This window comes from Ruegeria sp. CH11, from assembly GCF_056537105.1.
In genome coordinates this window covers 510198-622369 of record NZ_JBQFQX010000001.1, presented here as the reverse complement: position 1 = coordinate 622369, position 112172 = coordinate 510198, and the positions used below count along the sequence as shown (strand labels likewise).

Here is a 112172-nt window from a genome sequence, read left to right as displayed (position 1 = left end):
AAAAACAAAAACCGCCGTTCTGGGCTTTGACGAACCGTTCTGCGTCATCGGTGAGCGGATCAACCCGACCGGCCGCAAGAAGCTGGCCGCTGAACTGGAAGCTGGCGATTTCTCGACCGTCGAGAAAGACGCGCTGGCGCAGGTTGCGGCTGGTGCGACCGTTCTGGATATCAACGCGGGCGTTGTCTACAACTCGAACCCCAACCCGAACGAGACCGAGCCGCCGCTGATGCGCAAGATCGTCGAGCTGGTGCAGGGTCTGGTCGACGTACCGCTTTGCGTCGACTCGTCGGTTCCGGGTGCTTTGGAAGCAGGTCTTGAGGCGGCTGAGGGCCGCCCGTTGCTGAACTCGGTTACCGGTGAAGAAGAGCGTCTGGAGCTGGTTCTGCCGCTGGTCAAGAAATACAACGTTCCGGTTGTTGCCATTTCCAACGATGATACCGGAATTTCCGAAGACCCCGATGTCCGTTTTGCTGTCGCAAAGACCATTGTAGAACGCGCCGCCGATTACGGCATTCCAGCGCATGACATCGTGGTCGACCCGCTGGTGATGCCCATCGGCGCGATGGCAACCGCGGGCCAGCAGGTGTTTGCTCTGGTCCGTCGCCTGCGCGAAGAGCTTGGCGTGAACACCACCTGCGGTGCGTCCAATATCTCGTTTGGTCTGCCCAACCGTCATGGCATCAACAACGCCTTCCTGCCGATGGCAATGGGTGCTGGCATGACTTCGGCGATCATGAACCCGGTTGCCCTGCCGGTAACACAGAAGAAGATTGCCGAGAAGAAAGAGCAGGTCACTGCCGCTGGCATCATTCTGCCCGAAGGCATGGACGATGAGGCATTTGTTCAGATGTTCGGTCTGGGCTCGACCAAGCCGCGCGCCGGCAAGGAGATGGAGGCCATCCGCGCCGCCAACCTGCTGACCAACAACGACGCCCATGGTGGCGAGTGGATCAGATTCAACAAATCCCCGGACGAGGCCGGTGCCGCCGGTGCGGCCGGTGGCCGCCGTGGCGGTGGTCGTCGTCGCCGCGCCTGATTTTCTGGCCGCAGGAATAGTGAAAGGTCGGGCGATCGCCCGGCCTTTTTTTGTCAAAACGGGCCGGGGGCGATCTAGCTGCGCAGATCGATGGCCCGATTGACCAGAAGCCCGGCATTGACGGCGCGATAAGTCGGAAATGGCCTGCGGTCGGACAGTTCGATATCGCGTTGAATCCACTGATGATCCTCCAGGCGGTGTAGCGAGGCTGACAACGCCCTGTCTGTGATCGACCCAAGGGACGATTTCACGCCTGAAAAGCGCTGCGGCGTCCCGGTCAAAGCCAGAACCGGTACGGACCAGCTTTTTCTGAGCACAGCAAACTCGCCCTCGTCGGGGATCGCTTCAACAATCCACCGAGCGGTCATTGCGTATTCCGCCCCGGTCCGGGTCAGCCTGAATTCGGGCCGCAACGGGTGTCCATGCCCGGGATTGCGCTCGAGCAGGTTCAATTGAAACAGGTGGTCAAGGCTTGCGGCAAAGGACGTGCGGCTTGCGCTGGTGGATGCAAGCAGCGGTGCCTGGCGACCGGGCGTTCCCGTGGCCATCAGGGCCAGTATGTTCAGGCACCAGGCCCGGGACGTGAGGTTGACAAGAGATTTTATGTCCATAAAGTATAGTTACTATATTTTAGGTAAAAAGGGAAGTTCAATGGCTCTTGTTTCTCTGGAAAACACCATAACGCTCGCGATTTCGGTCCGGGATCGTCACGCCAGCGCCGACTGGTATCGTGACAAGCTGGGATTTGAATTGATCCACCATATCGACGAAGCGGGTTGGAGCGAGTTGAACACCAAAACGCAGGGGGTCACGTTGGGGCTGGGTGAGCAGGTCGAACCAACACCCGGCAACACCGTGCCGGTGTTCGGCGTGGCCGATATCGTGCCCGCAAGAAAAGCGTTAGAAGACGCAGGTGTGCAGTTCGATGGCGCAACCGAAACCATCGAGGGCATGGTGAGCACGGCCACGTTCTATGACCCGGACGGCAATGCCATGATGTTGGCTCAGGACCTGACGGTGAACGGCTGACGCGCGGCGCTGGTTCAATGCCTCTTGCAGCAGGTTTATTGAACCGGAATATCCTGCTTCAGCTTCCCGGTCGTTTTGTCGAAGATCAGGATGCGATTGTCATCCGTCACGACTGCGTACCAGTTGTTGCCAATGGTCAGCGCCTGTGCCTTCGCACCGTCCGGCAGCTCGATCTGGTCGGGCAGTTTCGGCGTGCGATCCGATAAGCGGATGACAATCAGCGCGAAGGTTACTAGAACCCCGCCAATCATCACCGCGGTCAACAGCATGACCATGCGCCTCAGCAGTCGCAGTTGCGGCGTTTCCTGCGGTTCCTGAGGATCGGAAGGGACAGTCATGGGCACCCGCCTGATAGAGTTTCACGTCGCGGCCGCGCCGCCACCTCGCCTTGATAAGGCGCTTTCGCGGGATGTGCCAGATGCGGAAAGCCTGTCGCGCACGCGACTGGCACGGCTGATTCAGGAGGGCGCGGTTGCAGTCGATGGCCACGTCCAGACGGACCCGAAGGCCAAGGTTGCCGAAGGGGCGCAAATCTCGATCACCGTTGCCGAGGCTGAAGACAGCCATATCGGCCCCGAGAATATCCCGCTGGAAATCGTCCATGAAGATGACGACCTGATCGTTGTCAACAAACCGGCGGGCATGGTGGTGCATCCGGCGCCGGGCTCGCCCAGCGGAACGCTGGTGAACGCGTTACTGCACCATTGCGGCGATGCCCTTTCGGGTGTTGGCGGGGTCAAGCGGCCGGGCATCGTGCATCGCATCGACAAAGAAACCAGCGGCTTGTTGGTGGTAGCGAAATCCGACGCAGCCCATCAGGGTCTGGCTGCGCAGTTCGAGGCGCATACCGTCGAGCGTTACTACCGCGCCATATGCTACGGTGTGCCGGACGCCAACGACCCGCGCCTGCGCGGCGTCAAGGGGGTCAGTTTTGAGCCCGGCAACATCATGCGCTTGACGACGCAGCTTGCCCGTCACAAGACCGATCGCCAAAAGCAGGCGGTTCTGTTCCACGGCGGCAAACACGCGGTCACCCGGGCGCGGGTTGTAGAAACTTTCGGCGACCCTGCGGCACTGGCCTTGGTCGAGTGCTGGCTGGAAACGGGCCGGACACACCAGATCCGGGTGCATATGGCGCATGCCGGTCACGGGCTGGTGGGCGACCCGGTCTATGGCGGTAAGCGCAAACTGGCCGCACGCGCCTTTGATGTGGTTACCGCCGACGCTGTGCGCGACTTTCCGCGTCAGGCTCTGCATGCGGCAGTTTTGGGCTTTGAGCATCCGCTGAGCGGTGAGTTTTTGCGCTTTGAGGCTGCCTTGCCCGAGGATATGAAGGTACTTCTGGACGGGCTGCGCGGGCGGATGTCATAATTCGCAAAGACGCGTGATTATGGACTTATCAGCTTTTCTTTATCAACGGTTAATACCAGACTGTTAACGGTCCCTCTTGAATAATACTGGTTGCGTTACCATATCCCATGTTAAGGGCTTAAACATTTGTCCAAGGGGCAGAAATAAATGGCAAATTACTCAAATCTTCCCGCACCGACGCCTGAGGGTGGTCTGAACCGCTATATGCAGGAAATCCGCAAGTTTCCTTTGCTGGAGCCGGAAGAAGAATACATGCTGGCAAAGCGCTGGGTCGAGGAACAAGATACCGAGGCCGCGCATAAAATGGTCACGTCGCACCTGCGTCTGGCGGCCAAGATTGCCATGGGCTATCGCGGCTATGGCTTGCCGCAGGCCGAAGTGATCTCTGAGGCCAATGTGGGCCTGATGCAGGCCGTCAAAAAGTTTGACCCGGAAAAGGGATTCCGGCTGGCAACCTATGCCATGTGGTGGATTCGCGCCTCGATCCAGGAATATGTCCTGCGGTCGTGGTCGATGGTCAAGCTGGGCACGACGTCCGCGCAGAAAAAGCTGTTTTTCAATCTGCGCAAAGCCAAGGCACGCATCGGTGCATTGGAAGAGGGCGATCTGCGACCCGAAAACGTCAAGCAAATTGCCGAAGACCTCGGCGTAACCGAAGAGGAAGTGATCAGCATGAACCGCCGTATGTCCGGCGGCGATGCCTCGCTAAACGCGACGGTCGGGTCCGAAGGTGAAGGCAGCATGCAGTGGCAGGACTGGCTGGAGGACGAAGATGCCGACCAGGCCGGCGACTATGAGGCGCGGGACGAGCTTGAGGCCCGTCGCGAATTGCTGACCGCCGCTTTGGAAGTGTTGAATGATCGCGAAAAGGACATTCTGACCCAGCGGCGCCTGATGGATCAGCCTGTGACGCTGGAAGAGCTGAGTACGCAGTACAATGTCAGCCGCGAACGCATTCGCCAGATCGAGGTGCGCGCGTTCGAGAAATTGCAGAAAAAGATGCGTGAACTGGCACGCGAAAAGGGAATGCTGAAATCGAACTGATTTCGGACAAGGTCAGCCCGCTGAGAACGCGGGCTGACGTTTTTCTTCAAACGAAAACAAAATCCGACTCGGACAGGTGGCTGGCCCAGACGCCCGACAGATAGATGCTGTCGCCGTCATCGAGCTCGATCTCGGTGCCGAAGAAACCACCATCAATATCGTCTTCGATGTCCTCAAAGCTTGTGATGCCGTCGTATCCGGACAGATCGATCTTGTCCTTGCCAACGCGGAAATCGACGATCCAGTCATCTCCATCGCCGTTTTCAAAGACGAACGTGTCCTTGCCGCGACCGCCGATAAGCTTGTCGTTATCCGCGCCGCCGTCGATGATATCCTGTCCGCGGCCGCCAAAGATCTTGTCGTGACCTTCGTCGCCACGAAGAATATCCTTGCCGCGACCGCCGAAGATGATGTCGTTTCCGGCGCCACCTAGCGCGACATCCTTGCCAGATCCGGTATTGATCACGTCATTGCCATCGTCGCCAAAGACGAAATCCTGCCCTCGGCCCGTGAAGATGAACTCGTCACTGCTGTCGCCCAGGATAAAGTCGGTCTTCTTCTTGCCAAGAATGCCGGAAACGGAAACCGGCAGCAAAACACCGTCCAGGATGTGAATTGTTCCGTTCGATGCGTCCACATCAAACCCGATCAGCCCGGGATCGTCGATTGCGGGATCCGCATCGCCCAGGCTGGGGGGATCACTTTCAAGGTTCAGCGTGACCGAAGACCCAAGAAGCGTTTCGATCTCAGCACCGTTGCCAAGACCAACGACTGCGGTGCTGTCAAACTCACCATCGACAACATGATACTGCAGAATGTTGGTGAGCAGGGGGATCGGGTCGCCTCCACCAAGCAAGGTCAACGCCTTGACGATGTGACCCAGCGCGCCGGCCTCGTCAGACCCTTCGAACCCCAGCGTTTGCGCCAGCGTGATGAACGCGGTGTCGTTCGGGGCGAATACGGTCAGATCGACATTCGGGTCGTTCAGCACGCCTGCCAGACCGGCTGCGATGACGGCCTCTCGGAGAATGTCAAAATCCTGATTGTCGCTGTCAAAGGTTCCGGGGGCACCGCTTTTCAGTACCGTTTCCGTTATCGTATGTGTTGCTGGCATTTCAGAAAGCCTCCCACCCTGTATGCCTTGAAGACGGATCACCCGCTCGGACAGAGCTTGCCTCCGTGAATGTATTTGCTACGGGTGTGGTCACCGAGTGGATCACGAAAACTACCAGCAAGATCGGTCAGTACCTTGTCCGCGTCCTGTCCGGATGTGCGATTTATTCTTGCTTCAAAAGTGTTTGCGCGTGTTCGCTCGGCTGAGGAAAAATCCGAAAGAACAACCCAATTCAGCCCGGCTGGTACTGGCTTTGACGTGTCAGTTCCCGGACGTTGGCCGGTTGAAACGGGATAGGATTTCGAGTTTTGTCTGGTATGAGCTACTAAGTTAGACGAGGGAAACGATGCAGCAGCCGGTCCAGTGGGGCGTTCTTGGGGCCTCGAAATTCGCAAGACAACATATGGCTCCTGCCATACATTCTGCCCATGGTGCGCGACTGGCCGGGTTGGCGACTTCGGACCCCGCCAAGGCCAAGCCGTTTCAGCAGTTTTGCCCGGACCTGTCAGTTTACGACAGCTATGATGCGCTGTTGGCCGACCCGGCGATCGGTGCGGTCTACATCCCGTTGCCCAACCATTTGCACGTCGAATGGAGCCTGAAGGCAATGGATGCAGGCAAGCATGTGCTGTGCGAGAAACCAATGACCATGCAGGCCGGCGAATTCGACCAGCTTATCGCAAAGCGGGACGAGACCGGAGTTTTGGCGGCCGAGGCCTATATGATCGTACACCACCCGCAGTGGAAACTGGCCCGCCAGCTTGTTTCAGACGGCGCGATCGGCAAGCTGGTGCATGTCTCGGGTGTCTTCACCTATGACAATCGCGCCGACACCGAAAATATCCGCAACCGACCCGAAACCGGCGGCGGCGGGTTGCGCGACATTGGTGTCTATACGATCGGGAGCGCCCGCTTTGTGACTGGGCAGGAACCAGTTGACGTCAGAGCGTCGATCAGGTGGGAAAACGATGTGGATGTGTTCACCGAAATCAACGCGCGTTTTCAGGATTTTACCTATTCGACCTATGTCTCGACCCGTATGCATCCCAATCAGGCGATGGAGTTTCACGGCGAAGGCGGTGTCATCCGTTTGACTGCTCCTTTCAATGCGCGCGTCTTTGGCGAAGCGCGTGTTGAACTGCATCGGCCTGGCCTTGAGGTGCAGGTCACCCGCTTTCCGGCGGACGACCACTATAAGCTGCAGGTTGAAGCCTTCTGCCGATCGGTGCGAGACGGCGATAGCTATCCTTGTCCGCTGGAATTTTCACGCGGGACACAGGCTATGATCGATCGGGTATTCGATGCGGCTGACACTTTGTGATGTGCCTCTTGCCAGATCTGCACCTGCACATCTAATCTGTTTGTCACCACTTGAGGAGGCAGATCATGGCAGGTGGCTGGGCGCGCGACGGCGCGGTAAGCGAACAGATCGAAGCGTCAATATCGGACGAACTGGCTCGGATGCAGGCGCAAAAACGGCCCGTGGGCGAAAGCTTGACCCATTGCGCCGAATGCGAAGAACCGATCCCGGAAAAACGCCGCCTTGCGTTGCCCGGCGTCAAGCTGTGTCTTGAGTGCCAGCAAGAGCGTGACGGTGCATTCAAGGCACGCGGCGGTATAAATCGGCGCGGATCCAAAGACAGCCAATTGAAATGACCTGCTAGGCCATGACGGACGCCCCCCAAAGGACCCCTTCGTGGCTGCAAAGTGGTTTGGTTCTGGGGTTTCTGGCAGCCTTTTTGTGGGGAACGCACAGTGTCATTGTCCGGTACCTGACCTCCGATCTGGGCGGGTTGCAGATTGCCGTGATGCGCCTGTTTATCGCTGCGCTTGCGATTTACCTGATTTTGAAGGCGTTGCGCGCCTCTGTCTCGATCCGGTATTCGGATTGGAACTTTCGACTTGCCGTCTTGTCCACTGTCGTGAACTACATCCTGTTTCACATCGGTCTCGAGCACACCGGCGCCGCCAACGCGATGGTTCTTGAAAACACAGCGCCATTCTTCGTTTTGATTTTCCTGTACTTTTTTGCTGACACAAGGATCGGCCGGGTCGAATTTCTGGCGACCGTATTGGCGATATTCGGCGTGTTCCTCACCGTCTTTCAAGATTTTCAAGGTGGTGGAGAGCCATTGACCGGAGATATCATGGAAATCGGCGCAGGGTTAAGCTGGGCGGTGTTCCTGATCTCCAGCAGTCGCGCGATGCAATCATCCCAGACAACGCCAGAGCGTTTGAATTTTCTCTTCGGGATATTTCTCTGCTCGGCGGTATTGCTGACACCATTGGCCGCATTCTCGATCCAAGTGCCAAGCGCCAAGGATGTGTTCTTTCTGGTATTACTCGGCGTGTTGCCAACGGCGTTGGCCTACTACCTGTGGTATGAGGCCGCCGCGCGTCTTTCAACATTGACTGCTACGCTGTTATTCGCGGCTTCGGTGGTCTTCACGTTCATCAACGCGGCAGTATTTCTGGGCGCGTCGATCACTGTCCCCGCAGTTCTGGGTGCTGCATTAATTGTGTTTTCTATCTTTTTGACAACGCTCAAGAAAACGAGCGAGTGATTTTGGGCTGCCCGAGGGGGCAACCCTTCAGAGTTCAGCTTTCCATCGCTTCCAGCTCATCGATGAAGCCCGAAATCATCGACAGGCCCTTGTCCCAGAACTTCGGGTCGCTGGCGTCCAGACCAAACGGGGCCAGCAGCTCTTTGTGGTGTTTGGACCCGCCCGCGCGCAGCATCTCGAAATACTTGTCCTCGAACCCGTCGGCGCCGCTTGCATAAACGGAATAAAGCGCGTTCACCAGGCCGTCGCCAAATGCGTAGGCGTAAACATAGAAGGGCGAATGCACAAAGTGCGGAATGTAGGCCCAGAACGTCTCATACCCCTCCATGAACTCGAATGCCGGGCCAAGGCTTTCGGCCTGAACGCTCATCCACAGAGCATTGATGTCGTCGGGGGTCAGTTCGCCCTCGCGACGTGCCGAGTGCAGTTTGCATTCAAAGTCGTAGAAGGCGATCTGGCGGACCACCGTGTTGATCATATCCTCGACCTTACCCGCCAGCAGCACCTTGCGCTGTTCCGGTGTTTCTGCCTGATCCAGCATTTTGCGGAAGGTCAGCATCTCACCAAAGACGCTTGCGGTTTCGGCCAGCGTCAGCGGCGTCGAGGACAGCATCTCACCCTGATCGGCGGCCAGCACCTGATGGACGCCGTGGCCCAGTTCATGCGCCAAGGTCATCACGTCACGCGGTTTGCCAAGATAGTTAAGCATCACATAGGGATGAACGTCGGTGACCGTCGGATGCGCGAAGGCTCCGGGCGCTTTGCCTGGCTTCACAGCCGCATCGATCCAGCCTTTGGAAAAGAAGGGCGAGGCAATTTCGCCCATGCGCGGGTCGAACGCGTTGTAGGCGTCCATCACTGTTTTCTCGGCCTCTTCCCAGCCAACAATGCGCGTGTCTTCCATCGGCAGCGGGGCGTTGCGGTCCCAGACCTGCATGACGTCCAGGCCCAGCCATTTGCGTTTCAACTCGTAATAGCGATGGCTAAGCTTGGGATAGGCGGCCACAACGGCCTCACGCAGAGCCTCGACCACCTCGGGTTCAACGTCGTTCGACAGATGGCGTCCGGTCTGCGCGGTTGGCATGTTGCGCCAGCGGTCGACGATTTCCTTTTCCTTGGCCTGCGTGTTGTGAACGCGGGCGAAGGTCTTGATGTTGTCCTGAAACACGCTTGCCAACTCGCGCGAGGCGGCTTCGCGTTTGGCGCGGTCCTGTTCAGTCAACAGGTTCAGTGTGCCTTCGATGTTCAGCTCTTCGCCATCCACGGTGAAAGTCAGGCCGGCGATGGTTTCGTCGAACAGACGCTCCCAAGCGTCACCGACAACGCCCAGATCGTGCAGGAACTTCTCCAGCTCGTCAGACAGTTGATAGGGCTTCATCGCGCGGATCCGGCGGAAGACGGGTTCATACCGCGCAAGGTCGGCATTGGCCGCGAACCGCGCCGCCAGCACGTCATCGTCTATGCGGTTGATTTCCAGCGTGAAAAACACCAGCGGCGTGGTGAAGATGGTGATCTTTTCCTGCATGTCCGACAGGAACTTGGCGCGGTCTGCATCGGTGGTCAGCTGATAATAGCGCAGACCGGCAAAGGACATGATGCGCCCGGCAATCCCGTTGATCTTTTCGTTGCGCTGAACGCAGGTCAGCAGAGCCTCAGCATCCAGATCGGCCAGCTTGCCTTCATAGTCGGCGGCGAAGGACGCGCATTCGCCCTCCAACCAGTCCAGATCGCGGGACAGTTCCTGTGCATCTTCGGAAGAGTACAGGTCGGTCAGGTCCCATTCCGGCAGTTTACCCAGATTGTCGGCACCTCCGATTGCATTTGCATCTCGGACGGGAAAGGGAAGGTCGCGCATGGAACACCTCGAACAGCTTTGTTTTGCCAACATTTAGGCGCAGGCACCCGGGATCACAAGCGGCCTGATCGTCAAGGGATCACTGCGACAAGGCTGGTTGGCGCAGGGCGTCAGGGCAGGCGGCCATGAAATGCGCCGCCAACCGGTCCAGAACCGGGCCGCGCACTTCGGGTGCTTCCATCAGCACCTCATGTTCGCCATCGGGGATTTCGATCAGAGTCCCACTGGGCCAGTTCGCCATTCGGGCGCGTATTGCTTTGCGGTCCACAATCTGTTCGTGGCTACCCAGATAGGTCAGGCACGGAGTGTTTGGCGCGGTCTGTTCCATCAGCCAGGCGCATTCATCCAGCGCTTCGCGCAGCCAGATGGTCGATGGCGCGCCAAGCGCCAGTTCGGGATGCGCTGCCAGTTGGTCCTGCATCATCTTGTACATCGCCGGATCGCGCGTCAGCACGTTGCCGTCAAACGGCTGCGAGACCACGTAGCTTTCCAATGAGGTGGTTGGGGGTGTTTTCTCGCCCAAACCGACACGAGGCCCCCAATAGGCGGTCAGACGGCTGAGCGGTTTCATAATCGGTGTAAAGAAAATGCCCCACATCGGCCCGGTAAAGGCACAGGCGGCGAAATCGTGACCTTCCAACACGGCGCGCAGCCCGATCGCACCACCCATCGAATGCCCGATCACATACCAGGGTTTGGGCAGGCCCAGTTCAGCCGCAAGATCCAGCGTGGATTGCACATCCTTTTGATAATCGGGGAAATGGTCCACATGTCCGACCCTGGGGTCATCAAGCAATCGGTCAGCCAAGCCCTGGCCGCGCCAATCAACGGCAAGACAGGCAAAGCCCCGGTCAACGAACTCGGCCGCCGTGCTGCCATATTTCTCGATATATTCGGTGCGACCGGGAAACAGCATAACGGTGCCGTTCGGTGCGCTTTTCGGGGACCAATGACCGACGCGAATGCGTTTTCCATCAGATGTCACGACCCAGTGGGCCTGACCACCGGCGGGACCGCCGGCCACGTCTTCAAAAAGGGGGGCCGGCGAAAATTCCATCAGGCCAGCACCGAGGCGAGTTTCATGGCAATACCCATGTCTCCGTCAACGCTCAGCTTGCCGGACATGAACGCACCGGTGGGGTTCAGGTCGCCGCTGAGAATCTGTTCGAAAGTGTCCGCGTCCGCACTCAGGGTTACATCCGCATCTTCATCGCTAACCCGCGCACCGTTCTCATCCAGGATGATAGCGCCCAGATCGGCAATGGCAAACTTGGCCGAGGCGTCAAACGCGCCATCCGCAAGTTTCTCATTCAGCGCGGCTGCGGCTTTTTCCAAAGTGTCGCTCATGGTGTTCCTCATTTTGATTGTGCGCCGGGAATGGACATCCCCGGTCGCAACGCTACACTGAACATTGTTATGAGCATTGCAATCACCAATCTCAAAGGTACCGTCGCGGCACTTTTCGCGATAGTCACGTTTTCCACCATGTCTTCCGCCCAACAGGCGGATTTACGCGACGAATCCGCCCTGCTGGAGCAGTTGTCGCAGGCAACCCCGGAACAGGCCGTCGGCCTGGACCGACAATTGCAGGCGCTTTGGTCGCAATCCGGCTCGGCCTCGGCTGACCTGCTGCTGGAACGGGGGCGCGAGGCGCTGGATGACGGCGATATCTCTGCTGCGCTCGAACATCTAACGGCGCTGACCGACCACGCGCCGGATTTTGCCGAAGGCTGGCATGTTCGGGCGTCTGCGTTTTTTGGTATCGAACGCTTTGGGATGGCGGCCGCTGATCTGGAACATGCGTTGACGCTGAACCCAAATAACTATGACGCCATATATGGCTTGGGCCTGATCTTCGAAGTCCTAGAACAGCCCCAAAGGGCCTATGACGCCTACACGCGCGCGCTGGCTATACATCCCCATCACGAAGAAGTAACCAATGCCGTGAATCGGCTGAAGCCTCAGATCGAAGGCAAGGCACTGTAGAACTCGGGGCGCAGGGGACAAAGGTGAGCGGGTCATCCCGAATCGTGGCCGTACTGGGCCCGACAAACACAGGAAAAACCCATTACGCGATTGAACGTATGCTGGGGCACCGCACCGGTGTGATCGGCCTGCCGCTGCGCCTGCTCGCGCGCGAGGTCTATGACAAGATCGTCGCCATTCGCGGCCCGTCGGTCGTGGCGCTGGTTACGGGCGAAGAGCGGATCGTACCGCCGCGCACCCAATACTGGGTCTGCACAGTCGAGGCGATGCCCGAGGGGATGGGCGCAGACTTTGTCGCCATCGACGAAATTCAACTCTGCGCAGATCCTGAGCGCGGCCATGTATTCACAGACCGCCTGCTGCGCGCGCGTGGGACGCATGAAACGTTGTTCCTTGGATCAGACACGATGCGTGGCCCTATCGCGGCTTTGGTGCCCGAGGCCCAATTTGTCCGGCGCGAGCGGATGTCTCAACTGGTCTATTCCGGATCAAAAAAGATCAGCCGGATGCCGGCCCGCAGCGCCATTGTCGGGTTTTCGGTCGAAAACGTCTATGCCATCGCCGAGCTGCTGCGCCGCCAAAAGGGCGGGGCGGCGGTGGTCATGGGTGCGCTGAGCCCGCGCACACGCAACGCGCAGGTGGACCTATATCAGAATGGCGAGGTCGATTATCTGGTTGCCACTGACGCCATCGGTATGGGGCTGAATCTCGACGTGAACCATGTTGCGTTTTCTTCCCTGACCAAATTCGACGGTCGACGGATGCGCCCGCTTGCGCCAAACGAGTTGGCACAGATCGCTGGCCGGGCCGGGCGCGGCATGTCGGATGGCACGTTTGGCGTTACGGGTGAAGCCCCGCCACTGGACGATGGTGTGGCGCAGGCGATCATGGACAGCCGTTTCACGCCGATGAAAAAGCTGAACTGGCGGAATGCCGCCCTTAGGTTCGGCTCGATCGATGCGCTGATCGACGCGCTTGAGGTTGGCACCGACAGCGAACATCTGACCAAAGCGCGGCCCGCGGATGACCTGAATGCGCTGAAATCTCTGTCTCAGGTGTCCGAGGTTGCGGCTCGTGCCAGTGACGGTCAGTCGGTCCGATTGCTGTGGGATGTGTGTAGAATCCCCGATTTTCGCGGCATCAGCCATGCTGAACATGCCAGTTTGCTCGAAGTGATCTATGGGCACCTGCACGAACGTGGTGCGATCCCGGACGATTTCATGGCGCGGCAAATTCGCCGCATCGACCGCACGGACGGAGATATTGATGCGCTGTCCAAAAGGTTGGCATATATTCGCACTTGGACATATGTTGCGCAACGAAACGGTTGGGTGCGTGACGAATCCCATTGGCGTGAGGAAACGCGCACTGTAGAAGACAGGCTGTCGGACGCTCTGCATGACCGACTGACTCAGCGATTTGTGGACCGGCGCACATCCGTTTTGCTGCGCCGGCTCAAACAGAAGGAGGCCCTTTTGGCCGAAGTAAATGACAAGGGTGAAGTGACCGTCGAAGGCGAATTCGTCGGTCGTCTGGAAGGGTTCCGGTTTTCGCCGGACAAAAGCGCGCAAGGAACCGAGGCGAAGGCCCTGAAATCGGCGTCCCTGCAAGCTCTCGCGCCGCAATTCCATCTGCGCGCCGACCGCTTCTACAATGCGCCCGATACCGAGATTGATTTTACCGATCAGGGTGGCCTGATGTGGGGCGAATATGCTGTTGGCAAGCTGGTTGCCGGGGCCGAGCCGCTCAAGCCCGTGGTCGAGGTGTTTGTTGACGAAGCCGCTGGCCCGGATGTCGAGCAGAAAGTGCAACGCCGCTTGCAGCATTTCATCGACCGCAAGGTCGCGGCGCTGTTCGAGCCGCTGCTGAATCTGTCGCGGGATGAGGAACTGTCGGGTCTGGCCAAAGGGTTTGCCTTCCGCATGGTCGAGGCGCTGGGCGTTCTGCCCCGCGCTGGCGTTGCGCAAGAGGTCAAGGATCTGGATCAGGACGCCCGTGGTGCGCTGCGCAAACACGGTATCCGGTTCGGCCAGTTCACCATCTTCATGCCGTTGCTGCTGAAACCCGCGCCAACGCGATTGCGTCTGGTTCTGTGGGCGCTTGCCGGCGGTCTGCAGGAATTCCCCGAGGCACCGCCTCCGGGCCTGGTTACTGTGCCGGTCGCCAAGGATGCGCCACAAGGTTACGACACCATGTGCGGCTACCGCGATGCGGGCGAGCGGTCTATCCGCATCGACATGCTGGAACGTCTGGCCGACATGCTGCGGTCCGAGGACAGCAGGGGCGGCTTCGAGGCCAAGCCCGACATGCTGTCGATCACCGGTATGACGCTGGAGCAATTTGCCGATCTGATGCAGGGGCTGGGCTACAAGGCCGAGCGCGGTGAGCGGGAAAAGATCAAGCCAGCGCCAGTTGAACAGCCTGCTGCAGATGCGGTGGAGCAACCGGCCGCCGAAGAGACACCCGTGCCCGAAGCCGCAACGGATGAGGTCGCGACTCCTGCCGAGGCGCCAGCCGAGGCCACCGACAGCACCGAGGCGGCAGCCGAGGCTCCGGCCACCGAAACCGCATCGGATGAGCCCGAAGTCGAGGTGTTCTACACCTTCACCTGGGGCCGTCAGCGCCAGCAGAACCGCGGTCCGCGCCGGGACCAGCGCCCGGGGCAAGGCAAAGGCAAACCACGTGGTAAGCCTCAGGACGGCCGTGGCAAGCCGCAGGGCAAAAAGGGCGGCAAACCGCAAGGGGCCAAATCCTTCTCGTCGCGGCCTCCGAAAAAGGAAAAGGCCATTGACCCGGACAACCCGTTTGCCGCTGCGCTGATGGGTTTGAAGGACGGCAACTGATCCGCGATGGATCAGGCCAAACTGCGGATCGACAAATGGTTGTGGCAGGCGCGGTTCTTCAAGACCCGCAGCCTGGCCGCCAAGCAGGTCAGCGGTGGCCATGTCCGGCTGAATGGAGACCGGGTCCTGAAACCGGCTCAGCCCGTTGGACCCGGAGACGTTCTGATCTTTGCGCAGGGCCGGATCGTGCGGGTTGTCCGGGTGGAAAAACTCGGTGAACGTCGTGGCCCGGCCCCCGAGGCGCAGACATTGTACTTCGATCTGACGGAAAAGCAGGACAAACCGCCCGCAAACCCGGGATTCCAGGGAAAAGGTCGTCCAACCAAGAAAGATCGCCGCGCTCTTGATCTTTCTCGCAGGCAAGATGGCTGATCCCATCTTGAAGAGCAGGCCAGACTGAATTAGCTAGACGCCCAAACCGCAAACGGGAATTCCAGCCATGACCTATGTCGTCACTGAAAACTGCATCGCCTGCAAATACACCGACTGTGTCGAGGTTTGCCCGGTGGACTGTTTCTACGAAGGTGAGAACACGCTGGTCATTCACCCCGACGAATGCATCGACTGCGGTGTGTGCGAGCCCGAATGCCCTGCCGATGCCATCCGGCCCGACACCGAGCCGGGTATGGAGCAATGGGTGGAATTTAACCGCAAGTTCTCGGAACAATGGCCGGTGATCGTGACCAAGAAAGACCCTCTGCCGGATGCCGAAGAACGCGACGGTGAAGAGGGAAAGATGGAGAAGTATTTCTCGGAAGCGCCTGGCGAAGGTGGCTGAGCGATTCGCGCAGTGAACCGTATGGTTCAAAACTCTGAAATCCGTACAAGCCGCTGATTTTCAAGGGGCTTCGCGGCCCATCTGCAGCGCGGACTTTCAGGTGTCGCATTTTTGTGATATACTCTGTAGCTGAATGATGAATGAGATGGGGATGTACTCCGTAAGTATGTGTGCTTTGGAGTTCTGAATTTTTGACAAACTGACTGCCTGACCGGGCCAGAATGGCGCGGATCGGTGTGTTTTGTTGTCTGTTCTCCGCTCTGTAACCAAGGATGAACCTGAATGTCTAAGTCGAAAAAGCTTGAGTTCCGCCCGAACGATTATGTTGTCTACCCCGCGCATGGCGTGGGCCAGATCATTTCGATCGAAGAGCAGGACGTCGCCGGTTTCACGCTCGAGCTGTTTGTCATTTCCTTCGAGAAAGACAAGATGACGCTGCGCGTCCCAACCAACAAGGTGACCGAGTCGGGCCTGCGCTCGCTTAGCTCGCCGGATGTGATCAGCCAGGCGATGAAGACGCTGAAGGGCAAAGCCAAGGTTAAACGCGCCATGTGGTCGCGCCGGGCGCAGGAATATGAACAAAAGATCAATTCGGGCGATCTGATTTCGATTGCCGAGGTCGTGCGCGACCTGCATCGTACCGATGATCAGCGCGAACAAAGCTATTCGGAGCGTCAGCTTTACGAAGCCGCGTTGGAGCGTCTGACCCGCGAAGTCGCCGCCGTATCCGGTGCCGATGAGATTTCAGCCGCCAAGCAGGTGGATGAGGTTCTGACATCGCGCGCGGCCTGATCGCAGTTTACACCCATTGAAGGGCCGTCCCGGCATCCGGGGCGGCCTTTTTGTGTCTGCGCGCTTGGTCCGGACGCCCGTGTCGGCTATTTTGCAGTCAATGCAAGATGATACGGGGTCATGATGAAGCAGGCTGTGAAGTTTCTCTACATCAGCCACGAGCCGGTTTCGGTCTGGTTTCGCTATGGACTGATCCTGTTCGACATCTGCTCGATCATATTCTTTGTTGCCACCGCGAATATTCCCCATGGGCCGGGGTTGACCGCCGCAAGTCTGGCGGTGGGGCTGATCATCCTGCTGGATTTCTCAGCCCGCATGTGGATTGCCAAAGACCGGTGGAAACTGCTGCGCCATATCTACACATTGGCGGATATTGTGGTGATCGTGTCGCTGCTGCTGGATCCGTTTCTGACTGGAAATCTCGCATTCGTTCGGATCTTGCGCGCCCTGCGGCTTATCCATTCCTATCACTTGCTGAGGGATCTGCGCCGGGACAGCCCGTTCTTTCGCACCCATGAGGACGCAGTTATCGCGGCGATTAATCTGCTGGTTTTTGTTTTTGCAACCTCGACCGCCGTATTGGTCTTTTTTGTTCCCGAAAACTCTCAGACTCCCTATATCGACGCGCTGTATTTCACGATGGCGACGCTGACCACAACCGGGTTTGGCGACATCACCTTGTCGACGCCCGCAGGAAAGTTGTTCTCGGTGTTCATCATGGTTGTTGGCGTGGCACTTTTTGTTCGTCTGGCGCAGGCGATATTCATGCCGCAGAAAGTGCGCCACAAATGTCCAAGCTGCGGTCTCTATCGTCATGACCCGGATGCAGTGCATTGCAAACACTGTGGGGGAACCCTGCGGATCAAAACAGGCGGGTCGACTTAGATCAACGCGGTGAGCGCCAGAAGAAAGACAATCTCGGACAGGGCTTGCGTGGCCCCCAGAATGTCGCCGGTCTGTCCGCCGATGCGCGCCTTGGCAAGCGCGGCAACTGCCAAAGCGACAACCAGTGCGCAGACCATCGGGATCAGGGCTTGTGTGCCTGAAACCAAAAGCGACAGGCCAATTGCCAGCGTAAGCCCCAGCAAGACTGCCGCGACCGAGGGCCTGCCGACCGATTGGCTGAGCCCCGATTTGCGGGCGTTCGGCAGCGATCGCATCAATACCGGCATCAACGCGCGTGAAAATACGCTTGCGGCCGCCAACCCGGCCAGTCCTCCGACAGGAATCAACGCCGCAATCGCCAGAACCCGCAGCAATTGCGAGATGGCCAGCCCCAGAACCCCATAGGTGCCGATATGGCTGTCCTTCATGATCTCCAGCCGGCGTTCAGCGGTGAAACCGCCCCAAAGGCCGTCACAGGTGTCGGCTAGCCCGTCTTCGTGCATGGCTCCGGTTGCTGTGATCAAGACGGCCAGCCCTAAAACGGCGCTGATCATCGGCGGCATGCCCGTTTGCGAGGCCGCCCAGATCACCGCACAGGCCAGCCCACCGACAACAGCGCCAACGATTGGGAAGGCCCAAACCGCCTGCGCCTGCCGCGCAAAGACACGGTCGGGCAGGGTAGGCACCGGCAATCGCGTCAGCAGCACCAGAGCAAGTGGAATATCCAAGGCAGAAACCACTTTGGTGTCGTTTTTGTTCACTCTCGGGCCTTTCCCGGTCTTGTTGCTGTGCCAGCTTTGGTTAAACACACAGGACCACTCTGATGCAACGAGGCTTTCCATGCTGCCCGAACTCTCCGATCTGAACAGTTTCCGCAAGGCATTGACCGAGGCTCCGGGCCCGGATGCCGACGCCAGTCAGGCCGCGCAGGACCGTAACGGTCAACTGACCAAGCCGCCCGGCGCGTTGGGGCGGCTTGAGGATCTTGCGATCTGGTATGCGGGTTGGCGCGGGGATGCGCGGCCGCAGATCAAGCAACCGCAGGTCATCGTATTTGCCGGCAACCATGGCGTTACGGCGCAGGGCGTTTCGGCTTTTCCGCCCGAAGTGACTGTGCAGATGGTCATGAACTTTGAACATGGCGGCGCAGCGATCAATCAGTTGGCAAAGGCCGCTGGCGCAAAGATGAATGTACACGCGCTTGACCTGGACCGCCCCACCGCAGATTTCACCCAAGGCCCGGCGATGAGCGAAGAGGATCTGCTGACCGCTTTGCAGACCGGATGGCAGGCGGTCGATCCGCAGGCTGATCTGCTGGTTGTGGGCGAAATGGGGATCGGCAACACCACCCCGGCAGCTGCCATCGCCTGTGCCCTGTTCGGGGGCGAGGCCGCCGACTGGACCGGGCGCGGCACGGGCGTTGACGACGCGGGCCTTGCCAACAAAACCCGCGTTGTGGCCGAAGGCGTCGCCGTTCATGGCCAATCGAAAGATGGGCTCGAGATTCTGCGCCGTCTGGGCGGTCGCGAGATCGCAGCGATGGCCGGGGCGATTGCCGCAGCGCGCGTTTTGCGCATTCCCGTCCTTCTCGACGGGTTCATCTGCACGTCCGCGGCGGCCTGTCTGGCGCAGGTGTCGGCCTCGGCACTGGACCACGCGGTTGCTGGGCACCAAAGCGCCGAAGGGGCGCATGGCAAGATGCTGGCGGAACTGGGCAAAGCGCCGCTTCTGAGTCTTGGCCTGCGATTGGGCGAGGGGTCGGGCGGTGCATTGGCGATCAACATCCTGAAAAGCGCCGTCGCCTGCCATTCCGGCATGGCTACCTTTGCCGAGGCAGGCGTTTCCGACGGCTGATGCTGATGCCTGACCGTCATTAGGCGTAGGTCAGGCCGATTCCTTGGCGTGTTCTTCGGCCAATTCAAGCAGAGCGGTTTCCAGATCCTTTTCCAGCTTCTGGGCCCGCTCGATGTATTTTTTGTTATCGGCGGTTGGCATGCCGGGTATCCACAGCTCGGCCAATTCGCGCACGGACGTGCGGTCATGATGGTAAAAGGTCTGCTCGGCCTGCGCTGCTTCGTATTCCGAAAGACCGATGTTCTCCAACACATAGCGACCCGCGCGCAACGAGCCGTCGAACATCTCACGAACGATGTCGTTGGCACCGGCCTGATACAGCTCGTAAACATGGGTGCGGTCGCGGGCGCGGGCTATGATGTGCAGGTCGGGTCGTTGACGGCGCGCGTATCCAACAAGACGCGTGACCTGTTTGCGATCGTCCATCGCCGCGACCAGAACCGAGGCTTTCTCGATACCCGCAGCCCTCAGCAGCTCGGGGCGGGTAGGGTCGCCCAGAAACCCTTTGACGCCGAACCGGCGCATCAACTGAATGGTCTCGATATCGTGGTCCAGAACCACGGTTTTGAAACCGCTGGCCTGCACCAGACGGTTCACGATCTGACCAAAGCGACCAATGCCCGCGATGATGACAGGGCCTTTTTCGTCAATCTCGTCCGGTTCGATCGCAGGACCCGCATCGCCGATATACCGGGTGATCTGGTCGTAGGTGATGAACAAAAGCGGCGTGATCAGCATCGTCAACGCGATGATCATCAGCAGTTTCTGCGACAAATCGGGGGGAATGACATTCTGTTGCGTGGAAAAAGCCAACAGAACAAAGCCGAATTCCCCCGCCTGAGCCAGACCCAGCGTGAACAACCAATGGTCGCGCCCGCGCAGCTTGAAGGCCCGCCCGACGATGAACAGGATGATCCCCTTTGCGAGAATGACAAGCAGCGCCAGACCGATCAGATCCAGCGGGTCGTCGAAGAAATACGCCAGATCGATGCCGGCGCCGACAGTGATGAAGAACAGACCCAGAAACAGCCCTTTGAAGGGCTCGAGATCGCTCTCCATCTCGTGCCGGAATTCAGAGCTGGCCAGAACCACGCCTGCAAGAAAGGCTCCCAATGCAGGAGAGAGGCCAACCAACGTCATCAGGAACGAAATGCCGACCACGATCATCAGGGCCAACGCCGTATACATCTCGCGCAGGCGAGTGGTGTGGATAAAGCGGAACAGCGGGCGCGCCAGATACACGCCTGCCAGAACGACAAAGGCGATCGCGCCGAGCGTAACAAGCGTTACCGCCCAGCCCGGCAGCCCCTCGACCAGCGAAAGCGTATGATGGGCATGCGCATCGTTATGAGCGATGCCGCGGTCAATCGAGCCGTCCTGCTCGATATGAACCATGGCCGGAAGCGCCAGTAGGGGCAGGAATGCAAGGATCGGGATGACGGCGATGTCTTGCGTCAGAAGCACGGAAAAGGTCGCGCGCCCGCCATTCGTTTGCATCAGGCCCTTTTCCGACAAGGTCTGCAATACGATTGCAGTCGAGGATAGCGACAGTGTCAGCCCGACCGCCAAAGACACCGACCACGGGTGATTTGCGTAAAACGCGACCGCAGCAATAGCCAGCGTAGACAGGCCCACTTGCAGACCGCCCAGGCCCAGCAGTTTGTCCCGCATGTCCCACAACGCGCGCGGCTCAAGTTCAAGCCCGATCAGGAACAGCATCATCACGACGCCGAATTCCGCCACATGCTGAAGGTTCTCGGTCTCGGCCCCGACCAGGCCAAGTATTGGACCGATTGCAATGCCCGCCGCCAGATAGCCCAGCACTGATCCCAACCCCAGCCGCGCAGACAGCGGCACGGCAATCACTGCCGCCGCCAGATAGATCGAAGCTTGGTAAAGGAATTCGTTCATCGTTGTCCTTCCTGCAAGGTCATGTCGGCAACGGAGCGTCGCGTTTCAGTTGGTCCATCACGATCTGGCTTTGCACACGGGCAACCGCAGGATGCGGCAGGATCACCTCGTGAAGCAAGCTGTTGAGGGCGGAAAGGTCGTCGCAATACACGTGAAGTAGGTAATCTGCCTCACCCGTCATCGTCCAGGCGCTGCTGATCTCGGGGCGGGTGTTGACCATGCGGGCAAAGCTGGCGGATTGTTCCGGCCCATGCGTCCCCAGATGGACCTGAATAAAGCCCTGAACCTGCAGCCCCAGTTTCACCGGATCCAGCCGGGCGGTGTATCCGGTAATGTAACCTTCGGCCTCAAGCCGCTGTCGGCGACGACCCGCCTGAGAGGCCGACAGATTCAGCGCGTCGCCCAATTGCTGCGCCGTCAGATGCGCGTCGCGCTGTAACGCGGCTAGCATTCCAATGTCGATCCGATCCAGCACGTGCGGCGTTTCCTCAAAATTCGATCAATCAATGCGGGGTTCGCGCGTATATAGCGAGTTTACACGAAAACAATGCGCAGAAACAGCATCGATTAAGGCGTATTTTTGAATCAGCAAAGAATTTCCTGTCTGTAAGGAGGCACACCATGGGTCCTTTCCCGCATAACGCTCCGAAATCTGTCATCAGCGAAGAGAACCCGGCCGGGACCGACGGGTTCGAATTTGTCGAATTCGCCCATCCCGAACCGCAAGAACTGCGCGAGCTGTTCGCGCGGATGGGGTACGATTATGTCGGTCATCATCGCAAGTCGCCCAAGGTCGAGCTGTGGCAGCAGGGCGATGTTACATATATCCTGAACGCGGACCCTGACAGCTTTGCCGCCAAATTCGTCGCCGATCACGGCCCCTGTGCCCCGTCAATGGGTTGGCGCGTGGTCGATGCGCAAAAGGCGTATGAGCATGCGGTTGCAAAGGGGGCCGAACCTTATGACGCCGATGACAAGACCATGAATGTCCCGGCGATCAAAGGCATTGGCGGCTCGCTGATCTATTTCATCGACCAGTATCACGACACGTCGCCTTACAACGAGGAATTCGAGTGGGTGAAACAATCCAAGCCGCGTGGTGACGGGTTCTTTTACCTCGATCACCTGACTCACAACGTGTTCAAGGGCAATATGGACAAGTGGTTCAAATTCTACGGCGATCTGTTCAACTTCCGCGAAATCCGATTCTTTGACATTCAGGGCAAGCATACGGGTCTTTTCAGCCGTGCATTGACCTCGCCCTGCGGCCGCATCCGTATTCCGATCAACGAAGACAGGGGCGAGACCGGACAGATCGTATCCTATCTTAAAAAGTACAAGGGAGAAGGCATTCAGCACATCGCGGTCGGCAGTGATGACATCTACAGTTCGACCGACGCGATTGCCGAAAAAGGGCTGAAGTTCATGCCCGGCCCGAATGAGACGTATTACGATATGTCCTATGACCGGGTTAGCGGTCATGATGAGCCAAAGGACCGGATGATGAAACACGGCATCCTGATCGATGGCGAAGGCGTTCTGGATGGCGGCGAGACCAAGATCCTGTTGCAGATCTTCTCGAAGACCGTGATCGGACCGATCTTTTTCGAGTTCATCCAGCGCAAAGGCGATGACGGGTTTGGCGAGGGGAACTTCAAAGCCCTGTTCGAATCCATCGAACGTGAGCAGATCGAATCCGGTGAAATTTCGGCGGCTTGATCGTAAAAAACTGATGAGTGAGAGAGCGCCGCGCAGTCCGGCGCTCTTTTTTGTCGAACTTACCCGCGCGGCATTTTCAACGTCACGTTCTTGCCGCGCTTTTGGTAACGCAACTCGCTGTCACCAATGGCCACAACCTTGCCGCCGTCGATCCGGTCGCCGACCTTCAGTTTTTTGTACCGGCCGCTGGGCAGCCGGACGAGGGCGCGGCGGTTTGCGGGGGTGCCGTAGACCCCGATCAGGTTCAACCGACGCAGATTGATGGCGTTGTCGATCGTCGCCTGCCGCGCCACCGAGGCAGTGGTCGGTATCTTGGGTGACACGGTTTTGGGCGCAAACGAACCGGGCTCGGTTGTCGTCGAAGCCACATTTGCGGTTGATCCCAGGTTGGCCGTGCCCGCGCTTGCGGTGCGCGGGGCCAGATTGGCCGGGCGAGGTTTTGGTCGGGGCACGCGAACAACCGCCAAAGCCGTTGGGGTGTAGTCGATCTCGGGTTCAACCTTCAGCGATTCCGGGCGCAGCTTGGGCCGCACGACGGCCAGTTCAGCCAGCGACCGTCCGCCCAACTGCGAGCGTTCGAACTGATCCACCAGATTGTCGGGCCGCACCCGCGGTCGGAAACCGGCCAACCGTTCGTCGGGCTCCGTTGGTTCGGGCTCTGCTTCGAACCGGACCGGAGGTTCCGGCGGGACCGAGGACGGGCGTCCAAGATAGACCACGACACCATCGGGGTTCAGCGTGCCCTCGGGCGTCGCGGTGACAAGACCGCGGTCGTCCAGATCGAACTGCTGATCCTGCCCGCCGGGCAGCGTGGGCAGGTCCGGTGGCAGGTCGGTCAGAAGACTTTCAACCTGCGGCAAGGCCAATGCATCCAGCGATAGGTCCGACTTGTCGACCGAGACCAGATACATCTCGTCCGTCTGATCCGGCTGCGGGGCCGACAAGGGTGGCGGTGCCGTTGGCGCGGTGCCGGTGAAATCCTTGAGCACAGTCTGAGGGTCAGGGTCCTGCGCGATCGGTTCGACCGGTTCCGGAGGCATGTTCAGCGCTTCGAGAATGGCCGGATCGGTGGCGGACGGGTCAACCTGCTCTTCGACCTCAGGCTCAACGGACAGTGCTTCGAGTATCGCCGCATCTGTGGCGCTCAACGGTTCCTCGACCTCTGCTTCAGGGGCTTCCGTTTCCGGTTCAACAGCTGCAACGTCGGTCTGCGGCGGTTCGGTGACCTCGGATTCGGGGGTCGCCTGCGCTTGTTCCTCGACGGCGGGCGGGCTGTCCGGCCCCATGACCGACCACGCGCCCAGGGCCATGCCCAGAAAGACGGACGCCGCGACCGCCGGAATGGCATAGCGCGCAAGGTTTCGACGTGATGGTTTTGTTCCGCCTGCCAGAGCAGGTGTTGACCGGAACGCCTCGGGCCTGGTGGCACCAGCGATTGCATGCACTGGCATCTCCGGTTCGACAACCAGGCTGGGATCATCAGACGTTACCGTGTCGTTCGCAGCTGCGTGTTCGTCAGTCGTTTCTGCCACTACGGGCGCCGCCAACCCCTCGGGTGTTTCTGGCGCAACAACTTCGTCTGGGCCTTCGGGCGTCTCCGCGACATCCGCAGGTACAATCTCGTCAGGCGTTTCTGCGTCAACGGCGGGTGTCGGCCCTTCAGATGTTTCCGGCTCAACAACCAGGTCTGACGCATCGGTCGTTTCCGTGTCGTTCGCGTCTGCTTGCTCGTCAGTCGTTTCTGCCTCACCGGCGAATGTTCGCTCCTCAGGCGGTTCCGCCTCAACAACTGAGTCTGGAGCTTCAACCGCTTCCACGACATCCGCAGGTGCAACCTCGTCAGGCGTCGCTGCTACGGTCGGCGTTGGCTGCTCTGACGTTTCTAACGCGGTCGCAGGGGCTGGCTGTTTCGGCATTTCCTGCTCAGCCGCAGGCAATTGATCCTCGAATGTTCCCGGCTCGGTGTCCGTTCCCTGGTCCTCAGGCGCCTCAAGTTCGCCGGGTGTCGTCGGATCGACGATTGGTTCCGGCTCAGAGAGTGTGGCATCGGGTTCGGAGGCGAGGGCGTTGTCTAGGTCGTCGGTCCCCGTCGGCACTGGTGGTGAAGCATCGGGTGCAGGATCAGCCGCATCGACCGGCCATTCAAAGCCGTGTCCGTGCAAGGGAGGTTCCGCCGTCTCGCCTGCTCGGAACGCTTCGGGGACAAATCCGTGTGCAACCGCAAAGGCGCGCGCTTCGTCCAGCGTCTGTCGGGCAACAGCGGCAACCTGTGTCTCGGGACCCGCCGCGACGGATGTATATGCAAGTTCCGACAGCGCATAGGGCGTCGCCTCTGCCAGCGTGATCTCAACCTTGGCGGCAGCGTCCTCGGGGCTCAATCCATCGGTGTCAACGGTCAGTAGGCGCAATTGATCAGGCGGGATGATCAGCACGCATCCAAGGTGATTGGCCAGCGCGAATCCCTTATCCCGCAGCGCCTGCATCTGCTCAGCCAGATCGGGCACATCCAGCGGTACGGTTCCAACGCAGTACCATTCCCCATCCGAATGGTGATGCAGCGAGATGCCGTTTTCAGAAAATGACAGCGCAAAGGCGGGTTTCATAATCCGGATGAACCATAATTGTCAGTTTCATTGCAAACGCTTTGACGCCTGCCGCAAGAGCATAAAGCAGGAAGCTGCCGAGGGAAAGAAAAAGCCGCGATTCCCCCTTGCCGTGTATTGCCCCAAGACCCCATCTTTGGGTTACGTCAGCAGGAGGGATCACCTTGAAGACACTTGCCTTTTTGACAGCAATGACCGCCGCCGTGGCAACCTTGCCCGCCCATGCGGAGGAAGGTCGCATCACCGTCAGCGGCACCGGGGTCGCATTGGCCGAGCCGGACATGGCCACATTGACCGTTGGCGTGACCAATCAGGAAGACGAGGCCGCAGCTGCGATGGCGGCAACCTCGGCAGCGGTGGCGCAGATTTTGAAACGGCTTGAGGATATGGGGCTTGAGGCACGTGATGTGCAGACCCGGGATCTGTCGCTGTCACCGGTCTGGGCCGGTCGCAGCGGGCAAGGCAACGAGCCGCCACGCATTACCGGCTTTACCGCGTCGAACCGCGTTCTGGTCCGGGTGCGCGATCTGGACAGCCTGGGGCAGATCATGGACGCCGTGATCTCGGATGGTGCCAATGACTTTGGCGGGCTGAGTTTCAGTGTGCAGGACCCAAAACCGCTTGAAGCCAACGCGCGTGCAAGCGCGGTCGCGGATGCGATGGCAAAGGCCGACCAGCTTGCCCAGGCCGCCGGGATACAGCTGGGATCAGTGGTGTCGATCAGCGATCAGGCCAGCGGCGTTCGTCCGGTTGCCCAGATGCGAGAGATGGCGATGATGGATAGCGCCGGCGTGCCCGTCGCGGGCGGCGAGGTATCGGTTTCGGTCAATATCATGATGGAATTCGAAATCGCCGACTAAGTCAGGGGTGTGCCCGCGCCATCAGCGGCTGCCGTTGCTGGCCCGAGGCGTCGAAATTGTCGGACGACAGCCAAGTTTCAAAAGCTGCGCGTATGCGGGGCCAGTCTGTATCCAGGATTGCATACCAGGCCGTGTCGCGATTGCGCCCTTTATAGTGGGTCGCCTGACGAAAGATGCCTTCGAAGGTGAAACCCAACCGCTCGGCCGCGCGCCGTGACGGCGCATTCAGCGCGTCGCATTTCCATTCGTAGCGGCGATAGCCCAGCTCGTCGAACACGCGGCGCATCATCAAGTACATGACCTCGGTTGATTGCGGTTTGCGTTGCAGCAGGGGCGAAAAGTGGATGTGACCCACCTCAATCGCTCCGGCGGCAGGTTCGATCCTGAGATATGAGGCCATACCGACCGGAACCTCGTCCTGGTCCAGCACCGTATGAAACATCGGGTCTGCACCGGCGCAATTGGCCTGCGCCCATTCGACAAAACCGGCCTCGGCATCGAAGGGGCCGTAGGGCAGGTAGGTCCAGTTGCGACCGTCCATGTCGTTGGCAAACGCCCGGTAAAGCCCGGGCGCGTGTCTGTTAATATCCAGTGGCACGACCGAGCAGAATTGACCCTGCATCGGCGTATAGGGCGGCGTCGGGCGAGGAAAATCGCCCGTCACAGGCTTGCCGATGGGTTGGCCCAGCTCGTTGGTATCGTGCTCGGTCATGGCTCAGGCGCTGGCTTTGGACAGGGCCTGATCCAGATCGGCGATCAGATCGTCGGCGTCCTCGATCCCGATCGACACGCGCACCACGTTTGCGCTGGCGCCTGCCGCCTCTTGCTGTTCGGGAGTCAACTGGCGGTGGGTTGTCGAGGCAGAGTGGATGATCAGCGACCGGGCGTCGCCCAGATTGGCCACATGGCTGAAAATCTCAAGCGCGTTCACCAGTTTGATGCAGGCGTCATAGCCGCCCTTGACCGCGAAGGTGAACAAGGCACCGGCACCGCGCGGATAATGCGTTTTGACGCGCTCATGATAGGGCGAGGAGGGCAGACCGGCATAGGTCACGTATTCCACACGTTCATCTGCCTCGAGCCAGGCGGAAATCTTTTGTGCGTTCTCGACATGACGCTCCATCCGCAGCGACAGGGTTTCGATACCCATCAGCGTATAGTGTGCTGCTTGCGGGTTCATGGTCATGCCCAGGTCACGCAGGCCAATGGCGATACTGTGGAACGTGAAGGCAAGCGGGCCGAACGTCTCGTGGAACTTCAGCCCATGATAGGCCCGTTCCGGCGTGCTGAGCGAGGGGAACTTGTCGTTCGCCGACCAGTCGAACTTGCCCGAATCCACAATACAGCCGCCGGTGACGGTGCCGTTGCCGGTCAGGTATTTGGTGGTCGAGTGTACAACCAGCGTCGCGCCGTGCTCGATCGGGCGGCACAGGTATGGCGTGGCCGAGGTGTTGTCGACGATCAGCGGAATGCCCGCGCCGTCCGCCACATCTGCAAGCGCGCGAATGTCGGTGACATATCCGCCCGGGTTGGCGATGGATTCGCAGAATACCGCGCGGGTGTTTTCGTCGATTGCGGCTTTGACGGCGTCAAGATCATCGGTGTCCACGAATTTTGCCGACCAGCCAAAACGTTTGATGGTCTGGCTGAACTGCGTGACCGTGCCACCATAGAGACGCGTCGAAGCAACCACATTGCAGCCTGGCCCCATCAGCGGGAACAGCGCCATGATCTGCGCCGCATGACCCGAGGAGCAGCAGACTGCGCCAACGCCACCCTCAAGTGTCGCCACGCGTTCCTGCAGAACCGCGACGGTGGGGTTGGTTAGGCGGGAATAGATGAAGCCGACCTCTTGCAGGTTGAACAGCGCTGCCGCGTGGTCGGCATCGCGAAACACATAGGCCGTGGTCTGATAGATCGGTGTCTGACGCGCGCCAGTGGCCGGATCAGGGCGGGCGCCCGCGTGGATTTGCAGGGTATCAAAGCCGTATTGAGGGCCGTCAGACATATCGAAATCTCCTGTTGGAATCCTTGTTGTCAAAATGTCTAGGACATTGCCTGCGCATACACAACGCCGCTGTCAGCGCTGCCACAACCCCTTGGACTTGATGGTCTTGCGGATGACCTGTTCGCGCTGGGGCAGGTTGTCGCGATCAAACATGTCGCGGATTTTCCGGCCCTTGCCCTGGAAGATCAGCTTTTTCATCGGATCGTAGGTCTTGAGGACTTTTTTGATCTTGTTGGGGGCGCTGACCGTTTCCAGCACGTCGATCACCTGATCCCTTTCGCGTGCATAGAGCAGTGGGAACAGGCGATAATGGCAACTGACCGCACCATCCAGCAATCCACCGGGCAGGGCATCGCGCCCGCCGCCGAACGAATGGATCACAAGCGGCAGCGCCGCCTGGTCCAGCCAGGGGTCCAGAACCTGCCCGGTCAGTTCGGGGATATTCTCGTCACGAATGGCGCGCGCGTATTCAAGATAACGTTCGCCAAACAATCGCGGGCATTTGTAATAGAAATAACCGGCATTGAAATACAGGAACCGCCGCCAGTATCCCTGCGGCTGGCTTGTATCCAGCGAGCTTTCGAAATCCAGCCCGAACCGGTCATAGAGCGCGCGCCATATCGCCTCGTACCCAGGGCCATAGAGCGTGGGCTTGGGCCAGGTCCCTTCCACCTTCAATGATGCGCCGGGGCGATCGAAATCAAAGGGGATCTCGGACAGCTCGCCCGTGATCAACGTGTCGCTGTCGAAGAAGACAAAAGGCTCACCCTCGGGCAATGCCAGCAACGCCTCGATCTTGTTGCCGTTCGGATAGCTTTCGCCGAAGACATGGTTGTCAAAGGGGACGATCTCGGCCCCCAGATGGTCCAGCGCTTTCAGGACGTCCGGGTTCTGAATGCTTGGGTTGCTGGCCCACAACGGCCCCGCCTGCGGGACTGCGACGATCAGGCGGCCGGAAAACCTGGGCGATGAATGCCGCAATGAGGCGGCAAACAGCACCGCTTCGTACTGGACGCGGTTGTTTTGCCCGATCACGACGACGTTGAATTCAGGGGGCTTCGCCTGCATTAATGCGCTTTCTGGTTGTGGCCGGGTCGCGGCTCTGCTGCTTTGGGATTACATGATGCGGGATGGGCCGTCAAAACCAGATGCGCGCAATGGTTTGAAATTCGTAATCCGATCGCCATGTAATTTGGTATCAGCCAGACTGGAGGTTCTTCATGCGGGTCAATGCAGATTTCAGCCAACGTGTTGCGGTTCATTTTGACGACACCGAGTGGGTAGCGTCGCCGGCCGCTGGGGTCGAGCGCAAGATGCTGGACCGGATCGGTGAAGAGGTCGCGCGCGCCACGACCATTGTTCGCTTTGCGCCCGGCAGCGCATTTGCTGCCCATACCCATGACGGCGGCGAAGAGTATCTGGTTCTCGACGGTGTCTTTCAGGACGAAACCGGGGATTTCCCGGTTGGCAGCTATGTACGCAATCCTCCAACAAGTTCGCACACGCCTTCGGCCAGCGAGGGTGCAACCATTCTGGTCAAGCTGCATCAGTTCGACCCTGACGATCGCACTCAGGTCCATCGCTTGGTCAACGGTTCAGGGAACGTAAAGCTGTTCAGCGACGCGCATGAGGATGTCGAAGTTCAGAATTGGCCCGCAGGCGCGACTCTGCTGTTGGAGGCCGACAAGGGACTCGAGGTTTTTGTGATCGAAGGCGGATTCGCCGAAAACGGCGAGGATTTTGGCCCATGGGACTGGTTGCGCCTGCCGCCGGGGACGCAATCCAGCGCCGTTGCTGGAGAGGGTGGCGCGCGGGTTTGGGTCAAATCCGGCCACCTTGGCGGGATGGTCTAAGCCGTCGCCGGCCTAAATTTCAGGCAAATCTCTGCTAAAACCGGGCTAATCGGCCCGGTTTTTCAATTTTTTGACCATTTGGCAAATTTTACCAATTGATAAAAAATTTGTTTGTGGCAAGCTGGGGTCATAACAAACATATCTACAGGGAGTAGAGTGATGGCACAGGGCCAGATGGCACCCGGCATCGTCGCCGGGCGGCTTTCCAGCGATGAGCTGACCTCGAATTTCACCGATCTGCATCCGCCACTGGCCCCGCACGAGGCTGCCGTGGCCGCTGATCGCTGCTATTTCTGCTATGACGCGCCATGCGTGACGGCCTGTCCAACGGATATCGATATTCCGTTGTTCATTCGGCAGATTCAGGCGGGACAACCGCAATCCGCCGGGCGCACGATCCTGGAACAGAATATTCTGGGTGGCATGTGCGCCCGCGTTTGTCCGACCGAGACATTGTGCGAAGAAGCCTGTGTGCGCGAAACAGCCGAGGGCAAACCGGTCGAGATCGGACGTTTACAGCGTTTTGCCACCGATGATGTGATGGCGTCTGGCGCGCATCCATTTGAGCGTGCGCCGACCACCGGCAAGACCGTGGCGGTCGTCGGGGCAGGGCCTGCGGGTCTGGCCTGCGCGCATCGGCTGGCAATGCTGGGCCACGACGTGGTGATCCACGAATCCAAGCCAAAACCCGGCGGTCTGAACGAATACGGTATCGCCGCTTACAAATCGACCAACGACTTTGCCCAGGCTGAGGTGGACTGGTTGTTGAAGATCGGCGGTATCGCAATAGAAACCGGGTCCGCTCTGGGTCAGACAATCTCATTGGGCGGGCTGACCGAGAACTACGATGCGGTGTTCCTGTCGATCGGACTTGCAGGCGTTAATGCGCTGCGCTCTCCGGGTGCGGACAAGGATGGGGTGCGCAATGCGGTCGATTTCATTTCCGACGTACGGCAAGCCGGTGATCTGGCGCATCTGCCGGTCGGACGGAATGTCGTTGTGATCGGCGGCGGCATGACAGCGGTCGACGCGGCGGTGAAATCAAAACTGCTGGGTGCAGAGCACGTGACGATTGCCTACCGCCGCGACCGCGATGCCATGGGCGCAAGTCGGTACGAACAGGACCTTGCGGCCTCGCATGGGGTGCGCATCATGACCAATGTTCAGCCGGTTGCGGTCCACGGAAATGGCGCAACGGCCGAGATTGAGCTGGAATACACCTCTAGCACGGATGGCAGTCTGACGGGCACGGGCGAAATGATCCGCCTGCCTGCTGATCAGGTCCTAAAGGCGATTGGTCAGCAACTGGATGGCGCGCCCGACGGGTTGCAGCTTGACGGCAACAAGATCGCGGTCAGCGGGGCCGGGCGCACGTCGTTGCAAGGCGTCTGGGCCGGGGGCGATTGTGCTGCGGGCGGTGACGATCTGACGGTGACTGCGGTCGCCGAAGGGCGCGATGCCGCGATGGACATCCACGCAACACTGGAATCGTGATAGGGTAAGGCACCCAATCCCCATTCCGTTGCCGAGGTATAGCCATGTCTCAGATAGAAGAAGCCGTTGCCCGTCATTACACGACCGGAGCCTTGACCGACAGGGTTCGCGACGCGTTGATCGCCAGCGGCGTCGACCCGGATGCGGCGACGGTTGCCGATCTGAAAGCAGGTGATGAGTTCCATACCGGCGGCGTGGCGGCGACCGACAACCTGTTCAACCAGTTGTCCCCGACCCACGCGACCCGCGTGCTGGATATCGGATGCGGCATTGGTGGCACCTCGCGCTATGTGGCGGATCGCTACGACTCGACGGTCACCGGGGTCGATCTGACGCCTGAATTTGTCGAAACGGCCAAGGCGCTCAGCGACCTTGTGGGCCTGTCCGACAAGGTCGAGTTTCTGGAAGGCAGCGCGCTGGACATGCCCGTACCCGATGCCGGTTTCGATCTAGCGGTCATGCTGCATGTCGGCATGAACATCGAAGACAAGGCGGGTCTGTTCGCCGAGGTCTCTCGGGCGCTGGCGACAGGTGGCACCTTTGCCTTGTTTGATGTCATGGGCGGGCCGACCGAGGAACCGTTGGCCTTTCCACTGCCTTGGTCGACGCAGCCGGAAACGTCTTTCGTGCATGCGCCTGAGACCTACAGACAGGCCGCCGATGCGGCAGGCTTGACGCTGGAAATCGAAAACGACCGCACCGACTTTGCGCTGGAATTCTTTGAAGAGGTGTTCGCCAAAATGGCCGAGGACGGGCCAGCGCCTTTGGGCATTCATCTGATGATGGGCGACACTGCGCCCGAGAAGTTCCAGAACTATGTCGCAAACCTGAAAGCCGGGCGCATTCGCCCGACTGAAATGATATTCAAGAAAACCGGCTGAGCCGGTGAGGAGGACCCAATGGCCGACCTGACAACAGACTTTCTGGGGATTTCCAGCCCGAACCCATACTGGCTGGCCTCGGCACCGCCAACGGACAAGGAATACAACGTGCGTCGCGCGTTCGAGGCCGGATGGGGTGGCGTGGTCTGGAAAACCCTGGGCTCCGAAGGCCCGCCAGTGGTAAACGTGAATGGCCCGCGCTACGGCGCGATCTATGGCGCGGACCGGCGCTTGCTGGGTCTGAATAACATCGAACTGATCACCGACCGACCGCTTGAGGTGAACCTCGAGGAAATGGCGCGGGTCAAGGCGGATTATCCTGACCGCGCCCTGATCGCCTCGATCATGGTGCCGTGTGAAGAAGGGGCCTGGAAAGCCATCCTGCCGCGCGTCGCCGAAACGGGTGCCGACGGAATCGAGCTGAATTTTGGCTGTCCGCACGGGATGAGCGAGCGCGGCATGGGATCGGCCGTAGGGCAGGTGCCGGAATATATCGAGATGGTCACCCGCTGGTGCAAGCAATACTATGACCGTCCTGTGATCGTGAAGCTGACACCGAATATCACCGATATTCGCAAACCAGCGGCTGCCGCCAGAAATGGTGGCGCGGATGCAGTGTCGCTGATCAACACGATCAACTCGATCACCAGCGTTGATCTGGACACGTTCAGCCCCGAACCGTCGATTGACGGCAAAGGCAGCCATGGTGGCTATTGCGGTCCGGCGGTCAAGCCGATTGCCCTGTCGATGGTGTCCGAGATTGCGCGGGCCGAGGCAACGCATGGCATGCCGATCTCAGGCATCGGTGGTGTCACCACATGGCGGGACGCGGCAGAGTTCATGTCGCTGGGCTGCGGTAACGTTCAGGTCTGCACGGCGGCGATGACATACGGGTTCAAAATCATTGATGAACTGACCGCTGGCCTGTCCGAGTGGATGGACAAAAAGGGCTATTCCAACGTTTCCGAAATCGTTGGTCGCGCCGTTCCGAATGTCACCGATTGGCAGTATCTGAACCTCAACTACATCGCCAAAGCCAAGATCGATCAGGATCAGTGCATCAAATGCGGCCGTTGCTATGCGGCGTGTGAGGATACCAGCCATCAGGCGATCTCGATGTCTTCGGATCGCGTGTTCGAGGTGATGGACGACGAATGCGTCGCTTGCAACCTCTGCGTTGATGTTTGTCCGGTTGAAGGGTGTATTTCCATGGAGCCGATGGCGGCTGGCGAGGTCGATCCGCGCACCGGCAAGACCGTGCAGCCGGATTATGCCAACTGGACCACGCATCCCAACAACCCAATGGCCAAAGCCGCCGAGTAGGGGAAACTGGTATCCCAAATCACTCGGTTCGGCGTTACACTGGTGCTGTCAGACATGATCGAAGGAGACTGTCATGCCAGCCGTACCGCCGGGCCGAAGCAAAGGTGGCAACAAGGTTTCGAAACTGGATCGGGACACGTCGAAAAAGAACGTGGCCTTGTCGAAGGCAAAGCAGCGCGAAGCCATGGCTGCCAAGAACTTTGTGCAGCATCAAAAGCAGATCAAGAAAGACCGGGACGCAATCCTCAAGCTGAAAAAATCCATCGACGGCATGATGGACAAGCTGAAAGAGGATCAGGCATTGGATCGCCGCTTCATGGGGCAGGTGATCAAGAAGGTCAAAGCGCTGCAGAACTTCGACAAGTACGTCAAAGCATCGGCTCAACAGCACTCTGCCGGGGTTCAACAACCCAAAATGTACACCGCGATTGTCAAGGACGCGGGAAAAGTGCCCAAGATCAATACCGTCAATACCATCGGTGATTTCACGGTATTTCTGGCAATGGCAATTGTCATACTGAACCGCATATTGGCCATGAAACCGGCCAAATAACGTACTGGGTCAGGGTGTTAGAAGTTTACGATAAAGTGTGTCGATAAACGGCTCGGCCCCTTCGAACGGATCTTCGTCCCCCAGAATGGCCCGCACCTGGACATCGAAATCAGCGTAATGCTGGGTCAGCGCCCAGATCGAAAAGATCAAATGATGCGGATGCAGGCGGGCGATTTTGCCTTCATCCATCCAGCGGGTCAAAATCTTCGCTTTTTCGTCCACCAGGACTTTGAGTTCAATGGACAATGCCTCGTGAATACGCGGAGCACCCTGGACCAGTTCGTTGGCAAACAGACGGCTTTCGCGCGGCAATTCGCGGCTCATCTGCAGTTTGCGGTGAATGTAGGACAGAATCTCCTGCATTGGTTCCCCGTTCTCATCCAGATCGTGCAGCGGGGCCAGCCAAACCTCGAGCAGACCAGACAATAGCGCCGTGTGGATCGCCTCTTTCGACGGGAAGTAATAGAGAAGGTTTGGTTTGCTCAAGCCGGCCTCGGTCGCGATCTGATCGACGGTCGAGCCGCGAAACCCATTGGCAGAGAACACATTCAGCGCGGCCTCGAGTATGGCCGCGCGGTTTTTCTTTTGGATGCGAGTCGGTGCGCGGTCTTTGGGCATATCTTCCGGTCGTCTCATTTTCCGCCAAACGGGCACCAAATATGCCGAAATTTCCAGCGGCGCCATGCAAATTCTTGACTGATGTCGAACCCGTGATAGCGTGAGTTTGACCAGATGGTCAAATCAAGACACGAATAGCGAGCAAAATTCGCAAGCAACAGGGAAAGACACTATGGCAGCTCCGGCGCAGAATCTCAGGATCAATGGCGACAGGTTGTGGGACAGTCTGATGGAGATGGCCAAAATTGGCCCAGGTGTTGCAGGGGGCAACAATCGTCAGACGCTGACGGACGAAGACGCCGAAGGGCGTGCGCTGTTTCAGAAATGGTGCGAGGATGCCGGCTGTTCGATGGGGCTGGACCAGATGGGCAACATGTTTGCCCGGCGCGAAGGTACTGACCCTGATGCACTGCCGGTCTATGTCGGCTCGCATCTGGATACGCAACCCACGGGCGGCAAGTATGACGGCGTGTTGGGCGTTCTGGGCGGGTTGGAAATCATCCGAACGCTCAATGACTTGGGCATCAAGACCAAACACCCGATTGTGGCGACCAACTGGACCAACGAAGAGGGGACCCGCTACGCTCCGGCGATGCTGTCTTCGGGTGTGTTTGCCGGGATGCATACGCAGGATTGGGCCTATGACCGCGAGGATGCCGAGGGCAAGAAATTCGGCGACGAATTGCAGCGGATCGGTTGGCAGGGCGACGAAGAGGTTGGTGCCCGCAAGATGCATGCGTTCTTCGAATTGCACATCGAACAGGGGCCGATTCTGGAAGCTGAGGGCAAGGATATCGGCGTTGTCACCCATGGTCAGGGCCTGAGCTGGACCCAAGTTACTGTCACCGGAAAAGACGCGCATACCGGCTCGACCCCGATGCCGATGCGCAAGAACGCCGGGCTGGCGATGGCGCGGATATTGGAGAAAGTTGATGAGATTGCGTGGTCTCATGCGCCCCATGCCGTGGGCGCGGCGGGGCATATCGATGTCTATCCGAACTCGCGCAATGTGATCCCTGGAAAGGTCGTATTCACCGTCGATTTCCGCTCGCCGGAATTGGAGGTGATCACCGATATGGAAAACCGGTTACGCATCGCCGCCGAAGACATCGTCAACGAGATGGGCCTGCAGATCGAGTTCGAGAAGGTCGGTGGCTTTGATCCGGTGAAGTTTGACGACGGTTGCGTGGCCGCCGTGCGCGACGCGGCCGAGCGATTGGGGTATTCGCACACGGATATCATCTCGGGCGCAGGGCATGATGCCTGTTGGATCAACCGGGTTGCGCCGACGGCGATGGTGATGTGCCCGTGCGTGGATGGGTTGAGCCACAACGAGGCCGAAGAGATCAGCAAGGACTGGGCCGCAGCCGGGGCAGATGTGCTGTTCCATGCGGTCGTCGAAACAGCAGAAATCGTGGGATAGAGGGGCGCTGCCCCCGTCGCCCATTGGGCGACTCCCCCGGGATAAATTTGGCCAGATGAAGCAAGCGGCGCAGACCGCATCAGGGAGTTTAACATGAGCACTGTAATCAAGAACGGAACCGTCCTGACGGCGGATTTGACCTACAAGGCGGATGTGAAAGTCGAAGGGGGTGTGATCACCGAAATCGGGCGCGAGCTAAAAGGCGATAAGGAGCTGGACGCGACCGGATGTTACGTCATGCCAGGCGGTATCGATCCCCATACGCATCTTGAGATGCCGTTTATGGGGACCTATTCCAGTGACGATTTCGAAAGCGGGACGCGCGCGGCGCTGGCAGGCGGTACCACGATGGTGGTCGATTTTGCGCTGCCAAATCCGGGCGAAAGCCTTTTGGATGCGCTGAAGCGCTGGGACAACAAGTCGACACGTGCGAATTGCGACTATTCGTTCCACATGGCGGTGACATGGTGGGGTGAGCAGGTTTTCAACGACATGAAAACCGTTGTCGAAGCGCGTGGCATCAACACATTTAAGCATTTCCTGGCCTACAAAGGCGCATTGATGGTGAACGACGATGAGTTGTTCGCGTCCTTTACTCGTCTGGCCGAGCTGGGTGGGATCGCCATGGTCCACGCCGAAAACGGCGATGTTGTCGCCGAACTCAGCGCCAAACTGCTGGCCGAAGGCAATACCGGGCCCGAGGCGCATGCCTATTCGCGCCCACCGCAGGTTGAGGGCGAGGCGACCAACCGCGCCATCATGATCGCCGATATGGCGGGTGTACCGCTCTATGTCGTGCACACCTCGTGTGAAGAGGCGCATGAGGCCATCCGGCGGGCCAAGATGCAGGGCAAGCGGGTCTGGGGCGAGCCTTTGATTCAGCACCTGACCTTGGATGAAAGCGAATACTTCCACCACGACTGGGACCATGCGGCGCGTCGGGTCATGAGCCCACCATTCCGGAACAAGCAGCATCAGGACAGCCTCTGGGCAGGTCTGCATTCGGGCACGCTGAGCGTTGTGGCCACCGATCACTGCGCCTTTACGACCGATCAGAAACGCTATGGCGTCGGTGATTTCACCAAGATACCGAATGGAACGGGCGGGCTTGAGGACCGGATGCCGATGCTGTGGACACATGGTGTAAATACCGGGCGTCTGACGCCTCAGGAATTTGTCGCGGTGACTTCAACAAATATCGCCAAGATATTGAATTGTTATCCGAAAAAGGGTGCAGTCCTTGTGGGCGCGGATGCGGATCTTGTGGTTTGGGATCCAGAGAAATCAAAGACCATCACGGCCGATACGCAGCAATCGTCGATCGACTATAACGTGTTTGAAGGCAAAGAGGTCAAAGGTCTGCCTCGGTTTACCCTGACCCGTGGTCAGGTCGCCGTTCACGATGGCGAAATTCGGACACAGGAAGGTCACGGCGAGTTCGTCGCACGTGAGGCGAATAGCCATGTGAACAAGGCGCTGAGCACCTGGAAAGAACTGACCGCTCCGCAGCCGATCGAACGAACCGGCATCCCGGCTACAGGCGTATGATACATGCGGGCCGCCCATTCGGCGGCCCAAAGTCAAGTGTTTTCAAGGCGATGGAATGACAACTGAAACAACGACCCAGCCCGTTATCGAGGCCAGGCAGCTGGACCTTACTTTCCAGACCAATGACGGGCCCATCCACGCGCTGAAGGATGTGAACCTGACGATCGACAAAGGTGACTTTGTCAGTTTCATCGGCCCCTCGGGGTGCGGCAAGACCACGTTCCTGCGCTGCATTGCGGCTTTGGAGACACCGACCGGCGGCGCGCTGACCGTCAACGGGATGACCCCGGACGAGGCGCGGCGAAACCGGGCTTACGGCTATGTGTTTCAAGCGGCGGGGCTGTACCCTTGGCGCACCATTGCCAAGAACATAAAACTGCCGCTTGAGATCATGGGATATTCCGCGTCCGAGCAGGATGATCGCGTGAACAAGGTGTTGGAACTTGTTGATCTGAAAGGGTTTGGTGGAAAGTTCCCGTGGCAGCTTTCCGGTGGCATGCAGCAGCGGGCCAGCATTGCGCGCGCGCTTGCATTTGATGCCGACCTCCTGCTGATGGACGAACCTTTTGGGGCTTTGGACGAGATCGTGCGGGATCACTTGAACGAACAGCTTCTGGCACTGTGGGCGCGGACCGGCAAGACGATTGGGTTTGTCACCCACTCGATCCCCGAGGCGGTGTATCTGAGCACCAAGATCGTCGTCATGAGCCCGCGTCCGGGACGGATAACGGATGTGATCGACAGCCCTCTGCCCAAAGAGCGACCGCTGGATATTCGGGATTCACCAGAATTCATCGAAGTGGCCCATCGCGTGCGCGAAGGGCTGCGCGCCGGACACGGGGATGAGGTCTGATGCCGAGCGATGTGATCAGAAGGGCGACGCCAGATGATGTCCCGGCCTGCGCACATGTGATTGCCACTTGGATCGCGCAGACGGATTGGATGGTCGATGAATTGCCCGAAGCCGAGTTGGCGAGGCTCATCCGCGAGGCCTTCCCCGCGCGCGAAATCTGGGTCGCGGGCGATCCGGTGGATTGCTACATGTCGGTTGATCCCGAGGCGCGAAAGGTTGGTGCCCTCTATTGCTTGCGAACCGGTCAGGGAATGGGTAAGCGACTGTTGGACAAGGCGAAATCAGGACGTGATTTTTTGTGGCTGACGACTCATGAGCCCAATGTGTCTGCCCAGAAATTTTATCGCCGCGAAGGGTTCATTGCGACGGGCACTGAACCGCCGGAACCGCCCGAGACATTGCCGATCATTCGGATGGAGTGGCGGGTATGAAGCAGATCTTTGCAGTTCTGACCGTCGTGGCCGTGATCGTGCTGTTCTGGTACGTGGCGAGCGTTCCGATGAACATCAAGGGCACTCTGACTGAACTGGAACGCGGCGGGGCTGAAGTGCAGCCGCCAACCGCGAGCGCCCGCCGCGATCTGGGAGAGGTCGGGCTGGTCCTGAGCAACAGTTTCGCCATTCCCGCGACATGGGAGCAAAAGAAACCCCGGCTTCCGTCGCCGCATCAGGTGACAATCGAACTGTGGGAAACCACGATCCTGAAAAAGATCACCTCGAAACGGTCGCTGATCTATCACGGATGGGTCACGCTGAGCGCGACGGTGCTGGGTTTTGTGATCGGCACCGGGCTTGGCATTCTGCTGGCGGTCGGGATCGTGCATAGCCGGGTCATGGACCTGTCGGTCATGCCCTGGGCCATTGTCAGTCAGACCATACCCATTATCGCACTGGCCCCGATGATTATCGTGGTGCTTTATTCTGTCGGCGTGCAGGGGATTATCCCAAAGGCGATCATTTCGGCCTATCTCAGCTTTTTCCCAGTGGTGGTCGGAATGGTCAAAGGACTGCGCAGCCCCGATGCGATGCAACTGGACTTGCTGCGCACCTACAATGCCAGCCACGGGCAGGGGTTCTGGAAACTGCGTCTGCCCGCGTCGATGCCTTATCTGTTCGCGTCGCTCAAGATCGGGATTGCGGCGTCTCTGGTCGGGGCGATAGTAGGTGAGCTGCCCACGGGTGCGGTGGCCGGTCTGGGCGCGCGTCTGCTGGCGGGCAGCTATTACGGACAGACCGTGCAGATCTGGTCGGCCCTGTTTGCGGCGGCCATTCTGGCGGCTTGTCTGGTCGGACTGCTTGGCCTGATCGAAAGGTTGGTGCTGAAACGGATGGGGATGGCGCAATGATGCTTGTGTTTGCTGCCCTGTTGGTTTGGATCCTTGGCTGGTGGCTGAACAGTCGGCTGGCCAGCGGGCCACAGGCCGACAGCCGTTTGGTGCGGTTTCTGGCGCCGCTGATCTTCGGGCTGACGATTGTTCTGGCGTGGGAGTTGATCGTGCGCGGGCTCGAGGTGCCTCTGGTCATCCTGCCCGCACCGTCGGCGATCGCCTTACGCTTTGGCGACAGCCTGCCAATCCTCTGGGCGGATTTCGTGCAGACGATCCTGAAAGGCGCGCTCAGCGGCTACATCATTGGATGTGGCGCTGCGTTCCTGATGGCGATCGCGGTCGATCGCTGGGATTTCCTGCGATTGGGGCTGTTGCCGGTGGGGAATTTCGTCGCGGCGCTGCCGATCGTCGGAACCGCGCCCATTCTGGTCATGTGGTTCGGGTTCGACTGGCAATCCAAGTCTGCGGTCGTGGTGGTGATGGTGTTCTTTCCGATGCTGGTGAACACCGTTGCGGGCTTGCGCGAGGCCACCGCCATGCAGCGCGACCTGATGGAGACCTATGCCGCAACCTATTGGCAAAGCTTTCTGAAACTGCGCCTGCCGGCGGCGATGCCGTTTATCTTCAACGGGTTGAAGATTTCGACGACACTTGCCCTGATCGGCGCTATTGTGGCTGAATTCTTCGGCTCACCCATCGTGGGGATGGGGTTCCGAATCTCGACCAGCGTGGGGCAATTGTCACTGGATATGGTCTGGGCCGAGATCGTGGTCGCCGCCCTTGCTGGAACTGCGTTTTATGGCCTTGTGGCCGGTATCGAAAAGGCGGTGACGTTCTGGCATCCGTCGCAACGAGGATAACAAACAAAATTCAACAGACCCCGAAAACGGGGCACCCATAAGCAACTAGGAGAAGTGAAGATGAATAAGCTACTAAGCGGGGCGGTCGCAGCCTTCAGTCTGGCAGCCAGCACGGCGTTTGCGGCGGATGAGGTGACATTGCAACTCAAATGGGTCGGGCAGGCGCAGTTTGCCGGATACTTCGTGGCCGAAGCCAAGGGGTTCTATGACGAAGAGGGGCTGGACGTCACGATCAAACCCGGTGGCCCGGATATTGCGCCGGAACAGGTCATCGCCGGGGGGGGCGCTGACGTCATCACCACCTGGATGGCAGCCGGTCTGGCCGCACGCGAGCGTGGTGTGCCTCTGGTCAACATTGCACAGCCTTTCAAGACAGGTGGACTGCAGGTCAATTGCCTGAAATCGACCGGGGTCGAGTCGCCCGAGGATTTCCCGGGCCGCACGATGGGGGTCTGGTTCTTCGGGAATGAATATCCGTTCTATGCCTGGATGGCCTCGTTGGGTATCGAAACGGATGGGGCCGACGACAACGGGGTCACGGTTCTGAAACAGGCATTCTCGGCTGATCCGCTGATTCAGGGACAGGCGGACTGTATCTCGACGATGACCTACAACGAATACCGTCAGATCCTTCAGGCAGGGATCACGCCCGAGGAACTGGTGACGTTCAACTATCTTCAGATGGGCTTTGGCATGTTGGAAGATGGTCTCTATGTCATGGAGGAAAACCTGAGCGATCCCGCATTTGTCGAGAAGATGGAGCGCTTTGTGCGCGCGTCGATGAAAGGTTGGGAATATGCTGCGGCAAATCAGGAGGAGGCTGCTGAAATCGTGCTCGAGTTCGACGAGACCGGCGCTCAGGAACTGGACCATCAGGTCTACATGATGGGCGAGGTCGCCAAGCTGATCGAAGGATCAACCGGGGCGCTGGACCCGGCGGACTACGAACAGACGGTCAAAACTTTGCTGTCTGCCGTGTCGGCCGAAAACCCGGCGATCACCAAAGAGCCCGAAGGCGCATGGACACATCAGATCACGGATGCCGCGCTGAACTGACCGCTCTGACATCGCGAAATTCGACGCGGTCCCGGCAGGGGCCGCGTTTTCTTTTTGGACTGCCGCATTTGTGACTGTACTTGGTGCCAAACTGGCATAGTATTTCCATGTAAATGACCGCATCTAATGCGAAAAATCTCTAATTTGGAAGAAAATGCAGGGATTTGCATCAGAATTCGCAATGGCATCCGCTCTGATCCTGAAAGGGGATCCAGAGCTGTGGTCGATCGTGCTGTTGTCCCTGCGGGTTTCGCTGTTTGCGGTACTGATTTCTGCGGTGATCGGTATGCCCTTTGGCGCTGCACTGGCGGTTGCTCGTTTCCCCGGTCGGCGGGCGATGATCGTGCTGATGAACGCTCTGATGGGCTTTCCACCGGTTGTTGTCGGGCTGCTTGTGTATCTGATGTTGTCCCGGTCGGGGCCTTTGGGCGTGTTGGAACTGCTTTACACGCCGACAGCTATGATCATCGCTCAAGTCGTCCTCGTCACGCCGATTGTCGCCGCATTGACGCGGCAAGTGGTCGAGATGCTGGCCGAGGAATATGCCGAACAGCTTCGCTCGCTGGGCGTGTCAAGGCTGGCCTCGGTGCCGGTACTGCTTTGGGATGCGCGACTGGCATTGGTGACGGCTTTGCTGGCAGGGTTTGGCCGCGCCATAGCCGAGGTTGGGGCGGTGATCATCGTCGGGGGCAACATCAACCATGTCACGCGGGTCATGACCACCACCATCGCGCTTGAGACCTCAAGGGGTAATCTGGCGTTGGCGCTGGCACTCGGTGCGATCCTCATCGGGATTGCGATTGCGGTCAACGCGATGGTCAGTGCGTTGACTTTGCGCGCCGAACAGGAAGGTTTACGTCATGCGTGATCTTCCACTGGAAAGCGATACTGGGTTGCAGGTCCGCGATCTCTATATCGCCCGCAAGGGCAAGGTTTTGCTGGACGTGCCGCAGCTCCGGCTGGAGGGGCCGGGTCCGACGCTGTTGCTGGGGCCAAATGGTGCGGGCAAGAGCTTGCTTTTGCGTTGTCTGCACGGGTTGATCTCGCCGGATCGCGGGGCTGTCCTGCAAGGGGACGTGCCTCTGGGTCCGATGCACAGGGCTCGGCAGGCAATGGTGTTCCAGCGCCCGGTGCTGCTGCGCCGCTCGGTCGCGGCCAATCTGGACTTTGTGCTGAAACGCAAGCGCCTGCCGCGCTCGGCGCGCAAGATGCAGATCGCCGAGTTGCTGACCGAAGGCGGGCTAGCGGACAAAGCCCGGCAATCCGCCCGGTCACTGTCGGGTGGCGAGGCGCAGCGTCTTGCCATTCTGCGTGCGCTGGCGCTGTCGCCGGATACCTTGTTTTTGGACGAACCGACCAGCGCGCTGGACCCCGGCGCGACCCAGACGATCGAAAAGATGGTCTTGCGCGCCTCGGCCCGGGGGGTGCGGATCGTAATGGTAACCCATGACATCGGGCAGGCACGCAGGCTTGCTGCGGACGTCGTTATGATGCAGGGAGGGCGCGTGGTTGAACATGGCGCCGCCCGGCAGGTATTGAACAGCCCGGAAACAGAGGCGGCGCGCCGGTATCTGGCGGGTGGGTTGGTTACATAATTCAGATTTGACGGAGAATTCGATGGTCCGAAACCTGATCCGCAGCGCGGCAATCGCGCTTGGTATGCTGGCTTTGCCCGTCAGTGCGGACGAGCCGTTCATTATTTTGCAATCCACCACGTCGACCCAGAATTCAGGCCTGTTCGACCATATTTTACCTTGGTTTGAGGCGGAAACCGGCATCGACGTTCGGGTTGTCGCAGTTGGCACCGGTCAGGCGATCAAGAATGCGATAAACGGCGATGCGGATGTACTATTGGTCCACTCCAAAGCAGACGAACAAAGGTTTGTTGCTGACGGCTGGGGGGTCGATCGTTTTGACGTGATGTACAACGATTTTGTTCTGGTCGGGCCGAAATCGGACCCAGCCGGGGTCAAGGTCGGCAACGATATCATCCTTGCCTTGGCCGACATCTCCGTGGCCGAGGTCCCCTTTGCCTCGCGCGGGGATGACAGTGGCACCCACAAGGCCGAGATGCGGTTTTGGGCTGATGCAGGCGTCGACCCGACCGGGGAATCCGGCAGCTGGTATCGCGAAACAGGGTCCGGCATGGGCACGACGCTGAACGTGGCCAGCGGTATGGGGGCTTATGTCCTGACCGACCGCGCCACGTGGTTGTCCTTTGGAAACCGGGGAGATCTTGAGATTCTGGTAGAAGGCGATCCGCGCCTGTTCAACCAATATGGCGTGACCCTTGTGAATCCAGACAAGCACCCGGGCGTCCGGGCTGCCGCCGGGCAGAGGTTCATCGACTGGCTAATCGGACCAGACGGGCAATCCGCGATCGAGACCTATACCTTGGATGGTGAGCAGTTGTTCTTCCCGAACGCACAGTGACGGCCTGTTCAGCCGCTGGCGCCGTTGTGGTGGATTTGCCCGAGACCTGACAGGTCATACCCGCCCAGCTCTTGCGCGCGTTGATGAAACCGGGGCGCATGCAGGAAGTCGATCAGCGTCAGCATCGGGGCTTCGAAAAAGGCCCTTCGCCAGATCGCAAGGTCCAGCCGTTCGGTATGGGTCGGCTGAAAATCCAGCCCGTAGAACCCTGCAAGCGCACCAAGGCCAAAGCCCACCTCGGCCTTACCGTCGCGCAGGGCCAAAGCCAGCTCTTCTTCGGTGCGGGCGCAGTCGGGCAGGGCGTCAAGATCGTCGCGCGACAGCCCGTGCAACGCCAATTGCGTGTCGAACAGCCGCTGACTTGCGGCGCTGTCTTGCCGCAATATGACCCGGCGGCCTTTGAGGTCTGCAAAGCCGCCCACGCCGCTGATGTCGGGGGCCAGCAGCAACCCACGCTTGCGCTGCGCGATTTCATAAAGGATCACGGGGGCTTCGCCCAATGAATCCCTGATCGACCGCACGTTGAAACCGTCTTCCTCGTGAATGTGCAGAACCGTCGCTTGCGCGCTACGTTCACGCAGGCGATTCAGCCCGTCAAAGGAGCCGTCATAGTAGGTTGCAAGGCCAGATCCGCTTTCGCGCAGTGCCCAGTCCAGCAGCGGATCGTGACTGCCCGCGACAATCGGCGGCAAGGGTGGCTCGGCAACCTGCGGCCCCGACCGGGATGCGTTCAGCCACGCGACAACCTCGGCGCGGGGGAAGAGGAGTTTTCCCATGGCGCGCACACAAGGCACCTCGCCCGAGGAGGCAAGATCATAGGCTTTCCGCTCGCCAATGCGCAGCAGATCGGCCAGTTCGCGGGTGGTCAGGTATTCGGACATTCAGTCGAGGCGCACAGCAGGGCCAGACCCCGCATCCGCGGCGCTGAACCCGATCTGGTCCAGAGCGAAGGGCGCGGCAATGGTGATCACGACCATCGCGACGATGGCGGCTAGAAAGGCTTTCATGGTCTCCTCCGGCTCAGTTGTCTGGCGCGGTGGCGCGGCGCAGAAAGGCGATCAGATCGGCGCGGTCCTGTGCCTGAGCGATACGTTGCATCGGCATCTTCGACCCCGGAATATAGTGATCCGGCCCCTCATCGAACAGAGCGTTGATAGTGTCTTCATTCCAAACGATATCAGAGTCTTGCAGCGTATCCGAGTACAAATATTCAGACAGACTGCCTGCTTTGCGTCCGAAGATTTTGTGCAATGTCGGCCCTGCGCGCCGTTGACTGTCGGGTGTCAGGCTGTGGCAGATCGAGCATTTGCGCGCAAACTGGCGCTCGCCATTGCTCATCTGATCGGGGTTCTTCAAATAGCTGGGCTCTGACGCGGCCATCTGATCCTGCTCGCCCAGATTGGCGATCGGCCAACTGTACATCGCCTGATCTATGCCCCCGGCGTGCAGGTTCTGGCCGTCTGCGGAAAAGGCCAGCGCCCAGACCGGGCCGCGCAGAGTGGCGCGGAAATCCTGCGCAATGCGCCAGTCGCCGGTGTCGATAACCATGATGTAGCCTTCGCCGTCCCCGACAGCCAACAGGCTGCGATCAGGGCTGAGGGCCAGCGAAAGGATCGGACGGCGATCCAGGGTGAAATCACGCTCTTCACCTGTCGTCAGATCAAGGATGCGGGTCACACCATCCACTGCACCATAGGCCAGCCAGTTGTCCTGAATGTTCAGCACCAGTTCGTTGATGCCAAACCCATGCTCGACCAGCCGGTCCGTTTCCTGAGCTCGGGTTACGTCCCATACACGCAGGGTTCCGTCGACGCCCGCAGAAAACAGTTGCGACCCGTCGGCGGAGAACACCACAGCGTTCACGCCGCTGCCGGTCGGCCCGAGAACTGACGGCTCTGACCCGTCAACCGGCCACAATCCGATCGTGCCATCCCAACTGGCCGTTGCCACATACGTCTTTGATGCCGCTACACTGACAATCTTTCCCTTGTGCCGACCGACGACTTGACCACCGGGCCACCGTCGCAGGGTGAAATCGTCGCCGGCGGAATAGATCGCTGTGCCGTTGAAAACAACGGAATTGACCGCAGCTTCGTGCCCTTCCAGCCATTCGGGGTCTTGATCCGTCCAAAGTCCGACCGAGTTGTCGAAACTGGCCGTTGCTATGCGCCCGTCCGGTGCGGTGGCGATCCCCATGATCGGCCCGCCGTGACCTTTGAGCGTGAAGAACTCGGACCAGGCGGGCAGGGGGACCAGGATTAGCGCCAGAACCAGCCCGCGCATTTACTCAGCAGGTGAGGCCGCTGCTTTGTCGGCCTCTTTTTCCTGCACCTCTTCCAGCCAGAGCGAATGATGCTCGCGCGCCCATTGTTCCTCGACCTCGCCGGTTCCCATCGCGTCAAACGCCCCTTCCATGCCGACCGAACCCAGATAGATGTGGGCCAGAATGATCGCGATGAAGGCGTAGGCGACCATGACGTGCCAGACCTGAGCGAATTGCATTTCCTCCTGCGGGGACATCTGCACTGGCAGGTTCAAGCCCAGCATTTGCGGGATGCCTGTGGTATTTGCGATCGAGAATGTCTTGGCGAACAGCGGCATTTCAAACGGGAACAGCAGCGACAGGCCGGACAGGCTGATCGAAACACCCAGCAGGATGCACAGCCAGAAGATAATCTTTTGCCCGGCATTGAACTTCTTCGCGGGGGGGTGGCTGCCCCTGGTGAAAAGACCGCCTCCGGCAGCAAGCCATTTCAGGTCGACCCGGTTCGGAATGTTGTGCGAAATCCAGTTCACGGTGACGATGACCAAGCCCAGCATGAACGCCCAGGCCAGATTGTTGTGCAGCCATTTGCACCCCTGCGCGATCACTGCAAAGCCTTCCTTGCCAAAGACCGGGATCAGGAAATCCCGACCGTAGAGTGTCAGCAATCCGGTTATGCCGAGGATCACAAAGGACCCCGCAAACAGCCAATGACCAAACCGTTCGAAGCCGTTGAAGCGGGTGACGGTACGCCCGGATTTGTCCCCATCAATTCGAATTTTCCCGCGGATCAGAAAGAACAGTATCAGGACCGCCAGCATGCCGCCGATTATATAGGTCCCATATTCGCGCAGCGGACCGGTGCGGAAATTCAGCCACCACATGCCGCCGTCCTGTATCAGTACGCTTGCAGCAGGGCCCTGAGACGACACCGTCACATCCGCCGAGCCATAGCGCAACGCGCGATACACATCGCTGTCCGAGGCGACGCCGCGTGTGCCAAGCTGACCCAGCAGGCCCTCGGCGTTGCCTTGCCCGGTGTTTTCCGAACGATAGGTGTTATCCACCTTTTCGCCGCGCTGACGGGCCAGAATGTCCTCAAGTGTGGTTGCGCCCCCGGTTGCCGTCCTGTCAGAGGAAACCGGGGCTTCTGTCTCTTCGGATTGCGCAAGGGCGCTCTGGGTCAAGGTGACGGTAAGCAGCAATGCAATGAGTAGACGGAACATCTGAACCTCGGTCAAAATTCCCAAGCAGACGACCCGCGCGGGCGGGTCATCTGAATGTCATGCAGACGGCGCTTATCCGTCTTTCTGGTCGTAGGCCGTGCCCCAACCCCAGGCGCCCGAGCCGAAGCCGCGCGCCACAACGCGTTCGCGGTAAACGGCAGACACCACGTCACCGTCACCGGCAAGCAGGGCCTTGGTCGAACACATCTCGGCGCAGATCGGCAGTTTGCCCTCGGCGATCCGGTTGCGACCATATTTGGCGAACTCTGCGGTCGAGTGCGTTTCTTCGGGACCACCGGCGCAGAAGGTACATTTGTCCATCTTGCCGCGCGATCCGAAGTTGCCCGCCTGTGGATATTGCGGCGCGCCGAAGGGGCACGCGTAGAAGCAATAACCACACCCGATGCACAGGTCCTTTGAGTGCAGGACGACGCCTTCTTCGTTCTGATAGAAGCAGTCGACCGGGCACACCGCCATGCAAGGCGCATCCGAACAATGCATACAGGCGACCGAGATCGAGCGTTCGCCCGGGTTGCCGTCATTGATCGTCACCACCCTGCGGCGGTTGATGCCCCACGGTACCTCGTGCTCGTTCTTGCACGCGGTTACGCAGGCGTTGCATTCGATGCAGCGTTCAGCGTCGCAGAGAAACTTTGCTCTAGCCATTATCGTCCTCCTTACGCTGCCCAGATTTTGCAGAGAGTACACTTGGTCTCTTGCATCTGGGTCACTGAATCATAGCCATAGGTCTGGGCGGTGTTGGTACTTTCACCCAGCACATAGGGATCTGCACCGGCGGGGTATTTGTGCCGCTGGTCTTCGCCCTGGAAATGGCCGCCAAAGTGGAACGGCATGAAGGCGACACCGGCACCAACCCTGTTGGTCAGCATCGCCATTACCTTGACCTTGCCGCCCTCAGGACCTTCGACCCAGACCTGCGATCCGTCGCGGATACCAAGGTTGTTGGCATCGCGAGGATTGATCTCGACGAACATGTCCTGCTGCAGCTCGGCCAGCCACGGGTTCGACCGTGTCTCATCACCGCCGCCTTCATATTCGACCAGACGACCAGACGTGAGGATTATTGGGTAATCCTTTGAAAAGTCGTTCTTCTGGATCGAAGCGTAAAGGGTGGGCAGGCGATAGGCATGCCGGTCCTCGTAGGTCGGATAGTCCTCGACCAGATCGCGCCGCGGTGTATAAAGCGGTTCGCGATGCAGCGGGATCGGATCCGGGAAGGTCCAGACAACCGCACGTGCCTTTGCGTTCCCGAAGGGCGCACAACCATGCTCGATCGCGACCCGCTGAATGCCGCCTGACAGGTCGGTTTTCCAGTTGGTCTTCGGACCAGCGACAGCGTCGATTGCAGCGCGTTCCTCAGCCGTGAGGTCTCCGTCCCAGCCGAGGTCCATCAGCATCTGCATCGTGAATTCAGGGTATCCGTCCTGAATTTCCGATCCGGCGCTATAGACCCCTTCGGCCAGCAGGTTGTCGCCATCGCGTTCCACGCCGAAACGAGCGCGGAAGGTCAGGCCGCCCTCGGCCACCGGTTTGGACATGTCATAGAGGTTTGGTGTCCCCGTATGACCCATCTCGGCCGTGCCCCAGCAGGGCCATGGCAGGCCGTAGTACTCACCGTCGTTTGGTCCACCAACGGCCTGCAGCGTCGTTCTGTCAAACGTGTGCTGGTTGGCCATATGGCTTTTCAGACGTTCTGGCGATTGTCCGGTATATCCGATGGTCCAAAGACCGCTGTTGAACTCACGCGTGATGCTTTCAACATTCGGCTTCTCTGCGTCCTCCATCTCGATATTGCGGAAGAACCGGTCTGCCCAGCCGAATTTGTTGGCGAACTTGGCCATGATGACCTCGTCCGGCAGACTTTCGAACAGCGGATCAACCACCTTGTCGCGCCACTGCAATGACCGGTTCGATGCCGTGACCGAGCCACGGGTTTCGAACTGCGTACAGGCGGGCAACAGGTAGACGCCATCGGTGCGGTCATGCAGAACAGCGGAAACGGTGGGATACGGGTCGATCACAACCAGCATGTCCAGCTTTTCCATCGCCGTCTTCATTTCCGTCATCCGGGTCTGCGAGTTGGGCGCGTGGCCCCACAGAACCATGGCGCGGACGTTGTTGTCCTGATCCATGTTGGCCGGGTCTTCCAGAACACCATCGATCCAGCGGGAAACCGGGATGCCGCGTTCGTTCTGAAGCGGTTTATCCTTGCCTTCCTTGTCTTTGATCGTGGCGAACTGACCGGCTAGCCATTCAGGCTCTTCACCCCAGACACGAGCCCAATGGCCCCACGCACCTGCGGACAGGCCGTAATAGCCGGGCAGGGTGTGGGACAGAACACCAAGGTCCGTTGCGCCTTGCACGTTGTCATGACCGCGGAAGATATTGGTGCCACCACCCGAAGTGCCCATGTTGCCCAGTGCAAGCTGCAACACGCAATAAGCGCGGGTGTTGTTGTTGCCGTTGGTGTGCTGCGTACCACCCATGCACCAGATCACGGTGCCTGGTCGGTTGTTTGCCATCGTGCGCGCAACACGCTTTAGCTGCGATCCCGGCGTGCCGGTGACGCGCTCGACCTCATCCGGGTTCCACTTGGCGACCTCTTCACGGATCTGGTCCATGCCCCAGACGCGGGTGCGGATGAACTCTTTGTCCTCCCAGCCGTTGTCGAAGATGTGCCACAGGATGCCCCAGATTAGCGCAACGTCTGTACCGGGACGGAAGCGGACATATTCATCCGCATGCGCTGCTGTACGCGTAAAGCGCGGGTCGCAGACGATCAGCGGGGCGTTGTTCTGCTCTTTCGCGCGCAGAACATGCAGCAGCGAGACGGGGTGCGCCTCGGCCGGGTTGCCGCCGATGATGAAGATGGCCCGAGAGTTGTGGATGTCATTGTACGAATTGGTCATGGCGCCGTAGCCCCATGTATTCGCAACACCCGCAACCGTGGTCGAGTGGCAGATACGCGCCTGATGGTCCACGTTGTTCGTGCCCCAGTAGGCGGCGAACTTGCGGAACAGATAGGCCTGTTCGTTATTGTGCTTCGCGGAGCCCAGCCAATAGACGCTGTCCGGCCCGGATTCCTCGCGGATGCTCATCATGCCGTCGCCGATCTCGTTGATCGCCTCTTCCCAGCTGATGCGCTTCCACTCTCCGCCTTCCTTTTTCATCGGATACTTCAGGCGACGTTCGCCATGGGCGTGCTCGCGGACCGAGGCCCCCTTGGCGCAATGTGCACCCAGGTTGAACGGGCTGTCCCAGCCGGGTTCCTGCCCGACCCAGACGCCATTCTGCACTTCGGCAACGACGGTGCAACCGACCGAGCAGTGAGTGCATATGGATTTGATGTTTTCAACCGCGGCATTCGCCGCTGTCTGGGCGCTGGCTGGCGTCACGGTTCCACCTGTGGCGCTGATCGCGGCAAGGCCGCCGATCGTCAGGCCCGAGCCACGCAGGAATGCGCGGCGATCGACGGTTTTCTCGCCGATTTGGGACAGGATACTTGTCCGCTGGGGGCGTCTCGCAACCCCGTTGGTCTTTTTCCTAAGCATTTCTTTCCTCCCTTGCGCGCCATGTGAGCCATGGCTGGCTTGGTACTGCTGCCGACGTCAGGGCCAATCGCAACCGTCAGTCGGGTTTGAAGGCGTCCGGCTCAAGAACCGGGTGCTTTCATGGTGTTAGAAGCGAGTGCTTTCTATGTACGCGCGCGTGTGCGCGGTGTCCTGGATGCGGGTTTCATCCGTTGGCAGCTCTGCCGCTTCGGCTTTCCCGGTCAGGCTGGCTGCGGCAACGGCGGCGGGCGCTGCGACACCAGTCAGTTTCAGGAAGTCGCGGCGGGTTGCGCCTTCTTCCTTGGTCTTGCTCATGGGCTCCTCCTGTCCCAATTGCGGTTTGGCGCCGTTTGGCACCGGCGAGTGGCGGGCTAGGCCGCCGTCATTCGGAACGCCTCGCGCTCGATCTCCATGAATACCCGTCCGGCTGTGCCGACGGATGCATAGAGAACCGAGTTCTCGGCACCTTCCAAATCCGAATAGAAATGCGCGGCCCAGGGGCCGATATGCTTGTTCCAGAACGCGCGCTGGTCTTCCAACGAGGTGGCAGACCCAAAGCGACCGACGATCATGCCCGCCATCATCTCCATCAGCGAGGCAATGTTGTCTTCGGGTTCGAACACGTTCTTTGCGCGTGTGATCCCGCGCGCGGCCATGTCGTTGCGAAGCTGCGCCAGAGGTTTCTCGTTCAGGAACCCGGTCAGATAAAAGCTGGCATAGGGCAAAAGCTCACCACGTCCCAAGCCGATGAACAGGGCGTTGAATTCGCGCTCGGCTGCGGCTGGCTTGGTGACTTTGGCGACGCGGGCCATGGCTTGAATCGCTTGTCCCAGATCGGTGTCATCGCCTGTCAAACCTGCCATCTGGTCCAGCAGCATCTGGTCAGGAGGACCGGCAAGCAGAAGGCCCAGAAAGTTGTAGAAATCCGCACGCAGACGATCCTCGGCCGAGACGTCTATTGTTTGCGCATCACTTGCGGTCATTCGGTCATCCTTCAAATTCAAATACCATGCGGCGCGGGGCCGGGGTGGTGTCGGGCTCTTCGACCTCGACATCGTCATCAATCGGCTCAACGGGCTGAACCATGTCTTCTGCTTCGGCCAGAACGACAGGTGGTTCGTCCTCGGCAGCTTCGGCGTCCAATTCGGTATCGTCTTCTTCCTCGGCAGCGGCCAACGCCTCGACATGGGCCAGCATGCCCTTGCCGACCTGATAGGCGGTCTGGATATTTTCGATAACGCAAGCGGCGTCGGTATAATCTTCGCCGTAATCGACCAGACCATCAACATTGGCCAGTACCGGGTTCAACCGCCACAAGCGACGCAACGCGCGACGGCGCAACCGGTCAGGAACCGCTTTGGCCATAAAGCCCGAAACGTCATCGCCGGGTTGCAACGCATCGGGGTCAGGCAGGTCAAGTTCCGCGAGGATTTCGGCATCCGTCTTATCCTCCAACTCCGCGTGTTGCTCCGCCAGTGCCTGCGCCTCGACTGTTGCCAATTCGGCCTCAGTTTCGGCCCGAACGGCGGCCTTGCGGCGAGACCAGAAATCACGGGGTTGGCTCATTGCAGAACCCTCCGCGGTGCGCGGTAAACGTCCGAGTCCTGACGAATACGCGCATCCCCTTTGCCGTCTTCGACCAGATCGGTGCGCTTCTTGTCGCGCCGGCGTTTGAAAAAAACCTCGTCCTTGTGATGCTGCAAAGCAAAGTCACGCACCCAGGCTATCAGCCCTTCGCTCATCGGAATTTTCTCGACGATCTCTTCACCGGTGTCGGCATAGTCCTGACCTTCGAACGGAGAGGCCGTGACCAGCACTGCATTCAGGGGGTGCTCGCCTTGCAATTCGTCCCGCAGCACCAGATACAGCGAGGGTTGCCCGTCGGACAGATTCACCATGTAAGCTTCTGTCTCGTCGACCGACAGGGTCAGGGGCAGGGTGGCCGCGTGATACTCGACAGCGTCACCCTCGCGGCGCAGTTCGACCCAATTGGCAGGGCCCGCGCCGGGCAAGGCGGCAACAGCGCGCCAGTTCCAGCGGGCCCAACGGGTTACACCGGGTGTTTTGCGCACGATGATGCCGACGGGCATTTCAATCTGGCTTGCGGCCTTGGCCACTGGCTCCTCCCCGAGAAGGCTCTCCCCTGCCTTCTCTGTGATGTACTATGGTACATAAAGTGGCGCTGTGCCAAGTCCACTTTGGGCCCGAAAATGTCGCTTTCACCATTATTTTATTCGTTAACCAATCTCGGATAAGCGGCGGGTGCTGAAACTGTGAACAATAATGCATAAATCTTGTCCATCCGCCGGTGTTTGCATTGCCTCTTTCCGCTTTAGGTCTAAGGTGCTGTCAAGCAGCAAGCAGTCCGGGGGAGGGACATGGCCAGCAAGCTTATACTTTGTGACTGCGCGGGAACGCAGTCACTGGATGCCGAAGGTATTTCCCGGTCCTGTGACGCGAACTGTTCCAGGGTTCACACCGCGTTGTGCACGCAAGAGATTGAGGCCGTAGCGGAACTGATGCAGCAGGGTGATCAGGTGGTGATCGCTTGCGGGCAAGAGCAAGCCATCTTTTTGGACCTGGCTGCGGAACTGGGCGTCGACCCGCCGGGTTTCGTCGATCTGCGCGATCGGGCTGGCTGGTCCGATCAGGGGCAGGATGCGATGCCCAAGATGGCGGCGCTGGCGGCCGAGGCGCTGCTGCCGCAGCCGGTGACATCCAGCGTCGATGTGGTCAGTGAAGGCACCTGTTGCATCATCGGCCCTGGTTCAGTCGCTTTTGAATTGGCCGAGCGTTTGTCAACTACGCTGGCCGTTACGGTGCTGGTCACGGATGAGGCCGAACCGCTTAGCCGGGCTTTCGACGTTGTTCGGGGAGACCTGCGCGATCTATCGGGTGCGCTGGGCGGGTTCGCGCTGCGGTTGGACAACGTGCAACAGCTTCTACCGGGCGGGCGTGGTGCGTTCACATGGACACCTCCACGTGACGGTGCAACCTCGCGCTGCGATATAGTGATTGACCTGACCGGCGCGTCGCCACTGGTTGCGGCGCCCGAAAAGCGCGAAGGGTATCTGCGCGCGGACCCGCGCGACGCGGTCGCAGTTGCACATTTGGCGTTTGAAGCCGCGCAATTGGTTGGTACTTTTGAAAAGCCGCTTTACGTGCGGCTGGACGAGACCCTTTGCGCCCATTCCAGGGCCGAGCAAATTGGGTGTTCGAACTGTCTGGATATCTGCCCGACCGGGGCCATCACGCCCGCAGGTGATCACGTCGCGATTGATCCGATGGTCTGCGCCGGGTGCGGGGCCTGTGCGGCGCTTTGTCCGTCGACCGCGATTACATACGAAGACCCTCCTATCTCGGCGCTTCTGTCGCGTATGCATATTCTTGCGCGCACCTACCGGCGGGCGGGCGGAGTGGCGCCACGTCTGTTGGTGCATGATGCCCACGGCACGCAAATGATCCAACTGGCCGCCCGCTTTGGTCGTGGCCTGCCTGCGGATGTCCTCCCGCTTGAGGTGAACACGATCTCGGGCTTTGGCCATGCCGAAATGTTGGCGGGGCTGGCGCATGGTTTTGCGCGTGTGGATGTGCTGCTGGCACCCACAACCGAGCGCGACGCGTTGGGTCGCGAGTTGATTCTGGCACAGGCCATCAGCGGTGAGACGGGCCTGAGCCTGATTGACGAAGCTGACCCCGAAGCACTATCCGAGTTACTTTACGAACAGACTATACCCGCGCCCTTGGCCGATCCGGTATTGCCGCTGGGCAACCGGCGACAGATCGCCCGCTTTGCGGCGCAGGCATTGAATCCGAATGCGTCAGAACCGCTGCCCTTGCCCGAAAACGCTCCCTACGGTGCGATCATGGTGAACACGGACAGTTGCACATTGTGCCTTAGCTGTGTGTCGCTTTGCCCCTCGGGCGCATTGATCGACAACCCGGACAAGCCGCAGTTGAACTTCCAGCAAGATGCCTGCCTGCAATGCGGATTGTGCCGCACGATCTGCCCCGAGAACGCCATTTCGCTGGTTCCGCAGTTTGACCTGTCGGACGCGGCCCTGTCGCAGCAGGTTCTGAACGAAGAGGAACCCTTTGCCTGCGTCGAATGCGGTGCAGCATTTGGGGTCAGGTCTACGGTCGAGCGGATTATGGATAAACTGTCCGGCACCCATCCGATGTTTGCCACCTCGGATCAGGCGCGTCTGATCCAGATGTGCGACGACTGCCGCGTCAACGCGCAGTTTCAGAACCAGGACAACCCGTTTCAAGCCGCGCCCAAACCTCGGGTTGTTACCACCGACGACTATTTCTCAAAACGAAAGGATCACTGAAACTGCAGCGGCGCGCCAAGATCCGCCGCTTTCATCCCCGAGACGAAGGCAAGGATGGCCTCAAGGTCCTCAAGCGTCATCTCGACCGGGTGAATCGGCGACGGGCGGTCCACGGCAAAGGGCGGTGTCACATCCTCGACCTGCGTGAAAGCGGGGTGGGGGTTCAGGGCAAAGAAAGCCTCAAACCGTTCAGACCAGTCAGGCAGGGACCGCAGCACCGCGAAGGAGGGCGTTGACCCCAAACCGTTCATGCGATTCTGAGGGCCGATCACGTGGCAGCGTCCACACAGCGAAAAGGACAGCTCCTGTCCGCGCGCGGCGTCGCCGTCTACGGCCTGTTCGGTTTCTGTGTCCGCGATTGCGATACTGGCACTGAACGGTTCACCTTGTGCCGGGGCAAAGCTTTCGACCGTTCGTTTGCCGATATCGGACAATAGCCAGTCGCGAAACCGAGCCTGACGGGCGTCATCGCTGGTTTGAAGGTGATAAACCGTATCGCCGCGCTGAAACACCGGATCGCCAGGAGGGCCGGAAGAAAGGACCATAACGCCGTTTTCGTCAGCCAAGACGCGTATCCCGGTCTTGAGAGAGAAGCGTGGAAGAATATGTTGCAAAAGACCCGAGTCTGATACTTCGTCCGGGGCCGCAAGACCTAGCGCCTCTTGCGACCAAGAGGGGGTGGCAGAGAGCGTCAGGCTCAGGCACAAAAGGACAACGCGCATGGCTCAGCCTAAAGGGCGACGGGCAAAGGCGTCAAATGAACAGAACGAGACGGAGATCATGCAATGAATATCAACCACATGGTTGGGCAGAACAAAGGGGCAAAGGCATGAGCGTTCGTGACGCCGTTCTGGCAAACCTGAAAAAAATCACTGACCCTGTAAGCGGTCAGGACATAGTCAGCGCCGGTGTGGTTCGCGCGCTGAACGTCGACGGCGACGCGGTGCGCTTTGTGCTCGAAATCGATCCCAAGATGGCCGAGCGGATGGAGCCGGTTCGCGCCGCCGCCGAACAGGCCGCGCAAATGGTCGATGGTGTTGCCAAAGTGTCCGCCATGTTGACCGCGCATTCCGACAAGGCGCCGCCCGATCTGAAGCCCAAGCCCAAACCGTCGCAGACCGGGCCGCAGGCTGTGCCGGGCGTGGATCGGATCATCGCCGTTGCCTCTGGCAAGGGTGGGGTCGGTAAATCCACCGTATCTGCCAATCTAGCCTGTGCTTTGGCGGCTGAGGGTCGGCGTGTGGGGCTGTTGGATGCCGATGTCTATGGGCCCTCGCAACCCAGAATGCTGGGCGTTTCGGGTCGACCGGCCAGCCCGGATGGCAAAACGATCCTGCCGCTGCGAAATCACGGTGTCACCATGATGTCGATGGGTCTGATGACCAACGAAGGGCAGGCGGTTGTCTGGCGTGGCCCCATGCTGATGGGCGCGTTGCAACAGATGATGAGCCAGGTCCAGTGGGGCGCGCTTGATGTGCTGATCGTGGACTTGCCGCCCGGGACCGGAGACGTGCAGCTGACGCTCAGCCAGAAATTCAAGGTGGACGGGGCCATTGTCGTCTCGACCCCGCAGGACGTGGCGCTGATCGATGCGCGCAAGGGCATCGACATGTTCAATCAGCTCAAGACACCCATCGTCGGGATGATTGAAAACATGTCCACGCATATCTGTTCGAACTGCGGGCATGAGGAACATATCTTTGGCCATGGCGGCGTCGCATCCGAGGCCGAGGCGCTGGGCGTACCCTTGCTGGGAGAGATTCCGCTGCATCTGGACATTCGCATGGCCGCCGATGGAGGTGCGCCCATTGTGGTCAGCAAACCCGACAGCGCGCAGGCCGAAGCCTTCCGCAAGGTTGCCCGCGACATGATCGCCAAGGGCCACGCATGAGCGAACCGGTCTTTCCGCCCTTGCTGACGGGTCACCCGGTGCAGGGTGGGGAGGACCCGTTCGAGCGTGCGCAGGCCATGGCCGCGCTGGGCTGCGATGCTGGTACGGTTGTCTACAACGTACAGGCGGATCGTCTGCGTGTTGCCATCGTTTTCGCGCCCGAAGTGCCGTTGCAGGACGCCATGGCGATGCTACCTCTCTGCGCGGTCGGGTTTCAGAACGCGTTGGGCGCGCTTGCACCGCCCGAAGTGGCAGTGCATCTGGGATGGGATGGCTTGATCTGCGTAAACGGCGCCAAGTGCGGCCAGTTTCGGGCCGCTGCTTCGAACGGCGATCCGGACGACATGCCCGATTGGCTGGTGATTGGCTGGGAACTCGCCCTGCTGCAAACCAGCGACGCGCCCGGTGAAACTCCGGACGTCACTGCTCTGTATGATGAGGGCTGCGCCGATGTTTCGCCGTCGCAGCTTGTGGAAAGCTGGTCGCGGCATATGCTGACATGGCTGAACCGGTGGCAGGACGAAGGCAATGCGCCTTTGCATGCCGAATGGATGGGGCTGCTGCGCGGCGTCGGCGAACCAATTGGCAATCAGGGCGTGTTCCTTGGCACGGATGAACGGTTCGGTATGCTGATCCGCGATGGTGCCGAAACGCATCTGCGCCCGTTGACCCACTTGTTGGAGACCGCCTGATGAAACTGGCCCGCGCAATTCATTTCGACGAAAGTGACATGAACGTTTTTCACTCTCCTGCCCGGACCGGAGAATGGTGCATCTCGGGCGGGTTCGAGTTCTCGAACTGGGGCGAGGCTGATCTGGAAGGCAAGGCGAGACAGGCCTTTGCCAATGGTTGGCTGGGGTTAGAGACATTTGGGCGCGTGACCTTTGTTGCGGTGACGCAGATTGAAGCGGCCGAGGTTGAACAGATCGAACAGCATCTGGCCGAACATTTCGTGCGCCTGTATGGCGCACCATCGGTCGAGTCTGCCATGGATGTGGCGCGTACCGAGATCGAGCACATGTCCGATATGTGCCAGGATCATCCGCCCAATACGCTGCTGACGGTTGCGCGCGAACTGACCGATGCTGGGGTGCACGAGGCGTTTCGCGTGATCACACCGCAAGAAACTCAGCTCGAGGCGCTGGCCGTTCACGGATCACTGGACGAGTGATCAGATCAGATCGGCAAAGCCGCCGAACTGCCCACGTTTGAAAATCAACCCCTGACCAGGCCGGTGCATCACGGTTTCGACGTGGCCGACAAGAATCAGATGATCGCCTGCGTCATGCACGTCCGACAGGCGGCAGTCGAAGCGCGCCAAACAGTCTGCCAGCCGTGGGCGACCGGCCTCATCGTTTTGCCAATCGGCATGCGAGAAATCGAACCCGTTCCGGGCAAAGGCCAGCGCCTGATCATGCTGGTCCTGTGCCATGACGTGGATGGCATAATGCTGACAGGTGCTGAACGCGTCAAAACGGTTGGAATCCTTGGCCAAACACCACAAGACCAACGGTGGATCCAGCGAGACAGAGGCAAATGAGTTCACCGTGATGGCGGCAGGCCCGTCGTCGGTATTGGTCGTTACCACCGTGACGCCGGTTCCGAAACATCCAAGCGCGTCACGGAATTCCAGACTTTGGTCAGGACCAGGGGTGAATGTGGTTTCCGTCATTGCGCGCTCGTCAATAGGTCTTGCATCAGGTGCCACGCGGCGCGCGGATTGTCTATGGAAAGCTGCGCCCGATCGGGAATTTCCCGTCAGTTCAGGTCTTCCAGCAACCGACCGTGTTTTCGGGTCTCGGTGATGATCGCGCCGAAGGTCGTCAGGCCGCGTGCGTTCAGCATCGGCAACATCCTGACCAGAACCTCGGCCGTGGCGACCGCATCGCCCAACGCTGTATGGCGCAACGCATCTGGAATGGTGATCTCAAGACGGTCACAAACCGCGTCCAGCGTGTGCGTTTCGCTGGCCCCGAACAGCACCGCAGACAACAACACGGTGTCGAGGATCGGATGGTTCCATTCGACCTGCATTCTGGCCGCATGGCGGCGCAGAAAAGCCATGTCGAATGGTGCGTTATGCGCGACAATGACGGCGTCTCGGGCGAATTGGTGAAGCGTTCGACCGGCGATGACGATGTCCGGCGCGCCCTGAACCATGGCGTCACTGACCCTATGAACGCGGGTCGATGCGGGCGGGATCGGAATTCCCGGATCGACCAGCGTATTCAATTGCTCACCGGTCACGATCCGACCTTTGACGACGCGGACCGCACCAATCTGAACGATCTCGTCCTTATGCGGCAGCAGGCCGGTGGTTTCGGTGTCGAAAACGACAAAGCACAAATCGTTCAGGGCACGGTTCTCAAAGGCATCATCGACCGGCGTGTCGAGCAGGTCGAAATCGTAGACCAGCGGGCGGGCCTCATCCGGTTCGATCCGTGCCGCGCTGTCGTCGAAAATCAGCATATAGCCAGGCGCATTTCCCAACGGTTTCATTCGCGCGGAGAATGCCTGTTTACCTTCGGCGCTTGTGAGCGTGCAGGCGACTTCTTTTCCGGTCTTGTTCATCTTGGCGTAAGCATCCGTCAGGCCGGTGCTTTCGAGATAATCGAACAGCGAGGCATTGAGGCGTGGATGCGCGATCTGTGCCAGAACCTCGGCGGCTTGCGCGTCATAAAGGACGATCTGGTGTTTTGGTCCTGCCAGCAACATGGCAACGGGGATCTCGGTCAGCAATGCGGTCAGCCGCTGTTTTTCGGCTGCTAGATGCGCGGTTTCCGCCGCCACGGCTTGGGCTGTGGTCATGGCGGTGTCGGCAACCTGATCGGCCAAACCGGCGGCGGCCGGGGCCAGATCGCCCAGATAGCGTGCCGCCTGAATATCCAGATCAGTGCTGACGCCGGCATGGGCCCGCGCGCGCAACTGCGCCGAAAGACGCTCGATCGGTTTGGCGACATTGTCATCGAACAAAAGCCAGACGCCAACAATCAACGCAAGCAGGCCAAAGGCAATGAGTATTTCAGCGAAGACGAACGCCCCCTGAAGATCTGGGTCAGCCGTACGCTGATAACTGATCCAGAGCGCGACGGAGCTGACCACAAGCCCACCAAGGGCAAGCAGGCAGAAAAACAGAAAAATCCTGATGCGCAGACTCAGGGTGTTCAACATGGTCAGACCCCGCAGGTCGCCTCGATCAGCGGATCGTCACCCGTGACCTTGATCCAGCTTGCGTTCAGCAGGCGTCCGTCATCGCCGAACTCGGCCCCGTCCGCCAAGTTGGCGCGGCTGTTCTCGGCACAGTTGACCGCGACCGGCACTTTGGACACGGGTGCCCAGCGGCCAAAGAAATACAGATCGACCAGCCGTTGGTCGGGAACCTCGCCATTGGTGCGAACCGAAACGGTGTCGATGGCGGCAAAACGATCCACGAACGGCACCGCATAAGTCCAGGGCCGATAGATGGCGCGGCTTTCAACCTTCTGCACGACCGAAAGTTCTTCGGGCAGCGTGTCGCGGGTGCGGTCATACCACGAGTATTCGCTGGCGATGGTCATCGCAATCATACCCGTCCCGGCGGCGACCGGCGCAGCCCAGCGGGGCAGGCGACCACCGGTCATCTTGTTCAGCACCATCACCACGCCCGCAAAGGCCATGCCTGCAAAAATCGTGCCGATCAATTCCAGAAACATCTTGTCTCTCCGTCGTTTGGGCGCGTTCGCCCGCTTAACTTACTTTCCGTGGGCCGGTCAGCCCAACATCCCTTTGCCGTGACCAACCGCCGACTGCATGGTTTTTACGACAACAAAAGCATCGCGCAGATGACTTCGCTCAAAATCCGACAATGAGGCAGGCGGCAGGTAATTGTCTGGCTCTTCTGCCGATTTCACCAGTTTGGCCTGATGGCTCAGCCGCGTCTCGGCGATCAGGTCGTAGGCATCCATCAGGTCGCGCGCGCCCGAATGACTTAGAACCTCAGCGGTTTCCGCCGCTTTCAGACGGGCGCGGGTGTTGGCCTCGGTCAGTTGGCCTTGCAGGCTGTAGACTCTCGCAAGGTCGACCACCGGCACAACGCCATTGTGTTTCAGATCCAGCGTATTGCGATGCTCGCCCGATCGGATGGTGGCGAAACCGCGCAACAGGCCCAAGGGCGGCGTGTGCTTCAGCGAATTCGAGATCATATGGGCCACGAAGATCGAGTTTGCATTGGCTTCAGACAGAGTTTCGGCCTGTAAATCCGCAAACAATTCGAACGCGCCGCCGATCGGGCGCAGGTCGAACATGACAGACGCAAGCATCTGCGCCTCGGGGTTCGGTTTGCCGATCCAGCCGCGGAAGTACTCGCGCCAGACGCGCAGCGGCTGACACCAGCGCGGGTTCGTCGCCATCATGTCGCCGGGACAATAAAAGTATCCGCACACATCCAGCCCGTCCGAAACGAATTTCGCCAGATCTGCAAAATACGCCATGTCGCTGTCAGTCACAGCATCATCCAGGATCAGGCAGTTGTCCTGATCCGACACGCCTGTCTGTTCCTGTCGTCCTTGCGATCCGCAGGCGAGCCACAGATACGGCACCGGGGCAGGTCCGAGTTTGACCTCGGCCAGCGACAGTAAGCGGCGTGTGGCCGTATCCGCAATGTCGGTGATCAGGCGCGTGACGATCTCGTGCCGGTTGCCACCGGCCACAAGCTGCACAAGGAGTTGCGGTATTTCGGCAGTAACTTCAGCCATCTGTTCCGCTGTGCCGGCATGGGCGATGCGCCGGACCAATTCAGCCGAATTCACCGCCTGATAATGGGTCAGGTCCGTTTGAGTGACAACACCGACCAGCCGACCACCCTCGGAAATCGGGATGTGGCCGATGCCACGCTCCATCATCACATGCAGCACGTCCGACCCGATGTCCGAGGGCGACAGCGTGATCGGATCGGGGGTCATGATGGCTGAAATGGGTGTGTCAGATGACATGCTGTCAGCAACAAATTTGCCCGAGACATCACGCAAGGTCGCAATGCCCAGCAATGTGTCCCCCTCGGTAACGCATAGCGATGAGATATGCTTGTCGCGCATCATCTTCGCCGCCTGTTGCACCGGCGTACCGGGCGGACAGGTTGCCGGGTCATGCGCCATCAGGACGTCTATGGAGCTGGTCGCAAGGCTTTGAGGACCACTGCGCTGACCACGCGTGCGGTTGAAGAATTTCGAGACAACCTCGTGATTGTCGATCAGGTCGCGCACCAATTCCGGCGGCAACACGATCAACACGGACGGCGTATGCGCGCGCGCCTTGGTGGCGGCTTTGCCGTCCTTCATCAGCCCGCGTTCACCAAAGGAATTTCGCAAGCCCAGATGAGACACGACCGAGCCGTTCTCATCGGTAATTTCGACCTGTCCTTCGTAGATAACGAATACGCCGGGCAGGGTATGGCCCAACTCGTAGACGGGAAAGTCCTCGTCAACTTCCCACACGTCAATCTGCTTAGCCAGGTCGTCCAGCGTATCGGCAGGCAGGGCGTCATAGGGGTGAACGGATTTCAGAAACCGGGTAATCTGGTCATGGGACAGGGGCATCAGCAGGCCTCGGGTGTCTGAAAGAAAAGCCCCGCCCGGTGGAGTGCCGGGCGGGTACAGTAAGTCGAAAGACGCGGCCCTTGAAGCTTAGCCAAGGCCCGCATCAGGCTCAATGATCCTGAGCTGCGCCCGCACCACGGGGAATGCGGATGCTTTCGACCATGTCCTTGATCTCCTGCGGGGTCTCTTTGGTCATGCCTGCAACAGTGTAGGCAACCGCAAAGTTGATCATTGCACCGATCGCGCCGAACGAGGTCGACTTGATCGGACCCAGCAACGGATCAGCATCGGTGAACGAGTTGGTGCCCGGAATGAACAGCCAGCCCTTGTGCAGGAAGATGTAGACCAGTGTGACGACCAGGCCGGCCAGCATACCAGCAACCGCGCCGGTGTTGTTGATGCGGGTCGAGAAGATCCCCATCATCAGCGCCGGGAAGATCGAGGCAGCCGCCAGACCAAAGGCCAAGGCAACCGTCTGCGCTGCAAAGCCCGGTGGGTTCAGACCCAGATAGGTTGCAACCAGAATGGCCACGGCCATTGCGATCCGCGCCGCAAGCAGTTCTCCTTTTTCCGAGATTTGCGGATTGATCGCACCTTTGATCAGGTCGTGGGATACCGCTGACGAGATCGCCAGCAGCAGGCCCGCAGCGGTTGACAGAGCAGCCGCAAGACCACCAGCCGCGACCAGACCGATCACCCAACCCGGCAGGTTGGCAATCTCGGGGTTGGCCAGAACCAGGATGTCACGGTTGAACTTGGTCAGCTCGTTCCCGACCCAGCCTTTTTCTTCCGCGATTGCGGTCATCGATTCAGACTTGTCATTGTAGTACTGAATCTTGCCGTCACCGTTCTTGTCTTCCCAATCCAGCAGGCCGGTTTTCTGCCATGTGGCCATCCAGTCATAGCGCGGATCGTTGTCGATTTCCTCGACAGACACAGCACCACCTTCGATGCCGCCATTGGGCCACATCATTTCGCTGATATTCAGACGTGCCATGGCACCAACAGCCGGGGCGGTCAGGTACAGCAGCGCGATGAAGACCAGCGCCCAGCCAGCGGACCAACGGGCGTCAGACACTTTGGGCACGGTGAAGAAGCGCATGATGACGTGGGGCAGACCGGCGGTACCGATCATCAGCGACAGCGTGAACAGCACCATGTTCAGCGTGTTCGAGTGGTGGGCGGTGTATTCGTTAAAGCCCAGCTCGGTCACGATGGCGTCCAGTTTGGTCAGCAGAGGCTCACCGCTGGCGGTATCCCCAAACAGACCCAGCGCCGGAACAGGTGTGCCGGTCAGCTGCAACGAGATGAAGATCGCCGGGATGGTATAGGCGGTGATCAGCACGCAGTACTGAGCGACCTGAGTGTAGGTCACGCCTTTCATCCCGCCAAACACCGCGTAGGCAAACACAACGCCCGCGCCGATCAGCAGACCAGCAGTGTTGGACACTTCGAGGAAGCGGCCAAAGGCCACGCCAACGCCGGTCATCTGTCCGATCACGTAGGTCACCGACGCAACGATCAGGCAGATAACCGCCACGATACGTGCGGTCTGGCTGTAGAAGCGGTCGCCGATGAATTCCGAGACGGTATATTTGCCGAACTTACGCAGATAGGGCGCCAGCAGCAGTGCCAGCAGCACATAGCCACCGGTCCAACCCATCAGGAAGGTCGAGTTGTCATAGCCGGTAAAGGCAATGAGGCCCGCCATTGAGATGAACGAAGCCGCAGACATCCAGTCCGCCGCTGTCGCCATGCCGTTGGTGACCGGGTGAATGCCGCGACCAGCGGCGTAGAATTCCGATGTGGAACCCGCACGGGCCCAGATCGCGATGCCGATGTAAAGCGCAAAGGACGCGCCCACAAACAGCAGGTTGATGGTAAACTGGTCCATGGCTCGCTTACTCCTCGTCCACGCCGTATTCAGCGTCCAGCTTGTTCATGCGCCAGGCGTAGTTGAAGATCAGCACCAGAAAGACCAGGATCGATCCTTGCTGAGCGAACCAAAAGCCCAGATCGGTACCGCCAACGGCGATGCCCGACAGCAGCGGACGCAGCAGAATGCCGAATCCAAACGACACCAGCGCCCAGATCGCGAGGCTGATGTAGATGAGGCGCAGGTTGGCCTGCCAATAGCCCTTGTCGGCTTCGGCAGTCTGCGCGGAGTTTGTAGATTGATCCGCCATCGCGGTTCCTCCTTCGCTTCCCTCATGGGCGGCCCGTGCCCAACTCCTCCAGTGCCGCAGGCCGCTTCTCGATTGTGCCGGACGCCAGGTTGGCGTCAGGCAAAACTCCACCGGTCCGCCAAGGCGGGTCCTTTGAAGTATTCCTGTGCTGGATCAAAGCCCCGTTCGTCCTTACGGGGGCTTAACTCCTCCCCTTAACTCATCGCGTCGCCCACAACCTGTTCCAGATCGCGGGCGATGTCGTCGATCTTGCCCATGGCGTCGACATGTTTCAGCACGTCATGGCCGTCGTAATAGTCAATCAGCGGTGCGGTCTGCGCATGATACGCCTTGAGCCGCGAGGCCACTGTTTCTGCATTGTCATCCGCGCGCCGTTTGAATTCCGTGCTGCCGCATTTGTCGCAGACACCCTTGACTGCCGGTGTCTTGAAGCTGTCGTGGTACCCCTCACCACATCCGGCGCAGGTGTACCGGCCCGAGATGCGGGTGACCATTTCGGCATCCTCGACCCCGAGGCTGATTGCGGCGCTGACCTTCTGCCCGGTTGCGGCCAGAAGCCCATCCAGAGCCTCGGCCTGAACTGTTGTGCGCGGGAAACCGTCCAGAATGACGCCTTTGGCACAGTCCGGTTCGGCCATACGATCGCGCAGGATGGCGATGACGATCCCGTCGCTGACCAGATCGCCGGCCTCCATCACCGCCTTGGCGGCAAGACCGGCCTCGGTGCCTGCGGCAACAGCATCGCGCAGCAGATCGCCGGTGCTAAGCTGTACAAGCCCGAACTTTTCTTCGAGCATGCGGGCCTGGGTGCCCTTCCCGGCGCCCGGAGGGCCGAGAAGGATCAGAACGGCAGGGGTGGTGGTCGTGGCAGCGTCCATCACGTCCTCACTTGTTCGCACGGTTCTGGATCAGGTCATCGACCACCGACGGATCTGCCAGTGTCGACGTATCCCCGAGCGACCCAAAGTCGTTCTCGGCGATCTTGCGCAGAATGCGGCGCATGATCTTGCCGGACCGGGTCTTGGGCAGGCCGGGGGCCCACTGAATGACATCCGGGCTGGCAATCGGGCCAATCTCGGTGCGGACCCATGTGCGTAGCTCTTTCAGCAGCTCATCCGAGGGCTCACGGTCATTCATCAACGTGACATAGCAATAAATGCCTTGTCCTTTGATTTCATGGGGATAACCTACCACGGCGGCCTCGGCCACGGCGGCGTGGGCGACCAGAGCGCTTTCCACTTCGGCCGTGCCCATCCGGTGGCCCGAAACGTTGATCACGTCATCGACGCGGCCAGTGATCCAATAGTCGCCATCTTCGTCCCGACGGCAACCGTCACCGGTGAAGTAATATCCTTTGTAGTCCGAGAAATAAGTCTTCTCGAACCGTTCGTGATCGCCCCAGATTGTGCGCATCTGACCGGGCCAGCTGTCCTTGATACACAGAACACCTTCGACACCATTACCTTCGATCTCTACCCCGGACTGCGGGTCCAGAACGACCGGTTCGATGCCAAAATAGGGCTTCATCGCTGCGCCGGGCTTCATTGCGTGTGCGCCGGGCAGGGGGGTCATCAGGTGACCGCCGGTTTCGGTCTGCCACCAAGTGTCGACGATGGGGCAATTCCCTTTGCCGACAACCTCGTTGTACCAGTTCCACGCTTCGGGATTGATCGGTTCGCCGACAGTGCCCAGCACCTTGAGGTCGCTCAGATCATGCTTTTCGACCCATTCACTGCCCTGACCCATCAGCGCGCGGATCGCGGTGGGGGCGGTGTAGAACTGATTGACCTTGTGCTTGGCGCAAACCTCCCAGAAACGGCCCGCATCCGGGAAGGTCGGGACACCTTCGAACATCAACGTCGTCGCGCCGTTGGCAAGCGGTCCATAGACGATATAGCTGTGGCCGGTCACCCAACCGACATCAGCCGTGCACCAGTAGACGTCGCCTTCGTGGTAATCAAAGGTGATCTCTTGCGTCAGCGCTGCATACACCAGGTAGCCACCCGTGGTGTGAACAACGCCTTTGGGCTGACCGGTCGAGCCCGAGGTGTACAGAATGAACAGCGGGTCTTCGGCATTCATCTCTGCCGGAGCGCAGTAGTCATCCGCTTCCAGAGCCATCTCGTTGTAGTCGTAATCGCGTCCGTCGATCCAAGTGGTCTGACCGCCGGTGCGTTTGACCACCAGACACTTTACAGTGTCCTTGCAGTGCAGCAGCGCCGCGTCTGCGTTTGATTTGAGCGGCGTTTTGCGGCCTCCACGCGGGGCCTCGTCCGCAGTGATGATGACCTTTGCGTCGCAGCCGTTGACACGGGCTGCCAGTGCGTCCGGTGAGAACCCGGCAAAGACAATCGAATGGATCGCGCCGATGCGGGCGCAAGCCAGCATGGCATAGGCCGCTTCGGGGATCATCGGAAGGTAGATAACGACCCGGTCACCCTTACGAACTCCCACCGATTCCAGAATGTTGGCCATGCGGCAGGTGCGGCGATGCAGCTCGGCATACGAGATGTGCTGGGCCGGGTCCTGCGGATCGTCCGGTTCCCAGATGATCGCTGTCTGATCACCACGCTTTTCCAGATGCCGGTCGAGGCAGTTGGCCGATACGTTCAGCGTCCCGTCCGCGTACCAGTTGATTTTGACGGAGCCGAAATCATAGTTGACGTCTTTGACCTGGCTATAGGGCTTGATCCAATCAATTCGCTTTCCATGTTCGCCCCAAAATGCATCGGGATCACTGACCGAAGCCGCATACATCTCTGTATATTTGTCGGCATTGACATGCGTCCGCGCGACGGTTTCTGCGGATGGCGGATATGTCTTGGCATCTGCCTGGGCAGCGGTGGTCATTTTTGAGGCTCCTCCCTCTGGACTGAAATCATGTGGATCAATACTGCCTCACGAAAAGGCTGAATTGAACCGTCTCCTCCCGGGTTTGAATAATAAGGCGAACAGAAAATAAATAAATAAAATGCCGTAATCCTTGAATTTGTTTGTAAAGAAATTTCTGTGCGAGCGCGGATTTTGTAAACAAATTGAACATCACGCGGTCAGCGACCATAAAAATATGGAGATTTGGTGTAAAGAAAACGGGTTTGCATTCATACAAGCCTCGGCTCTCGCACAACCGGAGACATGGCCGATCCGCTCAACCGGCTGTCGGGGCAGGGGTTGGCAGGTCCCCAACGACGCGCTAGCTTCGTTTTCAAGCGCTCCGGGAAAGGGGCGCAGATAAGGGAGAGATCACAATGAACAAGATGTTGAGCGGCGCGGCCGTTGCCGCCCTGAGCTTGGCGTTTGTCAGCGAGGCCGCAGCGACGGAATGGAATGCCTCGGTCTGGGGCAAGCGTCGCGCCTTTACCGAACATGTCGAAAAGCTGGCTGAGCTGGTCAGCGAAAAGACCGGCGGCGAATTCACCATCAATGTCAGCTATGGCGGCCTGTCCAAACCGCGCGAAAATCTGGACGGGATCGAAATTGAAGCCTTTGAAATGGCACAGTTTTGCGCAGGATACCACCGCGACAAGAACCGCGCGATCACGGTTCTGGAGCTGCCGTTTCTGGGTGTGAACACCCTGGAAGAAGAAGTGGCCGTTAGCCACGCGGTCTACGATCATCCCGCGGTCAAGGACGAGATGGCGCAGTGGAACGCACGGATCATCATGACCTCACCCATGCCGCAGTATAATCTTGTTGGCACCGGCGACCCGCGCGACCAACTGGCTGATTTCGATGGCATGCGTGTCCGCGCAACCGGTGGTCTGGGACAGGCGTTCGAGGCGGTGGGCGGTGTCCCAACCTCGGTGCCCGCAACCGAAGCCTATAACGCCATGGAATCCGGCGTCGTGGACACGGTCGCCTTTGCACAGCATGCCCATTTGTCCTTTGGCACCATCAACGAGGCCGATTGGTGGACCGCCAACCTGAACCCCGGCACCGTCAACTGCCCGGTGGTGGTGAATATCAGCGCCTACGACTCGCTGTCCCCAGAACATCGCGAGGCTCTGGACAGCTCGATCGACGAGGCCATTGCGCATTACCTTGCGAATTACGGCGGCCTGCTTGAAAAATGGGACGGCGTCCTTGAGGAAAAAGGCGTCCAGAAGATCAATATCGACGACGCCGTGCTCGACGAATTCCGCGCCAAGGCCGCTGACCCGATCCGCGAAAAGTGGATTGCGGATATGACGGCACAGGGTCTGCCGGCGCAAGAGCTCTATGATCTGGTTCAGGCCACCCTGCAACAACAGCGCGGCGGCAACTGATCGACCTTGCCGGGTGCAAAAAGGCGCCCTGCAGTTTTGAAGACAGGGGTTCACCGGAATGGCAGGACAGGCCACGGTGTTGGAAGACGGCAGCCTGATCAGCCGTCTGGACCAGCAATTGTTGCGACTCGAGAGGGCAATGGCCTTGCTCAGCGGGCTGGCGGTATTCGGCCTGATGGTGCTGGCCGTAATCTCGGTCAGCGGACGAAATGCGATGAACGCTCCATTACCCGGTTACGTCGACTGGATCGAGCAGGCCATGCCGCTGATCGCCTTCCTTGGCATCTCATATGTGCAGCGGGATGGCGGGCATATTCGTATGGATATCGTGATCTCGCGCCTTCGCGGTCGGGCGCTCTGGCTGTTCGAAACGATCTCGGTCGTGCTGATCCTGCTGCTGATGCTGGCGCTGGTCTGGGGTAGTTGGTCCCATTTCGACCGATCGTTTGATTTCAGCGCACCGCTTTGGAGCCGCGACAGCTCGATTGACATCGGCATCCCGCTTTGGCCCGCCAAGCTATTGGCTCCGGTGGCGTTTTCCGTGCTGTGTCTGCGGCTGGTGCTACAGGTCTGGGGCTATGGCAAAGCCTTTGTTCTGGGGCTGGATCACCCCGTTGCCGTGCCGCTGATTCAGGACGCCGCCGCGCAGGCCGCTGCCGAAGCAGACCAGTTCGAAAGGCGATCGTAGCGCATGGATACGATAGAAATCGGACTTTGGGTCACGGGCGGTCTGCTGGTTCTAGTGGTCACGGGCATGCGGGTCGCCTTTGCCGCCGGTTTGGCGGGGTTGATCGGGTTGATCTGGATTTTCTGGGCCAAGTTTGGCTACGACCCGGATCGGTTTGGCAAGGCCGTGACTGTTGCTGTCAAGACGGCGGGGCAGGTGCCCCATTCCAAAGTCGCCGCGCACACGCTCAGCCTGATCCCGACCTTTATCCTGATCGGTTACCTCGCCTATTACGCGGGCCTCACGCGCGCTTTGTTTGAGGCTGCCAAACGCTGGATCGCCTGGGTTCCGGGCGGGTTGGCGGTGTCGACCATCTTCGCCACTGCGGGATTTGCGGCCGTGTCGGGCGCTTCGGTCGCGACCTCGGCCGTCTTCGCCCGGATTGCGATCCCCGAGATGCTGAGCGTGGGGTACAACAAACAATTCGCGGCCGGGGTGGTGGCGGCAGGGGGAACGCTGGCCTCGCTGATCCCGCCATCGGCAATTCTTGTGATCTATGCGATCATCGTCGAGCAGGATGTGGGCAAACTGCTGCTGGCGGGCTTTATCCCGGGCGCGTTCTCGGCCGTGATCTATGGGCTGCTGATTGTCGGCATTGCCGTGGTCTTCAAAACCGTAGGCCCGCCGGTGACCGGGTTCTCGTGGAAACAACGCTTTGCGGCCTTGCCCGGAGCGCTGCCGATCGTGGCGGTGATCCTGATCATCATCTGTTTCGTCTACAACCCGTTCGGAGACAAAGCCTGGGGAACCCCGACCGAGGGCGGCGCTATCGGGGCGTTCATCGTTTTTTGCTTTGCCCTGATCAACGGCATGCGCTGGCCCGAGCTGAAATCGGCACTGCTGGAAACCGCAAAGCTGACCGCGATGATCTTTGCGATCATCTGGGGTGTGCTGATCTACGTCCGCTTTCTGGGGTTCGCCGATCTGCCGGGGGTATTTTCGGACTGGATCACATCGCTTGAAATGTCACCGATGCTGATCCTGATCTGCATTCTGCTGGCCTATGCGGTGCTGGGCATGTTCATGGATGCAATCGGCATGCTGCTTTTGACCCTGCCCGTGGTCTATCCCGCCGTCATGGCGTTGAACGGGGGCGAGAGCGTAAGCGCGGCCGAAAGCGCCTTTGGCATGTCGGGTACAATGTGCGCCATCTGGTTTGGGATACTGGTGGTGAAAATGGCCGAGTTCTGCCTGATCACCCCACCTATCGGCCTGAACTGTTTTGTCGTTGCCGGGGTTCGCCCGGATCTGAGCGTGCAGGACGTCTTCAAGGGCGTCACGCCCTTCTTCATTGCCGACGCGCTGACGATTGCGTTGCTTGTGGCCTTCCCTGGTATCGTATTGTACTTGCCGTCTTTGGCGGGGTAACGGGCGGTGAAGGCGTGACATGCTGCTGCGGGGGCAACGCCCCCCACCTCAAACGGTTATTCAGCGCGCATCAGCATTCCGAACAGATCGCGCGGATCATCCGGGTCCGCCAGCATATCCAATGGTTCAAAGAATTCAGTACCTTCGATGGCTTGCTTGACGTAGCGCAGGGCCGAGAAGTCTTCGATTGCAAAGCCAACGCTGTCGAACAGGGTGATCTGGCGGTCATCTTTGCGGCCCGGTACCTGACCGGTCATGACCTGCCACATCTCGATCACCGGGTGGTCGGCCTCAAGCGCCTGAATTTCACCCTCGATCCGGGTTTGTTCAGGGTATTCGACGAAAATCTCCGAGCGCAACAGAATGTCTTTGTGCAATTCGGTCTTGCCGGGGCAGTCGCCGCCGATTGCGTTGATATGCACCCCGGGCCCGACCATGTTGTCAGTCAGGATCGTGGCGTATTTCTTGTCCGCGGTGCAGGTGGTGATGATCTGCGCACCTTCGATGGCATCTTCGGGCGTTTTGCAGGGTACGACGGTCAACCCCTTGCCCTGCAGATTGGCGGCGCATTTGGCCGTTGCGTTGGCGTCGGTATCATAGAGCCGCACGGTGTCGATACCGCACATCGCCTTGAAGGCAAGACATTGGAATTCGGACTGCGCACCGTTGCCGATCATCGCCATCGTGGTCGCCGATTTCGGAGCCAGATAGCTGCCCACCAGTGCCGAAGTCGCCGCCGTGCGCAGTGCGGTCAGCATCGTCATCTCGCTCAGCAAAGTCGGATAGCCGGTATAGACGTCGGCCAGAAGGCCGAACGCGGTTACGGTCTGCAACCCTTCGGATGTGTTCTTGGGGTGGCCGTTGACATATTTGAAACCATAGGCCTCGCCATCCGAGGTCGGCATCAACTCGATCACGCCGTGTGGCGAATGGGCCGGAATGCGAGGGGTCTTGTCAAAGCTCTCCCAACGTTTGAAATCGGCTTCGATCTGCGCCGCGATCTGGGTGATCATCTTTTCGAGTCCGACGTGATGCACAAGCCGCATCATGTTGTCGACGGAAACAAAGGGCACAAGGGCTTTTTCAGAGGGTTGCATCATTCTCTCCTAGCGGCGGGACAGGTGAATACCGGCAATCATACAGCGCACGGAGCCACCGGCAGTCTCAATAGTGGGAACGGACAGCGGTAGCGGTGTTGCGCTGGATTCGATGACGGAAATCTGCTCGGAACGCAGCGCCCGCAAGGCGCGCGAGGACAGGGCCAGCACAAGGCCATCTGTCCCGCTCAGTTCAATCGCGTTGCCAGCGAATTCGGCGATTTGTTCGTGGGAAAGGTCAATGACCGTGCGACCGGATTCCTCCAGCCGAGAGCGTACGGTCGCGCGACGTTCGGCATCAGCGATCATATCCAGGCAGATCAGGGCATACTGCGTGCCAATGCCCATCAGAACATTGGTGTGATACACATCACGCCCTTGGCTGTCCTGCGCTTCAAACGCGATGGGTTCGTAGTTGAAGTGAGTGCAGAATCTTTCCAAAAGAACCGGATCGGCACGGTTGGATTTTACCGTATAGGCAATGCGACCCACGTGATCCAGGACCATCGCCCCCGTGCCCTCCAGCGCCAGATTGTCCCGTTCGAGCCCCGAGTAGTCGATGATGTCCTGAACCCGGTACTCGTGCTTCAACATTTCGATGACATCAGTGCGACGTTCACGTCGGCGCGAAGGCACGAACATCGGATACACCGCCACATGGCCGCCGGGATGGGTAGAGAACCAGTTGTTCGGAAAAACGCTGTCTGGCGTGTCTCGGTGACCGTCGTCATCGAAGACGTGAACCTTCACTCCGGCATGTCGTAGCGTTTCAACCGCCTGATCGTGCTCGTCCCTGGCGGCGTCAGATGTGGACTGCGCTGCTCTGTTTGCCAGCGTTTGAAAGGCATTGTCGTGACTGGTTTCCGGATTCGACGCAAAGGCATGCGGTCGGACCATAACGACGGCGGATGGTGACTGAAGTGAGTGCATCAGAAACTCCGTGTCGGGCGATCGAATATGCGGCGCCCCATCAGCGAGGCTGCCAGATCGACCATCAGTTTTGCGGTGCGACCGCGCTCGTCAAGAAACGGGTTCAACTCGACCAAATCCAACGAGCAGACCAAACCGCTTTCGTGCAGCAGTTCCATCACCAGATGGGCTTCGCGCTCGGTTGCACCACCGGGTACGGTTGTCCCAACGGCCGGCGCGATCGCCGGGTCCAGAAAGTCGACGTCCAGCGAGACATGGAGAATCCCGTTCTCGGAGCGGACCTTGTCGAGAAAGGCAATCAGAGGTGCTTTGATCCCGTGTTCATCGATGCTGCGCATATCCGCCAGCATGGCTTGATCCTTCTCGAGCAGCGCCCGCTCGGCGGGATCGACGGACCGCAACCCGATCATCCCGACGCGATGGGTCGGGACCGGCGCGATCAGGGGCGGGAAGGCGTCAAACCCCGGCTGACCCGTTACATAGGCCACAGGCGTTCCGTGCAGATTGCCGCTGCTGGTACTGCTGGGCGAATGAAAGTCGCTGTGGGCGTCCAGCCAAAGCACAAAGAACGGTCTGCCGATCCGCTCGGCATGCGCCGCCATGCCCGAGACTGTTCCCATCGACAAAGCATGGTCGCCACCCAGAATGACCGGCATGCCGTGCGGGGCGGCCTCTTGCACGGTGCGCGACAGGGCTGTGGTCCAGCCAACACATTCCGGCAGGCTAAACAGGTGCGTGTCTTCCGGTATGTCAACCGGGTCCGGCGAGGTGTCGCCGATATCCTTGACCTGATGCCCCAAGTCGCTGAAGGCGGGGACTATTCCGGCAACACGATAGGCATCGGGCCCCATCCGGCACCCTTGTCGCCGTTTGCCCGAGTCCATCGGTGCCCCGATAATGATAAGAGATTTTTGGTCCATATGCCTATTTACCGACGCAAGATGGGTTGCGAGAAGGGATCAAATTGCTCAAAAAGAAAGCCAGAAACTCGGAATGGGAACCTGACTTGGACGATTTGGATAACAGGCTTCTGAACGCCCTGCATCGCGACGCCCGTGCGTCGCTGTCGGAACTGGCGGAAACCCTCGGTGTCACGCGCACCACGGTACGCAGCCGTCTGCAGCGCCTCAAACAATCGGGTGAGATCGTGGGCTTTTCGGTGGTCACACGCAGCGGTGTTGCGGAAAGCCCGGTGCGCGGACTGATGATGCTTGAGATTGAGGGGCGCGGGACCGAGCGGATCATGTCGCGTATCGCGGCGCTGCAACAGGTGAGGGCGGTGCATTCGACCAATGGCAGTTGGGATTTGATCGCCGAGATTGGTGCCGAAACGCTGGCAGAGCTGGACGGCATCCTGTTCCAGATCCGCCGCATGGACGGCATCAAGCGGTCCGAGACCAACTTGCTGCTGTCCACTCGTAAGGGTCGATCCTAGCGCTACTGGCGGTAACGCTTTGACCTGTCTGAGATTTGTGCCAAGCTTGGGCAAAGGCTGGTCCCAACAGGCAGCGCAAATGCAGGATCCGTTTGATGACAACAGAGGCAGCTCAAGACGAATCGACGCCCGGACGGTGGGCGGAAAAGATCACCACGCTGCTGGAAAAACCCTTTATCCGTATCGCGGTGCCTGTCCTGATCACGCTGATCGCGCTTGTTGTTTTGCATGAGCTCTCGGCGCATGTGAAATGGTCCGAGGTCAAGGCAGATGTAGCAGGCACGCCCTGGCGCATTCTGTTCATTGCCTTTTGCTGGACGGCCGTCAGCTTTGTTTCCCTGTCGTTTTACGATGTGCTCGCGGTGCAAAGCGTGGCGGAAGGCAAAGTGCCCCTGCCGGTCGCCGGGATGGCCGGGGCCAGCGGGTATGCGGTGTCGAACTGTCTGGGATTCTCCTACATCACCGGAACCGCGATCCGGTATCGTATCTATGCTTCGCTGGGCTTGGATCTGGGGCGTGTCGCCGGGGTCATTGCGACGTCCTGGGTGGCCTTCTGGATGGGGCTGGTGCTGGTTCTGGGCCTGTTACTGACGGTTCATCCCGATGGGATATCAAATGCATTGCCAATCAGTGAAACGTTTGAGACCGCTATTGGCCTGAGCCTGTTGACCGGGCTGATTGTCCTGTTTGTCTGGCTGTCGCGCGGAGGGCGTAGGTTTTCCTTTGCTGGCATCGGGTTTAACCTGCCCGGCGGCAAACTGGCCAGCTTGCTGACCATTGCCGCAATCGGCGACCTGTTCGGCGCCTCGATGGCGTTGTACGTACTGATGCCGGACGATCTGGGCGTCGGTTATCCCTATTTCTTCACGATCTACATCGCAGCCATCGCGGTCGGGATCCTCAGCCATGCACCGGGCGGGTTGGGGGTTTTCGAAGCGACCCTGATCGCGGGGCTGGGCGCGTCCGGGCGGTCCGACGTGATCGCGGCGCTGCTGCTTTATCGGGTCATCTACACCTTCTTGCCCTTTGTAATTGCGACCCTGTCCATCGCCATCGCCTCGGCCCTGACACAACGGCACCGGATCGGCGGGGCAGCAACCTGGGTGTACCGGGCGATCCGGCCGATCGTGCCGATGGTCGCCGCCGGGGTGGCCGCCGTGGCTGGCGTGATCCTGCTGGTATCGGGTGCGCTGCCCGCCAGCTCACAAAACCTGGGCGTACTGCGCGAGGTTTTGCCGCTGTCGTTTGTCGAGGCTTCGCATCTTGCCGGCAGCGCGATTGGAGTTTTGTTGCTGCTGGTCTCACGCGGCTTGTTCCGCAAGCTCTACCGTGCCTGGGTCGTGGCGATGCTGCTGATGGTGGCGGGGTTCTTTGCCTCGCTGGCCAAAGGACTGGACACGCATGAGGCCGTGTCGATGCTGGCCACCATAGGCTTGCTGGCGATGTTCCGGGGCGCGTTCTACCGGGTTAGTGGAGCCTCGATCTTTCGCCTGAACATCCCGTGGCTGGTCAGTGTGATCGCCTTGCTGGCTGTAATCTTCTGGGTCGGGCTGTTTGCCTATTCCCATGTCGAATATCAGAACGCGCTGTGGTGGGATTTTGCCTGGAAAGGCGACGCCTCGCGGTTCTTACGGTCAAGCCTTGTGGTAGCAGTGATCGTGGGCATTGTCGCCGTGACCTCTCTGTTCGGGCGTGACATCCCGGCGCCGGTACGGACCGAGATACCGCCCGTTGTCGCCCAGCTTGCGCTGGACAGCGAAGATACCGAGGCGCAGATTTCGCTGACTGGCGACAAGCAGTTCCTGATTGCTCCGGATGAAAGCGCCTTTCTTGCTTATGCAGATACCGGCAATGCGCTGATCACCAAGGGTGAGCCGGTTGGCGACGAAACCTCAGGCCAGCAGTTGATTTGGCAATTGCGCGAGCGGGCCGACCGCGAGGGCAAGCTGTGCGCCTTTTACAGTGTCTCGACAAAGTATCTGCCGACATTCCTGGACCTCGGCCTATCGATCCTGAAGATCGGCGAAGTCGCGCGCGTGCCGCTCAAGGATTTCTCGTTGGACGGTAAGTCCCGCAAACGGTTCCGGCAGGCCAAGAACCGGGCCGAACGCGAAGAGTTCGTGTTCGAGATCATCCCCAAAGAGCAAATGGCCCCGGTCTTGCCGGAACTGCGGCAGATTTCAGACGACTGGCTTGCGCAAAAGGCGGGTGAGGAAAAGGGGTTCGCCCTTGGTGGCTTTGACGATGACTACCTGTCCTATTTTGATTTTGCCGTGCTGCGCGACAGCAAAACCGGCAAGATCTGGGCCTTTGCCAATCTGTTTCAGGGTGGAAACAAGTCCGAGCTGTCGCTGGACTTGATGCGCTATGAACCCGACAGCCCCAGCTTTGTCATGGACGCGTTGTTTGCGAACATGATGGTTTGGGGATCGGAGCAGGGGTTCCACTGGTTCTCGCTGGGGGCGGCACCGTTTTCGGGGATCGAGAACCGGCAGCTGGCCTCGCTTTGGAACCGGATCGGTGGCTTTGTCTACGAACATGGCGAGCAGTTCTATCATTTCGAAGGCCTGCGCGCGTTCAAACAGAAGTTCGATCCGGAATGGAGCCCCAACTATCTGGCGAGCCCTGGCGGTCTGGCCGCGCCGCGCATTCTCTACGAAGTCAATATCCTGATTTCGGGCGGCTTGCGCGGGTTGACCAAATAGGGATCAGTTCAGGCTTGCCCGCGTCGGGGTCTGTTCCAGAAGATCGCCCCAATCCGTGCGATACGCCATCTCGGCCAGAACGGTGTCGGGCAGGAACTCGCGGTTCTGCCTGATTTGCCAGCCGCCGCCCAGCCCTTTGTAGACGGCAACCAGATTGGCCGAGACCTGCTGGCGTGCCTCAATCAGATTGGCTTGCGACCGGAGCAGGGCAGTCTGGGTGTTCAGGATACGCGAATAGCTGGCGATGCCGTCGCGGTACTGATCAATGGCGATCTCAGCCGCACGGCGCGATGCCTCGACACTGCGTTGGTAAAACGTGACCTGCTTGCGAGCCTCGCTATAGGCGACCATCGCGCTTTCGACCTCGGAATAGGCGGTCAGAACCGTGTTCTGATAGTTGGCGATCAGCGCCTGATAGGCCGCGTCCTGCGCGCGGACGTTGTTCTGGATACGGCCATAGTTCAGCACGTTCCAGACCACTCCGGCGCTGGTCAGCCCGGTGACGCTGCTGGAACTGAACAGGTCGCGCCCGCCAGAGGCCTGCAAGCCGAAGGAGCCTGACAAAACGAATTGCGGATAAAGATCCGCCATGGCGATCCCGACCTGCGCGGATTGTGTCGCTGCGGCCAGTTCGGCAGCGCGTACGTCAGGTCGGCGGCGCAGCAATTCGGCCGGAACGCCAACCGCCACATTGGATCGCGCCGTCGGAATCCGCCCGGAATTGCCCAGCAATCCGGACATACGCGACGGGGTGGTGCCAAGCAGAACCGCAAGCGTGTTCTTGGCCTGTTGTAGATCGCTCTCCAATTCGGGCACCAATGCTTTGGTGTTGTTGAGCAGAGCGGTGGATTCCTGAACGTCCAATTCGGTGGTTACGCCGTTGTTGAAACGTAAATTCGTCAGGTCCAAAGACTCCTGCTGCAACTGGATGTTTTCGCGGGCAACGGCAAGCGCCTCTTGCAATGAGCGGATGTTGATGTAGAGCGCGGCGACATCGCCGGTCAGCGTCACCAGCGCATCGTCGTAATTGGCCACCTGCAGGGCCAGATTCGAGCGCGCAGCCTGGATACCCCGGCGTTGTGCGCCCCAGACGTCCAGCTCCCATTGCGCATCAAATCCGACCTGCGAGGTTGAAAACTCGGTGTCCAGCGGGATGATGCGTCGGATGTCCGAGATCGGGCCGAGGTTTTCGCTGATCCGGCGTTGTTCCAACGATCCGCCTGCGACCTGCGACTGCGGGTAAAGTTCGCCAAAGGCGATACCCAATTGCGCGCGCGCCTGAAGCACCCTTGCACCGGCGACCTGCAAGCTGAGGTTCTGGGCGTAGGCTTCGGCAATCAGACGGTTGAGTGTCGGGTCGTTGAAGGTTTCCCACCATTTAACCACAGGCGCGCTGCGCGAGGTCAGGCCGCTGGCGTTTGCGCCGGGATTGTTGGCCTCCATCCACTGTTTCACCACCGGAGAGTTTGGGCGCACAAAGTCCGGCCCCACCGGCGCGCAGGCCGCAAGTGTTGCGGCGCAAAGAACGGAGCCCATCAGCCGGCGGAGTGTCATGGCACGCATCCTCAGATATCCAATGGTCGGATGAAATTGGCAAAGGAATAGAGGCGGATGTTGATACGCCTCAGAAACTCAAAGCTTTTTCCCTGACCGGTGTAAATTGCCACCGCCGCATGGCCACCAGCGGGAAACGTGTGACCTTCGGGCACATCTACGTTGATCTGAACAGCAATCCGGCCCGGAATTTTGGGTATCTCAAAGCCGGGCAGGCGGCCCGATGGCAGGTATTGCCCCTGACGGGTGGCCCACCAGATGGCCTCGACCTTGCCGGTCAGAATCTCTCCGGGATAAAGGTCCAGAGCCACTTCGACCGGTTGGCCGGGTTCTACAAATTTCAGGTTCTGCTGACGGAACGTGGCGAGGATATAGGGATGATCTTCGGTCACAAAACTGGCGATTGCGCCCAGTCGAATGTCGCCGACGACCAGGCCGGGTCGGGCCTGTTGTGACACGATCATGCCGTTTTCCGGGGCGTATATCGTTGTTTGTTCAAGAAAATACTCGGCTTCGGACAATTGCGCCTGGGCTTGCAGGATGCCGGTGTTCACACCGTCGATCTGGGAATCCAGCGCCAGTTGCGATTTCTCCAGATTGGCCTCAGCCTGTTTGACCGCCGCCTGGTCTTCAGTGACCTGTTCGTTCCAGCGATCCAGTTCGTCCTGACGCGCGCCACCGGCAGGGACGAGGTTTTCGTACCGCGCCTGCTGCGTCTGAGCGTAGGCCAGCTGCGCATTGGCGCGCTCGACCGCTTCGGTCGACGAAATCACGTCCTGTTCAAGTATCTTCGCGTTCTGCTGTGCCGCGACCAGTTGCGCCTTGGCATTATCGACCGCCAGAGAAAACACAGTGTCGTCAAAACGATAGAGCGGCTGACCCTTGGTGACGATGGTGTTGGGCTCGACCAGCACCTCGGTCAGGATGGTGGGCTGGGTCAGTTTGGGAACGATCTGGATCGTCGACCGTACAACATGGCTGTCGACCGAGAAGGGCTGGAAAAATCGCAAGGCGACCAGAAAGATCAACAACAGATGCGCGCCAACCCAGAACGAGACGATGCCCCAGGTGATATTGAATTTCAGCCATTGCGCCTTGAAGAAAATGAACCAGACGAAAATGATGTAAAAGAGCGTGATGCCCAGGGCGACGAACATTTTTTGTGACTTCCTTTGGCCTTAGCTCTTTTCGGTTTCGTCGGATGCGGGCTGATATTCGTCCTTTACCTTGCCGCCCAGCCGTTCGATGTCTTTGCGGATGGCGTCTTTCTCTTCATCCGGGCCGCGACGAATATCGACGGTGACGCCGTCGTGGAATGCCCACATAAAGGCATGCACCCAAGGGACCACGGCGAGAAACCCCATCCAGCCCATGATCTTGACGGCCTCGGCATGCGGGTGATTGCGCTTGATGGCGATGCGACCGGGCAGTCCCATCAGAAACAGAAACAGCGCCATGACCGCTGCAAGCAGCAGTATCAGGGCAACAAATGTCAGATAGTCGTAATAGCCTAGCGGCTGTCCCAGTAGTCCCATGCTCGCGCCTCCGGTTGGGAAGGTTGTCCTATCCTCAGTTGTTGGTGCCCACTTCGTCAATCAGTTTGTAGCTTGTCGGCGGGTCGGCACAGATCGTCGGGCCACATTCAATCAGGGCGGACCCCGCGTTCAAGACCGCGAGGCCCAACATGACGAAGAAAGCGAACCGGGCCAGTTTGTTTCCGCCGAACCGTTCCGTATCCGGTTCCGACGCATATTGCCGGTCGAACATCAGCATCACCGCCGTGCCCAGCAGGATCAGGAAAAAGCAGATCGCGGCCCAAGTGTAATAGTGCAGCCCCAGGACCGGTGAACCATAGTGGCCCGTGCCGGGAACGATGTGCAGCAGGATCTGGCGTACGGCGACGCTGCCGCCGAACAGGGCGGCAAGCAGCATCAGGGCATAATGTTGCGGGCGCGGCCCATAAAGTAGGTTCAGGCCCAGCCCGACACCAACCGCGACAAAGCCGACCCTTTGCAACAGGCACAGAGGGCAGGGGAGTTCGTAGAGCGCGATCTGGTAACCGAATGCCAGCGCGAGCACGATACTGACCGCCAATGCGCCAAGCGCGTTCAGGGTCCGGGACAGTTCTTGTGTCATCATCATTGGTCCCTATAGCTGAATGGTGAGTTGGCTGGTTGCATGGTACTTCAGCCAATAGACGCTCAACGCCAGCGTGATCAGGAACAGCGTTGTTCCTGCTTTGGTGCGACCGTAATAGTTCAGGCCCATTGTGGCCGTAAATAACGTAAACAAAAGCGCGATCATGGCCCGGTTCTCCCCTTCCGAGTGCCAGTTTTCGGTTCCGTGGATACTGGCAGGCCAATCGGATTCTGACAAGGTGCAAGAGCGTAACTATCGGAAAAGGCGAGTGAACCTTCCCAGGCAAGACGCAAACCGGGGTAGCTGACTTCCTTAAACAAAACGCCCCGCCCGGTCGGGCGGGGCGTCCATTTTTTGGGTCATGTGGATCAGGCGGTTTCGTCAGCGGGCTTGGGCCCGCCCTTGCCGCCCTTGATCCATTCACGCAGCCCTTGCATCACCGCATATAGCACCGGCACAAGGATGACCCCGAACAGGGTTGCGGCCAGCATACCGCCAAATACGGCCACGCCGATGGCCTTTTGGCTGGCCGCGCCGGCACCACTTGCTGCCAGCAGCGGCACAACGCCCAGCAGGAAGGACAGCGCAGTCATCATCACGGCTCGGAAACGCTGATGCGCAGCTTCGGCAGCAGCGTCCTTGATCGACAGCCCTTTGGCGCGCTGCTCCATCGCGAATTCAACGATCAGAATGCCGTTCTTCGATGCGAGGCCAACCAGCATGATCATCCCGATCTGCGTATATAGGTTGATGTCACTGCCGACGATCGCGACCGCGGCCACCGCACCAAACAGCGCGACAATGACAGACAGCAGGATCGACACCGGCATGGTCCAACTTTCGTATTGCCCAACAAGGAACAGATACCCGAACAGGATCGCCAGCCCCAGAATGACGATGACCAGACCGCCGGACGCCAGCTGTTGCTGCGCGGTGCCGGTCCATTCAAAGGCGTATCCCGGGGGCAGGGCGGTTTGCGATTCTTCTGTCATCACATTGATCGCATCACCCGTCGACAGTCCCGGCGCAGGCACCGCTGTCACCGTCGCCGACCGGAAGAGATTGTGCCGTTTCAGCAGAACCGGGCCCAGCACGTTCTCGACATCGATCAGCGTGCCCAGCGGTACCATCTCGCCCTTGGTCGACCGGACATAGAGGTTCGAGATGTCCTCGACATTGTCCCGATACGAACCTTCGGCCTGGATCATCACGCGATAAACGCGCCCGAACAGGTTGAAGTCGTTCACGTAGTACGAACCCAATTGCGCCTGCATGGTCTGGAAAATCTCGGCCACCGAAACTTGCAGTGTCTTGGCCTTTTCCCGATCCAGATCGACGAATAGCTGAGGTACATTGGCCCGGAACGTCGTATAGGCCTGCCCGATTTCAGGCCGCTGGTTCGCCGAATAGACAAACGAGCCCACTGCCGACGCCAGATCCTGAGGGGTACCGCCTCCGGTTTGCTGAACCTCCATCTCGACGCCTGCAGACATGCCTAGGCCCTGGATGGGCGGCGGGTTGAAAGCCACGATCGAGGCGGCGGATTCGCCGTTGGCGATGGCCAGAACCTTGCCCAGAATGGCGTTGGCACTCAGGTCATCCTCTTGCCGTTCGTCCCAGTTGTCGAGGTTGACAAAGATCGCTGCACCGTTGGTGGTGGTCCCGTTCAGCAGCGAAAAACCGTTGATCAAAACGGTACTGGCAACGCCCGGGATTTGCTGGATTTGCTCATCGACACGGGCAGAAACCGTTTCGGTTCGTTCCAGTGTCGCGGCGTCAGGCAGTTGGATATCGACGAACAGATACCCGTTGTCTTCCAGTGGCAGGAAGCCGCTGGATGTGTTCGACATGATGGTCACGCTGCCAAAGGCAAAGCCCCCGATAATAGCCAGCGAGACCACGGGAATGATCAGCAGTTTCCGCACGATGGCGACATAGCCGCTGCGCACCGATCCGATGAAGCCTTCAAACACAGCCAACAGACCTTTGGGGGGTCCTGACCGCGCCTGCAGCACCAGCCCGCACAAAGCGGGTGACAGCGTCAGCGCGTTGATCGACGAGATCACAACGGCTGTCGAGATCGTAACCGCGAACTGCGAATACAGTCGTCCCGAGATGCCGGGCATGAACGTCACCGGCACAAACACGGCCAACAGAACAAGCGTGGTTGCAATGACAGGTCCGGTGATTTGCCCCATCGCCTTGCGCGTGGCTTCGGCCGGGGGCAGCCCTTCATCCGCGATGATCCGCTCGACGTTCTCAACCACAACGATGGCGTCATCCACCACGATACCGATCGCCAGAACCAAAGCGAACAACGAGATTGTGTTGAGGGACATTCCAAAAGCCAGAAGGAAAGCGAAAGTCCCGATCAGTGAAACCGGGATCGCAACGGCCGGAATTATCGTGGCGCGCCAACTGCCAAGGAAGACAAAGACAACCGAGATCACCAAAATGAAGGTCAGGATCAGCGTTGAAACCACATCGTTCAGCGATTGCTCGACAAAGTCGGTCGTGTTGAACGGGACCTGATATTCGACATCCGTAGGGAAGGAGCGAGACAGCCGTTCAAGCTCGGCCTGGACACGATCGGATACTGCCAGCGCATTAGCACCGGGTGCCTGATAGATGCCAAGCACGGTTGCAGGGACACTCTCGAAGAAACCTGATGCCGCATAGTATTCGGCGCCAAGCTCCACCCTCGCGATGTCCCGGACCCGTACGATCGAACCCGCGTCGCCGGTGCGGATGACAATCTCACCAAATTCGGCAGCCGATGTCAGACGTCCCTTTGTCTTGATCGTGTATTGAAACGTCTGGCCTTCGGGCACCGGGGGCGCACCGATAGAACCTGCTGACACTTCGATATTCTGCTCCCGAATGGCATTGATGACATCGCCCGGCGTGATAGAAAGGGCGGCCATTTTGTCCGGATCCATCCAGACCCGCATGGCATATTCGAGATTGGTCAGAACGTCCGCCTTGCCGACCCCTTGAACCCGCGCCAGCGCGTCTTTGAGGTTGATCGAGGCATAGTTGGACAGAAATACACTGTCATATGTCTTGTTTGGCGAGGTCAGCGTGACCAGCAACAGCATGTTGGTCGAGGCTTTTTGCGTCACAACTCCGGAAGATGTCACTTCGGTTGGCAGCGACGACATGGCCTGCGCCACACGGTTCTGCACGTTCACCGATGCAATATCCGGGTCTGTGCCAACTTCGAACGTAATATTCAATGAATACGAGCCGTTATCGGCGGACGTTGACGTCATGTAGATCATGTCGTCCACGCCGTTGACCTGAGCCTCGATCGGCGCGGCGACGGTGTTTTCAACCGTCTCGGCATTGGCACCGGTATAGGTGGTGGTCACACTGACCACTGGCGGAGTGATGTCCGGGAACTGTGCGACCGGCAGCACCAGATAGCCGATGCCGCCCATGATCGTCAGAACAAGCGAAATAACAAGCGCCAGCTTGGGCCGGCTGATGAACAGGGCTGAGAACATCAGTTATTCTCCCGGCTGTTCTGAGGCGACAACCGCATCGACAGCGACACCCGGTCGAACCCTTTGCAGACCTTCTACAATCACGCTTTCGCCCTCGCGCAACCCGTCCAGGACGATGACGGCCGAATCCACGTTGTCTCCGGTGGTGATATAGCGCTGTTCGACCATTTGTTTGTCGTTGACGACCAGCACAAATTCACCCCGCTGATCCCGTTGCAGGGCGGCCTGCGGGATCAAGACCTGAAGAGTGGGTTCCAGCGCCTCGATCTGGACGTTCAGAAAGGCACCGTCGATGATCAGGCGGTCGGCGTTGTCGAATTCGGCCCGCACCGTGATCGCGCCGGTCAGGGGGTCGATACGGTTGTCGACAAATACGATCTCACCGGTTTCATCCAGATCCGTGCCATTGGGCAGGGTCACGTGGACATTCGGGCTTTTGTTGCTTTCCGCCAGCGAGGCGGCGCTTTCACCATATTGCTCCAGAACCGAGGTGAACTGCTTTTCGTTCAACGAAAAGTTCACGTAGATCGGCGCTTCGCTGACCAGATTGACCAGCGGCGGGTTGTTCGGGCCAACCACGTCGCCAACGCTGGTTTCCACGCGCCCGATACGACCGTCGAACGGGGCGTGGATTTCGGTATAGCTCAGGTCAAGCTCGGCCTGCTGGATCGCTGCGTGGGCGGCTTTGACCTCAGCCTCGGCCACCAGTTCGTTTGCACGGGCAATGTCACGTTCGGATTCCGGCGTTGCATCGCGTTTATACAGCTCTTCCTTACGGGCCAGATCGACCTTGGCCAGTTCCAGATTGGCCTCGGCCCGATCCAAATCCGCTTTGCGCGCTTCAAGCGTGGCTTGGTAGAGGTCAGGTTCGATGGTGAACAACAGGTCATCTTTTGTCACCAGCGCCCCGTCATCGACATTCTGCGTTTCCAGGAACCCGTTGACCCGCGCCACGATATCGACCTTGTTGATTGCTTCGGCGCGGCCAATAAACACTGCCTCGTCGGTGATTTCTTCGCTATAGGCCGCAGCGATTGAAACCTTGGGCGGAGGGGCGTCGCTTTGATCCTGTGCCAATGCCGATTGTGCGGTGCCAAGGCATATCGCAAGGGCAATCACCCCGCTTGGCCTGCAATGGCTGAGTGTCGAGTTCAGGAAAGCAAAAGACATAAGGAACGCCCCGTTCAAACTATGAATCACGCGCCCAGTTGGCGAGGCCATCCGGACGAGTCGTTTTATTTTGAGATCAGGATGGCGGTTTTGCCCTGAATTCTCAAGCGCGATGAATGCAAAGATTGGGATATGGCCATGGAAATTTCTTTTTCCGCTGGCGGGCTTATGGAGACATCTTTTGTTGTTCGCCCAAATTCACTGATGCGCCCGAATGCATGAAAAAACCGAGGGTGTGCCAGGCCCTCGGTTTCTGTCAGGTAGAATTGTGGAATATCAGGTGCGCGTACCGGCAAAGCGGGTTTGCCAATCCTCGCGCTGTTCATCCGTGATTTTGGCGAACAGCACATCTGGTACCGCAAAGGCGTGGCCAGCTGGCAGGGCGCGCAGCGCGGCATCCACATCTTCGGGCCAACCGGTGTCCAGCGTGTTCATCGCGCTCAGCATCCGGGCCGAAGTGTCGGGGATGAACGGCGCGCTGAGGACAGCGTAGAGACGGACCAGGTTCAGGCCCAGACGAACCTGTGCGGCGGCTTGGTCAGGGTCTTCCTTGAACGTCGACCAGGGTGCCGCGGCTTGCAGATACTCGTTGCCAGCAACCCAAATCGCGCGCAACTCCTGCGCCGATTTTCGAACCTCCATCGCCTCCATATGCCCTTCATAGGCGCGGACGCGTCTGGTGAGTTCGTCGATCAATGCGTTCTCGCGCTCGCCAAAACTGCCGCCCTCGGGCACGGCCTCTCCGAATTTCGAACGGCAGAACTTGGTGATCCGGCTGACGAAATTTCCTAGCACATCTGCCAGGTCCTTGTTCACTGATTGCTGGAAGTTCTCCCAGGTGAACTCGCTGTCGCTGCTTTCCGGCGCATGGCTCAGCAGCCACCAGCGCCAGTAGTCGGCGGGCAGGATTTCAAGCGCCTGATCCATGAACACACCGCGCCCCTGGCTGGTCGAGAACTGACCGCCATCATAGTTCAGGTAGTTGAACGATTTCAGGTGGTCGACCATCTTCCACGGCTCGCCCGAACCCAGAATGGTCGCCGGGAAGCTGAGCGTATGGAATGGCACGTTGTCCTTACCCATGAACTGCACATAGCGCACATCTTTGGCGCCCTTGTCGGTCCGCCACCAGCGTTGCCAATCCGCATCGGATTTGCCATTGGCGTCTGCCCATTCCTTGGCGCAGGCGATATATTCAATGGGCGCGTCGAACCAGACATAGAAGACCTTGCCTTCCATCCCCGGCCAGTCCTGATCGCCTTTCTTGACAGGCACACCCCAGTCCAGATCGCGAGTGATGCCCCGATCTTGCAAGCCGTCGCCATCATGCAGCCACTTCTTGGCAATCGAGGTAGTCAGGATCGGCCAGTCTGTCTTGCTGTCGATCCAAGCGTCCAGTTGATCCTTCATCGCCGACTGACGCAGATACAGGTGCTTGGTCTCGCGCACCTCAAGATCGGTCGAGCCGCTGATCGCGCTACGCGGTTCGATCAGGTCGGTCGGGTCCAACTGCTTGGTGCAGTTTTCACACTGATCACCACGGGCGCGGTCATAGCCGCAATTGGGGCAGGTGCCCTCGATATACCTGTCGGGCAGGAACCGGCCATCGGCGTTGGAATAGACCTGTTTTTCGGCGACTTCGCGGATCAAACCGGCGTCGTCCAGTTTGCCCGCAAAATGCTGGGTCAGTACCTTGTTCTGATCGCTGGACGAGCGGCCAAAGTGATCGAAGCTAAGCCCAAACCGCTTGGCGATATCGGCCTGCACGTCGTACATCTCGGCACAATACTCAGCCACAGGCTTGCCTGCCTTCGCTGCCGCCAATTCAGCGGGCGTGCCGTGTTCGTCTGTGGCGCACAGGAACATGACCTCGTTCCCCCGGCCGCGCTGGTACCGCGCGTACAGATCGGCAGGCAATTGCGAGCCGATCAGATTGCCGAGGTGTTTGATCCCGTTAATATAAGGGATCGCCGAGGTGATGAGAATCCGAGCCATGTTCCGTTTCCACGTATCTGTCTGCGCGCCCGTCTACCCTATGTATTCAGATTGCAAAAGCCCGGCTTTCAAATCGGCGACACTTTCGACAACGTTGCGTGGGAAAAAACCGGCGCAAGGACATTGCAGATTGCAATCCCGCGAAAGGTGACACTACCCATAGGTTGAAATTTGGAATCACAACCTCTTGAAATGTTTGTTATGGCTTCCCATCTGCATTGCATACAAAAGTATACAAAACCGGGGACAATCCGCTGATGTTCAGCTTTCTGCTCGAGGGTGCCTTTGTGCCCTTTACCATTTCGCTTGCGCTGTTGTTCGGCCTTCTGGGGCTAGAGCTGATTGCGCTTTTACTGGGCGGAAGCCTGATGGCGGGAGAGGGCGAAGTTGATCTGGACATGGTCGACGCCCCGGATTTGGATGTTGCAGATTTCGACCTGGATATCGACGCAGATGTCGATCTGGGCGATTTCGAACTGGCCGAGGTCGAAGTGGATGCGCCGAGTGCAGCGCCTGCCGGGCCTTTGGCATGGCTGGGTCTGGGTAAGGTTCCGTTCATGATCTGGCTGGTGGTTCTGCTGGCAGGCTTCGGCCTGTCCGGTATGGGCCTGCAACTTGCGCTGCGCGATCTGCTGGGTTTTGACCTGCCCAGCTGGATCGCCGCAATCCCTGCCGGAGCCTTTGGCCTGTGGTTCGCGCGCGGCTTTGGCAGCGTCTTTGCTCGCCTGCTGCCGAAAACTGAGACGGAGGCCATGTCCGAACGGATGCTGGCCCGGCGTCGGGGCGTCATCACGCAAGGAACAGCATCGCGCGGTCGACCGGCCGAAGTGCGGGTGATGGATCGTTTCGGCAACACGCACTACCTGCGCGCCGAACCCTTGCAGGACAAGGACGCGCTGGAACAAGGCACCGAGGTGCTTGTGCTGCGCGACCGACGGCGGGACCGGTTCGTTCTGGTTGGCATGTCGGACTAACAAAATTTCAAACCCCATCAAGGAGGATTTTGCATGGAACTCACTTTCCTGATCACTATTGTTGCGACGCTTTTGGCCGTCGTTGTGTTTATTGGCCTTGTGCTGGGCCGCCTCTATCGCCGCGCGACCCGAGAGGTCAGCCTGGTAAAAACCGGGGCAGGCGGCAAAAAGGTCATCATGGATGGCGGCGTCATCATCGTGCCCCTGCTGCACGAGGTCAGCCCAGTCAACATGAAGACCCTGCGCCTTGAGGTGCAGCGCAGTGGTGAGGCGGCCCTGATCACCAAGGACCGGATGCGTGTTGACGTTGGCGTCGAATTCTATGTCTCGGTCATGGCTACCGAAGAAGGCATATCGCGTGCGGCTCAAACACTTGGCGGTCGTACTTTTGACGTCGAGCAACTGCGCGAGATGATCGAAGGTAAGCTGATCGACGGTCTGCGCGCCGTGGCCGCTCAGATGACCATGGACGGGCTGCATGAAAACCGAGCCGACTTTGTGCAAGAGGTGCAGAATGCGGTGTCCGAGGACCTGCTGAAAAACGGCCTTTCACTGGAATCGGTCTCGCTGACTGCGCTGGACCAGACGCCGTTCGAGGCGCTCGATGAGAACAACGCGTTTAACGCCGTAGGTATGCGCAAGCTGGCCGAGGTGATTGCAACCTCGAAGAAAGAGCGCGCGCAGATTGATGCCGAGGCCGAGGTCGAAGTGCGTCGTGCGGCGATGGAAGCGCAGCGTCAGAAGCTGTTGATCGAAAAGGACGAAGAACAGGCGCGTATCGAACAGACGCAGCAGGTCGAAACCCTGCGGGTGGCGCAAGAAGCCGAGATTGCTGCGCGGACCGAAGACTCGGTGCGTGAAACCGAACGCGCCCGGATTGCCCGTGAAGAAGCCATCCGCGCAGCCGAGATCGAGCGTGAGCGCAAGATCCGCGACGCCGAGATCGCCAAAGAGCGCGAGATCGAAGTGGCCGAACAGGAGCGCCAGATCATCATCGCGCAGAAATCCGAAGAGGAAAGCCGCGCCCGTGCATCCGCCGATCTGGCCCGGGCCGAGGCGACCAAGGCGACCGAAGCGGTGGCAACTGCGCGCGAAGTGGCCGAAGCCGAGCGTCAGAAGCAGATCGTACTGATCGAGGCCACCCGTGAGGCCGAACGTCAGGCAACTGCGATCCGTCTGGCCGCACAGGCCGAGAAAGAGGCCGCCGCCGACCGCGCCGAAGCGCGCCGTGAGGAAGCGCAGGCCGAAGCGGACGCGCTGAACATCCGGGCCGAGGCCAAGAAGAACGACATGCTGGCCGAAGCGGAAGGTAAGCGCGCGATTGTCGAGGCCGACAACGCTCTGTCGGCTGAGCAGATCCGCATGAAGGTCGATATGGCGCGGATCGAAACCATGCCGTCGATCATCTCGGAAATGGTGAAACCGGCCGAAAAGATCGACTCGATCAAAATCCATCAGGTTGGCGGTATCGGCGCCGGCTCTGCTGGTGGCGCGGCCAACAGCGACAAGCCTGTGGTCAACCAGGCGCTGGACTCGATCATGGGTATGGCGGTGCAGATGCCCGCGCTCAAGAAGTTGGGCGAGGAACTGGGCCTGTCGATGGAAAACGGTGTCGGCGGTGTCGTGAACGGCGCGCTTGAACAGACGCAAGCGCCGGTAGATACGGTCGAAGTTCTCGAGGAAGAGCCAGCGCCGAAGCAATAAAGGCGCAGCATTGATGAAAGGGCCGGGGTTTACCCGGCCCTTTTCTATTCTTCGCGCGATTTCTTGAGCAGCCGTCCAATGGTAAATGACGTGCGCGGGGCATAGACATAGTTGGTCCGCGCCTCGGGTGTCGGGCGCGACCGCATCCGGGCAAGACCAAATGCGATCAGGCCCAGATGCCCGACCGCGACAAATCCGAACAATGCCCCCGGCCCGAACTGCTGGATCAGGGTGGACGAGACATAGGGTGAGGCGATCGCCCCAAGCGCATACCAGAACATCAGAGCTGCCGCCAGCTCGACCCGTTGCTCGGTCGTGGCAAAGTCGTTCGCGTGCGCGGAGGAGACCGAGAATATGGGGAAGGTGGTGAACCCGAACACCCCGGCGGCCAGCATGACACCTAAGGTCCCGGTGCCGCTTGCGGCTATGGTGATCGCGCAACTGCCCATCGCCGCAACCGACAGCCAGATCAGCACCCAGCGTCGGTCATATTTGTCCGCCAGCCATCCCATTGGATATTGCGCCAGCGCGCCGCCCAGAACGAACGACGCCAGGAAGAAGGCGATTTGGTCGACGCCCAGACCAACCTCTTGCCCATAAACCGGTCCAACCATTCGGAACGAGGCTGAACTGAGCGCCGCAACAATCACGCCAGCCACCGCCAGTGGCGAGCTGCGCCAGGCCAGTTTCGGTCGCAGACGCGGAGCATCCGGCGTTTGGGGCTGGCTGGCTCGGGTCATCGTAAGGGGCAAAAGGGCAGCACAGCACAGGATCGCCAGCAAGTTGTAAGAGACATAGGATGCGGGCGGCAGGACCGCGATTATCAGCTGCGCCCCTAGGGACGCCCCCATATCGACGATGCGATAGGTTCCCATTGCCCGCCCGCGTGTCTCATTCGTGACCTTGGCGTTCAGCCAGGCTTCGATCACCGTATAGCTGCCCGCGACGCAGGTGCCGGATGCAATCCTGAGTGCGGCCCAGACATAAGGATTGTCGGTCAGCGTATGACCGATCAGTCCCATCGCCCCCAAGGCCGTGCAGACGGCAAACGCGCGCGAGTGCCCCACGTTGCCCATAAGCCGGGGGGCCCACCAGCAGCCAATAAAGAACCCAAGAAAATGCGCCGATCCCAGCAAACCGATCTGTTCGGTCGAGAAATCTAGCGTCAGCCCCGAAATTGCGTCCAGCGGGCCAACGCCACCCGTCGAAAGCTGTAGCAGAATGACCGAGAGGAACAGGGCGGTAAATGAAATGATCGTGCGCATAACATGGCCAGCATTACCGCAATGCCAGGTATTGCGCGTGACAATTCGACGTGGTCGCGTCGTTTTTTGCCCTTTTGCCGATCAGGCCCGGCGAACAAGCTGAGCGCGGATGTCCAGCGATACCAGATCTGAGACCAGTTCGGGGTATCCGGATGCACCAAATGTGTGGCGGTCCAGGGTACCGGCCAAACGGATGGACAGGGCACTCAGGTCGTCTGCGTCGCTGCCAGGTCTACGATAAAGCGCGGCCTTCAAGCTCATCGGGCGTGTGACACCGCGCATCGTCAGGTTGCCGGTGATTAGGGCCCCGTCCGAGATGCGACCGTCCGAACCCAGCCGTATGCGCGTCGATGTGAAGGTGATCGTGGGATGAGTCTGCGCGTTCAGAACACCCTCGCTTAGCATCGGGGTGCGAGCAAAGGGCAGTTTGGTGCGGGCGGCAGCAACATTCAGAACGACGGAAACCTGGCTGTTTTGCAGGTGCCTTGTGTCGATCCGAATATCAGTGGACTGGATCGGCATCGTGCCGGACTGTGAAACACCGGACAGATCGAAAGAGAACCCGACAGACGTGCCGTTCGGGGTCAGCGCATATGGGACCAGAGCAGCTTTTGCGCCGCGGGCCATCGGGGCCGCCGCCAAGCCTGCCAGAAACGAACGCCGAGTCAGAAACCTCATACCGGAACCTCCTGCTTGCGGGGTCGTGAACGTCCAAGAAGGAACAGCAGAATGGCGATATTGAGGCCATTCCATAAAATCCCGTTGATAAAGGCCAATTGATAATTTCCGGTTAAGTCGTAAATCCAGCCGGACATCCACCCGCCCAGAGCCATGCCAAGGATGGTCAACATCAGTACAAATCCGACGCGGGCTCCGGCCTCTTCCGGGGGCATGTATTCTCGGACTACCAGCGCGTAACTGGGTACGATTCCACCCTGCGCCAGCCCGAACATCAGGCTGATGACGTAGAGCGAGGCCATGCCGTCATACGGCAAGAACAGGAAGAGCGCGATGCATTGCAGAACAGATCCGATAAGCAACGTGACGATGCCGCCCAACCTGTCTGCCACCATTCCGGATATGAGGCGGCTGACGACACCGCCCAAAAGCATGAGTGACAGCATCTCGGCCCCGACTGCCGGGCCATAGCCCAGCCCGACGCAATAGGACACGATATGGACCTGAGGCATCGACATCGCGACGCAGCATCCAATCCCGGCGAGGCCCAGAATGTACTGCAATGCACGAGGGGACAGCCCGACACTGTGCGCATTGGCCTGCGCATTGCTGGCGGCGGTGTGATGCGCCTCGGCCGGGACTTGTCGGAGCAATAGAAACGACAGAGGAATGACAACGACCAGCGTTAAGACGGCCAGTGTCAGATACACCTGCTGCCATCCGTCCCGTGCCAGAATTCCGGACAGCAATGTAGGCCAGATTGCGCCGGACAGATAGTTTCCGCTGGCGACCAGTGCCACGGCAATCCCGCGCCGCCGCATGAACCAATGCGAAATATCGGCGATCAGGGGGGCGAATCCGACCGAGGTACCCAACCCCAGCAGCAAATGTGCCACGGATAGCAAGGCCATGTTCGGTGCCAACGTCGCAAGTACGTAGCTGACGGCACTCAGAACGGCGGCTCCGATCAGCGCCTTGGTGACACCCATCCTGTCAACCAACTGGCCCAGCCACATGTTCCCCAGCGCAAAGCCGATCATGGCCAGCGTGTAGGGCATTGATGCCTCGGCCCGCCCGGCGCTGAATTGCATCTCGATCGCGGGCATTACCACGATAACGGCCCACATGCCGGCATTTGCCACTGTGGCGATCAACAGCGTGATCACCAGGCGCAGCCAGGAATAGCGGCTATCGTGAATTGCATGGGTCATGGCCGAAACGCTAGGGCGCACCCTTTGTTTTGGCCAGTCACAACTTGCTCAGGCCCGCCGGGCTCACACGGGTGTGTCTTCTGTGGCGATCCGTTCCAGGTTCAGCCCGGCACGCAGTCTGGTCTGGGTGGCATGCCAACTGACCGGGGGCAGGGCACGGGCGCGGCGGCGGGTCAGGATCCAGCGTCGCGCCTCGCCCTGATGGGCGGCAGCCATGTGCCAGCGCGTCTCGACCCCCTGTGCGCCGCCGTCTCCGGGTGTCAGCAATACCCCCAGCGGGGCCCGGCCCATCGCGCCACCCTGTTCGGCGGCCAGATGCATCCGGCGCACCGGCGTCAGCCCCGGCGCGCCGGGCAGGTCGCCGATCACCAGCGGGACCGACCCGCTGCGCAGCGCCTCCTCCATGCACCACAGCAGATCCTCGGCACGGTTGGGGTGGGCGAAGAGGAAACGGGCCGGGTCGGCAAAATCCATCATCCCGTTGGGGTTCATCTGATCCAGCGACCACGCGGGCGAAATCCATAAGACCGGCCCCTGCGCCTGAGCAGCCAGCCACATGGCGAAACTGCGCCGGGCGGGGCCGCAAGCTTCGTGCACGCGGGCCAGTTGCAGACTGATCTGAGGGTGCAGGACCAGCCCCGGCGCCTCGCGCACGGGTTTGCGGCCAAGTAGGTGTGCAGACATGCTGTCAGTCTAGCATGTTCTCATTTTGTTCTCAATTGTGGAATGTACCCGCACAGCATTTAACGCGACAGGATCAGGCGTCCATCCGCGAACTGAACATTCGAAAACCGATGCAGGTAATCCATCCCCAGTAGCGACTGGTGCAATTCCCCTTCATTGACCCAGGCCGAGACGTTAGTGTCCGAAATCGGCCCCAATGTGAGGGTCTCAAGCCGCACCGGCGCGGTCCGCACCACTCCGTTCGCGGTCGAAGCGCGGCCGAAATAGTTCAATTGATCGGGGTCGATGCCTATGCGCTCGGCGTCTTGCGTGCTGAGTACGATCTGGCTGGCACCGGTGTCGACCAGAAAGGTGATCGGCTCTCCGTTCACCGATACCGGCAGGTAATAGTGCCCATCTTGCGCGCGTGGCACCTCGATCGTTTCGCCACTGACGGTCATCTGCGGGGCCGGGCCAACAGTGTTGCGGATATCCTCCCACAAGCCGACGACGGCAATCACGCCGATAAAGATGAACACCCAGGCCATCGCCTGTTGCAGCGTCTTGTTCAGCGTTTGGCGGTTTTGCGAGAGGAACCAGGCCACGACAGCCGCGCCAAGCAGGCTGAGATACGCCAAACGTGCAATATTGTCGCCATCCATTCCGATATCCTAACCCGTTTATCTAAAAGATATATGGGGATTTACGAGGCAAAACCAAAGGCCTTGAGCCCGTCCAGAATGAACTGAACCGACAAGGCCGCAAGCAGCATTCCCAGCAGGCGGGTCAGCACGTTCAACCCGGTCTTGCCCAGGATGCGCGCGATTAGGCCGCCCAACAGGAAAAACACAAACACCACCACCATTACAGCCAACATCACGGCACAGGCCGCAGCAATTCCCTGAATGCCGGGGTTCTGACCAGCCAGCAGGATGATTGTGGCAATTGATCCGGGCCCGGCGATCAGTGGGATCGCCAATGGAAAGACCGAAGGGTCGGGGCGCTCTTCTTCCTCGGCGCGGTTTTCGCGGCGCTTGGTGCGGCGTTCAAACAGCATGTCGAGGGCGGTCAGGAACAAAAGCGCGCCACCGGCGACACGGAAGGCCGGCATTGAGATGCCGACGAATCCCAGCACCGCCTCACCAAAAGCGGCGAAGGCAATCAGGATGAATACTGCCGTTACGCAGCTGCGGATCGCGATTTTGCGACGGGTCGCGGCATCCAGATCCTGCGTCAGCGCAACAAAGATCGGTGTTGTTCCGAACGGGTCGATCACCACGAACATCGTAGTGAAGGCCGTTATGAAAAAGGCCATGTCGATCATGCTGCGTTCTCGGCGTTTTCAAGTCGTTCGGCTGCGGCGACCCACAGGGCTTCGGCCTTGTTCATGGCTTCGACCACTTCGGCGAATTTGCGGTTCCAGGTCTCCAGATCGTTGATCCGGTTATCTTCGTACAGCGCCGGGTCCGCCAACTTGGCCGAGAGTTTTTCGTGCATATCCGTCAGCTTTTCGATCCGGTCCTCGCATTTGCGCAGATCGGCGCGAAGCGCCAGCATCGCATCGCGCGACGGGCGCTTGGGTTTTGTGGTCTGAGGTTTTTGCCTGACCGGCTTGTCCCGTGCCAGCAGCATGGAACGATAGGCTTCGAGGTCCCCATCGTATTGTTTCACGGTCCCATCCGAGACCAGCCACAGACGATCCGCCACCAACGACAGCAGGTGCATGTCATGGCTGACCAGAACGACCGCTCCGGAATAAGCGGTCAGGGCCTCGACCAGCGCCTCGCGGCTTTCGATGTCCAGATGGTTGGTGGGTTCGTCTAGGATCAGCATATGCGGCGCATCGATGGTGGCCAGCAGCAGCGACAAGCGGGCTTTTTGCCCGCCGGACAAGCGACCAACCCGCGTTTCCGCCTGATCCGCATTCAAGCCAAATCCGGCCAGACGCGACCGCCATTTGCCCGGAGCCTCATCCGGGCGCAGGCGGCGCAGGTGGTCCAAGGGCGTTTCGTCCACATACAGCTCATCGACCTGATGCTGCGCGAAATAGCCGATGCGCAGCTTGTTGCTGCGGGTCATTTTGCCCGCCATCAGGGGCAGACGGTCCGACAGCAACTTGGACAGGGTCGATTTGCCCTGACCGTTCTTGCCCAGCAGCGCGATCCGGTCGTCCTGATCGATACGCAGGTTCAGGCGGCGCAGCACTTCGGTTTCGCCATAGCCCGTCACACCGCCTTCGATCTGGATGATCGGCGGCGACAGTTCCTCGGGTTCGGGGAAGGAGAAGGCGCGAAGAGCAGCCTCTTGCGGGGTTGAGACCAGTTGAATGCGCTCGATCATTTTCAGGCGCGACTGGGCCTGCACCGCCTTCGAAGCTTTATAGCGGAAGCGATCCACAAAGCTCTGCAAATGCGCGATGCGGGCCTTGGCCCTGGCATTTTCCGATTCCGCCTGCGCCAGACGTTCGGCGCGGCGCTCGGCGAATTTGTCATAAGGAACCGCGTAGTAGGTCAGCTTGCGGTCTTCGAGATGCAAGATCGAGCCCACTGCGCGGTTCAGCAACCCGCGATCGTGGCTGATGATGATCACCGTATGCGGGTACCTCGCCAGATAGCTTTCCAGCCACAAAGCACCTTCGAGGTCCAGATAGTTGGTCGGTTCGTCCAGCAGCAACAGGTCAGGCTGCGAAAACAGCACTGCCGCCAGCGCGACACGCATTCGCCAGCCGCCCGAGAAATCGGAACAGGGGCGTAGCTGGTCGGCGTCATCGAACCCCAGCCCCTTGAGGATCGAGGCCGCCCGCGCCTCGGCCGACCAGGCGTCGATATCGGTCAGCCGGGTCTGGATCTCGGCGATCCGCGCCGGGTCCTCGGCACTTTCAGCTTCGGCCATCAACGCGCTGCGCTCGGTATCGGCGGCCAGAACCGTGTTGATCAGCGATACATCGGACGAGGGCACCTCTTGCGCAACTCCGCCAATCCGGGCGCGCTTGGGGATCGAGATGTTACCCGATTCCAGCGCCAGTTCCCCACGGATCAAGCGGAACAGGGTGGTCTTGCCGGTGCCGTTGCGGCCTACAAGGCCAACCTTGTGACCATCGGGGATGGTTGCGCTGGCCCCGTCGAACAATGGGCGCCCTTCAACGGCATAGGTTATGTCTTCGATCCTTAGCATGTGGCCGCTCTTAGCAGAGCCGTGATGCAGCCGCCAGCGGGTTGGCATGTTCAAGTCCAACGCGATGTGTTAGAGCCCTCACGTTTGTTGATCTGAACCGGTTTTTTCATGCGCGCGGCCCAAACGCCTCCTTCCTTGATCACGCTGATCTTTGCCACCGCGCTGTCAGTGCTGTCGCTGAACATGTTCCTGCCTTCGCTCGCGCGAATGAGCGATGATTTTTCGGTGGATTACGGCCTCATGAACCTGTCTGTTGCCGGATATCTTGCGGTTTCGGCGGTTTTGCAGCTGATCATGGGGCCGCTTTCGGACCGGTTTGGGCGCAGGCCGATCCTTTTGATCTGCATGACTATTTTTGTCGTTGCATCCTTGGGTTGTGTGCTGGCCGGGTCGATCTGGGCGTTCCTTGGGTTCCGCCTTGTTCAAGCGGCTGTGGTGGCCGGGCCGGTTCTGTCCAGCGCCGCGATCCGGGACCAATACCCTCCGAACGAGGCGGCCAGCAAACTGGGCTATGTCGCGATGGCGATGGCGCTTGCGCCGATGCTGGGACCAATGCTGGGCGGCGCGTTGGACATGCTGTTCGGCTGGCGCGCCGGGTTTGTCCTGTATACGCTGCTTGGGGCAGCGGTTCTGGCCTTGCTGTGGTTCGACATGGGCGAGACAAATACGAACCGATCCTCGACCTTTTCATCCCAGTTGAGCGAGTATCCTTATCTGTTCCGCGCCCGTCGATTCTGGGGCTATGCGCTGTGTGCGGCGTTCTCGATCGGGGGGTTTTACAGCTTTATAACGGGCGCGCCGCTGGTTGCTGCCGCTTGGTTCGACCTGAGCCCCGCGATGTTGGGCCTTGGTATAGGCATCATCACCGGTGGTTTCATGGTGGGCAATTTCATCACCGGGCGGATCGCGGCCTACACCCGGCTCACAACGATGATCCTGATCGGACGGCTTGTTGCCTCGACCGGGCCTTTTGTCGGGTTGCTGCTGTTTGTCGCCGGTCTGGGTTCGGTCTGGGTGTTTTTTGGTTCGGCCATCTGCGTTGGTTTTGGCAATGGCCTGACCAACGCCAACGCCTCGGCAGGTGTCATGTCGGTGCGCCCGAAACTGGCGGGCAGCGCTGCGGGCCTGTCCGGTGCCATGATCGTGGCGCTTGGCGCAGTGCTGACGTCGGTGACCGGCGCATTCGTAAGCCCCGAAAACGGACCTTATCTGGTTCTCGGGATGATGTGTGCCAGCAGCTTCATCGGCCTGCTTGCCGTGCTCTACGTTCGCCGTGTGGACGCGCTGGACCCGCTGCCGGACACAATCTGACTGCCAAACCCCGCAGGCCCCATCATTCCACTTTTCATAAGGCACAGACCGTGCTAGGCGGCGCGCGATGGATTTCGGCGCGGGTTTCGCGCCCTATGTTAAGGAGAGGCCGATATGGCACTGGAACGCACATTCTCGATCATCAAACCCGATGCAACCCACCGCAACCTGACTGGCAAGATCAACGCCAAGTTCGAAGAGGCCGGTCTGCGCATCGTTGCCCAAAAACGCATCCACATGACCAAGGCGCAAGCAGGCAAGTTCTATGACGTGCACGCCGAGCGCCCGTTCTATGACGAACTGTGCGAATTCATGTCGTCGGCGCCGGTTGTTGTTCAGGTTCTGGAAGGCGAAGGCGCCATTGCCAAGAACCGCGAAGTCATGGGTGCCACCAACCCCGCAGATGCGGCCCCCGGTACCATCCGCGCCGAGTTCGCCGAGTCGGTTGGCGAAAACTCGGTTCACGGTTCGGACGCACCGGAAACTGCAGCGGTCGAGATCGCCTATTTCTTCTCGGGCATCGAACTGGTCGGCTAAGTCGCTGACAGTCAAAGATCAGGGCCGCATCCGTTCCGGGTGCGGCTTTTTTTCTTTTCAGACCTTTTTCAGATCCTGCGGCGCTATCCGCACACCAATCGCGTCCAGATCAGAGATCATCTGGTTTTCCGGTGCGGTGCTGACACCGGCCTTTATGGCGTCGAACCTTTTGCGCAACGCTTTCTTTTCCTCGCCCTTGCAGTCGTTCCAGGGCCGCCCCTGCAACCCCATGACCAGAACATAGTATCCGATGAAATGTGGGCGCGACCCGGCTTGGAGCAGCCGCGTATAGGCCTCGTCCGCACCCAAATCGCGCAGTTCCTGTGCCGAATGAATACCCGCGCGCGCGCAGGCTTGCTCGAATGCTGGGCCGAGATTGCGGATCGAGGAGACAGGGTCTGACATGTCCCTTGTCTTAGCGCCGCGATTGGTCAATGTCACCAAGGTGTTGACCTGAAAAGCGCCTCGCCTGCTAGCACCTGCGGGCGTGGTTGGTTTTCCTTGCCAATGCGATAGACGCACGCTTTCATGCTGTCATGAGCAAGGCTAGGTCCGCCACTTTCACAATTCCAAAGGTTCTGAGCCCGGACGCACTTGCAGAGGTGCTGGACCGGTATAGCCTATTGGTACAGCCTGAACGATCAGCGTTGCCATTCAAACTCCTCGATTGCCACGATCAGTCTTTGCAGCGATCCGGTCGTGTGCTGCTGGAGGACGAGGGTGCGTTGCGACTGTTTGATGGTCAGGGGCAGATCGTTCGACCGCGCTTCAAAGCACGCGGACGGTTCCTGAAGGATTTTCCGGAAGGCCCGATGAAACAGGCTCTGGCCGGTTTTCCCGTGCTGCGGGCGTTTGTCGTTGTCGGCGAAGGGCAACTCAACAGCGCAGAGTATTCAATTCTGGACGAATTGCAGAAAACTGTGGTCAAGGCGCGTGTGACAACGCTGGCCTCAAACTCGGGCCAGGCCACGATTGTTCAGGTTGAGGGGTTGCGCGGCTATGACCGAGCGTTTGCGGCAATTTGCGCAGCGCTGATTGATACCAAAGGGGCGACCCCCGGAGTCGAAGCGGTTATATCGCATTTGTACCCGGATCATCTGCCCTATCAATCCAAACCGAAGATCCCACTTGGACAGACCGAACCCGCCATCGAGGCTGCTACAGATATCATCAGGACCTATCTGGGCGTTGCGCGGCAGAACGAAGCGGGTGTGATCAGTGACATTGATACCGAATATCTGCATGACTACCGGGTGTCGTTGCGCCGCATCAGATCGGTGCTGAGCCTGTTCAGGGGCGTCTATTCTGAGGACGAGACTGCGGAGCTGAAGCAGGTATTTTCTGATCTGATGACCGCAACCGGCAGGCTTCGCGATCTGGACGTCTACCTGCTGGAAAAGGATAGGTTTTTCAATCTGATACCGTCGTCTCTTCATGTCGGCTTAGATGGGATGTTTGCAGCGTTCCAAAAGGACCGGACGCGAGAGCTAAACCGCCTGGCGCGATGGCTTCGTAGTGCCGAATATGGCGATACCATGCACCGCCTCGCCGCCAGGTTTGAGGGCGCGTCCAACCTTCAGCCCGGCCCAAGCGCGGATTTGGGGGCCTATCGTTATGCCTGCGCGCTGATTTGGAAACGGTACCGCAAGGTCTGCAAGCTGGCGCGCGGTATTCGGCCCGAAACCCCGGACGAAGTGGTGCACGACCTGCGTATCCACTGCAAGAAACTGCGTTATCTGATGGAGTTCTTTGGCCCTTTGTTCGATCCAAAAGATTTCAAGACGATCATCAAGCCCTTGAAAAAGCTTCAGGACAACCTTGGCAGGTTCAACGATTGTTCGGTTCAACAAAACGCCTTGCAGGAACTTGTTGCCAAGTCCGGCGGCCGGTCCGGGCAGGTTGATGGACAGTTCGCCATGGCAGCTGGCGGTTTGATTGCGGTGCTGGACAAAAAACAACGGGACGAACGGGAACTGGTGAAGGCCAACTTCAACCATTTCGACAGCCAAAGAACTCGACAACTTTTCCGGACCCTGTTTCACAAGGTGGAGGATTGAAGCATGAAGACTATTGCCTGCTACAGCAACAAAGGCGGCGTTGGCAAAACCGCAACCTCGGTCAACCTTGCTTATGCCTTTGCGCAGGCGGGTCAGCGCGTTTTGCTGTGCGATCTGGATCCACAGGGGGCATCGGGCTTTTATCTGCGTGTCAAACCCTCGAAAAAACTGACCGAAGCGCGGTTCTTCGAGGACGTCAAACGCTTTACCAAATCCATCCGCGCAAGTGATTTCGAAGGGTTGGATGTTTTGCCCGCCAACCTGACTTTTCGGGACTTCGACGTTTTTCTGTCACGCATGCGCAACAAGCGGTCGCGGCTGAAAAAGGCGCTGGTGTCGGTTGGGGGTGACTATGACGTGATCGTGCTGGATTGCCCACCGAACTTTTCGACGCTGTCCGAGAATATCTTCAAAGCTTCGGATCTGATCGTGGTGCCGGTGATCCCAAGCACGCTATCCGAGCGTACGTTTGAACAATTGGTTGGGTTCTTTGACGAACACAAATTGCCGAAGAAAAAGATCAGGTCCTTCTTTTCCATGGTGCAACGCCGAAAAACCCTGCACCTGCAAACGATGGAGACCATGCGAAAGCAATATCGTAAGCGGTTCCTCAAGACCTCTGTCCCGTTTTCGGCAGATATCGAGCGAATGGGGCAACACCGCGCCCCGGTGGTGACCTATGCCGGTCGCAGTGTGGCCGCTACGGCTTATAAGGCACTGTTCAAAGAGATCAAAAAGGGGATGGGCCGGACCAAATGAGTTTGGAGATCGAACGCAAATTTCTGGTCGCGACCATGCCGGATCTTGGGTCCGCAGAAAAGACGCTGGTGCGTCAGGGGTATCTGACTGCGCCCGAGGATTCGACCGAATTGCGGCTGCGTCAGAAGAACGACGTCTATTACCTGACGCTCAAAGGCAGCGGCGGTATCGCCCGCCTTGAACGTGAGGCGGAGATTTCGGGCGAACAATTCGAGACTTTCTGGCCGGAAACCAATGGGCGCAGGCTGGAAAAGGAACGCTATACCGGAGCATTGCCCGATGGGCACATATTCGAGTTGGACGTGTTCTTGGGCGATCTTGCACCACTGCGTCTTGTCGAGGTCGAGTTCACATCCGAGGCCGAAGCGCGCGCCTATTCGCCGCCAGAATGGTTCGGACCGGATGTGACCGAAGATAAACGCTATAAAAACAAAATCTTGGCCATCAAAGGATTGCCAAGCTAGGGCGAGCGGGACAGTTTCAGCACCGTCTCGAGCCCGGGTTGGCAGTTGCGCGCGATGAACGCGCCGCCATGCATGTGTGAAATTGCAGCGACAAGAGCCAGACCCAATCCGGCATTTCGCTGAGTCCGCGCCGGATCCAGCGTGACGAATGGCATTTGCAGCCGCGCCAGATCCTCGTCGGGCACTCCGGGTCCGCGATCGCGCACGCTCAGCAGGGTAAACGGACCATCCTCGCGGATACCGATTGTAATTGCCGAGTCATGCGGGGCGTAGCGCATCGCGTTTTCCAGCAGATTGGACAGTGCCTGCGACAGCAACGGCCGGTGGCCCTGAATCGGCTCGGCCGTGCCCACAACCTCCAACCGGATACCTTGATCGGTTGCGACGGGGTCGTAGAGTTCGACCACATCCTCGACCAATTGGCGCAGGTTCACAGGCTCGAACTGTTCGCGGCCAAGACCGGCCTCGGCGCGCGAAATTTCGGTCAACTGGGTCAACACGCGCAACACGTGGTCAATCTCTCCGGTGGCGCGCGCCATGTCGATCTCGCGCTCTGCATCGGTCTTGCCGGGTTCTGACAGCGCCTCGACCCGTTGGCGCAGCCGCGACAGGGGCGAGCGCAGGTCATGGGCAATGGAATTGGAGGTTGTCCGAAGGTTGCTGATCAATTCCTCGATGCGATCCAGCATGTTGTTCAGGGTGCCTGCGACCTGGTCGAACTCGTCGCCCGTTCCACGTAACGGCATGCGCAGAGACAAATCGCCGGACACGATATTGTCGGCAGTATCGGCAAAGTCCTTGAGGCGCGAGAACACCAGCCGCGTGAGCAACCAACCGGTCAGCAGGCTGAGCGCAAAGGCCGTCACCAGCGCAAGGCCCACGGAACGCAGAAGAATACGGTCGAACTGTTGTCGCGCCAGCGCATCGCGCCCGACCAACAAACGCTCGCCACCCGGCAGGCGGATCGAGGCGGCCGAGATCGGGACGTATTCGTCGGTCTCGGTCTTGCGCAGTTCCAATTCGACCCAGCCGCTGCCAGCGACGATATCGTCCGGCCAACGTGTCAGGTTTCCGGCCAGCTTTGTCCCTTGCCGACCGGTCAACAGATACAGCGCATCGCGATCGGCTGCGGTGGGCAGGCGACGCTCGATCGCGTTGATCAGACCGATCAACCCGCGTCGCTCATACTCATCCGCAAGGCCGGTAAGCTCGGCTGTGACGACCGAGCGGGTCTCGCTGGCAATGGTGCGGTTGGCCGTGACATAGACCATCGCCAGAATCGCGGCGGTCAGCAAGGTGCTGAGAACCATGCTGGCCAACACCAGCCGTGTACGCGAGTTTCTGAGCGATAGCAGGATGTTATGCATCCGATACCATGTATCCGGCGCCCCGGACGGTTTCAATGATCGGATCGGCCCCATCTTCGTCCAACTGACGGCGCAGTTTCGAGATGTGGACATCAACCACATTCGTGTTCGGGTCAAAGTGATAATCCCAGACCCCTTCAAGCAACATGGTTCGCGACACCACGCGGTTCTTGCGGCGCAGGAAAAATTCGAGGATTTGGAATTCGCGCGGGGTCAGCGTGATCTCGCGCTCGCCGCGTGTGACTTTGCGCGTCAGCAGATCCATTTCCAGATCGCGGCAGGTCAGGGTCGGGGTCTCTTCCGCCTCTTGCGGGCGGCGCAGCAGCGCCTCAATCCGGGCGTGCAATTCCTGGAACGAGAAGGGTTTGACCAAGTAGTCATCCGCACCGGCGCGTAAACCTTTGACGCGCTCGTCGACCGCACTCATGGCGGTCAGCATCAGAACCGGGGTCTTGAGGCCGGCGGCCCGCATCGACTTGATCAGGGACAAACCATCGAGCCCGGGCAGCATCCGATCCAGAACAACCGCATCGAACCCGCCGTCGGTGGCGTGGTACAAGCCCTCACGCCCGTCGGACGCAACTTCGACCACATAGCCTTCTTCGCCAAAGCCTTTGGCAATGAAGTCGCGCGTATCCTGGTCATCTTCAACGATCAGCAGGCGTCTGCTCATGGTCGGGGCTCCTTTTACTCGTGATATAAACATAATCAGCCTCCCAAAAAAACAGGCCGGGTGCGCTGCCGCACCCGGCCGTCCCGGCGGCGCGTGGACAATCCGTGCCTGCCGGAATAAGTGCGCCAGATTTCCCCATCATGTGGCGCACTTAGGCGTTGTGTCAGACGATCTCGACTGCGACGAAGATCTGATTGCCGCCGCGATTGATCAAAAGCAGCGCCGGATCAGTCTTTTCGCTTTCCAGCGCCGTTTTCAGGGCATCCGGTGTTGCGGTGTCTTGCCCGCCCAGCTTGACGATCACATCGCCGCGCTGAAGTCCGGCCTTTGCCGCAGGGCTTTCCGGCTGCAAATCGGTCACAACCACACCGTCGACAGTCTCAGCCACGCCCATTTCCGCGCGCGCGGTTTCCGTCAGCGGGGCGACCGTGACACCCAGAGCAGTGCCTTCGATCTGGTCGTCAACGCTGCTGTCGGTCTGCGCCTCGGCCGATTGGTGCTGGCCGATCGTCAGTTCGATCTGCTGTTCCTTGCCGTCGCGCAGTACGGTCAGAACGCTGTCGGTGCCAACCTTGGTGGTTCCAACAAGGATCGGCAGATCGCTGCTGGAGTCGACGGGTTCATTGTTGAACGTGAGGATCACGTCGCCCTGTTGCAGCGTGCCGTCCGCTGGGCTGCCGTCAACAACGTCCGACACCAGCGCGCCCGAGGTCGCGTCGATACCCATTGCCGCAGCCAGTTTCGGGCTGACATTCTGGATCGAAACGCCCAGCCAGCCGCGGCTGACCTGACCGTCGTCGCGCAAATCGGTGGTGATATGGTCCACGATGTTCGAGGTCACGGCGAAGCCCAACCCGACCGAGCCACCGCTGGGCGAATAGATCGCCGAGTTCACTCCGATCACCTCGCCATCCATGTTGAACAGCGGACCGCCCGAGTTGCCCTTGTTGATCGCCGCATCCGTCTGGATGAACTCGGCATAGGGACCTTCCGAGATGTTCCGGCCCTTGGCCGAAACGATACCGGTTGTCACGGTTGAACTCAGGCCAAACGGGTTGCCAATGGCCACGACGTCTTCGCCCACCCGGATCACGTCGCTGTCGCCAAGCTGTACCGCTTGCAGGGCTTCACCCGCGTCAATTTTCAGAACCGCGATATCGGTCAGTGGGTCGGTGCCGATGACTTCGGCCTCGAACGTGCGGTCGTCGTTCAGGCGCACGGTGATCGTGTCTGCGTTGTCGACAACATGGTGGTTGGTGACGACATAGCCGTCCGCGTCCAGTACAAATCCGGACCCAAGCCCCTGACCGGGGCCACGTTCAGGCATCTGAAAGCCTTCGGGGCCGCCAAAGCGTTCAAAAAACTCTTCAAAGGGGTGACCCTGGAAATTGAAGTCCTGTCCCTTGGCCGGAGCGGGCGCGGCCTTCTGTTCGGCGATGATCGTCACCACCGAGGGTGACACGCTTTCAACCAGATCGGCCAGCGCCTCATCGGCCATCGAGGGCAGGGCGGTGGTGGCCAGCAAGGCTGCGCCCAGCACACCTGTCCCAATCCAGTTGGATGTGCTTGGAAAAAGCAGTGAGGATTTACGGATGCTCATCATGACTCCTGTCTGTGTTAGGCGGTTCGATCCGCGCTTATGAACCGGAGATGACCTGCGAGTGTTGGAAGAACCTGAGCAAAAGATTAAGAAACCTTAATTTTGCCACTTTCCGGGTGTGATGTGCCGCAGCGCAGAGTTTCCGACGATCAGAATCACGCGCATCAGAGTCGCCCGAATCGGTGGATTGTTGCCGAAATAGAAGGCAAGAGCGCAAAAATGTTGAATTGAGTCGGATTTGTTAACAAATAAATCGGCTTGAAAAAGCGCCAGAGGATGCTCAATTTATGGTTGTTGGCCCCATAAGTACCGCTCAACAATACTCCCGTAGAATGACTTAGATTCAAAAAGATACAGTGTATTGCGGGCTATTCTTTGAATGCTCGGTTTGTGCGTTACGTAAGGTAATGCAATTTAAAGAAGAGTTTGATTTTTTTTGATGTTGCGTTTTTGCAAGGTGGAGACCCCGAAAATTTACCTTTATGGCCAATTTTACGTTGTTTGAACGCAACTGATAGGCGACGATGATCGTGCCCAAGTGAGGGGGGCCTGAAACACTAGGGGGTGTTGAAGGCACATCTCAGTCTCCAAAGCGCGGAGCGGCATGTTAACGAGGGGGTCTTGTTTAGGTTAGGCGGCGAAAAAGTCTGGAGGTCTGTTGGACCGAATGGCTGCGCTTGTTGAGATTGGTGAAAGTGGTAGTCCTGTTTTTGGGCAGCGGCCCGGTCTGAGAAGACCGGGCTGCTTTTATTTTGGGTATTTGGCAGCGATCGTCACCGGCGCGCACGCCAGGCTGCCCAATCTTCCGGCGTGTCCAGATCCAGCAGCGCGTTTTGACCCGGCAGCGGGTGCAGATGTACCTTACCTTTGCAGGACCTGACGATTGACTGCGCCCCGGCATCGCCGGTCAGCGCCGCAAGCGCGGGAAACAGGGATCGATCAAAGATGACCGGGTGCCCGGGTGCCCCGTCCTTTGTCGCAGCGCGCCAGATCAGATTGTTCGGGTGCGAGGTTCTTGAATCAGCCACGGACCGCAAATCCTGCGCGTCTAGGTCGGGTAGATCTGCAAGCAGGACCATCACCGCCACGGCGTCCGACGGGATTTGCGCCAGCGCGCCACGAAGACTGGCATTCATGCCTTCGGCGGCATCATTTATCGACACCCGGTGGACGTCCAGGCCTTCCAATACCCGATGGCGGGGATGAGGGGCAGGAGGCAGAGCGGTATAGACCGGCCCCACCAACATCGCCCGTTCGGCGGTTCGACGCAGCAGCGGCGTATCGTCGATCGGTTTCATCAACTTGTCGACGTCGCCCATCCGGCTGGATTGGCCGGCGGCAAGTAGGATCACAGGTATCTGTCTCATGCGGTCACAATGCGGCCTGCAGCTTGATCTGTCACCCGAGAACGCCCATCCGCGTCCCAAGGTCATTCAAGCCCGGTTACAGTGGTCTGACTTTCAGCCCCGTGATCCGGTTTCCCTCGCGCGAGGTGACCTCGAACCGGAAACCGTGGAACGAGAATACCTGCCCGGTTGTCGGGATCATCTGCGCCTCGTGAATGACCAGCCCGGCAACGGTGTTGGCTTCGTCATCGGGCAGGGACCAGTCCATTGCCCGGTTGACGTCACGAATGGTCATCGCGCCCTCGATCAGGAATTGGCCGTCATCGGTGCGGGTGACCGGCACGTCCTCGTCCAGATCGAACTCGTCCGCGATCTCGCCGACGATTTCTTCCAGAATATCTTCAAGCGTGATCAGCCCGCGCAACGAGCCGTATTCGTCGACCACAAGGGCGAAGTGGCTGTGCATCCGCAAAAACTCTCGCATCTGGTCGTCCAGAGTGGTCGTTTCGGGCACGAAATACGGGTCATTCGCAACCTTCGAGATATCGAAGGATTTCAACTGTTCAACATCGCCTTGGGCGCCCGCCTGCGCATACATCGCGCGGAACAGGTCCTTGGCGTGTACGACGCCCACGATGTTTTCCTGCTCGTCCCGAAACACCGGAAGGCGCGTGTGCGGGCTTTCAAGGCACTGTTTCAGGATGGCTTCGGGTTCGTCCCCGGCATCGATCATTTCGATATTCGAGCGGTGCAACATGATCTCTTCCACCGCGCGGTCACCCAGATCCAACGCACCCAGAATGCGGTCACGGTCTTCTTTTTCAACCACGCCTTCCGAATGGCCGAGTTGCAAAGCTCCGGCAATTTCCTCGCGCACGGCCAGAATGTTGCTGTCAGGGTCGATCTGCACGCCAAATACGCGCAACACGCCGCGCACCAGCAGGCGCACCGCCGCAACCATCGGTGAGAACACGGTGACGACGATGCTGATGACCGGCGCTACCAGAGCAGCGGCTTTCTCGGCATTGGTGATCGCATAGGTTTTCGGCAGAACCTCGGCAAAGATCAACACCAATAGGGTCATGACAAGCGTTGCAAGTGCCACGCCACTTTCGCCAAAAAGCCGTGTGAACAGGGCGGTCGCGAGCGATGCCGCAAGGATGTTCACCAGGTTGTTGCCCAGCAGAACCGAACCAATCAGGCGTTCGTTGTCATCTGTGATGTCCAACGCCTTTTGCGCGCCCCTTGATCCCTTGTCTGCCTGTGCCCGCAGTTTGCCCCTGGACGAGGCGGTCAGCGCGGTTTCCGATCCTGAGAAAAAGCCCGACAATACGAGCAGAAGAAGGATGGAGCCGGAGGTGATCCAAAAAGCGCCATCAAGCAAAGAGGAGGTGGGTTCCATCGGTCCTTGGGTTATCTAGTTTCTGCATCCGTTATGGGGGTCCGGCCCCCTGCGATCAAGGGGTTAGGCTTTGTCAGCCTTGTCATCCTTGGCCAGCGGGTGGTGTTCCAGCACCAGTTCCGACAAACGTTCATCCAGAACATGGGTGTAAATCTCGGTGGTCGCCACGTCGGCGTGACCCAGCAGCGTCTGGATCGATCGCAGGTCGGCACCATTGGCCAACAGGTGGGTTGCAAAGGCATGGCGTAAGGTGTGCGGAGTGACTTTTTCGGGCGAAACACCGCCCTCGACGGCCAGTTCCTTGACCAGCAGAAAGAAGCGGTGCCGCGTCAGATGCCCGGATTTTCCGCGCGAGGGGAACAGAAACCGCGACCGCTGCGCACCTTTGGAAACAGCCATATCCTCGGCCTCATCACGCAGGATTAACCACGCGGCCAAAGCCTCGCGCGCGGGTGGGGACAGGGGCACCATGCGTTCCTTGCCGCCTTTACCCAATACCAGCAACATACGCGGGTCGCCCCGTGCCGAGGAGACCGGCAATGAGACCAACTCGGTCACGCGCATCCCGGTGGCATAGAGCAGTTCCATCAGGCAGGTGTTGCGAACCTTGTCGGCAGTGCTGCGGCCTGTTCGGCGGGCCGCTTCGAGCAGGCGGTCAACCTCGGGCACGTCCAGCGTTTTGGGCAGTCGCTTCTGACGGCCGGGCCCCTTGATCTGAATGGCAGGGTTGGCGTCGCGCCAGCCTTCTTCGAACGCAAAGCGGTATAGCTGTTTTATCGCAGACAATCGCCGCGCCCTGGTCGACCGGGATAGTCCTTGTGCGTCGCAGTCGATCAGGTAGCCTTCGATTTGGTCGCGGTCGGCCTTTGCGAACGTCATCTTGTGGCGGTCCAGCCAGCCTGAAAAATCCTGCAAATCGCGGCCATAGGCCAGCAACGTGTTTGTGGCTGCGCCAAGCTCCGCGGCCTGCGCCTCGAGAAAAGTAGAAATCCACAAGTCCTGCGAGTTTGGGGCAGGCATGGTCAGGCTCCGTTCAGGATCATCAGATGCAACGCCGCACGCCGGGCTGTATCTTCAAGACCAACGCGGCGGAATGCGGCAATGGCGGCTGTCAGGTCCACAAGGTTTCCGCGCGCGCCGTGATCGAACAGGATCATGGATTCCAAAATGGCCTCGCCCAGTTGGGCGTTGCGTAACAGGGCTTCGATGTCCGACGGTATTGGAGGCGACCAGGCGAAGCCTTGGGAAATCGCATCTGCCATAGGGGACGGAGACCGCGCGCTGCCGGGATCGCCCATGGCCAGCGCCGCAAGAAACGCGTTTTCCTGCGGGCCATCTGGGACAGACCTGGCCGCGTCCTCATAGCGTTCGGACAAAAGCAGGATGCGCCAACGCAGGTTCTCGGCCTCGGGATCCTTGAGTGGCAAATTAGACAGCTCTGCGGCGAACAATTCGGCAAAGGGAACTTCAAGCCCCACGCTCTGCATCTGTTGCCACACATCAGTCAGGCGCTTTGCGAGCGCGCTTCGATCGCCCGACTTCAACGCCTTTTCGAACTTCTGAATGGCGGCAACACGATCCCAGACCGCGCCTGAGGCCGCTGGCGCGCGTTCGGTGTAAAGCCCCAGCAATTGATTGGGTGTCAGCGCGCCGATCCGGGTCAGGCGCTCTGCTGCTTCGACCTGAGCTTTCCAGCCGGCGACGTCGCGCAAATCGGCATTGGCAAAGCCACGGGGCAGCGATGCGGTTGGCAGACGCTCGCCAATTGCCTCGAACATGCGGAAAGTCAGCGGGTCCGGATTTTCGGGAACCGGCAGGTACGCCGCCCCTTCGAACAACTCCGGGCTCAGGAACCGGTCCAGAAGGTCCAATTCTTCGGGTGGCAGGATCTCCAACGCATGCGCGGCCTCAAGTGTCAGAGCCGCCGACGCCCAGTCACCGCGCCTTGCCTTGCAGAAAATCTGCGCCGAATAATCCCGAGACAGGTTGGGTTGCGCGATCAACGCGCTGCAACTGCGATCCTCGTCGCCGGTCAGCAGGGTCGCGTCGAACCATTGCCGGAACCTTTCCTGCGTATCCGTCGGTCCCGCCAATTGTACCAGCGATTGCACCGGATCAGCAGCGCCCAACTGCATCAAGCGATCCAGCCGCGCCATCAGCAAAATATCCTGTGTGTCGGGGCCTGACGGCGGTCGTGCCTCGGACAACAGCAGAGTGAACAGCAGGCGTTGCAGGGCCGGGTTTGACTTGACCGGCACCCGCCGGATCAGCTCGGCCAAACGCGCGGGATCGCTGCCTTGCCACATACTCACCGGCAGACCGGTGACCGACGAGGACACCAGCCCAAGCGGGGGTGACAACGCTTCGAGCGGGGTAACCTGCACATCCGGTTGCAACCCTGTCTGCGTCACAGGTGGCTCCAGCAGCACCGTTCCCGGCAAATTGTCCGGCGGGTCGGTCAGCCAATCAATAGCTGACAACGGCTCGGACGTCTGGGCCTGCGCCGCTCCGGCCAGAACAAGCGCCAGAAGGGCGGGTCTAGTCGGCATTCAGGATGACCGGCTCGCGAATTTC

At 59.4% G+C, this 112172-nt stretch carries 107 protein-coding genes (2 of these 107 cut by a window edge); 47 read left to right on the top strand and 60 right to left on the bottom strand.

Annotation, left to right across the window (positions count from 1 at the left end; genetic code table 11):
• On the top strand, positions 1 to 1039 hold the 3' portion of the coding sequence (locus tag ACR0LX_RS03070) for a methyltetrahydrofolate cobalamin methyltransferase (RefSeq protein WP_480782513.1). 23 nt of this gene lie to the left of the window's left edge; only the last 1039 of its 1062 coding nucleotides appear in the window; its start codon lies off the left edge, out of view; the stop codon is at positions 1037 to 1039.
• Positions 1040 to 1113: 74 nt separating this feature from the next.
• Here the strand turns inward: ACR0LX_RS03070 and ACR0LX_RS03065 are convergent, their stop codons facing one another.
• A complete protein-coding gene (locus tag ACR0LX_RS03065; RefSeq protein WP_480782512.1) occupies positions 1114 to 1650 on the bottom strand; it encodes a winged helix-turn-helix transcriptional regulator in 537 nt (178 codons plus the stop codon).
• A 40-nt stretch (positions 1651 to 1690) separates the two neighbouring features.
• Here ACR0LX_RS03065 and ACR0LX_RS03060 point away from each other — a divergent pair, with 40 nt between their 5' ends.
• Entirely contained in the window at positions 1691 to 2068 is a 378-nt protein-coding gene (locus ACR0LX_RS03060) for a VOC family protein (RefSeq protein WP_480568848.1), read from the top strand.
• Positions 2069 to 2103: 35 nt separating this feature from the next.
• Here the strand turns inward: ACR0LX_RS03060 and ACR0LX_RS03055 are convergent, their stop codons facing one another.
• Entirely contained in the window at positions 2104 to 2406 is a 303-nt protein-coding gene (locus ACR0LX_RS03055; protein WP_480782511.1) for a DUF6476 family protein, read from the bottom strand.
• Here ACR0LX_RS03055 and ACR0LX_RS03050 point away from each other — a divergent pair.
• Both ACR0LX_RS03050 and rpoH read left to right on the top strand, forming a co-directional pair.
• A complete protein-coding gene (locus tag ACR0LX_RS03050; protein ID WP_480782510.1) occupies positions 2405 to 3439 on the top strand; it encodes an RluA family pseudouridine synthase in 1035 nt (344 codons plus the stop codon). The genes ACR0LX_RS03055 and ACR0LX_RS03050 overlap by 2 nt on opposite strands.
• Before the next feature lie 147 nt (positions 3440 to 3586).
• Positions 3587 to 4483 carry an RNA polymerase sigma factor RpoH gene (gene rpoH / locus ACR0LX_RS03045; RefSeq protein WP_480568857.1) on the top strand — a complete coding sequence of 299 codons (897 nt, stop codon included), beginning with the start codon at positions 3587 to 3589 and terminating at the stop codon, positions 4481 to 4483.
• A 46-nt stretch (positions 4484 to 4529) separates the two neighbouring features.
• Here the strand turns inward: rpoH and ACR0LX_RS03040 are convergent, their stop codons facing one another.
• A complete protein-coding gene (locus tag ACR0LX_RS03040; RefSeq protein ID WP_480782509.1) occupies positions 4530 to 5597 on the bottom strand; it encodes a fasciclin domain-containing protein in 1068 nt (355 codons plus the stop codon).
• Between the two features lie 346 nt (positions 5598 to 5943).
• Between ACR0LX_RS03040 and ACR0LX_RS03035 the strand changes: the two genes are divergently transcribed.
• From ACR0LX_RS03035 to ACR0LX_RS03025, 3 genes are all read left to right on the top strand, one after another.
• The gene (locus ACR0LX_RS03035) at positions 5944 to 6918 is read left to right on the top strand and encodes a Gfo/Idh/MocA family protein (protein ID WP_480782508.1); all 975 of its coding nucleotides are present in this window, start codon (positions 5944 to 5946) and stop codon (positions 6916 to 6918) included.
• Between the two features lie 65 nt (positions 6919 to 6983).
• Positions 6984 to 7253: a DksA/TraR family C4-type zinc finger protein gene (locus tag ACR0LX_RS03030; RefSeq protein WP_480782507.1), complete on the top strand. Its 270-nt coding sequence runs from the start codon at positions 6984 to 6986 to the stop codon at positions 7251 to 7253.
• 11 nt (positions 7254 to 7264) lie between these two features.
• Positions 7265 to 8161, top strand: a complete 897-nt coding sequence (locus ACR0LX_RS03025; protein ID WP_480782506.1) for a DMT family transporter — start codon at positions 7265 to 7267, stop codon at positions 8159 to 8161.
• Positions 8162 to 8195: 34 nt separating this feature from the next.
• Here the strand turns inward: ACR0LX_RS03025 and ACR0LX_RS03020 are convergent, their stop codons facing one another.
• From ACR0LX_RS03020 to ACR0LX_RS03010, 3 genes are all read right to left on the bottom strand, one after another.
• Positions 8196 to 10016 carry a M3 family oligoendopeptidase gene (locus ACR0LX_RS03020; RefSeq protein ID WP_480782505.1) on the bottom strand — a complete coding sequence of 607 codons (1821 nt, stop codon included), beginning with the start codon at positions 10014 to 10016 and terminating at the stop codon, positions 8196 to 8198.
• 79 nt (positions 10017 to 10095) lie between these two features.
• Positions 10096 to 11073, bottom strand: a complete 978-nt coding sequence (locus ACR0LX_RS03015; protein WP_480782504.1) for an alpha/beta fold hydrolase — start codon at positions 11071 to 11073, stop codon at positions 10096 to 10098.
• The gene (locus ACR0LX_RS03010) at positions 11073 to 11363 is read right to left on the bottom strand and encodes an SCP2 sterol-binding domain-containing protein (RefSeq protein WP_039530163.1); all 291 of its coding nucleotides are present in this window, start codon (positions 11361 to 11363) and stop codon (positions 11073 to 11075) included. The genes ACR0LX_RS03015 and ACR0LX_RS03010 overlap by 1 nt, the downstream gene beginning before the upstream one ends.
• 69 nt (positions 11364 to 11432) lie before the next feature.
• Between ACR0LX_RS03010 and ACR0LX_RS03005 the strand changes: the two genes are divergently transcribed.
• From ACR0LX_RS03005 to ACR0LX_RS02980, 6 genes are all read left to right on the top strand, one after another.
• Positions 11433 to 12002, top strand: a complete 570-nt coding sequence (locus ACR0LX_RS03005) for a tetratricopeptide repeat protein (RefSeq protein WP_480568877.1) — start codon at positions 11433 to 11435, stop codon at positions 12000 to 12002.
• Positions 12003 to 12025: 23 nt separating this feature from the next.
• On the top strand, positions 12026 to 14845 hold the full coding sequence (locus ACR0LX_RS03000; RefSeq protein WP_480782503.1) for a helicase-related protein: 2820 nt from the start codon (positions 12026 to 12028) through the stop codon (positions 14843 to 14845).
• Positions 14846 to 14851: 6 nt separating this feature from the next.
• On the top strand, positions 14852 to 15217 hold the full coding sequence (locus ACR0LX_RS02995; RefSeq protein WP_480782502.1) for an RNA-binding S4 domain-containing protein: 366 nt from the start codon (positions 14852 to 14854) through the stop codon (positions 15215 to 15217).
• Between the two features lie 67 nt (positions 15218 to 15284).
• On the top strand, positions 15285 to 15623 hold the full coding sequence (gene fdxA / locus ACR0LX_RS02990) for a ferredoxin FdxA (protein WP_074735041.1): 339 nt from the start codon (positions 15285 to 15287) through the stop codon (positions 15621 to 15623).
• 282 nt (positions 15624 to 15905) lie between these two features.
• Positions 15906 to 16415, top strand: coding sequence for a CarD family transcriptional regulator (locus ACR0LX_RS02985; protein ID WP_480568886.1), 510 nt, complete (start codon positions 15906 to 15908; stop codon positions 16413 to 16415).
• 123 nt (positions 16416 to 16538) lie between these two features.
• The gene (locus ACR0LX_RS02980; protein WP_480782633.1) at positions 16539 to 17300 is read left to right on the top strand and encodes an ion channel; all 762 of its coding nucleotides are present in this window, start codon (positions 16539 to 16541) and stop codon (positions 17298 to 17300) included.
• On the opposite strand, the gene cobS is transcribed toward ACR0LX_RS02980, so the two are convergent.
• Complete coding sequence (gene cobS, locus ACR0LX_RS02975) at positions 17297 to 18061, bottom strand: adenosylcobinamide-GDP ribazoletransferase (RefSeq protein WP_480782501.1); 765 nt, start codon at positions 18059 to 18061, stop codon at positions 17297 to 17299. The two genes, ACR0LX_RS02980 and cobS, sit on opposite strands and share 4 nt — an antisense overlap.
• Positions 18062 to 18140: 79 nt before the next feature.
• Here cobS and cobT point away from each other — a divergent pair, with 79 nt between their 5' ends.
• Positions 18141 to 19154, top strand: a complete 1014-nt coding sequence (gene cobT, locus ACR0LX_RS02970) for a nicotinate-nucleotide--dimethylbenzimidazole phosphoribosyltransferase (RefSeq protein ID WP_480782500.1) — start codon at positions 18141 to 18143, stop codon at positions 19152 to 19154.
• A 30-nt stretch (positions 19155 to 19184) separates the two neighbouring features.
• Here cobT and ACR0LX_RS02965 read toward each other — a convergent pair whose 3' ends face one another.
• Complete coding sequence (locus ACR0LX_RS02965; protein ID WP_480782499.1) at positions 19185 to 21065, bottom strand: cation:proton antiporter domain-containing protein; 1881 nt, start codon at positions 21063 to 21065, stop codon at positions 19185 to 19187.
• A 19-nt stretch (positions 21066 to 21084) separates the two neighbouring features.
• Positions 21085 to 21540 carry an Lrp/AsnC family transcriptional regulator gene (locus ACR0LX_RS02960; protein ID WP_480782498.1) on the bottom strand — a complete coding sequence of 152 codons (456 nt, stop codon included), beginning with the start codon at positions 21538 to 21540 and terminating at the stop codon, positions 21085 to 21087.
• Between the two features lie 146 nt (positions 21541 to 21686).
• Between ACR0LX_RS02960 and hppD the strand changes: the two genes are divergently transcribed.
• Positions 21687 to 22784, top strand: a complete 1098-nt coding sequence (gene hppD / locus ACR0LX_RS02955) for a 4-hydroxyphenylpyruvate dioxygenase (protein ID WP_480782497.1) — start codon at positions 21687 to 21689, stop codon at positions 22782 to 22784.
• Between the two features lie 59 nt (positions 22785 to 22843).
• Here hppD and ACR0LX_RS02950 read toward each other — a convergent pair whose 3' ends face one another.
• Positions 22844 to 25387 carry a hypothetical protein gene (locus ACR0LX_RS02950; protein ID WP_480782496.1) on the bottom strand — a complete coding sequence of 848 codons (2544 nt, stop codon included), beginning with the start codon at positions 25385 to 25387 and terminating at the stop codon, positions 22844 to 22846.
• A 164-nt stretch (positions 25388 to 25551) separates the two neighbouring features.
• Here ACR0LX_RS02950 and ACR0LX_RS02945 point away from each other — a divergent pair, with 164 nt between their 5' ends.
• Positions 25552 to 26247, top strand: a complete 696-nt coding sequence (locus tag ACR0LX_RS02945; protein WP_480782495.1) for an SIMPL domain-containing protein — start codon at positions 25552 to 25554, stop codon at positions 26245 to 26247.
• A gap of 1 nt (position 26248) precedes the next feature.
• On the opposite strand, the gene ACR0LX_RS02940 is transcribed toward ACR0LX_RS02945, so the two are convergent.
• The 3 genes from ACR0LX_RS02940 to ACR0LX_RS02930 all read right to left on the bottom strand — a co-directional run bounded on the left by ACR0LX_RS02940 (position 26249) and on the right by ACR0LX_RS02930 (position 29323).
• Complete coding sequence (locus tag ACR0LX_RS02940) at positions 26249 to 26959, bottom strand: GNAT family N-acetyltransferase (RefSeq protein ID WP_480782494.1); 711 nt, start codon at positions 26957 to 26959, stop codon at positions 26249 to 26251.
• Positions 26960 to 26962: 3 nt separating this feature from the next.
• A complete protein-coding gene (locus ACR0LX_RS02935) occupies positions 26963 to 28255 on the bottom strand; it encodes an O-acetylhomoserine aminocarboxypropyltransferase/cysteine synthase family protein (protein WP_480782493.1) in 1293 nt (430 codons plus the stop codon).
• 72 nt (positions 28256 to 28327) lie between these two features.
• Positions 28328 to 29323, bottom strand: a complete 996-nt coding sequence (locus ACR0LX_RS02930) for a hypothetical protein (protein ID WP_480782492.1) — start codon at positions 29321 to 29323, stop codon at positions 28328 to 28330.
• 152 nt (positions 29324 to 29475) lie between these two features.
• Here ACR0LX_RS02930 and ACR0LX_RS02925 point away from each other — a divergent pair, with 152 nt between their 5' ends.
• The 5 genes from ACR0LX_RS02925 to ACR0LX_RS02905 all read left to right on the top strand — a co-directional run bounded on the left by ACR0LX_RS02925 (position 29476) and on the right by ACR0LX_RS02905 (position 34359).
• Positions 29476 to 30108, top strand: a complete 633-nt coding sequence (locus ACR0LX_RS02925) for a cupin domain-containing protein (RefSeq protein WP_480782491.1) — start codon at positions 29476 to 29478, stop codon at positions 30106 to 30108.
• A gap of 159 nt (positions 30109 to 30267) precedes the next feature.
• Entirely contained in the window at positions 30268 to 31602 is a 1335-nt protein-coding gene (locus tag ACR0LX_RS02920) for an NAD(P)-dependent oxidoreductase (RefSeq protein WP_480782490.1), read from the top strand.
• A 44-nt stretch (positions 31603 to 31646) separates the two neighbouring features.
• On the top strand, positions 31647 to 32483 hold the full coding sequence (locus ACR0LX_RS02915; protein WP_480782489.1) for a class I SAM-dependent methyltransferase: 837 nt from the start codon (positions 31647 to 31649) through the stop codon (positions 32481 to 32483).
• A gap of 18 nt (positions 32484 to 32501) precedes the next feature.
• The gene (gene preA, locus ACR0LX_RS02910; protein WP_480782488.1) at positions 32502 to 33806 is read left to right on the top strand and encodes an NAD-dependent dihydropyrimidine dehydrogenase subunit PreA; all 1305 of its coding nucleotides are present in this window, start codon (positions 32502 to 32504) and stop codon (positions 33804 to 33806) included.
• Positions 33807 to 33879: 73 nt separating this feature from the next.
• The gene (locus ACR0LX_RS02905) at positions 33880 to 34359 is read left to right on the top strand and encodes a hypothetical protein (protein WP_480782487.1); all 480 of its coding nucleotides are present in this window, start codon (positions 33880 to 33882) and stop codon (positions 34357 to 34359) included.
• Between the two features lie 9 nt (positions 34360 to 34368).
• Here the strand turns inward: ACR0LX_RS02905 and ACR0LX_RS02900 are convergent, their stop codons facing one another.
• Entirely contained in the window at positions 34369 to 34977 is a 609-nt protein-coding gene (locus ACR0LX_RS02900; protein ID WP_480782486.1) for a TetR family transcriptional regulator C-terminal domain-containing protein, read from the bottom strand.
• Positions 34978 to 35149: 172 nt separating this feature from the next.
• On the opposite strand from ACR0LX_RS02900, the gene ACR0LX_RS02895 reads away from it, so the two are divergent.
• The 10 genes from ACR0LX_RS02895 (at position 35150) to ACR0LX_RS02850 (ending at position 44477) form a co-directional block, all read left to right on the top strand.
• Positions 35150 to 36400 carry a Zn-dependent hydrolase gene (locus ACR0LX_RS02895; RefSeq protein ID WP_480782485.1) on the top strand — a complete coding sequence of 417 codons (1251 nt, stop codon included), beginning with the start codon at positions 35150 to 35152 and terminating at the stop codon, positions 36398 to 36400.
• 93 nt (positions 36401 to 36493) lie between these two features.
• Positions 36494 to 37948, top strand: a complete 1455-nt coding sequence (hydA, locus tag ACR0LX_RS02890) for a dihydropyrimidinase (protein ID WP_480782484.1) — start codon at positions 36494 to 36496, stop codon at positions 37946 to 37948.
• 55 nt (positions 37949 to 38003) lie between these two features.
• Entirely contained in the window at positions 38004 to 38801 is a 798-nt protein-coding gene (locus ACR0LX_RS02885) for an ABC transporter ATP-binding protein (protein ID WP_480782483.1), read from the top strand.
• Complete coding sequence (locus tag ACR0LX_RS02880; RefSeq protein ID WP_480782482.1) at positions 38801 to 39232, top strand: N-acetyltransferase family protein; 432 nt, start codon at positions 38801 to 38803, stop codon at positions 39230 to 39232. Before ACR0LX_RS02885 ends, ACR0LX_RS02880 begins: the two co-directional genes overlap by 1 nt.
• Positions 39229 to 40146: an ABC transporter permease gene (locus ACR0LX_RS02875; protein ID WP_480782481.1), complete on the top strand. Its 918-nt coding sequence runs from the start codon at positions 39229 to 39231 to the stop codon at positions 40144 to 40146. The genes ACR0LX_RS02880 and ACR0LX_RS02875 overlap by 4 nt, the downstream gene beginning before the upstream one ends.
• Positions 40143 to 40988, top strand: a complete 846-nt coding sequence (locus ACR0LX_RS02870) for an ABC transporter permease (RefSeq protein ID WP_480782480.1) — start codon at positions 40143 to 40145, stop codon at positions 40986 to 40988. Before ACR0LX_RS02875 ends, ACR0LX_RS02870 begins: the two co-directional genes overlap by 4 nt.
• Before the next feature lie 60 nt (positions 40989 to 41048).
• The gene (locus ACR0LX_RS02865) at positions 41049 to 42044 is read left to right on the top strand and encodes an ABC transporter substrate-binding protein (protein ID WP_480782479.1); all 996 of its coding nucleotides are present in this window, start codon (positions 41049 to 41051) and stop codon (positions 42042 to 42044) included.
• 154 nt (positions 42045 to 42198) lie between these two features.
• On the top strand, positions 42199 to 42912 hold the full coding sequence (locus ACR0LX_RS02860; protein ID WP_480568953.1) for an ABC transporter permease: 714 nt from the start codon (positions 42199 to 42201) through the stop codon (positions 42910 to 42912).
• Complete coding sequence (locus tag ACR0LX_RS02855; protein ID WP_480782478.1) at positions 42905 to 43639, top strand: ATP-binding cassette domain-containing protein; 735 nt, start codon at positions 42905 to 42907, stop codon at positions 43637 to 43639. The genes ACR0LX_RS02860 and ACR0LX_RS02855 overlap by 8 nt, the downstream gene beginning before the upstream one ends.
• Positions 43640 to 43661: 22 nt before the next feature.
• Entirely contained in the window at positions 43662 to 44477 is an 816-nt protein-coding gene (locus ACR0LX_RS02850) for an ABC transporter substrate-binding protein (RefSeq protein WP_480782477.1), read from the top strand.
• 8 nt (positions 44478 to 44485) lie between these two features.
• Here ACR0LX_RS02850 and ACR0LX_RS02845 read toward each other — a convergent pair whose 3' ends face one another.
• The 10 genes from ACR0LX_RS02845 to ACR0LX_RS02800 all read right to left on the bottom strand — a co-directional run bounded on the left by ACR0LX_RS02845 (position 44486) and on the right by ACR0LX_RS02800 (position 53655).
• On the bottom strand, positions 44486 to 45358 hold the full coding sequence (locus ACR0LX_RS02845; protein WP_480782476.1) for a substrate-binding domain-containing protein: 873 nt from the start codon (positions 45356 to 45358) through the stop codon (positions 44486 to 44488).
• On the bottom strand, positions 45359 to 45484 hold the full coding sequence (locus tag ACR0LX_RS02840) for a hypothetical protein (RefSeq protein WP_480782475.1): 126 nt from the start codon (positions 45482 to 45484) through the stop codon (positions 45359 to 45361).
• Positions 45485 to 45497: 13 nt separating this feature from the next.
• Positions 45498 to 46760 carry a c-type cytochrome gene (locus ACR0LX_RS02835; RefSeq protein WP_480782474.1) on the bottom strand — a complete coding sequence of 421 codons (1263 nt, stop codon included), beginning with the start codon at positions 46758 to 46760 and terminating at the stop codon, positions 45498 to 45500.
• Entirely contained in the window at positions 46761 to 47966 is a 1206-nt protein-coding gene (locus tag ACR0LX_RS02830) for a formate dehydrogenase subunit gamma (protein WP_480782473.1), read from the bottom strand.
• 72 nt (positions 47967 to 48038) lie between these two features.
• The gene (gene fdh3B, locus ACR0LX_RS02825; RefSeq protein WP_010439472.1) at positions 48039 to 48632 is read right to left on the bottom strand and encodes a formate dehydrogenase FDH3 subunit beta; all 594 of its coding nucleotides are present in this window, start codon (positions 48630 to 48632) and stop codon (positions 48039 to 48041) included.
• Between the two features lie 11 nt (positions 48633 to 48643).
• Entirely contained in the window at positions 48644 to 51538 is a 2895-nt protein-coding gene (locus ACR0LX_RS02820) for a formate dehydrogenase subunit alpha (RefSeq protein ID WP_480782472.1), read from the bottom strand.
• Between the two features lie 126 nt (positions 51539 to 51664).
• Positions 51665 to 51853, bottom strand: coding sequence for a twin-arginine translocation signal domain-containing protein (locus tag ACR0LX_RS02815; RefSeq protein ID WP_480568975.1), 189 nt, complete (start codon positions 51851 to 51853; stop codon positions 51665 to 51667).
• A 56-nt stretch (positions 51854 to 51909) separates the two neighbouring features.
• Positions 51910 to 52521, bottom strand: a complete 612-nt coding sequence (locus ACR0LX_RS02810; RefSeq protein ID WP_480782471.1) for a TorD/DmsD family molecular chaperone — start codon at positions 52519 to 52521, stop codon at positions 51910 to 51912.
• A 4-nt stretch (positions 52522 to 52525) separates the two neighbouring features.
• A complete protein-coding gene (locus ACR0LX_RS02805) occupies positions 52526 to 53104 on the bottom strand; it encodes a DUF3306 domain-containing protein (protein WP_480782470.1) in 579 nt (192 codons plus the stop codon).
• Positions 53101 to 53655, bottom strand: a complete 555-nt coding sequence (locus ACR0LX_RS02800; RefSeq protein ID WP_480782469.1) for a DUF3305 domain-containing protein — start codon at positions 53653 to 53655, stop codon at positions 53101 to 53103. The genes ACR0LX_RS02805 and ACR0LX_RS02800 overlap by 4 nt, the downstream gene beginning before the upstream one ends.
• A 261-nt stretch (positions 53656 to 53916) precedes the next feature.
• Here ACR0LX_RS02800 and ACR0LX_RS02795 point away from each other — a divergent pair, with 261 nt between their 5' ends.
• On the top strand, positions 53917 to 55872 hold the full coding sequence (locus ACR0LX_RS02795) for a 4Fe-4S binding protein (RefSeq protein ID WP_480782468.1): 1956 nt from the start codon (positions 53917 to 53919) through the stop codon (positions 55870 to 55872).
• On the opposite strand, the gene ACR0LX_RS02790 is transcribed toward ACR0LX_RS02795, so the two are convergent.
• Complete coding sequence (locus ACR0LX_RS02790; RefSeq protein ID WP_480782467.1) at positions 55866 to 56594, bottom strand: hypothetical protein; 729 nt, start codon at positions 56592 to 56594, stop codon at positions 55866 to 55868. The genes ACR0LX_RS02795 and ACR0LX_RS02790 overlap by 7 nt on opposite strands.
• Before the next feature lie 107 nt (positions 56595 to 56701).
• Between ACR0LX_RS02790 and ACR0LX_RS02785 the strand changes: the two genes are divergently transcribed.
• The 3 genes from ACR0LX_RS02785 to ACR0LX_RS02775 are packed head-to-tail and all read left to right on the top strand — an operon-like array spanning position 56702 to position 58934.
• Positions 56702 to 57763, top strand: a complete 1062-nt coding sequence (locus tag ACR0LX_RS02785) for an Mrp/NBP35 family ATP-binding protein (RefSeq protein WP_480568993.1) — start codon at positions 56702 to 56704, stop codon at positions 57761 to 57763.
• Positions 57760 to 58455 carry a biotin/lipoate--protein ligase family protein gene (locus ACR0LX_RS02780; protein ID WP_480782466.1) on the top strand — a complete coding sequence of 232 codons (696 nt, stop codon included), beginning with the start codon at positions 57760 to 57762 and terminating at the stop codon, positions 58453 to 58455. The genes ACR0LX_RS02785 and ACR0LX_RS02780 overlap by 4 nt, the downstream gene beginning before the upstream one ends.
• Entirely contained in the window at positions 58455 to 58934 is a 480-nt protein-coding gene (locus tag ACR0LX_RS02775) for a DUF6505 family protein (protein WP_480782465.1), read from the top strand. The genes ACR0LX_RS02780 and ACR0LX_RS02775 overlap by 1 nt, the downstream gene beginning before the upstream one ends.
• Here ACR0LX_RS02775 and ACR0LX_RS02770 read toward each other — a convergent pair whose 3' ends face one another.
• The 8 genes from ACR0LX_RS02770 to acs form a co-directional block, all read right to left on the bottom strand.
• Positions 58935 to 59435, bottom strand: a complete 501-nt coding sequence (locus ACR0LX_RS02770) for a flavin reductase family protein (RefSeq protein ID WP_480782464.1) — start codon at positions 59433 to 59435, stop codon at positions 58935 to 58937.
• 86 nt (positions 59436 to 59521) lie between these two features.
• On the bottom strand, positions 59522 to 60934 hold the full coding sequence (locus ACR0LX_RS02765; RefSeq protein WP_480782463.1) for a 3'-5' exonuclease: 1413 nt from the start codon (positions 60932 to 60934) through the stop codon (positions 59522 to 59524).
• Between the two features lie 2 nt (positions 60935 to 60936).
• Positions 60937 to 61455, bottom strand: a complete 519-nt coding sequence (locus ACR0LX_RS02760) for a hypothetical protein (RefSeq protein ID WP_480782462.1) — start codon at positions 61453 to 61455, stop codon at positions 60937 to 60939.
• A 57-nt stretch (positions 61456 to 61512) separates the two neighbouring features.
• Positions 61513 to 63336, bottom strand: coding sequence for a DUF294 nucleotidyltransferase-like domain-containing protein (locus tag ACR0LX_RS02755; RefSeq protein WP_480782461.1), 1824 nt, complete (start codon positions 63334 to 63336; stop codon positions 61513 to 61515).
• A gap of 109 nt (positions 63337 to 63445) precedes the next feature.
• Positions 63446 to 65230: a sodium:solute symporter family protein gene (locus ACR0LX_RS02750; RefSeq protein ID WP_480782460.1), complete on the bottom strand. Its 1785-nt coding sequence runs from the start codon at positions 65228 to 65230 to the stop codon at positions 63446 to 63448.
• 7 nt (positions 65231 to 65237) lie between these two features.
• A complete protein-coding gene (locus tag ACR0LX_RS02745) occupies positions 65238 to 65522 on the bottom strand; it encodes a DUF4212 domain-containing protein (protein ID WP_480569017.1) in 285 nt (94 codons plus the stop codon).
• Positions 65523 to 65716: 194 nt separating this feature from the next.
• Positions 65717 to 66400, bottom strand: a complete 684-nt coding sequence (locus ACR0LX_RS02740) for an adenylate kinase (protein WP_480569020.1) — start codon at positions 66398 to 66400, stop codon at positions 65717 to 65719.
• A 7-nt stretch (positions 66401 to 66407) separates the two neighbouring features.
• Positions 66408 to 68372, bottom strand: a complete 1965-nt coding sequence (gene acs, locus ACR0LX_RS02735) for an acetate--CoA ligase (protein WP_480782459.1) — start codon at positions 68370 to 68372, stop codon at positions 66408 to 66410.
• 398 nt (positions 68373 to 68770) lie between these two features.
• Between acs and ACR0LX_RS02730 the strand changes: the two genes are divergently transcribed.
• Genes ACR0LX_RS02730 through ACR0LX_RS02720 form a run of 3 tightly spaced genes read left to right on the top strand, consistent with a single transcriptional unit; the run spans position 68771 to position 71882 of the window.
• On the top strand, positions 68771 to 69787 hold the full coding sequence (locus tag ACR0LX_RS02730; RefSeq protein ID WP_480782458.1) for a C4-dicarboxylate TRAP transporter substrate-binding protein: 1017 nt from the start codon (positions 68771 to 68773) through the stop codon (positions 69785 to 69787).
• Between the two features lie 58 nt (positions 69788 to 69845).
• Positions 69846 to 70475 (top strand): TRAP transporter small permease subunit, encoded by a 630-nt coding sequence (locus tag ACR0LX_RS02725; protein WP_480569029.1) that lies wholly within the window; start codon positions 69846 to 69848, stop codon positions 70473 to 70475.
• A gap of 3 nt (positions 70476 to 70478) precedes the next feature.
• A complete protein-coding gene (locus tag ACR0LX_RS02720) occupies positions 70479 to 71882 on the top strand; it encodes a TRAP transporter large permease (RefSeq protein WP_480569031.1) in 1404 nt (467 codons plus the stop codon).
• A 56-nt stretch (positions 71883 to 71938) separates the two neighbouring features.
• Here ACR0LX_RS02720 and ACR0LX_RS02715 read toward each other — a convergent pair whose 3' ends face one another.
• From ACR0LX_RS02715 to rocF, 3 genes are read right to left on the bottom strand one after another with little or no spacing between them, the layout of a single operon-like run.
• Complete coding sequence (locus ACR0LX_RS02715) at positions 71939 to 72982, bottom strand: ornithine cyclodeaminase (protein ID WP_480782457.1); 1044 nt, start codon at positions 72980 to 72982, stop codon at positions 71939 to 71941.
• 6 nt (positions 72983 to 72988) lie between these two features.
• Positions 72989 to 73909 (bottom strand): citrulline utilization hydrolase CtlX, encoded by a 921-nt coding sequence (gene ctlX / locus ACR0LX_RS02710; protein WP_480782456.1) that lies wholly within the window; start codon positions 73907 to 73909, stop codon positions 72989 to 72991.
• Positions 73909 to 74829 carry an arginase gene (gene rocF / locus ACR0LX_RS02705; RefSeq protein ID WP_480782455.1) on the bottom strand — a complete coding sequence of 307 codons (921 nt, stop codon included), beginning with the start codon at positions 74827 to 74829 and terminating at the stop codon, positions 73909 to 73911. Before rocF ends, ctlX begins: the two co-directional genes overlap by 1 nt.
• Before the next feature lie 86 nt (positions 74830 to 74915).
• Between rocF and ACR0LX_RS02700 the strand changes: the two genes are divergently transcribed.
• Together ACR0LX_RS02700 and mprF are read left to right on the top strand one after the other, a co-directional pair.
• Positions 74916 to 75344: an Lrp/AsnC family transcriptional regulator gene (locus tag ACR0LX_RS02700; RefSeq protein ID WP_480569042.1), complete on the top strand. Its 429-nt coding sequence runs from the start codon at positions 74916 to 74918 to the stop codon at positions 75342 to 75344.
• Positions 75345 to 75439: 95 nt separating this feature from the next.
• Complete coding sequence (mprF, locus tag ACR0LX_RS02695) at positions 75440 to 78049, top strand: bifunctional lysylphosphatidylglycerol flippase/synthetase MprF (protein ID WP_480782454.1); 2610 nt, start codon at positions 75440 to 75442, stop codon at positions 78047 to 78049.
• Positions 78050 to 78052: 3 nt separating this feature from the next.
• Here the strand turns inward: mprF and ACR0LX_RS02690 are convergent, their stop codons facing one another.
• The 8 genes from ACR0LX_RS02690 to metG all read right to left on the bottom strand — a co-directional run bounded on the left by ACR0LX_RS02690 (position 78053) and on the right by metG (position 88413).
• On the bottom strand, positions 78053 to 79603 hold the full coding sequence (locus ACR0LX_RS02690) for an efflux transporter outer membrane subunit (RefSeq protein WP_480782453.1): 1551 nt from the start codon (positions 79601 to 79603) through the stop codon (positions 78053 to 78055).
• Positions 79604 to 79614: 11 nt separating this feature from the next.
• On the bottom strand, positions 79615 to 80760 hold the full coding sequence (locus ACR0LX_RS02685) for an HlyD family secretion protein (protein WP_480782452.1): 1146 nt from the start codon (positions 80758 to 80760) through the stop codon (positions 79615 to 79617).
• Positions 80761 to 80781: 21 nt separating this feature from the next.
• A complete protein-coding gene (locus tag ACR0LX_RS02680; protein WP_480569053.1) occupies positions 80782 to 81138 on the bottom strand; it encodes a DUF3302 domain-containing protein in 357 nt (118 codons plus the stop codon).
• 34 nt (positions 81139 to 81172) lie between these two features.
• On the bottom strand, positions 81173 to 81742 hold the full coding sequence (locus ACR0LX_RS02675) for a disulfide bond formation protein B (protein WP_480782451.1): 570 nt from the start codon (positions 81740 to 81742) through the stop codon (positions 81173 to 81175).
• 9 nt (positions 81743 to 81751) lie between these two features.
• Positions 81752 to 81907 carry a DUF5993 family protein gene (locus ACR0LX_RS02670; RefSeq protein ID WP_480569059.1) on the bottom strand — a complete coding sequence of 52 codons (156 nt, stop codon included), beginning with the start codon at positions 81905 to 81907 and terminating at the stop codon, positions 81752 to 81754.
• A 203-nt stretch (positions 81908 to 82110) separates the two neighbouring features.
• Positions 82111 to 85248, bottom strand: coding sequence for an efflux RND transporter permease subunit (locus ACR0LX_RS02665; RefSeq protein WP_480782450.1), 3138 nt, complete (start codon positions 85246 to 85248; stop codon positions 82111 to 82113).
• Between the two features lie 3 nt (positions 85249 to 85251).
• On the bottom strand, positions 85252 to 86418 hold the full coding sequence (locus ACR0LX_RS02660; RefSeq protein ID WP_480782449.1) for an efflux RND transporter periplasmic adaptor subunit: 1167 nt from the start codon (positions 86416 to 86418) through the stop codon (positions 85252 to 85254).
• A 276-nt stretch (positions 86419 to 86694) separates the two neighbouring features.
• A complete protein-coding gene (gene metG, locus ACR0LX_RS02655; protein ID WP_480782448.1) occupies positions 86695 to 88413 on the bottom strand; it encodes a methionine--tRNA ligase in 1719 nt (572 codons plus the stop codon).
• A gap of 257 nt (positions 88414 to 88670) precedes the next feature.
• On the opposite strand from metG, the gene ACR0LX_RS02650 reads away from it, so the two are divergent.
• Together ACR0LX_RS02650 and ACR0LX_RS02645 are read left to right on the top strand one after the other, a co-directional pair.
• Positions 88671 to 89387 (top strand): OB-fold-containig protein, encoded by a 717-nt coding sequence (locus ACR0LX_RS02650; protein WP_480782447.1) that lies wholly within the window; start codon positions 88671 to 88673, stop codon positions 89385 to 89387.
• A 33-nt stretch (positions 89388 to 89420) separates the two neighbouring features.
• The gene (locus ACR0LX_RS02645; RefSeq protein ID WP_480569071.1) at positions 89421 to 91091 is read left to right on the top strand and encodes a flotillin family protein; all 1671 of its coding nucleotides are present in this window, start codon (positions 89421 to 89423) and stop codon (positions 91089 to 91091) included.
• Positions 91092 to 91135: 44 nt separating this feature from the next.
• Here ACR0LX_RS02645 and ACR0LX_RS02640 read toward each other — a convergent pair whose 3' ends face one another.
• The 7 genes from ACR0LX_RS02640 to ACR0LX_RS02610 form a co-directional block, all read right to left on the bottom strand.
• A complete protein-coding gene (locus ACR0LX_RS02640) occupies positions 91136 to 92356 on the bottom strand; it encodes an MFS transporter (protein WP_480569074.1) in 1221 nt (406 codons plus the stop codon).
• Positions 92357 to 92437: 81 nt separating this feature from the next.
• Positions 92438 to 93034: a YceI family protein gene (locus ACR0LX_RS02635; RefSeq protein ID WP_480782446.1), complete on the bottom strand. Its 597-nt coding sequence runs from the start codon at positions 93032 to 93034 to the stop codon at positions 92438 to 92440.
• On the bottom strand, positions 93031 to 94245 hold the full coding sequence (locus tag ACR0LX_RS02630) for an MFS transporter (RefSeq protein WP_480782445.1): 1215 nt from the start codon (positions 94243 to 94245) through the stop codon (positions 93031 to 93033). Before ACR0LX_RS02630 ends, ACR0LX_RS02635 begins: the two co-directional genes overlap by 4 nt.
• Before the next feature lie 63 nt (positions 94246 to 94308).
• A complete protein-coding gene (locus ACR0LX_RS02625) occupies positions 94309 to 94929 on the bottom strand; it encodes an ImuA family protein (protein ID WP_480782444.1) in 621 nt (206 codons plus the stop codon).
• 59 nt (positions 94930 to 94988) lie between these two features.
• Complete coding sequence (locus tag ACR0LX_RS02620; protein WP_480782443.1) at positions 94989 to 95570, bottom strand: retropepsin-like aspartic protease family protein; 582 nt, start codon at positions 95568 to 95570, stop codon at positions 94989 to 94991.
• Positions 95571 to 95611: 41 nt separating this feature from the next.
• On the bottom strand, positions 95612 to 96232 hold the full coding sequence (locus ACR0LX_RS02615; RefSeq protein ID WP_480782442.1) for a MarC family protein: 621 nt from the start codon (positions 96230 to 96232) through the stop codon (positions 95612 to 95614).
• A complete protein-coding gene (locus ACR0LX_RS02610; protein ID WP_480782441.1) occupies positions 96229 to 98082 on the bottom strand; it encodes an ABC-F family ATP-binding cassette domain-containing protein in 1854 nt (617 codons plus the stop codon). Before ACR0LX_RS02610 ends, ACR0LX_RS02615 begins: the two co-directional genes overlap by 4 nt.
• Before the next feature lie 108 nt (positions 98083 to 98190).
• Here ACR0LX_RS02610 and ACR0LX_RS02605 point away from each other — a divergent pair, with 108 nt between their 5' ends.
• Together ACR0LX_RS02605 and ndk are read left to right on the top strand one after the other, a co-directional pair.
• Positions 98191 to 99393, top strand: a complete 1203-nt coding sequence (locus ACR0LX_RS02605; protein WP_480782440.1) for a multidrug effflux MFS transporter — start codon at positions 98191 to 98193, stop codon at positions 99391 to 99393.
• Between the two features lie 114 nt (positions 99394 to 99507).
• The gene (ndk, locus tag ACR0LX_RS02600; protein ID WP_480782439.1) at positions 99508 to 99930 is read left to right on the top strand and encodes a nucleoside-diphosphate kinase; all 423 of its coding nucleotides are present in this window, start codon (positions 99508 to 99510) and stop codon (positions 99928 to 99930) included.
• 57 nt (positions 99931 to 99987) lie between these two features.
• Here the strand turns inward: ndk and ACR0LX_RS02595 are convergent, their stop codons facing one another.
• On the bottom strand, positions 99988 to 100335 hold the full coding sequence (locus ACR0LX_RS02595) for a TfoX/Sxy family protein (RefSeq protein WP_480569096.1): 348 nt from the start codon (positions 100333 to 100335) through the stop codon (positions 99988 to 99990).
• Positions 100336 to 100466: 131 nt separating this feature from the next.
• Between ACR0LX_RS02595 and ACR0LX_RS02590 the strand changes: the two genes are divergently transcribed.
• From ACR0LX_RS02590 to ACR0LX_RS02580, 3 genes are read left to right on the top strand one after another with little or no spacing between them, the layout of a single operon-like run.
• Positions 100467 to 101987 (top strand): CHAD domain-containing protein, encoded by a 1521-nt coding sequence (locus ACR0LX_RS02590; protein ID WP_480782438.1) that lies wholly within the window; start codon positions 100467 to 100469, stop codon positions 101985 to 101987.
• Positions 101988 to 101990: 3 nt separating this feature from the next.
• Positions 101991 to 102746: a ParA family protein gene (locus ACR0LX_RS02585; protein WP_480782437.1), complete on the top strand. Its 756-nt coding sequence runs from the start codon at positions 101991 to 101993 to the stop codon at positions 102744 to 102746.
• Positions 102743 to 103210 carry a CYTH domain-containing protein gene (locus ACR0LX_RS02580; protein ID WP_480782436.1) on the top strand — a complete coding sequence of 156 codons (468 nt, stop codon included), beginning with the start codon at positions 102743 to 102745 and terminating at the stop codon, positions 103208 to 103210. The genes ACR0LX_RS02585 and ACR0LX_RS02580 overlap by 4 nt, the downstream gene beginning before the upstream one ends.
• Here the strand turns inward: ACR0LX_RS02580 and ACR0LX_RS02575 are convergent.
• The 8 genes from ACR0LX_RS02575 to ACR0LX_RS02540 form a co-directional block, all read right to left on the bottom strand.
• Positions 103207 to 104577 (bottom strand): ATP-binding protein, encoded by a 1371-nt coding sequence (locus ACR0LX_RS02575; protein ID WP_480782435.1) that lies wholly within the window; start codon positions 104575 to 104577, stop codon positions 103207 to 103209. The genes ACR0LX_RS02580 and ACR0LX_RS02575 overlap by 4 nt on opposite strands.
• Entirely contained in the window at positions 104570 to 105250 is a 681-nt protein-coding gene (locus tag ACR0LX_RS02570; RefSeq protein ID WP_480569111.1) for a response regulator transcription factor, read from the bottom strand. The genes ACR0LX_RS02575 and ACR0LX_RS02570 overlap by 8 nt, the downstream gene beginning before the upstream one ends.
• A gap of 163 nt (positions 105251 to 105413) precedes the next feature.
• Positions 105414 to 106850 carry a DegQ family serine endoprotease gene (locus ACR0LX_RS02565; protein WP_480782434.1) on the bottom strand — a complete coding sequence of 479 codons (1437 nt, stop codon included), beginning with the start codon at positions 106848 to 106850 and terminating at the stop codon, positions 105414 to 105416.
• A gap of 773 nt (positions 106851 to 107623) precedes the next feature.
• A complete protein-coding gene (locus ACR0LX_RS02560) occupies positions 107624 to 108217 on the bottom strand; it encodes a nucleotidyltransferase family protein (RefSeq protein ID WP_480782433.1) in 594 nt (197 codons plus the stop codon).
• A gap of 76 nt (positions 108218 to 108293) precedes the next feature.
• Complete coding sequence (locus ACR0LX_RS02555) at positions 108294 to 109598, bottom strand: HlyC/CorC family transporter (RefSeq protein WP_480569119.1); 1305 nt, start codon at positions 109596 to 109598, stop codon at positions 108294 to 108296.
• A gap of 63 nt (positions 109599 to 109661) precedes the next feature.
• The gene (locus ACR0LX_RS02550; RefSeq protein ID WP_480782432.1) at positions 109662 to 110618 is read right to left on the bottom strand and encodes a tyrosine recombinase; all 957 of its coding nucleotides are present in this window, start codon (positions 110616 to 110618) and stop codon (positions 109662 to 109664) included.
• Between the two features lie 2 nt (positions 110619 to 110620).
• Entirely contained in the window at positions 110621 to 112147 is a 1527-nt protein-coding gene (locus tag ACR0LX_RS02545) for a hypothetical protein (protein ID WP_480782431.1), read from the bottom strand.
• On the bottom strand, positions 112137 to 112172 hold the 3' portion of the coding sequence (locus ACR0LX_RS02540; protein WP_480569128.1) for a hypothetical protein. It continues 114 nt past the right edge of the window; 36 of the gene's 150 nt are visible here — the last part of the coding sequence; its start codon lies off the right edge, out of view; it ends in the stop codon at positions 112137 to 112139. The genes ACR0LX_RS02545 and ACR0LX_RS02540 overlap by 11 nt, the downstream gene beginning before the upstream one ends.

What these genes read in the sequence shown, in the direction of transcription:
- ACR0LX_RS02650 (WP_480782447.1), top strand. Translation starts at nt 88,671, where the DNA reads ATGTTCAGCTTTCTGCTCGAGGGTGCCTTTGTGCCCTTTACCATTTCG.
- ACR0LX_RS03020 (WP_480782505.1), bottom strand. Translation starts at nt 10,016, where the DNA reads ATGCGCGACCTTCCCTTTCCCGTCCGAGATGCAAATGCAATCGGAGGT.
- ACR0LX_RS02810 (WP_480782471.1), bottom strand. Translation starts at nt 52,521, where the DNA reads ATGACCGCAAGTGATGCGCAAACAATAGACGTCTCGGCCGAGGATCGT.
- ACR0LX_RS02790 (WP_480782467.1), bottom strand. Translation starts at nt 56,594, where the DNA reads ATGCGCGTTGTCCTTTTGTGCCTGAGCCTGACGCTCTCTGCCACCCCC.
- ACR0LX_RS02845 (WP_480782476.1), bottom strand. Translation starts at nt 45,358, where the DNA reads ATGTCCGAATACCTGACCACCCGCGAACTGGCCGATCTGCTGCGCATT.
- hydA (WP_480782484.1), top strand. Translation starts at nt 36,494, where the DNA reads ATGAGCACTGTAATCAAGAACGGAACCGTCCTGACGGCGGATTTGACC.
- ACR0LX_RS03005 (WP_480568877.1), top strand. Translation starts at nt 11,433, where the DNA reads ATGAGCATTGCAATCACCAATCTCAAAGGTACCGTCGCGGCACTTTTC.
- ACR0LX_RS02640 (WP_480569074.1), bottom strand. Translation starts at nt 92,356, where the DNA reads ATGCGCACGATCATTTCATTTACCGCCCTGTTCCTCTCGGTCATTCTG.
- ACR0LX_RS02935 (WP_480782493.1), bottom strand. Translation starts at nt 28,255, where the DNA reads ATGTCTGACGGCCCTCAATACGGCTTTGATACCCTGCAAATCCACGCG.
- ACR0LX_RS02775 (WP_480782465.1), top strand. Translation starts at nt 58,455, where the DNA reads ATGAAACTGGCCCGCGCAATTCATTTCGACGAAAGTGACATGAACGTT.
- ACR0LX_RS03040 (WP_480782509.1), bottom strand. Translation starts at nt 5,597, where the DNA reads ATGCCAGCAACACATACGATAACGGAAACGGTACTGAAAAGCGGTGCC.
- ACR0LX_RS02900 (WP_480782486.1), bottom strand. Translation starts at nt 34,977, where the DNA reads ATGCCCAAAGACCGCGCACCGACTCGCATCCAAAAGAAAAACCGCGCG.
- rpoH (WP_480568857.1), top strand. Translation starts at nt 3,587, where the DNA reads ATGGCAAATTACTCAAATCTTCCCGCACCGACGCCTGAGGGTGGTCTG.
- ACR0LX_RS02605 (WP_480782440.1), top strand. Translation starts at nt 98,191, where the DNA reads ATGCGCGCGGCCCAAACGCCTCCTTCCTTGATCACGCTGATCTTTGCC.
- ACR0LX_RS02780 (WP_480782466.1), top strand. Translation starts at nt 57,760, where the DNA reads ATGAGCGAACCGGTCTTTCCGCCCTTGCTGACGGGTCACCCGGTGCAG.
- metG (WP_480782448.1), bottom strand. Translation starts at nt 88,413, where the DNA reads ATGGCTCGGATTCTCATCACCTCGGCGATCCCTTATATTAACGGGATC.
- ACR0LX_RS02750 (WP_480782460.1), bottom strand. Translation starts at nt 65,230, where the DNA reads ATGGACCAGTTTACCATCAACCTGCTGTTTGTGGGCGCGTCCTTTGCG.
- ACR0LX_RS02555 (WP_480569119.1), bottom strand. Translation starts at nt 109,598, where the DNA reads ATGGAACCCACCTCCTCTTTGCTTGATGGCGCTTTTTGGATCACCTCC.
- ACR0LX_RS02995 (WP_480782502.1), top strand. Translation starts at nt 14,852, where the DNA reads ATGGATCAGGCCAAACTGCGGATCGACAAATGGTTGTGGCAGGCGCGG.
- ACR0LX_RS03035 (WP_480782508.1), top strand. Translation starts at nt 5,944, where the DNA reads ATGCAGCAGCCGGTCCAGTGGGGCGTTCTTGGGGCCTCGAAATTCGCA.
- ACR0LX_RS02725 (WP_480569029.1), top strand. Translation starts at nt 69,846, where the DNA reads ATGGCAGGACAGGCCACGGTGTTGGAAGACGGCAGCCTGATCAGCCGT.
- rocF (WP_480782455.1), bottom strand. Translation starts at nt 74,829, where the DNA reads ATGGACCAAAAATCTCTTATCATTATCGGGGCACCGATGGACTCGGGC.
- mprF (WP_480782454.1), top strand. Translation starts at nt 75,440, where the DNA reads ATGACAACAGAGGCAGCTCAAGACGAATCGACGCCCGGACGGTGGGCG.
- ACR0LX_RS02835 (WP_480782474.1), bottom strand. Translation starts at nt 46,760, where the DNA reads ATGCGCGGGCTGGTTCTGGCGCTAATCCTGGTCCCCCTGCCCGCCTGG.
- ACR0LX_RS02755 (WP_480782461.1), bottom strand. Translation starts at nt 63,336, where the DNA reads ATGCCCCTGTCCCATGACCAGATTACCCGGTTTCTGAAATCCGTTCAC.
- ACR0LX_RS02685 (WP_480782452.1), bottom strand. Translation starts at nt 80,760, where the DNA reads ATGTTCGTCGCCCTGGGCATCACGCTCTTTTACATCATTTTCGTCTGG.
- ACR0LX_RS02690 (WP_480782453.1), bottom strand. Translation starts at nt 79,603, where the DNA reads ATGACACTCCGCCGGCTGATGGGCTCCGTTCTTTGCGCCGCAACACTT.
- ACR0LX_RS02670 (WP_480569059.1), bottom strand. Translation starts at nt 81,907, where the DNA reads ATGATCGCGCTTTTGTTTACGTTATTTACGGCCACAATGGGCCTGAAC.
- ACR0LX_RS02840 (WP_480782475.1), bottom strand. Translation starts at nt 45,484, where the DNA reads ATGAAAGCCTTTCTAGCCGCCATCGTCGCGATGGTCGTGATCACCATT.
- ACR0LX_RS02545 (WP_480782431.1), bottom strand. Translation starts at nt 112,147, where the DNA reads ATGCCGACTAGACCCGCCCTTCTGGCGCTTGTTCTGGCCGGAGCGGCG.
- ACR0LX_RS02795 (WP_480782468.1), top strand. Translation starts at nt 53,917, where the DNA reads ATGGCCAGCAAGCTTATACTTTGTGACTGCGCGGGAACGCAGTCACTG.
- ACR0LX_RS03015 (WP_480782504.1), bottom strand. Translation starts at nt 11,073, where the DNA reads ATGGAATTTTCGCCGGCCCCCCTTTTTGAAGACGTGGCCGGCGGTCCC.
- ACR0LX_RS02785 (WP_480568993.1), top strand. Translation starts at nt 56,702, where the DNA reads ATGAGCGTTCGTGACGCCGTTCTGGCAAACCTGAAAAAAATCACTGAC.
- ACR0LX_RS02930 (WP_480782492.1), bottom strand. Translation starts at nt 29,323, where the DNA reads ATGCAGGCGAAGCCCCCTGAATTCAACGTCGTCGTGATCGGGCAAAAC.
- ACR0LX_RS02620 (WP_480782443.1), bottom strand. Translation starts at nt 95,570, where the DNA reads ATGGATGGCGACAATATTGCACGTTTGGCGTATCTCAGCCTGCTTGGC.
- ACR0LX_RS02815 (WP_480568975.1), bottom strand. Translation starts at nt 51,853, where the DNA reads ATGAGCAAGACCAAGGAAGAAGGCGCAACCCGCCGCGACTTCCTGAAA.
- cobT (WP_480782500.1), top strand. Translation starts at nt 18,141, where the DNA reads ATGCTGCCCGAACTCTCCGATCTGAACAGTTTCCGCAAGGCATTGACC.
- ACR0LX_RS02635 (WP_480782446.1), bottom strand. Translation starts at nt 93,034, where the DNA reads ATGAGGTTTCTGACTCGGCGTTCGTTTCTGGCAGGCTTGGCGGCGGCC.
- ACR0LX_RS02830 (WP_480782473.1), bottom strand. Translation starts at nt 47,966, where the DNA reads ATGTTCCGTCTACTCATTGCATTGCTGCTTACCGTCACCTTGACCCAG.
- fdh3B (WP_010439472.1), bottom strand. Translation starts at nt 48,632, where the DNA reads ATGGCTAGAGCAAAGTTTCTCTGCGACGCTGAACGCTGCATCGAATGC.
- ACR0LX_RS03065 (WP_480782512.1), bottom strand. Translation starts at nt 1,650, where the DNA reads ATGGACATAAAATCTCTTGTCAACCTCACGTCCCGGGCCTGGTGCCTG.
- ACR0LX_RS02895 (WP_480782485.1), top strand. Translation starts at nt 35,150, where the DNA reads ATGGCAGCTCCGGCGCAGAATCTCAGGATCAATGGCGACAGGTTGTGG.
- ACR0LX_RS02765 (WP_480782463.1), bottom strand. Translation starts at nt 60,934, where the DNA reads ATGTTGAACACCCTGAGTCTGCGCATCAGGATTTTTCTGTTTTTCTGC.
- ACR0LX_RS02615 (WP_480782442.1), bottom strand. Translation starts at nt 96,232, where the DNA reads ATGATCGACATGGCCTTTTTCATAACGGCCTTCACTACGATGTTCGTG.
- ACR0LX_RS02950 (WP_480782496.1), bottom strand. Translation starts at nt 25,387, where the DNA reads ATGAAACCCGCCTTTGCGCTGTCATTTTCTGAAAACGGCATCTCGCTG.
- ACR0LX_RS02940 (WP_480782494.1), bottom strand. Translation starts at nt 26,959, where the DNA reads ATGACCGAGCACGATACCAACGAGCTGGGCCAACCCATCGGCAAGCCT.
- preA (WP_480782488.1), top strand. Translation starts at nt 32,502, where the DNA reads ATGGCCGACCTGACAACAGACTTTCTGGGGATTTCCAGCCCGAACCCA.
- ACR0LX_RS02745 (WP_480569017.1), bottom strand. Translation starts at nt 65,522, where the DNA reads ATGGCGGATCAATCTACAAACTCCGCGCAGACTGCCGAAGCCGACAAG.
- ACR0LX_RS02730 (WP_480782458.1), top strand. Translation starts at nt 68,771, where the DNA reads ATGAACAAGATGTTGAGCGGCGCGGCCGTTGCCGCCCTGAGCTTGGCG.
- ACR0LX_RS03050 (WP_480782510.1), top strand. Translation starts at nt 2,405, where the DNA reads ATGGGCACCCGCCTGATAGAGTTTCACGTCGCGGCCGCGCCGCCACCT.
- ndk (WP_480782439.1), top strand. Translation starts at nt 99,508, where the DNA reads ATGGCACTGGAACGCACATTCTCGATCATCAAACCCGATGCAACCCAC.
- ACR0LX_RS02865 (WP_480782479.1), top strand. Translation starts at nt 41,049, where the DNA reads ATGAATAAGCTACTAAGCGGGGCGGTCGCAGCCTTCAGTCTGGCAGCC.
- ACR0LX_RS02985 (WP_480568886.1), top strand. Translation starts at nt 15,906, where the DNA reads ATGTCTAAGTCGAAAAAGCTTGAGTTCCGCCCGAACGATTATGTTGTC.
- ACR0LX_RS02630 (WP_480782445.1), bottom strand. Translation starts at nt 94,245, where the DNA reads ATGACCCATGCAATTCACGATAGCCGCTATTCCTGGCTGCGCCTGGTG.
- ACR0LX_RS02595 (WP_480569096.1), bottom strand. Translation starts at nt 100,335, where the DNA reads ATGTCAGACCCTGTCTCCTCGATCCGCAATCTCGGCCCAGCATTCGAG.
- ACR0LX_RS02580 (WP_480782436.1), top strand. Translation starts at nt 102,743, where the DNA reads ATGAGTTTGGAGATCGAACGCAAATTTCTGGTCGCGACCATGCCGGAT.
- ACR0LX_RS02920 (WP_480782490.1), top strand. Translation starts at nt 30,268, where the DNA reads ATGGCACAGGGCCAGATGGCACCCGGCATCGTCGCCGGGCGGCTTTCC.
- ACR0LX_RS03025 (WP_480782506.1), top strand. Translation starts at nt 7,265, where the DNA reads ATGACGGACGCCCCCCAAAGGACCCCTTCGTGGCTGCAAAGTGGTTTG.
- ACR0LX_RS02885 (WP_480782483.1), top strand. Translation starts at nt 38,004, where the DNA reads ATGACAACTGAAACAACGACCCAGCCCGTTATCGAGGCCAGGCAGCTG.
- ACR0LX_RS02575 (WP_480782435.1), bottom strand. Translation starts at nt 104,577, where the DNA reads ATGCATAACATCCTGCTATCGCTCAGAAACTCGCGTACACGGCTGGTG.
- ACR0LX_RS02585 (WP_480782437.1), top strand. Translation starts at nt 101,991, where the DNA reads ATGAAGACTATTGCCTGCTACAGCAACAAAGGCGGCGTTGGCAAAACC.
- ACR0LX_RS02565 (WP_480782434.1), bottom strand. Translation starts at nt 106,850, where the DNA reads ATGAGCATCCGTAAATCCTCACTGCTTTTTCCAAGCACATCCAACTGG.
- ACR0LX_RS02850 (WP_480782477.1), top strand. Translation starts at nt 43,662, where the DNA reads ATGGTCCGAAACCTGATCCGCAGCGCGGCAATCGCGCTTGGTATGCTG.
- ACR0LX_RS02875 (WP_480782481.1), top strand. Translation starts at nt 39,229, where the DNA reads ATGAAGCAGATCTTTGCAGTTCTGACCGTCGTGGCCGTGATCGTGCTG.
- acs (WP_480782459.1), bottom strand. Translation starts at nt 68,372, where the DNA reads ATGACCACCGCTGCCCAGGCAGATGCCAAGACATATCCGCCATCCGCA.
- ACR0LX_RS02925 (WP_480782491.1), top strand. Translation starts at nt 29,476, where the DNA reads ATGCGGGTCAATGCAGATTTCAGCCAACGTGTTGCGGTTCATTTTGAC.
- ACR0LX_RS02770 (WP_480782464.1), bottom strand. Translation starts at nt 59,435, where the DNA reads ATGACGGAAACCACATTCACCCCTGGTCCTGACCAAAGTCTGGAATTC.
- ctlX (WP_480782456.1), bottom strand. Translation starts at nt 73,909, where the DNA reads ATGCACTCACTTCAGTCACCATCCGCCGTCGTTATGGTCCGACCGCAT.
- ACR0LX_RS02625 (WP_480782444.1), bottom strand. Translation starts at nt 94,929, where the DNA reads ATGTCTGCACACCTACTTGGCCGCAAACCCGTGCGCGAGGCGCCGGGG.
- ACR0LX_RS02880 (WP_480782482.1), top strand. Translation starts at nt 38,801, where the DNA reads ATGCCGAGCGATGTGATCAGAAGGGCGACGCCAGATGATGTCCCGGCC.
- ACR0LX_RS03060 (WP_480568848.1), top strand. Translation starts at nt 1,691, where the DNA reads ATGGCTCTTGTTTCTCTGGAAAACACCATAACGCTCGCGATTTCGGTC.
- ACR0LX_RS02680 (WP_480569053.1), bottom strand. Translation starts at nt 81,138, where the DNA reads ATGGGACTACTGGGACAGCCGCTAGGCTATTACGACTATCTGACATTT.
- ACR0LX_RS03030 (WP_480782507.1), top strand. Translation starts at nt 6,984, where the DNA reads ATGGCAGGTGGCTGGGCGCGCGACGGCGCGGTAAGCGAACAGATCGAA.
- ACR0LX_RS02965 (WP_480782499.1), bottom strand. Translation starts at nt 21,065, where the DNA reads ATGAACGAATTCCTTTACCAAGCTTCGATCTATCTGGCGGCGGCAGTG.
- ACR0LX_RS02610 (WP_480782441.1), bottom strand. Translation starts at nt 98,082, where the DNA reads ATGCTAAGGATCGAAGACATAACCTATGCCGTTGAAGGGCGCCCATTG.
- ACR0LX_RS02720 (WP_480569031.1), top strand. Translation starts at nt 70,479, where the DNA reads ATGGATACGATAGAAATCGGACTTTGGGTCACGGGCGGTCTGCTGGTT.
- ACR0LX_RS02820 (WP_480782472.1), bottom strand. Translation starts at nt 51,538, where the DNA reads ATGCTTAGGAAAAAGACCAACGGGGTTGCGAGACGCCCCCAGCGGACA.
- ACR0LX_RS02740 (WP_480569020.1), bottom strand. Translation starts at nt 66,400, where the DNA reads ATGGACGCTGCCACGACCACCACCCCTGCCGTTCTGATCCTTCTCGGC.
- ACR0LX_RS02660 (WP_480782449.1), bottom strand. Translation starts at nt 86,418, where the DNA reads ATGTCTTTTGCTTTCCTGAACTCGACACTCAGCCATTGCAGGCCAAGC.
- ACR0LX_RS02860 (WP_480568953.1), top strand. Translation starts at nt 42,199, where the DNA reads ATGCAGGGATTTGCATCAGAATTCGCAATGGCATCCGCTCTGATCCTG.
- ACR0LX_RS02590 (WP_480782438.1), top strand. Translation starts at nt 100,467, where the DNA reads ATGAGCAAGGCTAGGTCCGCCACTTTCACAATTCCAAAGGTTCTGAGC.
- ACR0LX_RS02570 (WP_480569111.1), bottom strand. Translation starts at nt 105,250, where the DNA reads ATGAGCAGACGCCTGCTGATCGTTGAAGATGACCAGGATACGCGCGAC.
- ACR0LX_RS02915 (WP_480782489.1), top strand. Translation starts at nt 31,647, where the DNA reads ATGTCTCAGATAGAAGAAGCCGTTGCCCGTCATTACACGACCGGAGCC.
- hppD (WP_480782497.1), top strand. Translation starts at nt 21,687, where the DNA reads ATGGGTCCTTTCCCGCATAACGCTCCGAAATCTGTCATCAGCGAAGAG.
- ACR0LX_RS02905 (WP_480782487.1), top strand. Translation starts at nt 33,880, where the DNA reads ATGCCAGCCGTACCGCCGGGCCGAAGCAAAGGTGGCAACAAGGTTTCG.
- ACR0LX_RS02855 (WP_480782478.1), top strand. Translation starts at nt 42,905, where the DNA reads ATGCGTGATCTTCCACTGGAAAGCGATACTGGGTTGCAGGTCCGCGAT.
- ACR0LX_RS02675 (WP_480782451.1), bottom strand. Translation starts at nt 81,742, where the DNA reads ATGATGACACAAGAACTGTCCCGGACCCTGAACGCGCTTGGCGCATTG.
- ACR0LX_RS02560 (WP_480782433.1), bottom strand. Translation starts at nt 108,217, where the DNA reads ATGAGACAGATACCTGTGATCCTACTTGCCGCCGGCCAATCCAGCCGG.
- ACR0LX_RS02870 (WP_480782480.1), top strand. Translation starts at nt 40,143, where the DNA reads ATGATGCTTGTGTTTGCTGCCCTGTTGGTTTGGATCCTTGGCTGGTGG.
- ACR0LX_RS02715 (WP_480782457.1), bottom strand. Translation starts at nt 72,982, where the DNA reads ATGATGCAACCCTCTGAAAAAGCCCTTGTGCCCTTTGTTTCCGTCGAC.
- ACR0LX_RS02550 (WP_480782432.1), bottom strand. Translation starts at nt 110,618, where the DNA reads ATGCCTGCCCCAAACTCGCAGGACTTGTGGATTTCTACTTTTCTCGAG.
- ACR0LX_RS03010 (WP_039530163.1), bottom strand. Translation starts at nt 11,363, where the DNA reads ATGAGCGACACTTTGGAAAAAGCCGCAGCCGCGCTGAATGAGAAACTT.
- ACR0LX_RS02665 (WP_480782450.1), bottom strand. Translation starts at nt 85,248, where the DNA reads ATGTTCTCAGCCCTGTTCATCAGCCGGCCCAAGCTGGCGCTTGTTATT.
- ACR0LX_RS03055 (WP_480782511.1), bottom strand. Translation starts at nt 2,406, where the DNA reads ATGACTGTCCCTTCCGATCCTCAGGAACCGCAGGAAACGCCGCAACTG.
- fdxA (WP_074735041.1), top strand. Translation starts at nt 15,285, where the DNA reads ATGACCTATGTCGTCACTGAAAACTGCATCGCCTGCAAATACACCGAC.
- ACR0LX_RS02805 (WP_480782470.1), bottom strand. Translation starts at nt 53,104, where the DNA reads ATGAGCCAACCCCGTGATTTCTGGTCTCGCCGCAAGGCCGCCGTTCGG.
- ACR0LX_RS02760 (WP_480782462.1), bottom strand. Translation starts at nt 61,455, where the DNA reads ATGTTTCTGGAATTGATCGGCACGATTTTTGCAGGCATGGCCTTTGCG.
- ACR0LX_RS02980 (WP_480782633.1), top strand. Translation starts at nt 16,539, where the DNA reads ATGAAGCAGGCTGTGAAGTTTCTCTACATCAGCCACGAGCCGGTTTCG.
- ACR0LX_RS02645 (WP_480569071.1), top strand. Translation starts at nt 89,421, where the DNA reads ATGGAACTCACTTTCCTGATCACTATTGTTGCGACGCTTTTGGCCGTC.